Below are 115,343 nucleotides of genomic sequence, written 5' to 3' on the forward strand. Positions count from 1 at the left end.
GACCAATGCGATTGGGAAACCTGGATCCAAAGTTGTATTGCGTTCTTACAGAAACAAAACCCAAAATTATCCATGATCGATCCTTCCTTATCTTTGCGTCCCAACCTTGCCTTAGGCATGGCGGCTGGTATCGCCAAAAAAGGATATCATCCATTTGTACAGATTCAAGCAAAAGATGTTGGCCAATGTATTGATACCATTCAGGCTCATTTGGCCCATATGAACAGTCCAGTTATTGTCGGGGTGGACCAGGCGGGTATTGTCGATGGCAAAGGAGATGTCCAACAGGGAATCTATGATATTCAGCTTCTTTCTTCGATTCCTGATATTGTGATTTCGCAACCAAAAGATAGTCAAGAAGCATTGGATCTATTATATACGGCTTCACGAAGTCAAAAGCCTTTTTTCATTCGATATCCATTTGGAATCGTCAATAAACCAACCGAAAAAAATTGTCATGCATTATCCGTTGGTACATGGTCACAATTTCAAATTGGTCTGGATCCAAAATGTATCGTGATCACTTATGGTCCGGAGTTTGATCGTATTCTTTCCAAGGCAAAGGAAAATCAATGGGATATGATCGTGATCAATGCTCGATTTTTTAAACCGGTCGATGAAAAGATCCTCAAACAAATGTTTTTGATGCAGCTACCTATCTATATTTTTGAACCCGATGCCAAAGGATCTTTATCGACCGTCGTGATGCAAGTATACGCCAAAATAAGAAACCCAATACATATTCTCGGTATCGAAGATCACTTTATTCAGCAAGGTTCCATACGTTCGATTCGGATCCAGGAACACATTTCGGTCAATGCATTATTTAAGGAAATAGATCATGAGCAACATGCGGTTAGATAAGGTCTGTGCCATCGAGCTGGGTTCACGAACCAAAGCACAAGATCATATAAAAAAGGGCTTGGTCGAAGTCAATGGAAAAGTGATCCAAAAATCAAGTTATTTGGTTTCTGAACTGGATTCTGTCGTAATAAAGAATGATGGCCATGAATTTGTCTCACGAGCTGCTTATAAATTATTAGGTGCCATTGATACTTTTTCGATCGATCTTAATGATCAAGTCGTACTCGATATTGGCGCAAGCACCGGTGGTTTTACAGATGTTTGTTTACGTCATGATGCCAAAAAAGTATATGCCTTAGATGTGGGTCATTTACAACTGGATCCAACATTAGCGATGGATCCACGAGTCATCAAGATGGAAGGGAAGAATGCCCGTGAATTAAAAACAGATTGGTTTGATGAATCCATTGATTTTATTTGTATGGATGTGAGTTTTATTTCCTGTCAAACCATTTTGGAACATGTTTTTAAGGAAATGATCCCCAAACATCTGGTGGTGTTGGTCAAACCTCAATTTGAATGTGGTCCTCAGGCATTAAACAAACATGGGGTATTAAAAAATGAAAAACTAGCTTTGCAGATTGTAAATAAAAAACAAGCATTTTTGCAAATATATTATCAACAAGTACATGTCATGAAAAGTCCGATCCAGGGGCGTTCTGGCAATCAGGAATATGTCATTTATGCACAAGAAAGGAGATCCAGATGATTGAACAATTGATGGTGAAAAACTATATCTTATTCGATCATGCTTTGATTGATTTTTCGAAGGGCATGAGTGTGATTACTGGAGAAACCGGAGCAGGGAAAAGTTTATTGATCGATGCAATCGGGTATCTTTGTGGCAAGCGTTGTACATCCAATATTGTTCGTAAGGGAAAAGAAAAGGCCACCTTACAAATGGTATTATCGTGTTCCGATCCACAACTCCGATTCTATTTAGAAGAAAATGATTTTGAAGTGGAAGATGAATTGATCATTACTCGAACCATTTCGGCGAATCAAAAAAGTACCATTCGTATCAATCAACAAGTGACCACGTTGAGTTTTGTGCGTCATTTGATGGCTCAATTGATCGATATTCATTCCCAAATGGATACCTATCAATTAATAAAACCAGAAATGCAATTGGTCGTGTTGGATAGTTATGCGAAAACCGATGCCTTAAAAAAAGAAGTTTCGAAGGCATACGCTGTATATAAAGAGCAAAAAATAACGTATGAATCTTTGGTCAATGAAACCTTATCGGATGATGAATTGGATTTTGTGACGCATCAATACAATGCAATTTGTGAAGCCGATGTGCAACCGGATGAATTGGATCAATTATTGACTCAAATCAAACAAAAGGAAGATGCATTACGAAATCAAGAGATGTATGTAGAAAATTTACGTTCTTTGGAAGAAGAACAAGGCATTTTAGATTGCCTTTATTCTTTATTCAAATCTTTGCAGAAAAGTGATGCGTTCCAAAAACAAGCCGATCAAATCCGTGATATGTATTATCAGTTGGATGATATTAAAGAAGCTTTGCACCAACAGATCGAAAATTCAGATGATTCATTGTCTTTAGATGATATGCAAGCACGTGTCTATACGATTCGTGGTTTGTATCAACGCTATGGTGGTTCCTATGATTCATTGATGGCAAAGAAACTTGAATTGGAGCAGCAGATCGATCGAATCTTACATCGGGAAACGGTATTGGAACAAAGTAAAATGGATCTAGAAAAAGCCGAAAAAAAATATGTCGAGCTTGCCCAAAAGCTATCTCAAAAACGACAGGCTTGTTTTAAAGAATTGGAATCAAAAGTGATGTTACATTGTCAAGATTTGATGTTGGAGCATTGTCAATTTCAAATTCGCCAAAACCTGAAGTCCTATGCCGAAGATGGCATTGATGCGATTGCTTTTTATGTATCCATGAATCCAGGTCAGCCCTTTGTGCCTCTAAAAGAAAGTGCATCTGGAGGAGAGCTTAGTCGATTGATGTTGGCTTTAAAGGTTGTTTTCCAAACACAAAAAGGCATTGAAACCATTATTTTTGATGAAATTGATACGGGTGTCAGCGGGCGTGTAGCATATGCGATGGGTGAAAAAATGCATGCCATTTCCAAATCGTATCAGGTTTTGTGCATTACGCATTTGGCTAGTGTCGCGGCTTGGGCCGATACGCATTATTGTGTGCGAAAAAACAGTCAGCAAGATTCAACCTCGACTTCCATCGATGAATTAGATGACGAAGCAAGTTTGATCGAATTAGCGACCATGAGTGCAGGAAAACCAACGCCGGCAGCACTACAAGCGGCCAAAGAATTAAAGGAGCGTGTGACACATGGCTAGAGTCATCTTCCATATTGATATCAACGCTTTTTTTGCGTCTTGCGAAGAAAATCGTCATCCAGAATTAAAGGGTAAACCGGTAGCGATTGGTTCCTTATCACGACGTGGCGTCATTTCTACGGCGAATTATCAGGCAAGAGACTATGGTGTGCATAGTGCCATGCCCGTCTATGAAGCCTTACGAAAATGCCCGGATCTTGAATTGATCGAATCGGATTATTCTTATTATCGATCTTGTAGTCAAGCTTTTTTTCATTATTTATATACCTATACACGAGCCATTGAACCTGCCAGTATCGATGAATGTTTTATGGATGTGACAGACATCATCCGAAATTATCCGCGCCCTTTGGATCTTGCATTTCAAATTCAACAGGGTGTGTATGAAGAAACGGGTCTTCATGTCTCGATTGGGGTAGCACCAACTAAATTCCTGGCAAAAATGGCAAGTGATATGCGAAAACCACATGGTATCACGGTTTTACGAAAAGCGGAATTGGAACAAAAGCTTTGGCCTTTACCCATTGAATCCATGGTTGGCATTGGCAAGCGTTCGGTTCCAAAATTACAAGCTATCGGTATTCATACCATTGGTGATTTTGCCAATATCGATAATGAAAACAAGATCTTGCATTTATTGGGTCCAAGCAGTTATTCATTGATTCAAAAAGCTCGAGGAAAGAGCAGTGATCGTTTGTCCTATTCTACCACGCACAAAAGTATTTCAATTTCAGAAACTTTTGAAAATGATCTTTATACGATCGATGAGGTATTATCGCAAGCGCGACATTTAACATTTGCGTTGTCGCAAAAAATGACGAAAGAAAATTATATGGGTAAATTGATTTCCTTAACGATGCGAGATATTCATTTTCATAATATTGTTCGTTCTCAAACGTTTCGGGAATATACAAATCATGCCAATATCATGTTTGAAGCCATTCGTAATTTGATTGATCAAAATTTTGAAGAAGATCTTGGTTATCGTCATTTAGCGATTCATATGGGATCTTTAAAAGATGCCAAAGAGATCATTGTCCAGCCCACCATGTTTGAACAACCCAAAGAAACAACGGATATGATCTTATCCCAATTGAACCGACAAATACAGGGTATTCATTTGATCAAGGCGAGTGATTTATTAAAGGGGAAAAAAGATGCGTAAGGATTATTTTTTGACCAAAGACCTGGTTTTATATCAAGATCCAGATGGCTTTTGTTTCAATACCGATACTAAATTTTTGGCTCGCTTTATGGAACTGAGAAAAAATGAGGTTGTTTTAGATATTGGTACGAATAATGGGGTTTTATTATTGGCAGCGGATCAATATCCTATCCAGTCCATGATTGGTGTCGAAGTGTTAGAAGAAGCTGCGCAATTGGCTCAATGGAATGCCGATACTTTTTTTTCGCATCCCACCACGATCTTAAATCAACGCATACAAGATGTCCAATTGGATTCGGTAGATGTCATTCTATCCAATCCTCCTTATTTTCAGGATGAAGCGACCAATCCACAGGTAAAAATGAATCGTCGTCAAATGGGGCGTATTGAAAAAAATCTGACGCTGGCTGAATTGATAGAAAATGCGAATCGGCTCTTAAAGAGCAATGGGCGTTTTTATTTTGTGCATCGTTGCAACCGGTTCAATGAAATCGTGCAATGCTTGTTGGCCCATCATTTTTGTATCAAACATCTGCAAATTGCCTATACAAAAGACAAACACATAGCGAAGACCCTTTGTATTGAAGCCATCAAGGAGGGGCATTGTGATTGTGTGGTTTTGCCTCCTTATTTCATCTAGGTATATGATTGGTCATCATCTAAGAAGCGTGTTAAAATACAGTCATGAAGCTAAAAGAGGCAATCGATGATTACTTGATCAATGGTAGGGTCGTCGCTCAAAAAAGTGCAAAGACGATGGATGCGTATCAACATAACTTGTTGGTCTATGAAACATTTCTAGAAAACGAAGCGATTGTCAATGTTGAAGATATTACAATATGGCAGATTGATTCTTTTTTAAATCAGTATGCGGAAGATCATGTGGCAAGTAGTGTCAATCAAATGATTGCGACATTGCATTCCTTTCATAAATTTACTTGTTTGAATCATCCGGAATATAAAGATCCAACAACAAGTTTGCGTGGCATCAACAACAATCGACATTTACCGGTGTATTGTTCGATTGCTGATTTGAAAAAGTTATTTGCGTCTTTTGGTTCTTCCAATCAAGATATTTATCATAAGACCATTTTAGTGGTTTTGTACTCTTGTGGGCTTCGTGTGAGTGAATTATGTGATCTGCGATGCAATGATGTGCATCTGTGTCAACAAATCATCAAAGTCAAAGGGAAGGGTGAAAAAGAAAGAATGATCCCGATGGCTTTGGCTTGTTGTGAACAAATTGCAGAATATATGCGTTTGGTCCGATCCGATTGGGATAAAAAACATATCCCCCAATTGTTTGTGAATCGATTGGGTCATCCTTGTACACGTCAATATGTGCATCATTTAATCAAAGAAAAAGTCAATGCGTTGGATTTGGATCCACGGATCTCGGCCCATAGTTTTCGGCATAGTTTTGCGACCCATTTGTTGGATGGACATGCCGATCTTAGGATCGTACAAGAATTATTAGGTCATAGTGATATTCAAACAACGCAAATATATACACATATTCAATCGGATCGCTTAAAAAAAGCATATGATTCATATTTTTTATGGACGGATAAGAAAGAGGAGGAAAAATAGTATGTCTTGTGAAGGTTGTCCAAATGCAGGAAATTGCAGTAAGGATGCAAGTACTTGTGGCGTAGAAACGAATTCAAAAAATCATATCAAAGATGTCGTTGCCGTAATGAGTGGTAAGGGTGGTGTTGGTAAATCGACCATGACGGTCCTTTTAGCTAAATCATTGGCTGCTCAAGGAAAAAAAGTGGGTATCATGGATGCCGATATCACAGGGCCTAGCATTCCTCGTTTAATGGGGGTTGAAGATCAGCATGCATATGGCACCAAAGAGAATGAGATCTTACCGGTAGTTGTCGATGACATCAAATTAATGTCTTTAAATTTCATGGTAGAAAATGAAAGTGAACCCGTTATTTGGCGAGGTCCGATCGTGGGTAATGTTGTCAAACAATTTTATACCGATGTTCTATGGGAAGATCTGGATGTTTTATTGATCGATATGCCTCCAGGAACGGGAGATGTTGCCTTAACGATCATGCAATCTTTGCCTTTAAAAGGTGTTGTGATGGTATCTACACCACAACCAATGGTTTCCATGATCGTTGAAAAAGCTATCCATATGTGTGAAAAGATGGATATCCCTGTCTTGGGTCTCATTGAAAATATGGCGTATTTGGAATGTCCGAATTGCCATGAACACATTGATTTTTACAATAAAGAAGAATTGGATGCCTTCTTGAACAAGATCAAAGTACCTTGTTATGGTATGTTGCCACAAGTGGATCTATTACGTGATATCAATAGATATGATCAAAGTTATACTTTAGAGCAACAAGAAAAGACAATGGAATTGATGAAAGAAATTGCACAAAGAATGAGTGATGATCTGCAATAATGGAATATCAGTGGATCAAAAACAAACGGTATAAGAATGTTTCGATACGAATCAAAGAAGGACAGATCATTGTAACAAGTCCAACCCAAACGTCAAAGGATTTTGTGGATGCTTTTGTTCAAGATCATAGGCAATGGATCCAAAAACACTTGGTTGCATATGATGCTATACCTCGTATTCATCCAGGCATGACTTTATTTCTTTTAGAAAGACCCTACACTGTAATGGAAGGGAATGTTTGTGCTATCGATTCGGAAGAAGAAACCATTACGATTAATGGCAATGAAAAACATTGGCAAGCCTTATTAAAGGCGTTGGCACAAAAACAAATTACGCCTCGTTTTCGTCAGTGGGAACAAGCTATGGGGTATACAGGATTGACGGTTCGTTATGGATATTATGCATCGAAATGGGGCAGTTGTCGAAAAGATACAGGATCGATCGCAATCAATACAAAGTTACTATTTGTAGATTGGGAAGAAGTGGATTCGGTTTTGGTTCATGAATTATGCCATATGAAATATCCAAATCATTCACAGGCTTTTTATCAGGAAGTCCTAGAATGGATGCCAAATTATTGGAAAGTTCATAAACATTTGATTCATCGTTCCATCCCTATATTCGAACAAAAAGGATGACCATTTTTTTGGTCATCCACTTTTTTATACATTGATTTGTGCTTCAATACCTAATTCATCGCTATGTTTGTCTAAGATTGGATCAATATAATCAACAAAGAATTCTTCGGTTTGTTGAACCGAACGACCAACATAATGGATGGGTTCCATATGCGATTCGATTTGTTCTTTGGTCATGCCAAATTTTGGATCCTTCGCGATACGATCAATCAAATCGTTGGGTTTTCCTTCTTCTTTGACAACTTTTCCAGCCGCCATTGAATGTTCACGAATCAATTCATGTAATTCTTGACGATCTCCACCGGCTTTCACCGCATCCATCATGATATTTTCCGTTGCCATGAATGGCAATTCCTTTAAGAGGTCGGCTTCTACCACTTTTGGATACACAACCATACCATCGGTAATATTTAAATACAAATCTAAGATCCCATCGGTTGCGAGGAAGGCTTCAGCAATACTAATTCGTTTGTTGGCAGAATCATCAAGAGTTCTTTCAAACCATTGTTCACTGGCTGTCATGGCTGGATTCAACGAATCAGCAATCACATAACGAGCTAAAGAACCCATGCGTTCCGATCGCATTGGATTGCGCTTATAAGCCATGGCACTGGAACCAATCTGACCTTTTTCAAATGGTTCTTCTACTTCTTTCATATGTTGCAGTAAACGAATATCATTAGAAAATTTATGAGCACTTTGTGCAATACCCACCAATGCATTGATCACTTGGGTATCGTATTTTCGGGTATAGGTTTGTCCTGAAACTGGGAAATAGTTGTCATATCCTAATTTTTCACAGATTTTCTTATCCAATGCTTTGACCTTTTCCGTATCGTTATTGAATAATTCCATGAAACTGGCTTGTGTTCCAGTTGTTCCTTTGCAGCCTAATAACTTTTTATTTTCCAATAAATGTTCAATTTCGATATAGTCCATATAAAGATCTTGGGCCCATAGGGATGCTCGTTTGCCAATGGTCGTCGGTTGTGCGGGTTGAAAATGAGTAAAAGCTAGGCATGGCATATCTTTATATTCCAAAGCGAACTTTTTGAGTTGGGCCAATACATTAACAATCTTTTTTTGGACCAGTTCCAATGCTTCATGCATGATGATCAAATCGGTATTATCACCTACATAACAGCTAGTAGCACCTAAATGAATGATACCTTTGGCTTTTGGACATTGTACACCATAGGCATATACATGGCTCATCACATCATGACGAACAATTTTTTCACGGGCTTGAGCAACATCATAATTGATATCGTCTTTGTGTGCGATCAATTCATCAATTTGTTCATCCGTGATATCTAGACCTAATTCTTGTTCGGATTGTGCTAAAGCAATCCAAAGTCGTCTCCAGGTGCGAAATTTTTTATCATTTGAAAATAATGCTTGCATTTCTTTGGACGCATATCGTTGCGACAAAGGGGATTGATAATATGCAGTTTGTGCCATTTGTTTTCCTCCATTACAATACTTTTATTATACGTGAGTACAAATACCAATTCAATTTAATTTCGTGTATAATTAGGAACGGATAAAAGGAGAAGCCGTATGAAGCATCTTTCTATTTTAGCAACCAAAGTGAGTTCATCTTTATTGCATCTGATTGGCCATGGTGGTTCTATGCCTGGTGAAATCGGATTGAAATTTGATCAAAATATATTATCAAAACTGAAAATCAACGGTCCGGTCCTCTTAGTAACAGGTACGAATGGAAAAACAAGCACAGCCAACATGATCACCGATCTTCTGGTCGATGCAGGATATGATGTCATTTCCAATCGTAAAGGGGACAACCTGAAAGCAGGAATCACGACTACTTTATTAACGCATAGTTCTTTATCAGGAAACGTGAAGGCCAATGCCATTGTCTTGGAAGTGGATGAATTAAATATCCGTCATATTTTGCCCTATCTTCCTGTAACGGGTTTAGTGGTCACAAATTTTTTCCGGGATCAATTGGATCGAGCCAAAGAAATGGAGCAATTGATTCTTTCCATCGAAAAGGTATTACCGAATTACACAGGTGAATTGATCTTGAATGGCAATGATCCCAATGTCGTTCGTCTATCATATAAAGCTTCAAAAGCACATGCTACCTATTTTGGTATGGATAAAAATATCTATAGCGTCGATCATACCAATGAAGCAAGTGAAGGGAAGTTCTGTCCTCTTTGTGGCCAGAAATTAGACTATGAATATTATCAATATTCGCATATTGGTAAATTTCATTGTAGTTCATGTGATTTTCAAACACCTCCATTGGATATCAAACTGCAAGATATTGATTTAGAAAAAGAAACTTTTACTTGTGATGGAACGGCTTTTCATTCTCCTTATGAAGGTATGTATTCCATGTATAATTGTGCCGCTATCTTAGCCGTAGCTAAAGTTTGCGGTATTTCAGTGGATGTGGCCAAGCGTGTATTTGCTCATGCACCACAACCAAAGGGAAGAAATGAAAAATTTGAAAAAAATGGCCATCTTTGTATCTTGAATTTGGTAAAAAATCCAACGGGCGCCAATGAAGTCATGAAAGTCATTGAAAGAGATACGAAGCCTAAAAAAGTTTGCATCGTCTTAAACGATCGGGAACAAGATGGTACGGATGTTTCTTGGATCTATGATACTTTTTTTGAAAAGATCATAACGGATGAAACCAAAGAAATTGTATGTACCGGTTTACGTGCCAATGATATGGCTTTACGAATTTATTATGGAGGCTATCAAGGATCCATTCGAGTGATCACACAGCTCCAAGATGCGATTCATCAAGCTTTTATAGATATTGATCGCACTTATGTGGTCGCAACCTATACAGCTCTATTACCCGCTCGTGGAGCCATCGTAAAGGAGATGGAATAAGTCTATGGAACAAGTACTGAAAGTTTGTTGGATGTATCATGACATCATGGATCTCTATGGTGATAAAGGAAACATCATGACCTTAAAGAAGCGGTGCCTGGATCGTCATATTGGTTTTGATTTGCATACATGTGGCATTGGCCAAAAAGATGATCTTTCCAATTATGATTTGATTTTTTTGGGTGGCGGTGCCGACAAGGAACAAATTTCTTTGATTCCTGATTTGTTGCAACGAAAAGAAAACATCCAAAAAGCAATGGATGAACATACGTTTATTTTATTGATTTGTGGTGGCTATCAATTGTTTGGTCAATATTATATTGCAGCAGATGGTAAAAAAATTGCCGGTCTTGGTTTTTATCCTTATTATACGGATACGGGAAAAATGGGATCTCGTTGCATTGGCAATATCGTGATCGATGCACAATTGGATGAAATGCACACCAAGATCATTGGGTTTGAAAATCATGGTGGTCAGACTTTAGGTGTAACCAAACCTTTGGGCAAGGTCCTATCAGGTTGTGGGAATGCCTTTGATGCTGGCTTTGAGGGATTCTATGATGGTAAAGTTTTAGGTACCTATTTACATGGACCTTTGTTGCCAAAAAATCCGGATGTAGCTGATTTTGTGATCTATAAAGCATTGAAAAAAAGAAATCCGGATTTACAGTTGAAAGATCTTTCACCACTGACAAATCCATACGATCAAGCGGCTCGTGAGGTCTTGCTCACACGAATGCATATTGAAGATGATAACTAAAAAACGCAGGGCATTATTTTGCTTCTGCGTTTTCAAATGTCAAAATTTCCAGTTCACTAAACATCTTATAAACAACGGTTTTAATGACAGAAATCATGAGTTGGGTTTCGTCATTCATACGGGTGGGTTGAAATTCATTCTTGATCATGCCAAATTGGAGAACTTGATGTAGATAATGGTCAAAACAATCGCTAAAAGAATTATAGACAGTCGCAATACTATTTGTTGTATCATCCGGTTCTAGCCGTCGGACAATTTCAATCATGGTTTGAATTTCGGTCAATGAATAGCATTTTTTTAAAATGCAAACCGCAATTAAGTATGCCAAATGATATTGTTTATAGTGTTTCTTGATAGGCGGATGAACGATACTGTTTTTCACATAATTATTGACCATATTGGAAGTAATAACTTTATCGGGTTTATCTTCTAAAAAAAATAAAGGTGATAATCGATCGTTGATAAAGAAAATCACTTGATCCATATATACATCAAAATCGGGTAATTGCTCCCATTTTGGACATTGAAAAGTGTCGAGTTCTTTTTTAATTTGTGCTATTTCCATAGAGATAGTTTATCATAATATAAAAAACGTTACAATGTAGTTTTAAGAACTAGATTTATTGACTATATAAAACAGTTAGGCTACAATAGGATTACGAGGATAGTTTTATGATAAAAATTGTAACAGACAGTGCGTGTCAAATGTCACCAGCACAAGGAAAACAACATGGTATATATGTAGCTCCTTTGATGATCACAATCAATGGTCATAGTTATCGTGATTTTGAACAAATCACCGGCGTCCAACTGTTACGGATGATCAAAGATGGTGGTGTACCTTCCACTTCACAACCATCCATTGGCGAGAAAACGGATATATATGATCAAATCATTGCCGAAGGCGATGAGATCATTGATATCACGATGGCAGATGGTTTAAGCGGAACCTATTCATCCGCCTTAGTTGCCAAAGCGTCTTGTAAGGATCCAACCAAAGTGTCGGTCGTGAATGCACGTACTTTATGTGTGCCACAATATGTTTTAGTCAACCATGCACAACAAATGGCGGCTTCTGGTGCTAGTAAAGAACAAATCCTATCGATGTTAGAACAATCTATTCCTACTTCAGAAAACTTTATGATTCCTGTGGATTTTGATTTTTTAGTTCGTGGTGGACGTTTATCCAATGCCTCGGGCATATTAGGTGGATTATTGAAATTGATCCCGATCATTCGAGCCAATGATACATGTACAAAGTTAGAAAAATTCGGCATTGTTCGTACGTATACCAAAGCATTAAAAAATATGTTGGATACTTTTGAAAAAGATGGAGTAACCAATGAATATACGTTCTGTCTAGCACATGCACATAATGAAGAATGGGCCAATAAAGCAATGCAAATGATACAAAAACGTTTTGAACATGCAAAGGTTGTTATTTTGCCAATGAGTCCTGCCTATATTTGTCAAGGAGGTCCTGGTTGCATTGCCTTCCAAGCCATTCATATCATTAATGAATAGAGTTTCTTAGGAAGCTCTTTTTTTGAGCGTATGATTTGTTTATCTAACTTGTTTTCGATATATTGATTTCATCTTAATTCGATTGAGAGGTATTTATTATGTTACGTAAAGTAGAAAAACAAGTACAAGGATATCGCACACAAGATGGTGCTGGGGTACAGCTTGTCCGTGTATTAGGTAATGAAACGGTGGATGCGTACGATCCCTTCTTAATGTTGGATGCATTTGATTCCACTGATCCAAATGATTATATCAAAGGATTTCCCATGCATCCTCACCGTGGTATCGAAACTTTCACCTTTCTTTCAAAAGGATGTATCCTTCATGAAGATCATCTTGGTACAAAGGCTTCTATACATGATGGAGAAGCTCAATGGCTTACAGCTGGATCCGGTGCCTTTCATTCTGAAATGCCACAACCATCTGAACGTTTGTTAGGTTTGCAACTTTGGTTGAATCTTCCTGCAAAGGATAAATTAACAGCTAAGCCCTATTATCATGGCGTCATCCAACGCGAGATACAAGAATTTGATTTGGGATATGGAAAATTACGGTTACTTGCAGGAAAATATAAAGATCATAAAGGTATACAAGGAAGATATCTTCCTTTGGATTTCTATGATATTTTACTTGAACCGAATCAATCTTTTGCATTTGATGTGCCAGGCTCCAATAAATCAGCTATGGTTTTCACTTTAGAAGGCAATGCCATTGTTAGTGGAACACCCATTGCTGCCAAAACAGCTGCAAAACTGGGTGCAGGTGATACCGTTTCCATTCAATCTTACGAAGATCCTATTGAAATTATTTTCATGTGCTCTAATCGATTAAAAGAGCCTGTAGCTTGGTATGGCCCTATTGTAATGAATACACAACATGAGTTGTATGAAGCTTTCAATGAATTAAATACCGGCAATTTTATTAAAGAAGTTGCCACTTATGAAAATAAGTAATGAGCTAGAAGGAGAAAAAACAATGAATGCCATTTTTCAACGAACCAGTATTCGACAATTTCAAAATAAGCCAGTAGAAGAAGAAAAAATTGAAAAAATCTTACGAGCCGCCATGGCAGCTCCATCAGCTGGAAATCAACAACCATGGGAATTTTATGTGATTACCAATCCAAAAACGATTCAAGAAGTATCTCAATGTAGTGCCTATGCAGGATGTGCTGCACAAGCACCCGTTGTCCTTGTTCCATGTTTACGAACCAATGGATTGATATTCCCACAAATGGGTGAAATCGATATGGCAATTGCAACGGAAAACATCCTTTTAGAAATTACTGAATTAGGTCTTGGAGGTGTTTGGCTTGGCATTGCGCCATTGGCAGATCGAATCAAAAAGGTAGATTCGATCCTTGATTTAAAAGATAACTTGCATGCTTTTGCATTGATTCCAATTGGCTATCCAGCACAACAGCATCCGCAACAAGATCGTTTTGATATCGATCGAATCCATTTTATTCGATAAACTGAAATTTTTATTATTTTAATATATAATAAATCCTATGAAAAACAAAAAAAGAATATTGAAACGAATTTTTGTAGTGTGTATTGTATTTGTTATTCTTGAATCCATTTTTTACATCCAAGATGGATATTCGATGGATTCCACAGCAAAAAGTGCATTGCATTCAACAGCAGCTGTCATCGTAAAAGAAGAACGATCCGCGACTCTTTTTCAGCCAAATAAGAGAACGAATACTGGTCTTATTTTTTATCCAGGTGGCAAAGTAGAATACCAAGCATACGCACCATTGATGCAAGATTTTGCCAAAAAAGGCATTTATTGTGTATTGGTAAAGATGCCGTTGAATTTAGCTGTATTTGATGTCAATGCTGCCGATTCCTATATACAAACAACAAAAAATATCTCGAATTGGTATATTGGTGGACATTCTCTGGGTGGTGCCATGGCAGCTAAATATGCAGACCAACATCCAAAGAATCTGAAAGGGCTCTTGTTATTAGGTGCCTATAGTACCCAAGATTTGACGGATACAAATTTATCTTGTTTAGCAATTTATGGTAGCCATGATCATATCATGAATCATGGTCATTGGCACAAATATCGTCATGATCTTCCTGAAAATACTGTTGTAAAAATCATTAAAGGTGGAAATCACTCACAATTTGGATCCTATGGTTTACAAAATAAAGATGGTTTACAAAATAAAGACGGAAAAGCTACCATATCACCAGCAAAACAACAACACGAAACTGTCGAAGAAGCAATAAAACTCATGCATATCGCAAATTAAATGAAGAAGCATTGAATTGCTTCTTTTTTTCAATTTTTATAGAAATCTATTTTGTTACATAATATATATTATGCGAAGTATCAGGTTCAAAAATTGATCCTATTACTAAATGTTTGCAGGGCCTTTCTATTCCTTCTGAGAATTGACTGTGAAATCTATTTCTGCGAAAATAGAATAAGTATTTTTACTCTTGCAACTTTGGTTGCGATATCAGTGGATATAAAGGTGGATAAGAAGACATGAAAAAAGAAGAACAGTATTGTGCAGAATTAAACGGAAGATTGTTGAAAAGAGTAAGCGTAATCACTGGTGTTATGGCAGGAGCCATGGCAGATGGATATCTCCGCCTCGTAAGTGGCGATGAAGGTAATCTACTTGTGCATAGTGTATTGTTCCTGCTCGTTACGGTTGTAGTAGCTGGAACAATATATGGTATCGTAAGTTTGAATAGACGTTTATCTTGTAATTGAAACTGAATTCACTATTTTTTTATTATGCGATCTTATGATCCAATCCCCTTTTTTGTTTCCAAGCAACAAAGTGGTCAAGACTCTTTCATACAGGGACATTGGTCACTATTTCATTTGTTGATTTCTCAACTGATACTCTCAATTTAATTCACTAGATTTTTTCTTTTCGTGAAGAATACGGATGACCATAAGGACATTGGATACGGCCAATATGATAAATGCCATGAATGGATGAATCAAGATGGAAAGAAATGCCAACCCAAATCCACCAAAAAGAATCAAGCGAGCCATGGGGTGCATAACTTCATCTTTTTGAGCAGTAGGGTTATTCTTGACAATCGAGGCATCTAAAAATTGAAAACTAAATGTCCACAGAAAAACGATGCCAACATATAGAAATGCAGCTAAATTAGAATTTGGATATCGGCCAAAAACACCGGTTCCAAATGGCACTAAGGTAAGTAAAAACAGCCAAATGCCATTGATCAAATATGTATCGGTCGTTAGGACATCCGCTTTCTGAAAGGCATTATGATGGGATCTCCATGCAAAATAAATCAAAAACAAGCTCACTGTATAGGCGAAAAAAATCGGTACTAATTCAAGTAGATTTGTCATAGACAAACCAACATCTGGTACTTTCATTTCTAATACCATGATAGTTGCTGCAATCGCAATGATGGCATCGGTAAAAGCCATGACACGGTTCTTATCCATTGATCATTTCCTCCTTATCGACATTGTGTTCGTTACGATATTCCGTCACGCTCTTTCCAGTCCAGACCGTAAAGGCTCGTAGAAACGAATTGAGCTCTGCATAGCCTAATAAATAGGCCATGTCATTGGTTGTCATGTCGGTATTCGAAATGTAGTGAATGGCTAAAATCTCTCGAGTGTTGTTCAACTGTTTCCGGAAGGTTGTATTTTCTTCGGCCAGTTTGCGTTGTAATGAACGCTTCGATAAGCCAAGTTTTTCTGCTACATCCTCAATGGTCCCCTCTCCTCCTGGAAGTAATTCTGTCAGAGCACTTCGTACCCTTGCACTGATGGAATCATCCATATCCAGATCAGAAAGTCTCTTTGTCAGTTCTGGTTCAAAATAGCTCCACATCGCATCGTTGCATCGTTAAAAGAGATAAAAGGTTCTTGAAGATCTTTTATTGAAAATGTGATGGCATTCACTTTAGCTGCTTGTGGTTCTCTACCTGCAAAAGATGAAAATGCATGGTCATTTGGTAGAACACACATCTGGATCTGTATAGGATCAATATCTTCATGTGTTGCTTTTCGAATCATACCAATCAAGAAAGAAAATTCCGACTGTACAAGGAAACATGGTAATTCGAGAGATTCATCACCCGGAATAAATTGTACCGTTTCTTCGTCCTCATTCTTTATCACAAGAAAGCGCATAGGGCCAATCAATTTCTTATAGCGTTCCAATCGATTGATGCACATTTCCCTATTTTTACTGCACCAAGAAGCAAAAATCGGTGGTGAAAACGATTCAATCTGATTTGTCGTTGCCATTTTCACTGGCAACGCTGGATCATCAGACACTTGCGAAACAGCATTTAAAAATCGATAGTATTCTTCTTGCATGGTGACCGTTTTATGCTTGAAGATATCCTCTGGCAGTTGAACTTTTCGCAAAACAGCTCTTGGATCAAGACCAAAATATTTTAGAAGATCTTCATATCTCCCATCAATAATAAAATGATTCATATCATAATACCTCATTTTTCCTTATTATATATCGCAGAAAATACCCTTTTGAATATCATTACATGCCATATTCTATTTCATTTCTGGATGTACATAGCGAAACCGGTTTTCCGTTTTTCTACCATATTGGATAGCTTGCACATGACAACGATTGATACAACCAGAACATTTCGTACAATGCGATGCTCTCCATGTTGGTTTTCCATCCACAAGACGGATGATGCCATCAGGACAATTCCTTTCACATTTGCCACAATGAATGCATGCATCATTCACATGAAACGCTTTTGTTCCACGAATAGCATCATAATACACGGGCTGCATCATTTTTGAAGTGAAACCACTTCCTGGATCATTCTGTTTTTCCTGTTCGATCGTCTTTTTTAATACACTAAGTTTCTGTTCTGCTTTTCTTAACTTCTTTTGATTTTCTTCTGGTGATGCTAAATCATAATAAAATACCATATCATCTGGCATCGCAAGAGAAAACAAAGCATTGAGTTGAATATCACGTTTTGATAACTCCTCTTTTAGATAAGCACCCGCATGCCCAGTATTACCACCACAAACAATGACGGAAAAAACATATCCTTGTCCCGTTAACTTTAGATGTTGAACAAAGTGAAGTACCACATGACTTAACGTGAAACAATAAACAGGAAAAATAAATCCGACACGCTCTCCTTTTTCTAAATGATACAAATGGTCTCCTTTTGCCATATTGACAAGCTTTTCGCCAGGATGTAAAAGGGTCCTTGCGACATGTAATGAATTTCCTGTTCCCGAAAAAGAAAATAGCACGTTTCTATTCCTCCCATTAAAGAGCCGACCTTTTTTATATACTAGCGAATGTCTCAGCAATATTGTACCTTTTTGATTCCTCGTTTTCTTTTCTTATTATAGCTTTTTTATTTACTTGTTGGCACTGCCACGAAGCTGCATATCGTATACATTATTCATCAACATCTTCTTTGGCATCATTGGTGAAAGTGGCATGAAGATCTTTTGTGCACCAACTAGACTAGCAGTCACATTCAATTCGCCTTTTTCCATGCCTTCATAACCCGCTTTGGCTTTGGCGACTGGCATCGGACTTGTGGCTTTGGCAAATAAAGCTGTATCGCCTAAACCGCCCTCATTTGCAAATCCAGTTGACATTCAATGTTGTTACGGTGACACCCGTATCTTTCAATTCACGCCATAACGCATTGGAAAAGCTGGTCATGTAAGCTTTTGTCGCATAATAGACAGCCTGTAATGGTCCAGGCATCACGGCTGCGGTTGAGCTGACATTCAAAACCTTGCCACTCCCTCGTTGGATCATATCTTTAAGGAATAACTTCAAGATACGAGTTGGTGTTTAGACATTGACCGCGATCATGGACAGATCCTGATCCATGGTGCGTTCTCTAGCAAAATCACCCTGACCACCAAAACCCGCATTATTGATGATGACATCCGGAAGCCAATCCTTTTTCTGGCAGGTATCATAAATGATCTGTGCTGCTTCGGGTTTGGATAGATCTGTCGCAATCGTGTGGATCTCTACATGATATTTGGCTGCCGCTTCTTTGGCTTGTGCATCCAATTTGGCTTCGACCGACAAGGATCATGTCTCCCCCTTTTTGTCCGTGAATATTTACAAAGCAAGTTCCAAGTCCGCCATACGATCCGGTAATCAATGCTACATTTTTCATTTGTGTTCTGCTTTATGAGAGGAAAGAAATCATACATTTCTTTCCTGTCCTCTTTACAGGGATAAGAATACAAAAGAAAGGACCACAAATGAACATCATAAGATTCCATCTTTCCATCACTTTGTGCCATTCTATATGCAATACATTTGTCCTGCTAATCCACAAATGATTTATCTCTATCTTATTGTCCGTTTCCATTCTTTGCATTTTTTAAAAATATTTATTATTTTATAAGCATTTATTTATCTTCATTTTAAGTTTATCCGGTAACTTATGCATGAGGTGATGATGTGAATAACTGGTCTATTTTCAGTAAATATCGGAATCAGATCTTTGGATTGGCAAGTTTAAGTATTATCGTTTACCATTTGACCAAAGATATTGAAACATATCACATCCATGGAACATGGGCTACATTCAGTTCAGTCTATCAAACATGGATTGGTGCCTGCGGTGTAGATTGGTTTCTATTTTTATCCGGTATGGGTTTGTTTTTTTCATTACATAAAAATCCAAATATTATTTCTTTTTTCAAACGACGCATTCATCGTTTATTGATTCCTTATATTTTAATTGGAATCACATATTGGATACTTTATGACCTTGTTTTGAACCATAGTTCTTTATTGGCATTTATGAGTGATGTTTGTTTTGTGATCGTTGCTTATTGTATGTATCCACTCCTATTTTCTCTGTGCAATGGAAAACATGAATCTCGTAAACTATGGATTGGCTTCGGTTTGATATTGAGTAGTATCTACGTATTGTCTCAATATAACTACTACATGTATTATCATACACATGTTTTCTTTACCCGTTTTATGATTTTTTACATTGGTTGTATATGTGCTCATAAAATCTATCAAAAAGAATCCATTTGTACATTTGATTCATTATTGTTTACCCTGGGCATACCATTAAAGATCTTATATGAAACTTTGCCGTTAGTGTATTCCCCGATCCTTTATCGATTTGTTGAATGTTTCTGGGCACTATCATTATTATATTTGATCATTTATTTTATGGAACATTTAAAAACAAGTCAATTTTTTGAATTTTGTGGGAAATGGTCACTCGAAATCTATATGTTGCATATTTCGTATCGCTCGCTATTTAAGATATTGATTTATGATCAAACCCAAATTCCTTTTGTAGGAGTCTATGCTTTGGTCATCGCATGTACTTTTCTTTCTATTCCTATTTATAACGAGATACAAACGCAATTATTTCACATATATCGTAAAGGAAAAATGTATCTTTCCAACTATTTGCGATATATACAAAAACTCTTAAATCCAATTTCATACTAGGCTGTACACATTAAAATCGTATGTAATGAAAACATTCATCCGATATTCATTGTCTGGGTCTTTTCATAAACAGCAGGCACATAGACGATCGGACTTTTCTCATAGTTTTTGCCTTTAAAAGTGATTGGATAGGTAACCTTTCCCCAATGACCATTGCGGATGGAAGAGGCATTTTCTTGGATCGATCATTGCTTCTGTTTATTGGCTTCTACCAGATCGCACAATGAAACATTTTCATTGCGATATCGCGCCGTTGGATTCGGTTGTTCATATCCAAGAACAGGATTCATTTGGATGGCAAGTTTGGACACGCATGAATACAAGCTTGACAATTTTCTGGGGTACGCACGGCAGATGATTTTCAAGATGAATACAACCAACCGGACATAACGATGTACAAATACCACAACCAATACCATCCTCGGTAAAGCGAAGTCTGCTCAAATGGTTTCAGACTGATTTGCGACATTGTTCAAATAATTTTGATGTACCTGTCGATTGGAATCCGCCACAACTTCATGATCATTTCGCTTTGTTTGAATGTCTTTACGAATATTCTCAAATTGAACATCCACATGTTTATCCATGGATGTCTGTTGAACCCTTTCAAAAGCTGGTAAAAAATTATCCATTATCAAGATCGTATGAATATAGTTCACTTGTTTATGCACTTGTTCAAATCCTTTTGTGCCAATTCCACCGCATTGGAATGACGATTTCCATATGTTAAAACTCAATATATATCGTTTGCATCAAACGTTGCTCTCTGCATAATATCTTTGACCATTTTTGGCATTTCATGCCCATATATCGGACTCACTCCTCTTTAAAATAAAGATCTGAATGCATCATTTGTGGAATACTATACGAGTTTTTATCCAATTCTGTTGCTGAAAATTCATGATGACCTCCCACAATCATATGTATCCTACCGGTCCAATTCTTCTTTATACAATATTAGATCTGCATACGAGTATTCATTTTTTGTATTGCATAAAAAAAGCCGATATTACTCGACATTTGATCCTATTTTAATTTTTTGTCAAACGGTCATTCAACTTGCCAAACTTCTTGAGCGATTTCTTTGACTAATTTTAATTTTTCCCATTGTTGGTCTTCACTCAATTGATTTCCAATCTCACAAGACGCAAAACCACATTGTGGACTGAGATACAAACGATCCAAAGGAACATATTTGGCCGCTTCATGGATACGAGCAATGACTTCTTCTTTGTTTTCAAGTTTAGGTGATTTGGTCGTCACTAGACCCAATACCACTTTCTTATCATTGGTTACTTTGGCCAATGGCTCAAAGCCACCAGATCGTTCATCATCAAATTCTAAATAATAAGCATTCACATTTTCTTGGCCAAACAACACATCTGCTACGGGATCATAAGCACCACTATTGGCATATGTCGAATGAAAATTACCACGACATACATGTGTATTGATGATCATATCTTTTGGAGCATTCGCAATGACTTGATTATTGATATCTTTATATGTTTTTTGGATATCCAATACACCTTCTGGGCTCACGCCATAGGCTAAATGACCATTTCGATCGGCCATCATGCCCCATGTACAATCATCCAATTGCAAGTTACGACAGCCTGCATTGTAAAGATCTTGAATGAATTTTCCATATCCCGCAACAATATCGGCCACTAGATCTTCATCGGAATCATAATATTTTTCGGTAGCCAAACGGTTAAATGGCATTGTAAATTGAGCTAAAAATTGCGCTGGTGCCGGAATGGTTTGTTTCGCAATCGTTGTTTCATCTTCAAATTGTTTCACAAAGGAAAAATGATCCACAAACGGATGCTTTTTGGAAAGACCAACCTTTCCTGTAATATATGTATCATCAATCATGGCTGCTTCATCATGAAATGGAAGACCGGTCTTCGTTGGTGCGTGACCGATTCCATCAAATGCCCACATAAAGTCTAAATGCCAAGTTGCTCTACGAAATTCTCCATCTGTGATCACATGATAGCCTAGAGATTTGATCTTGGTGATCAATGCCGTGATAGCTTGGTCTTCCACTTCTTTTAATTGATCATAGCTCAACAAGCCTTGGTCAAATTGGGCTCTGGCTGCTTTTAATTTTTCAGGTCGTAGGAAACTTCCTACATAATCATATCGAAAAGGTGTTTGTAACTTACACATATCTTATTCCTCCTATCAATGAAACTATTATATTTTATATTATCTTTTTCGTATAATATGATTAAACTAGTATTTATATAGTTTCAATCTATAGGTCAATTTAAAACGCCTTTCCTTACGCTTTTTTATGGATTCAATTCCTGAAAAAACTCTATTTCTTCTCCAACCGGTCCAATACAAAAGGCCATTCGTAAAGAATAAGGTGGATTGCTTGGAAGATTCACATTATTTGGTCCTTTTGTGATGGGATATCCCGCTTTTCGAACGGCATCTACACATCCATCCACATCATTTGTAGCCAACGCAAAATGACGAATGGTTCCTTGTGGCAGATCATCAATATCTTCTGTAAACACTTCGATGCCACCATTTCCTGTATCAAACGTAGCACAAGGATGTTTGTCATCTCCCCAACTTCTTAAGATGTCTAGACCTAAGGTCGTCACATAAAATTCTTTTACTTTCGTAAATTCTTCTTTATTCTTGCATTTGATGCATACGTGCTCAATTCCTTGAATGAAATCTTTCATGATCCATTTCCTTTCTTTTTTTATCAATGGTACTACTTTTCTCAAAAATCATCTTCATTTGACTAAGAACCCCGTCCTATGAGGAATTTTCAATCATTTTTTTATTCAAAAGATATTGTACATGATGTGAGACAGGGGCAAATTGGTAAATTTAATATTGGCATTCACAGAAATAAGTCCTATCCGATATCATCGATCTTCTCGTCTGCGACGGAAGCTATGTCCTTTATCTTGATACATATTTAAATCGGCTTTCGTAAGCAGGGCATCAAAATCCGTTACTTTTCCACGAATGTATGCATAGCCGATGGCCATGCTGATGCCATTGATAGTTGCACTATCTCGCATATGCCGAATCAACAAAAGAATATCTCGTTGTTCAAGGTCCTCTGTCACAACAACAAACTCGTCTCCACCCGTTCGAAAAACGCAATCTTCGCCTGCACATTCCATGAGAATTCGCGCGGATTCACGGATCAGCATATCGCCAGCATGATGGCCCTTGGTATCATTTGTATTTTTTAATCCATTCAAATCGATGGAAATCACACCTAATATGCCATCTCCCTGCCATGTTCGGATCCTCTGCTCCAATGCTCGACGGTTTCCCGCACCGGTCAGTAAATCTATTGTACTTTGTCTTTCCAACTCACGTATACTGTTTCGGTTACGAACCATCACGGCAATGAAATCCGTCAATGTTGAATAGATCACGCTGCCTCTACGGAAACTTTCTTCGGATGGGTTGACAACCATCGTAAAGCCTTCTGTCTGATTTTGAAGTAAAAGTTGGCCAGATATAAAGCTTTGCAAGCCATGCATTCTTAGTTTAAAATCTGGATATTCCTTTTGAAAGGCCTTCATATCGTGAACCATGACCAGTCGCTCGGAAACAAATCTTGTATACAATGCACGTAGTTCTGTTCTTGGTATACTTTGCAGTTCTTCCTTCAATGGAATCACACCCGGTTTGGTCCATTCATAGGTAGCACTGACCGTATTGTCATCTCTTTCTTCAAAAATGAGGAACCGCTCTGGCTGCATGTATTCTGCAATACTTGACATTGTCATCTCAATGCCTTTTTCAGGATCTTCCTCTTCCATGCCACGGGATATTGCCTCATTGGCTCGCATCTCCTGATAAAACATCTCACGATCACCCGCTAACGTATCCAAGTACTCATTTATATTAAACGCAAAGGTAACCTTCAGTGTACGCTTTTCCCATATGGTCAAAAACGAACGGATAATCAGATTATCGCCTGTTTTGTGATTCATATGAGATAATGAGAGTGCACGATCCATTCGAAGCATCAAATTGGGACAATTCTTGCATGGCCCGTCATATCCTTCCAACGTCTGATAACAGAAACATCCTTTCAAACTGCATTCCCTGTCCAATCCAACATCATCTCGGGCAGCTTGATTCATATAGACAAGCTCAAACGTTTTGGGATCACTGATGATCACTCGTTCCGGTAAATCATCCAACAACTCCCGACGGACATAGATTCGATCCTCCGTATAAGTTCTTTCTCCATATGCTTCTTTTTCCGCACTATGCAGTCGACGAATCAGAAGTTGAAACATTTCATCAAGACTCATGACTTCAGAACCATAGACAATGGCATGCGTCATCAAAAGATTGATCTGAATACCAAGTTTTCGACACAATGATGGAAAGATTCCAGAAATTGTAGTCAGTTTTTCTTCGATTTGTTCTGCTTTTTCTCTTTGGCTGAAGCAAAGAAAACAACAAATTCCAATTCTTGCGATGGCCCAACCTGGTGTTAATTCTTCTCGAAGTGTTTCGGTAAGTTTTTCCAAAATGACTTTCGCATTCTCACTATTGTCACGCATCAGTTCAGCATACATAGGCACATCAATCAAAAGGCCCACATAATCAAGCTTTTCTATACGATATCGATCCGCATATAACAAGCCGGCTTCAATCGCTCCACGAAAGCTAAGAACGTCCGTTTCCTTATCAACCAATCCTAGATGCAATTCATCATTCTTTTTATCCGAACTTGTTTTATGAACCATACCCAATGTTCCTGCAAACTCCTTATCCAGATACCAGGGGATGCGTGAAATTTGAACTGGTTTGAATCGACCACCTGTCAACATCAACTCTTCCACTTGGGTTGTCGGATTTCCCAAATGAGGCTTCTTTTCTTTATCGGAATGCTTGTCAAGTAAAGGGAAACTGAAACCAATTTCTTCCTCGGATTTACCAATAAAATCGGATGTATCATGAAAATCTTCCATTGTCTGAAGACTTTTGCTGGCACCAAGAATGCGACCTTTCTGATCTTTCCAGTAAAATAAATATGGCGATGTTTCGCAAAGTACACGAAAAAGACTACTCTCTATCCTTGTTTCTAGTTGAATGGTGTCCGTTGTTGATATGCCAAAAGATTGGCAGAAGATGGGAAGTAGAGTGTTTCTATCTCTCTTGCACTCCCATATATCTTCGCGTTCACAAAGCAGAATATTCTTAGTCGCGCTCTTGTAGATCATCAATGTCTCGAACACTGTCCATCGAAAAGTGCCATCTGCTTTTCGGATGCGCAAAAGTTCGGTTTGGACAACACCTTCACTTTTTGTCTTTGTTTCTATATTTGCAGGATCAATAAATGCCGCAAAGCGTGCTCTATCATCTGGATAAACCAGCGTTTCAGAAAAATAAGCCAAAAAATCCTCAATCGATTGAACAGGTTCCGGATTCAATTCCGGATGGTTGGATCGCAGGATCTTAACTTCACCTTTTCCTCGTTCCATCACATAAAAGCCCTCATAGAATTGGAAGATATCACGCAGTGTATTGTCTAAGGTTTTCGCCTGTTGAATGGCTTCGTTGTTGCTGATATTGTAAATATGGGCTTCACCAATCCAGTGCTCTTCATCTCCAGCAATCCAACGAACACTAACCCTCATATATTGTCCATTATCGGCATAGGTCAGGGTTTCCTGGGATCTGGAATGCAACGCTTTTATCAAAAGTTGCTGAAACCTTCCTCGAAATGGATAGCTTGAATCCATAAGATACGCATTGGCTTCGTCCATCCCTTGCGTTCCCGTACTTCTCAATTCTCTTTTGTAGGCATCATTTTCAATAAGAAGTTCAATATTGGTTCCATCAAAACGGAAAAGTGCAGTGGGAGAATCCGAAATCACGTTAACACTTTCGGCAGCATCCATCAAATGAGCTTCCTCCGATTGCTCAAATTGGAGTCCCCTGCCATGATTAAAAGTAAATGTATCATCATATCTCATGGGCTTTCCATAGTAATAGCCCTGAATACGTCCACAACCAATTTTCTTTAAAAAAGAGACCTGCCCCTTTGTTTCGACGCCTTCTGCCAGTGTCTGTACACCCAGCATGCGCGCCATGGTGACCACCGAAGTGATGATTTGTCGACTTCGATCATCAAAATGACTGAAAAAACCCATATCGATTTTGATCACATCAAAATGATAATTGTGAAGCGTATTCAATGAAGAATATTCACTTCCAAAATCATCCATCCAAACTTGATAGCCAGCTTGCTGAAACTGAAAAACGACCTTGGACATGATCATTTTATTTTGGAACATCACTCGCTCCGTAATTTCAAAACAAAGCAATGTTCTTGGAATCTGATACCGCTTTACCATCTTCTCAATGGTATCCAGTGGATTGGCCACATCAAAGTCATATGCCGAAAGGTTCATGGAGACAGGAAGCAATGGTAGACCATTATCCATTCGATCTCGGATCACACGGCAAACTTGCTCCAAAACATACCGATCCAGTCGGTTGATCAACTGTGCATCTTCGAGAACCGGAATAAATACATCTGGAAAAATCATACCTTGTACCGGATCTTCCCAACGTGCTAAAGCTTCATAGCCACTTAATTTTCCCGTAAGGGTTCGAATCACAGGTTGAAAATACACCTTGATATAATGTTTTTCCAATGCCTCACCAAAATGACGTAAGATATATGTTTTTTTGGCAAGCATTTTTCCCAACGATGATCGATAAATGGCAATACTTCTGTTTCCGTCCGTCTTGATACTGTCACAAGCAATTTTCGCCAAATCGAAAGCATGTCTCAACGTTTCGATTGAATCTTTTTCCGTAGGCTTATAAATACCTACTTTCAACTGGATTCCATCGTCATTGATAAAGCTATTTATTTCGTTACAGACTTGTTCCAATTTTGTCTCTAGATCATCCGATGGCAACAATGCAACAAAATGATCCGCTGTCAGATGCCCAACCAAAGCATTAGGAAAACATCTCGTAATCGCATCTGCGATTTTTTTCAGGCACAAATCGCCTTGTTGCATGCCATATTGTCGATTGTATTCTTTAAAACTGGTCAAGTCGAAACTGACCGGACAAAAAGCGCGGACTTCCGGAAATGATTTTCGCTTTTCTGCCTGTTGGAGTGCCTCCTGGAAGAAATCATGCATCCCTAGAACCCCTGTTTTGTCTTTTGTCTGCAGATCATTTGTGATTTGTTCCGATGGAAACAGCAAGATCACAAACGTTTTTCCAAAAGAAGTTTCCTTGAGCGTGCCCACACCCACGGCTTTGCGAAAATGACCCTTTTGTGTCTGGTAGTGAAAAGAAAGCGTAAAATGAGCCGGATTTACACAAGCAATCTCTGATAGCGGCTTGTAATCCTTTTCTTCCATCAGATTCTGATATTTAGACGAGCAAAATTGTAAAAACGTATCCACATCTTCACATTCAAAAAGAGATGCAGCTTTCTCGTTTGCGAAAACGATCTCCTCCGTTTCATTCGCAAGGACAAAACAAACCGCTCCTTCAATTAAATCAAAATATTGTTCGTATTCTGTACGCAGTTGCTGCTGCTTAGGTACCATATTTTTTGTCTTATCCATGCCAATCACTCCTAGTTGGTCTATTTCTATTGATCAATGAAAACCATTTTCTACTAATATACCTTACACATATTAAAATTTCCATTTTTATTTTCCTTCGTTAAATCTTTAATTCAATCAATGGACAAACCAAAAATCATGGGCATTTTATTTGATTGTATGCTTATTTTTTTATAAATGGTTTTGTACCCAAAATATTTGTATCCTCACAGATAGCGACAATCTCGTACAAAAAATGCTGATGATTGCATCAACACGCTCCTTAGTGATCATAGACCATATGATCAAAACGTTTCATCGCAATGATGCCCATGCCTATGATCCATACAATAATACCAGTCAAGGTAAAAAACAATGGCAGACTCAACGTCTGTGGAGTCATGAGGGCACGAATGGCTTCATGGATCCAAGTCAACGGATCAATCAAGGTAATGATTTGCATGATCGGTAAGGTCGCCAATTGATTCCAAGTATAAAAGATACTTCCAAGAAATACCACGGGCATCAAGAAACCAGGAAACATAGACGCAATTTGACTGGATTAACGATGGTTCCAACAAGTAAACCACCGGCGTTTTGATGACTCTGATATCACGATGACCAAGATGGATAATCATATTTTCATAGAGATCATGAATCAATGGGCGTGTTGTGAAGGGAATGACTTGATCGGGTTCTACCTGGTAGAGATGATTGGCCATATCCATCATCACCTGCACATATTGTTTCCGATCCCTTTCGGTTACCGATAATGCCAATTCTTGATCATTGGGGTGCATCCATACTTCATGAAAAAAACCCATTCCTAACGCATGATCTAGATGACCATGACTCAATGGGCTTTTGGGTCAATGATGGACCAATGCCAGAAGATCAAACGTTCTCGTGCCTGTATCGATCAAAAGAGCCGATTCATCACCTTCTATATGATATGCGATTTCCGTTATAACTTCATTTTCCATTGTTAAAACTACCTCCTATCCAAACATGTTTTCTTATCACTACAGAGTCCGATTTTATCGTAATATACGTTTTCTGATTTTCCATGCTTTGCTTAAAAAAAAGACACATCGTGCCTTTCAATGTCCATGGGGAATCTGTTCCAAGGAATCCAAATTATGATCTTCTTTGATGAATTGACTCAATAAAATAGCTAAGGGAATCAAAGTGATCCAAATGGCTTTTCCAAGATATAAGTGACAGAAAACTGTACCAATCGTAGCTCCCGACAAGAAACAGACAAGCATACGGATATGTTTGAACAATTTCTCGCGATGACTTGTATCTTTTCCCTTGATCTCTTTCGCAAGGCCAATGCCAATCTGACGAATATGATTGGTCGCAAATGTTGTGGCCATGGGCGTTCCTTGTGCTTGTCGAAAGGTATTATATTGCATTGAAGCAATAAAATTAATGGCTACTTGTGAGATTTGTACAGGTGCACTCTCCGGAATGAATCCCAACCCCAAAACAACCAACATTTCGATGAACAACAATAAAGTATCCCAACGAATCGAAAGTGTATGTTTGATAGGATTTGGCAATAGTTCCGAAACCAAAGATCCCAACATATATGCACCAATCGGAATGACATAGTATAATCCATGACGGATATTCCCGGATCCCAATGCCATGCCCATCAAAACAACATTCCCTGTTTGTGCATTACAAAAAACATTACCTCGCAATACATACGTAAAGGCACCATAATATCCAGAAATGAGGATTAGCGTATAAAAAACCCAATTTTTTTCACACATCAAATACTCTTCTGATTTCATTGATTCTTTTCACCCCGCATGAAATATCCTATCATATTTTATTTTCTTTGCGTTTCTTTTTTTTAAAGATACATCCAAGGATCAAACCTATCAACATAGGGTAGAGCCAACCAAAACCAATTTGAAATAAAGGAATATGTGCATTCGCATAGGTGATCCATCCAAATGAAAAGGGTAAGGTCCGGATGCATTCAATCAAAGAACCAATCAAAGTTCCGCTCATGGTCCATCGTGCAACGATTTTCGATGTTCGAGTTAAAGAGAGCAACACCAACATAATGGCTAAAGGATATAACAACATTAAAATAGGGACCGAATATTGAATAATGGTGTCCAATCCCAAATTCGCAATCAACAACATACAACCGCTAAAGAAGAAAACCCATTGTTTGTAGGAAATGGATGGAAACATCTCATGAAAGGTCGTTGAAAAACTGGTTGCTAATCCAATATCTGTTTTCAGGCAAGCAAATAACACAATGGTTGCCAAAAGGATCATTCCTTGTTGAGAAAAAAAGTGAACCGCAATATGAGATAATACGATGCCTCCATTGCCGGCTAAAGTGGAATATCCTAGGCTATATGCGCCAACCACAGCCGTTAAGATGTAGATGATGGCCATCATCACCGAACACAAGATACCTGCTTTTAAGGTATTGTTCGCTATTGCTTTCGGATCGGTGATCCCATATTGTTGAATGACCTGAACTACAATAATACCGAATGCCAATCCAGCCAAAACGTCCATCGTATTATATCCGTTTAAGATGCCTTGCATCATCGGCGCCGTGGCATACAGTTTAGTGGAAGGATGTAATGGATAAGGATGCGATAAAGCCTGAATTAAAAGAATGGATAGGATGAACAAAAATAATGGATTTAATAATTTACCGATGCAATCCATAATTTTACCGGGACGAAGACTAAACCAAAGCATGACTCCGGTAAAGAGCAAAGAAAATAGAAACAGAGCCAATTGTGGTGATATCCGATAGGTAAATAAAGTATTGAATCCCATTTCAAACGGGACCGTTACACAGCGTGGTGCTGCAAAAAAAGGCCCAATCGTCAAATACAAAAGACAAGTAAACAAGAAGCCAAATCGAGGATGGATTCGTGAACTCAGATCCAATAGACCATGACTACCAGTGATTCCAAGTGAAGCAACCGCCAACAAGGGCATTCCAACGCCTGTGATTAAAAAACCAATTACAGCGGGTACGATATGCGTTCCCGATTGCTGGCCTAGATATGCAGGAAAGATCAAATTTCCTGCACCAAAAAACAATCCAAACAACATGCTGGATAATGTGATCATTTCTTTTTTTGTCAAATGTTTTTTCATTCCTGCCTCCATGAAAAAATGGACCAATTCTGATCCATTTTATTCTTCGATCATAGTACAGTTTGAATCCAAGTCAGATTGCCACTCATTTCATACTTGCCATCTTGTGCCGGGATAAAAACCGAATCTCCTTTTCGTAAAGGAAGGACTTGATCATCATAGGATAGGGCCCCTTGTCCATCCAATATGGTAAGACCTTGAAAACTCATTTTTGTGACGGTTTCCGTATAGGTTGTATCCACATGATATTTTGTACAAGTAAAATAATTATTTTTGGTTAAAACTTGTTCTGTATACCCATTCTTCTGGATCAAAGGTCCGTCTGCTTCTCCATTTTTACCAGATGGCGTTAAATTAGAAACATCGACAGCTTTATCAATATGCAATTGGCGTGGCTTGCCATCTTTACCAACCCGTCCAAAATCATAAACACGATAAGTTGAATTGGACGATTGTTGAATTTCAGCAATCATCAATCCGGCACCGATCGCATGGATCGTACCTGCTTGAATAAAGAAACAATCCCCTTTTTTGACATGTACTTTATTCAAATAATCACAAATCGTATCATCTTGAATATGCGCTCGATATTCTTCTTTTGTCATTGGTTCTTTTACACCATAATATAAGAAAGAATCTGGATCTGCTTCCATGACATACCAAAATTCATTTTTGCCAGGTTCATGTTCATGTTCCCATGCATACGTATCATCCGGATGCACTTGTATGCTCAATGGTTGTTTCGCATCAATAAATTTGATTAAGATAGGAAATGTTGCATCCTTGGCTGCTTTTGTGCCCCACAGATCTTTTGCATGTTGATCAATATAATCTTTAAACAACATACCATCGTAGGCACACCCAACAATGGTACTGCTCCCATCTTTATGAGCCGATAATTCCCACGATTCAGCCACCGGATCACAATCTGCTTTCTTATCATATTCATCAATTAAGCGACGACCACCCCAAAGATAATCTTTGAATGCGGGTCTTAATTGTATTACTTCCATAAAAGAATCCTCCTAAAACATTATAGAAATAAACATGCAGAAAAACAAGCAAATCCTGAATGCATGGCACCTTGTTTCCATATAGCCAATTCATGATAGGCTTTTTCGATTGCATGAGGCATCGTTTTGGCTTTTGACATGCATCCAGGCAAACCATCAAAATACACGATAAAACCACCGGTATAAGGATCTTCTTTGATGATCAAATTATATTCCATTCTTATCACCTCTACAGGTATCCTATCGTTTTATTTGACATTCTTACTGTCATAAAAAAAGAAGTAGCGAACTACTTCTCATTACATTTATTTTTTAAGGTTTGTGATGGACGAAATTTTGGTAATTTTGAAGAATGAATCATCATTTTTTCTTTCGTAATCGGATTGATTCCCATTCGTTCTTTACGATGAAAAATTTCAAACTTTCCAAAAGACGTAATATCCACATTGCCATCATCTTGTAATGCTTCACTCATTTCATCAAAAATGATATTTACCGCCTTCAATCCATCGGCTTTTGAAAGATTCAATTGCGTCGAAACACTCTGTGCAAGAGAATCCTTATTTACAAATTTACTCATCGAAACTCCTCTTTCAAATCGCGCAACATCAAACTATCTGCACACGTATCTGGTTTTTTATGATTATATAGAATTTGGTACACTTCCTCACAAATCGGCATAGAGATATGATTTTTTTCAGCCACACGATGTACGATCTTAGCGGTACGAACACCCTCTACCGTTTTGGTATTGTTGGCCCAAAAGTTCTCCACGGTATTTTCCTGACCAATTTGATATCCACACTCAAAATTTCGTGAATGCTTGCTAGTACAAGTTACGATCAAATCACCAATTCCGGTCAATCCCATAAACGTTCGTTCTTGTCCACCAAAGAAGGTACCATAACGAACCATTTCTTGAAGACCACGGGTAATCAAAGCAGCTCGCGTATTGTCTTGATAGCCAAGGCCCGATAAGATACCTGACGCAATGGCCATGACATTTTTTAATGCTGCACCCAGTTCACTACCAATTTCATCCGATCCTGTATAAATACGAAAATACCGATTCGAAAACAATGTTTGTACTTTTCGTGCATCTTCGATCTTTAAACTGATGGCATCAATGGTCGTCAACTGACGAATCACTACTTCTTCGGCATGGGAAGGTCCAATCAAAGAGACGACCGAACTCAATTTTTCCAAAGATATCGATCGACGAATGACATCGCTCATTCTCTCATTTGTTTCGGGATGAAAGCCTTTAGAAACATTGATCACGATCGTATTGGGTTTTAAATACTCGTTGATTTTCTTACACATATCCTCGATTGCAATGGTAGGGACAGCTAATAATACAAAATCCGCACCGGCTACGACCGACAAATCACGAGTTGCTGTCAATAATGGATTTAATTCTGTCTCTTTGAAATATTTCGTATTGTGATGATTTTCATTGATATCACTGACTTCCGCTTCATTACGGCCATATACGATCACATCTTGTTGATTATCTGCCAATACTTGTCCTAAGGCTGTTCCCCAACTACCACTACCTATAATAACTGTTCGCATATCTACCTCTTATGTTCTAGCACGTGCCAAAATCTTGATGGGCGTGCCTGTAAACAAAAATGCTTCCCGCAATTTGTTTTCAATATATCGTTGATAACTAAAGTGCAATAATTCTGGATCATTCACAAACAAAACAATGGTTGGTGGTTCGACTGCGACTTGTGAGGCATAATAAATCTTCAGCTGACGGCCATTATGCGGCTTAGGTGGATTTAACATCTGCGCATCTAAGATGACATCATTCAATACATTGGTAGGGATCCTTAAGCAGCAAGCATCATGCACTTCATTGATCAAAGGAAGTAATTGATTGACCTTGCTATGGGTCTTTGCTGAAACAAAGACAATGGGAGCATAATCCAAATACAAAAATTGATTGCGAATCTTCGTTTCAATTTCGTGCATGGTTTTCTCGTTTTTATCGACCGTATCCCATTTATTATAGACAATAATGACACCTTTTCCTGCATCATGAGCCAATCCAGCCACGTGTTTATCTTGTTCTCGAATGCCTTTTTCGCCATCAATCAAGAATAAAGCCACATCCGAACGATCGATGGCTTGTAAAGCACGTAATAAAGAATATTTTTCGATATTTTCATAAATCTTACCGCGCTTGCGAATACCCGCTGTATCAATGATGATATACTCTTGACCATCATATTTAAAAGGTGTATCGATGGCATCTCGCGTCGTTCCTTCGACATTGGATACAATGACACGTTGTTCTTGTAATATAGCATTGACCAAAGAACTCTTGCCAACATTGGGCTGACCAATAACACAAAAAGAAGTGATTCCATCATAGGAACGCATTTGCTTTTCGGGCAATAATTCCATAATTTTATCTAAGAGATCCCCAATCCCAATGCCATGGGCTCCCGATAAGACCATTGGATCACCCAGGCCCAATTGATAAAAATCATATTGCATCATCTGCAGGGTTTCATTATCCGATTTATTCACAGCTAAGATCACTGGTTTTTGGGCTTTTTGTAGCTTTCTTGCAATCAAAGCATCATCCGAGGTCACACCTTCTTTAGCGCTTGTTAAAAATACGATCACATCGGCTTCTTCAATCGCAATATCCACTTGCATATTGATTTCATCACCGAATGCCTGATTCTCTAATTGAATACCGCCGGTATCAATCAAACGAAATGATTGTGTCAACCATTCCACTTCACCATAGATACGATCACGAGTTACCCCCGGTGTATCATCGACAATGCTTTTTCGTTGACCAATCAAGCGATTAAAAACCGTTGATTTTCCCACATTGGGACGACCAACAATGGCGACTGTTCCACGTAACATAGCGAATCTCCTTTCTATTTATCGATTGGTATCAATTGTAAGATTGCTTCAACAACTTGTTGAATATTCATCTGTGAAGTATCAATTTCCGTTGCATCGTCTGCTTTTTTCAGTGGACCAATGGTTCGATGGCTATCTTGATAATCTCTTTGTTCAATATCATGTAAGATCTCATCATAATTGGCATCAATGCCTTGACTTCTATATTCTTTATATCGACGATCTGCACGAGCAGATGGACTGGCTGACATAAAAATTTTCACTTCGGCATCTGGTAATACCACGGTACAAATGTCACGACCATCCAAAATATATCCTTTTTCTTTGGCTATTTCTTGTTGTAAGGCAACCATTTTTTTACGAACGGGTTCTAAAGCAGCCACTTTCGAAGTTGCCATGGAAATTTCATTGGTACGAATCGCCTTCGAAACATCCATATCATTTAAATACACTTTTTTGTGATCAAAACGAATATGAATGTCAGCTAAAGCCTGATTGAGAGCATCTGGATCGTGGATATCCACTTGATGTGAAACCAAGTAATAAGCAACACAACGATACATAGCACCCGTATCCAAATGAATCATATGTAGTTTTTCAGCAACAATATCAGCAATTGTACTTTTTCCTACACCACTGGTTCCATCAATCGCAATATTTATTTTTTGATCCATGTTAAGCACCTAAATTTTTCATCATCATATAGGTTGCTCCAATGGCAATCGCCAACAAAATAACAAGAATAATCAATACTACATTCAAGATCGCACCGGTACGATTTTTCGCTTTTGGTTTTGGCTCCTTAACCGGCATTTGTTTCTTGGCCTTTTTCTTCTTTTTAGCTTTCTTTGGCTTTTGTTTTGGCTTTTCTATCGGTTTTTCCTCAACCGCAACAGAATCTGAAACTTCTTCTGGACGGGTAATGGTTTCTTCATCCTCTTCATAAGCATCTGAACTATCTAGATCGTCATCATCAAAATCAAAATCATCATGTGTCAATACGATCTTTTCTTTGGTTGTTTCTTTGACGGTTTCTGGTTTGGGTTCTTCGATTGGTGTATCTACCACAGGATGTACAGGCAATGGCTCATCACGCATAGGTAAAATATCGGTACCATCTTCATAGTCAACTGTATTTTGTTTTGGTTTTTCATCGACCTTTTCCTGAATCTTTGAAATAGGTAGTTCCATGGTCGATCCCAGCTCTTCTTCTTGTTGCTCCATGGGCATAAAATGTTCATTTCGATGCATGGCTTGCGTACCATCCAATTGTTTTAAGATATTGATTTGGGTATCATCCGATACCGTATTGCCATTTTCAATATTGTATTGTTTGACCTCATCAAACAAATGATCCATCACTGGACTGGTTGGTAATTCTTGTGTGACCGTATGCAAATTTTCTTCTCTTTTTCTTTGTGGTTGATCTGCATGCGATAAGGTTTGATTGGCCGAAGCAACACGACTCAATCGTTCTAAATTTTTATTTGTCGAAGGTTGTTGCGTTTGTGTCGTTTCACGATCTAACGATTCCCGCAATCCTTGATAACGTTTCATTCTTGAATATTTAGCCATAATGACCTCCCGATTTCATCCTATTAATTATACGAAAAAAATAACTATATATAAAGGAAAAAAGCCTTTTTTCAAGGCTTCTAGCGAACAGTCGTTCCTTCTACGATTGGTGCATATTGCATCGCAACCGATTTCATTCCCGCATGTGCATTGATGACTGGTGATAAAACATCTTCTTGCCAAACGGCCGTTGGAAAATACTTTTTCAACTCTTGTCGAGCCACTTCTTTTCCTTCAGGATTGCGTGAATCCATCAAAAAGAAAACATACTTATCCGGATCATCCACATCTTCGCAACAAAACTTAACAGCTGTCTTGACCGATTTTGTCATCGTTCGAACTTTCGCTCGCATTCCTACTTTTCCTTGGGTGCGATACGAAACTTCACAAATCGGTTTGATTTGCAGCATACCCGCAAATTTCGCTGCAAACGGTGTCAAACGACCACCCTTAGCTAAATGATTCAGATCATAGGGTTCTAAATATCCTTTGGATTTTTCGATGGAAACATTTAAACGACGCACGATCTCATCAGGATCTACCCCTTTTTCAACAAGCTCTCTGGCAGCTTTCGCCCAATATCCCTCAACCGCTAATGTTGTATAGGTATCCATCGTATGTACTTTTATACCATATTCACGTCCTGTGGATTCAACCAAAGCACGAGTCCCAGATAGTCCTGGTGACATATGAACAGCAACAACATCCGTGACACCATCTTTGACATATTGTTCAAATAAAGCGCGGGCACGAGCTGGTTTTGGCTGACTTGTCATCGCATACGCTCCCGTATCCATGATATCAAATAAGCCTTCTGTCGTGATATCGATACCATCATCATAGGTTTTGTCCCCTATGTATATTTGCATAGGCAAAATATCAATATCATATTGTTTTCCTTGTTCCTGTGTCAAACAGCCGCCACTTTCGGTTACAACGCGAACTTTCATACTTCTTCTTTCCCTTCTTTATTTTCATGATCACTTTTTTTATGTGCACATACATAAATAATTCCACCAACGAAACCACCTAAAGTGTTATAGAAGATATCAGATAACTGAAATGAGCCCAATTTCAATAATAGCTGTAAAAATTCAATACATATAGAAAACAAAAAAGAATATGTGATGGAATGAACTAAGATCCAACGAGCCTTATATTCTTTCATTTGGGAGATCATCCAAAAATATAAAATCGTAAATGGAATAAACAAAATAAAGTTTTCAATACCTTCTGTTTGGATATGACCTTCACTATCATACAAGCTCCAAATACCCAATACATTATTCAATGGATCGACCCATAATTGTCGACATAATAAGGTACGGAATAAGATCATAGCACAATAAAAAGCAAAATAGAAAACATACCGATAACTTTTATGTTTTTGAAAATTGGTTAAGAAAATCTTAATTGCTCGTTTGAATCCCCCGTTTTGTTGAGCAAACATATATAAAAACATAAATAAAAAAGCAAATACCAATGCACTGAAAAATTCTTGGTATAAACTTGCCAAAACATTGGTAAGAACATTACTAAAAATTTGCATTCTATATCCCCCGTGGTGCTATCTTATCATTATTTACATCAAAAAAAAAGAGGTCATGCATGACCTCAATTATTTTGCACGACCCGAATACTTACCATCTGATGTATTGATGACGATCATTTCATCTTGATTGATAAACAAAGGCACTTTTACTTGTAAGCCTGTTTCCAAAACCGCATTTTTCAATGCAGATGTAGCTGTATCACCTTTGACAGCAGGTTCAGCTTCCACAACTTGTAAGGTTACTTTATCTGGTAATTGAACCCCTAAGATCTCCCCTTCATAACTTGTGATATTGACGATATCTTCTGGTTTCATGAATTGACGCTCCCAAGTTAAACGATCCTTTGGAATTTCAATTTGATCATAGGTTTCATTGTCCATGAAGACCAAAGAATCTTCTGTATCATATAAATATTGCATCTCGCGCTTTTCGATTTCGGCTGGTTGTACCTTTTCGCCACCACCCCAAGATAATTCAACATTGCTGCCAGTACGTAAATTACGTACCTTTGCCTTAACGACCATTGCACTACGAGCTGTTTTGTTTTGAGATGTATCTAATACAACATAAATGTCATTATCTACCGCAATTGTTTGTCCGGGTTTCAAATCATTTGAACTAATCATATTCTTTTCTCCTTAACCTTTTCCATTGTATAAAATACGTTTTATTTGTCAACTCAAACCTTTCATGCAAAGTAAAAGACGTCCAAAGACGTCTTTTACAATACCGAAAGGAATCGATATGAATAAATATCCCACATACGTTAAGGAAGGATGCGTCGCATGTGAGCATTTGAGATTGAGCCTGATCTCAAACTTTATCCATTCACATAATACATTATTTTTTAAAAAATGTAAACACTTACACTAGAAATAAATAAAATATACTTAAAGAATCATAGGCGGAATGCTACAGCTGCCGCTTCTTCGGTTGCCTTGTTGGCTTGTCCAGCTTGTGAAGCATCACCAATCACATAAACTTCTGGACATAGATCTTTTATCTCGGCTTCCAGTGGATTATAGGATTTGGATCCCATCGCAATGATGATACTATCAAAGCCAGTCGCTTCTTTTTCTTTATGATCCTGTTCATAGACAAGGCCATCCTTTGTGAACTTTTTAATGGTAGCTCCTAAAATATAGGCGGTATCATTGGAATCAAGACGTGCTTTTAAGTGTGTGCCCACACCTAATACACCATAATTGATGGTAGGAATCTGATCGATGATGGTACTATGACGACCGGCCCGCTCTCTTAAGAAATCGGCACATTCCAATCCAACCAAACCACCACCGACGATCAATACATTGTGACCGACACGAACTTTACCCTCAATGACATCATTGGCCATAAAGACATGTTCACCATCAATGCCTTCAATTGGTGGTTTTGACTGTTTTGCACCTGTCGCTAACACAACCGCATCAGGATGTAAATCGGCAATCAATTCTTTTGTAGCTGTGGTATTGGTCATATATTCAACGCCTTGTTTCTTTCCTTCTTGGATCCAGAAACGCAATGGATTGGCCAATAAAGATTTAGCTGGTGGCAATGCGGCAATGCGGAATTGACCACCCAATTTTTCTTGTGCTTCAATGACCTTCACTTGATGTCCTTTTTTGCTGGCAACATAGGCTGTATACAAGCCAGCTGGACCAGAACCAACCACAACCACATTTTTCGGATGATCCACTGGATCAAATGTATATTCTGCTTCATGTCCTACACGTGGATTGACCAAACAACAAGCTTGTAAATGATTGGGATCCGTCATATATCCCATACAAGATTGTAAACAGTTGATACAAGGAGAAATTTCAGATATTCTTCCCTCCTTCGTTTTATTCGGAAATTCAGGGTCAGCTAAAGATTGTCTGGAGATGGATACAAAATCGGCTTTGCCTGTTTCCAAGATATCTTCGGCAATTTCTGGGGTATTGATACGATCAATCGCAATCACCGGAATATGTACACTTTCACGAATGGCTTTGGCATTGTTTGCATTAAATCCCATCGGTTCATCTTCTGGTGCGGACATCCAATCCAAAGATGCATAGGTACAAATTGTCACTTCGATGGCATCATATCCAGCTTCCTCGAAATATTTCGCAAAGATCTTGGTATCGGAAATCGTCATTCCTCCAGGTACTTTTTCTTCACCCGACAATTTTATGATGACAGGATAGTCGTCTCCACATTTGCGTTTGACATCCTTGCAGATTTCACACGCAAAACGAGCACGGTTTTCTAAACTACCACCAAATTCATCAAATCGTCGATTGGTAAATTGAGATAAAAATTGCTGGACTAAATAGCCATGGCCAGCATGAACTTCCACACCATCAAAGCCTGCTTTTTTTGCTCGCAAAGCAGCATCACCAAACATATGGATATTATCCCAAACTTCTTCTGTCGTGAGTTCATGGGGCACTTCATCAAAGATTGGACAAGCTAATGGAGAAGGGGCAGATACTTCATGTCCTAATATGGTTTTTGTATATTGTCTTCCTGGTTGATGCAATTGTGGAAATACACAAGCTCCCTGCTGATGGATCGCATCGGTGACTTCCTTCCAAGCTGCAATATGCTTATCATCACCTAACGAAGGCTCAAATGGTGTACAAAATTCACTATCTTGTACACGTGTGACCTCAGTGATGATCAAACCATATCCCCCTTTGGCACGTGCTTCATAATAGGCTTTTGTTCGTGCAGTCGGGGTACCACCCAATTCAGCAAAACCAACACCCATGGCTCCCATCACAAAACGGTTTTTCAACTGTAAAGAACCAATTTGACCGGGTTCAAATAATTTGTCAAAATTCATTTTTATACCTCCTGTTGATTGAACTATACCTATTTTAATATTCTTGTTATTTTTTTCACATGTTAAAACAAACGAATTGTTCTATAATATTTGTGCAATTTGCACAAACGAAAGGAATAAAATTCTATGCTCGAAAAAGAAAAGATTGCCTTATTTGATATGGTGACTGCCGATTTAAGTTTTTCTTCTTTGATTGAAAATATTCAAAAAAAGATATTTGATAATCCCATCATGATCACAAATACCTATTTTAAAGTGATTGCCATGAGCACCGATACCGATTTTAATGACGATGTCTGGAATTATGCGAAAAAGTATCATTGCTGTTCAAAAGAATCCATTCTTTCCTTTCGAGAAGATTCTGCATCCAAACGATTGTTTTCTCAAAACAAATCCTTTTTATATAAAACAAATCTAGGAAAGAACATTCCACGGATCTTAGGTCGGATAGCTAAAAATGATGTTGTATATGGCTATATTATTATTTTTGAGATCAATCATAAACTGGAAGACATCGATATACAAAAATCAAATTTGGTATGCAAGGTCTTGAGCCCTCTGCTTGCCAACAAAACAACGAACGATTCCATTTACAATTCACGTAGAGAATACTTTTATTTGAACTTATTGCATATCAACGAAAACAATAAATTAGAGATTGAAAATGAGATTCTTCAATTTCAATGGGATTTTAAAAGTTATTTTCAAGTGTTATCCATCATTTGTCCAACGGATAAAAGCCACTATATTTATTTAAGCAATGAAATCAATAAGATTGCACAAGATGTCACTTCTTTTATCTATGCAGATCAGATTTTGACCGTGCTTAATTTTAATGATGAAAATATAAAAAACACGTACATAAAACAAATTCAACAACTTCTGATCGACTTTCCAGTAAAAATCGGAATCAGTCGAACCTTTTATGATTTATCCGAGCTCAAAGTATATTTTCATCAAGCCCTACGTGCTCGAGAACTTGGTGTATTGATCCATAAAAATGAAATCCTGTATCCATTTTATCAATATGAATATTATGATATGATCGCACATTATCCATCAAAAGAATGGCCTTCTTTGATATGTAACGAATATCATTTATTAAAAACATATGATACGGTTAATCACACACAACTCCTACAAACTTGTATTACCTATTTTTTAACTGGATCCAAGGTATCAAAAGCCGCACAAGAATTGGGAATTCATAGAAATACTTTGTTATATCGTTTATCCACGATTGAAGAAATCATCCATAAAAACAGCAGTGATGTTAAAATATTGGATCTAATTTATCATTCCCGTTTGATCGATCAACTGATGCAAGTTCAGGATAGCAGCATCTATGACCCGGATTCTTAGAAAGTTTCAAAAAAAAAGAAGTAGAGGAAAAATTCCTCTACTCCGTTTCAATCAATCCATAATCGCCATCTTTACGTTTATAGACAACCGCTATCTTTTCTGTTTCATCATCGGTATAAATGAAGAAATCATGTCCTAACAATTCCATTTTCATGATGGCTTCATCCAAGCTCATTTCTTGCGGTTCAATGGATTTTGTTTTGACAACTTCATCAATATCATCTCCTGCAGATTCTTCTTCATCAAGGAATGCCTCTGCTAAAGATAATCGATTCTTTCTTTGCAGACGTGTTTTTTGACGACGAATCTGATCTTCTAGTTTGTCAATGGCTAAATCAATGGCAGCATACAAATCATCATCTACAACTTCAGCACGTAATATTGCATATTTTGTTGGAATCGTGACCTCGATTTTCTGGCCAACCGGATAGGTCCGAATCAACACTTTGGCAGTGACGTTATCGTCGATCAAGAAATACTTCGTCAAGTGATCCAGCTTTTTGTTGACCTTTTCGGCAATAGCCGGTGTAACCTTCACGTTTTTTCCCACAATATTAACTTTCATAATAACACCTCCCAAAGTTGTTATTGTTTCTATAAAAAGTATACCATATTTCATTGGGTATGACTACATTCTAGCTTCCCAAGCTTAATCCAACGTTAAACCCTTGCATCTTTCATCTTTTTATTTCGTACTAGATTCATTCCATCATAGTTGCTATAGTGGAATAGCTAAAAACTTATGGTCTTATCTGTTATTGGATCCAATCATCCATATAAAGAGCAATAAAAGGAGGACATCATGAACAATCCGTATCCCTATTCCGATGACAATAAGCGTTACCAAACGATGAATTATTACTTTAAACATGCCTATCGACATAAAGTAGCCAAAGTTCCCTTAAATGCAGGATTTACCTGTCCCAATCGAGATGGTACAAAAGGAATGGGTGGTTGTACGTTTTGTTCGGCTTTGGGTTCTGGAGACAGTATTCTTCATTTTCAAGATACTCTTTCGATTCAATACCAAACGGGTCTAGAGCGCATGCGACAAAAATGGCCCCATTGTTTAGGTTTTGCCTATTTCCAATCCTTTTCCAATACGTATGCACCATTGGATGTTTTACGATCCATCTATGATCCATTTTTTAATGATCCGACGGTGACAGGTGTAGCCGTCGCCACACGAGCCGACTGTTTGGAACCCGATGTACTGGATTATCTCGCTAAACAAGCTTCAAAAAAAGAAGTCTGGATCGAATTGGGCTTACAAACCATTCATGAAAAAACTATGAAACATCTCAATCGTTGTCATGGTACACAAATTGTCTGGGATCAACTAGCAAAGATTCGGCATACACCCATCAAAACATGTGTCCATTTAATGAATTCGTTACCTGGTGAATCCAAAGAAGATATGATTGACAGTGCCACAGCCGTTGCTGCTCATCATCCCGATGCGATCAAGATCCATATGTTACATCTATTAAAAGGAACCCAATTAGCCAAAGAATATGAAATCCATCCCTTTCCGATTCTTTCTTTAGAAGACTATGTAGATATTGTAGTATCGCAATTGGAAGTCTTACCACCCGATATGATCATTGAACGATTAACAGGTGATGGCTTAGCCGATGAATTGATCCTGCCCACTTGGACAATAAAAAAGACCATCGTTCTCAATGAAATTGATAAACGAATGGCCCGTTTGGATACTTATCAAGGTAAATATTATTGTAGTTCCAAGCAATAGTAACGTTTCTTTCCTCGGCGAATGATCACACAACCATCCACATAGGCATCTTTCGAAGAAATGATGGCATGCACATCTTGTACTTTGACACCATTGACACTGATGGAATTTCCTTTGATCCATTCACGTGCTTCTCGTTTGGAAGAAGCAATATGTGTATTGACCAAAACATCTTCTAAGATTTGGTTATCTGGACAAGATGTTTTTTCCATATTCTTGACTGCATCATGACGTTCGGATGTATCCAAATCCGCCAATTTTCCTCGGAATAAAGCATTGGTAATCTTTAATGCCGAATCCAAAGCTTCTTGACCATGCAGATCACGGACAACTTCACTGGCTAAGGCTTTTTGTGCTTCTCGTTTATGAGGTGCTTCTTTTAAGGATACTTCTAAGGCATCAATTTCTTCTTTGGTAAGGAAGGTCAATTTCTTTAAATATTCAATAACCTTGGCATCTTCCGTATTAAACAAGAATTGGTATAAATCATATGGACTGGTTTTTTCTGGATCCAACCAAACCGTTCCCGTTTCACTCTTACCAAACTTCGTTCCATCGGCTTTGGTGATCAAAGGCATTGTCAAACCATACGCTTTGGCATCGGCTCCGCATTTTTTACGAATCAATTCCAAACCGGATGTAATATTGCCCCATTGATCTTGTCCACCAATCTGTAAGGTACAATTCTTCGTTTTGTATAATGTATAGAAGTCTAATGACTGCAAGATCATATACGAGAATTCCGTATAAGAAATACCCGATTCCAAACGTTTTTTAACGGTTTCTTTATTCAACATATAGGTGATATTGAATAGTTTTCCATAATCACGTAAAAAATCAATGATTGTAACATCTTTGGTCCAATCCAAGTTATTGACCATCTCAAAACCAAACAATTTTTGAATCTGATCATGGAGGGCATCAAAGTTGTGCTTTAGAACTTCCGGGGTCAACATTTGTCGCTCGCCGGTTGCTTTTGGATCCCCAATAAAACCTGTCGCACCACCCACTAACATAATGGGATGATGGCCATGTTGCTGCAAACGTTTTGCCATTAATAAGCTTGAATAATGACCAATATGCAAACTATCGGCTGTTGGATCGGTACCAATATAGAATGTCACCTTTTCATTGTTGATGACATCTTTAACTTCAGGACTTGTGACATTATCAATCAAGCCACGCCATTCTAATTCTTCAAAAAGTTCCATGTCTGTCTCCTTCTCATAAAAAAAGAACATATCATCCAAGGGACGAAATGTTCGTGTTACCACCCTAATTTATCTAAAGATCACTCTTTAGACCTTCGTGACTGTTTCCAGTTCATCCTTTAATGCAGGATATACAAGCAGCTCCCAAGCTGTATTCCATAGCCGATAGACAGTTTTTCACCAACCAACTGTTCTCTAAACTATCCTTTCTATGCCTTGTCTTGTTCTTTGCCTTGGTTGCATCATAACATATTCATTCTCACAAACGCAAACACTTTTCTATTTCGGTATAGATTTTATATATGAAACATCTAAAAAAATTTAATATTCTTTTTAAACGTTATTTCATCGTATAATAGGAAAATAGAAAGAAGGAAATATATGTCGATCATTGATATTTTAAATAATAATAAAGTAACCATTTCTTTTGAGGTCTTCCCTCCCAAAAAAGAAACCAATTTTGATGAAGTAGAAAAAGCAGCCCGTCAAATTGCGGATTTGCATCCAAACTTCATGTCGGTAACCTATGGAGCTGGTGGCACCAATAATAAAAACACCGCCCACTTAGCGGCAGATATCCAAAATAAGACATCTACCCCTGTACTCGCTCACTTAACTTGTGTGTCTTCGACAAAAGAACAAGTGGCATCCGTCATCCATACCTATGAAGATTTAGGCATTGACAGTATCATGGCTTTACGTGGCGACCTACCAAAAGACGGTAAAGTGAGTTCCGATTATACCCATGCGATTGACTTGATTCGTGATATCAAAGCAATCAATCCCAACCTATGCATTGGCGGCGCTTGTTATCCAGAAGGTCATGTGGAATGTGAAAGACAATCCGAAGACATTCAACATTTAAAAGAAAAAGTGGATGCTGGTTTGGATTTTTTAACAACGCAAATGTTTTTTGATAATGATACTTTCTACAATTTTATGTTTAAGATTCGTGAAGCCGGTATTACCGTTCCCGTGTTAGCGGGTATCATGCCTATTACGAAAAAGCGCCAAGTTGCTCGCAGTGTGGCTTTGAGTGGTGCAACCATCCCACATAAATTCCGTCGTATGGTCGATCGTTTTGGCGATAGTGAAGAAACCATGAAACAAGCAGGTATCATTTATGCTTCCGAACAAATTATTGATTTGATTTCCAATGGAATCAATCATATCCATGTATATTCTATGAATCGTCCCGATATTGCTGCTGGTATCATTCAGAATTTGTCTTCTATTATTGATTATGATCGAATTAAAGAATAGTGAAATCCAACGATATCTTGGCTATCAAAAAATCCAACCCGATAAACAAATCAATACGTTGATCGAACGTTGCAAAAAAAACGTCATTCACCGTTCCACGCCAAGAAAAAGCGTCCGTGTCTTCCCGCTTATTTTTCAAGAAGACACATTAGTTATTGAAACCATGCATATCCAATCGAAAAGTTTGTATCGAAATTTAGCTGGATGTGACAAAGTGTGTCTAATGGGCGTGACCATTGGTCCTGCCATTGATCAATTGATTCGGCGAGCAGAAATTTCCCATATGGTAGAAGTTGCGATTTACCAAGCCATTGGAGCTGCCTATGCAGAAGCCTGGGCCGATACGGTCAATCAAGAAATCAAAGAAACCATGTTAGGTCAAGGCTATTATTGTCGCCCTCGATTTTCACCTGGATATGGCGATTTTGATTTAAGTTTTCAAACCCAATTCAGCCAATTATTAGATTTACCTCATACAACTGGTATAACGCTGACCGATACCTTATTGATGATGCCATCGAAATCTGTAACTGCATTGATTGGTTGTTCAACCAAAGAAGAACCTTGTATCTTGGCTGGCTGTGAAGTCTGTGAGAAAACCAATTGTTCGTTTAGGAGGAATACACAATGAAAACATTTTTGGATCGTTTAGGAAAAGAATGGCTCTTTTGTGATGGAGCGACGGGTACGATGCTGCAAGCTATGGGACTGGCAAGCGGCGAACTACCAGAAACATGGAATTTGACCCATCCCGATGAAGTCCAATCGTATATGGAAGCGTATTTAAAAGCCGGTTCAACCATCATCAACACAAACACATTTGGATTGAATCGAATCAAATTTGGAAAGGATACGCAAAGGATTGCCAAAAAAGCCGTAGAAATTGCGAAAGCAGCACGTGATGCAATCAATCCCGATGCCTTTGTTGCTTTAGATATTGGTCCTACGGGTAAATTATTAGCACCCATGGGTGATCTTGCGTTTGAAGAAGCTGTCTCTATTTTTGGTGAAGTCATTCAAGCCGGGGCACAAGCCGGAGCCGATTTGGTTTTGATTGAAACAATGAATGATAGCTATGAATCCAAAGCCGCTGTATTGGCAGCCAAAGAAAATTGTGATCTTCCTGTATGTATCACCAACACCTATGATGAAAGTGGAACGTTGATGACCGGTGCAACCGTTGAATCCATGGTTGCCATGTTAGAAGGTTTAGGCGTGGATGCCCTAGGCGTCAATTGCGGGGTAGGCCCTATTCAAATGAAAGGTGTCATTCAACGTTTAATTGATGCTTCTTCTTTACCTATCATTGTGAATCCCAATGCAGGCTTACCATCGCAGATTCATGGTCGTACCGTCTATGATCTAAAAGCGGAAATGTTTGCTTCAACGATGGCCGAAATTGCCGATATGGGTGTACAAGTTATGGGTGGTTGTTGTGGTACGACTCCAGAATATATTGAACGCATGATCCATATGGTCAAACAGAAACCATTCCAAACAAACACAAAGAAAAATCGCAGTGTGATTTCTTCGGGTTCGCAAGTCGTAGAAATTGGACCGAAACCAGTTATCATTGGTGAACGTATCAATCCAACCGGAAAGAAACGTTTTAAACAGGCTTTACGTGATCATGATATCAACTACATTTTAGGCGTTGGCTTAAAACAAGAAGAAGATGGCGCTATGGTCTTGGATGTCAATGTGGGTCTTCCCGATATTGATGAACCCAGAATGATGTGTGAAGTCATGACCAATCTTCAAAGCATTACTTCCCTTCCTCTACAAATTGATACGTCGGATCCGATTGCTTTAGAAAAGGCTTTACGTTTATATAATGGCAAGCCAATGATCAATTCTGTGAATGGAAAGCAAGAAAACATGGATGTAATTTTTCCTTTGGTGAAAAAATATGGCGGTGTAATCGTTGGTTTATGTTTGGATGAACAAGGCATTCCCGAAACAGCACAGGATCGATATGAAGTAGCACAAAAAATTGTAAATACAGCAGCTACTTATGGAATCGAAAAAAAGGATATCGTATTGGATGCGTTGGCTATGACCATTTCTTCCAATACGGCCAGTGCCAAAATTACCTTAGATACGATTCGTATGATCACGGAACAACTGCATTGTCATAGTATTTTAGGTGTTTCCAATATTTCATTTGGTTTACCACATCGCGAAATCATCAACTCGCATTTTTTGACCATGGCCATCAACAACGGTCTATCTTGTGCCATTATCAATCCGGGCAATGAAAGTATGATGCGTGCGTATCGTGCGAGTTGTGCCCTATCAAATATGGATCCACAATGTATGGATTATATTTCTACCTATGCAGATGTCCCGGATGAAAAGATAGAAACGATCCATTCGGCTAAAAAAACAAAACAGAATGTTGAAGAAACGTTATCCAGTGCGGTTCAACATGGTTTGGTTGAACAAGCCAAAATCTTATGTGAAAAAGAAATCCAAACTAAAAATGGATTGGATATCATTGATCAAGAATTGATTCCGGCCTTGGATATTGTGGGACAAGGATTTGAAAAGAAAACCATCTTTTTGCCACAGTTGTTGATGAGTGCGGATGCCGCAAAAGCCGCGTTTGAAGTCATCAAGCAATCGATGGTGGATACCCCGCAAAAAATTAAGGGACGAATTATTTTGGCAACGGTCAAAGGCGATATTCATGATATTGGCAAAAACATTGTGAAAGTCATGTTGGAAAATTATGGCTATCAAGTCATTGATCTTGGTAAAGATGTAGACCCGGAAGTCATTGTTGATACAGCGATTAAAGAAAACATTTCTTTGGTTGGTTTAAGTGCTTTAATGACAACAACGGTTGTCAGCATGGAACAAACCATCCAATTGCTTCATGAAAAGAAACCCGATACCAAAGTCATGGTGGGTGGTGCTGTCATGACCCAAGAATATGCGGATGCGATTGGTGCAGATTATTATGGTAAAGATGCCATGGAAAGTGTCCGTTATGCCAATTCTCTCTTTGGATAATAAAAGGCAGAAATGAGTTTTACGCTCGTTTCTGCTTTTTTAGGTGCTTTAAATTATAGCGAGGTATGATCCAAAATCATATTTAAACTTGGCGAGGTAATCAACCCCGTCAGGAATTTAAAGGTGGGGGGGGTCAACCCCGCTATTATTTAATATATCCTTTTTTATTGTTTGATTAAAAAATGATCCATGACTTTACAGACAGGCTTATACAATAAGAAGACCATCCAAAAATTGCTGATGCCATGAAGAATATCGAAAGGAATGCCGCTGATCCACCAAGAAATCATCATATTGAAACCACCAATAAAGAAATAGACAAGTGCACACATGGCGCCAAAGAACAGGCCAAAAGCGGCGGCAAGGATACTAAACGTAATGGTAGAATCCCAGCGTTTGAGTTTCATGACCAAAAAAACAAGAAAGGGCCAAATGTAGAGGTACATAAAGACCCATACATTAAAGCCCCAAATCATTGTTTCTAGAAGAATGTAGACCGCTACGATCAATAATGTCTTCCATCCAAAATAAAGCGTGTAAACAATCAACAACAAGGTTACAGGCTCTACATTCGGAATGGCTGCCATCGCCATCTTGGAAGTTTCTAAGATAGCGGTCAGCAATGCCATCAAAACCAATGTATGTGTATCCCAATTAGTTGCCTTTTTCATAAACAAGACGGAATTTATCGTTCTTCTTTACGGTTTGGGAATCCACACCATTTTGACCATATTTACCATTGACATAAATAGACCAATAAGCCTTATCTTTATTATAATCAGCTTTTAAGCCATTGACCGTGGTGATATACGTTCCGTATTCACTCTTGGTTCCTTTGATGGAGAATTCATCGGAATTTTTATCCAATTCCTTCAAGGCCGCTCCTAGATATTTCTTATCTGTAGATGCTTCATATGTCTTTTTGTTTCCTTTATCATCCACAACCGTTACCGTATATTCTTTGGAACCCACCATTGTGGTTGGTTGATTGGCTTTGTAGATACCAAAGAAGACAGCGGCGATAACGACTAACGCAATAATAAGACCAATTATTTTTTTACGTTTCATTCTATCGCCTACTTAGCAACAATGTTGACAACTTTACCTTTGACAACAATGATCTTCTTGATTTCTTTGCCTTCCAATTGTCGTTGTACATTCTGCAATGCCAAAGCTCCATCTTGTAACGATTGATCATCACTGCCTACTGGCATTTCAAATTTACCACGTACTTTACCATTGACTTGGGCAATAACAGTAACGGATTTTTCAACCAACTTCGATTCATCATAGGTTGGCCATGGTTCATACGCAATGGTATCTTTATGACCAAATACGGTTGCCCATAATTCTTCACCTAGATGTGGTGCAAAACAACTGAACATCTTCACAAAACCTTCGGCATATTCACGAGGAATGGATTTGGCTTTATAGGCATCATTGATGAAAACCATCATTTGTGAGATAGCGGTATTAAAACGCAATGCATCGATATCATGACTGACTTTCTTAACGGTTGCGTTGTAGCTCTTATCTAGAGCACCATCGTTTGTATCGGTGATATTGGCAACTTCCGTAAAGAAACGATTGACACGTTCCAACCATTTACGTGTACCATCTAGACCTGTTGTTGACCAAGGTAAAGCAGATTCCAAAGGTCCCATAAACATTTCATATACACGTAAGGCATCCGCACCATGAGATTTGACAATATCATCTGGATTAACGACATTGCCACGAGATTTACTCATCTTTTCACCATTGGATCCTAAAATCATACCTTGATGGAATAATTTTTGGAAAGGTTCTGGTGTAGGAACAACACCACAATCGTATAAAACTTTGTGCCAGAAACGAGAATACAATAAGTGCAATACAGCATGTTCAGCACCACCGACATATAAATCAACTGGTAACCAGTGTTTTAATAGTTTTGGATCTGCTAAAGCTTTATCATTATGTGGATCGATATAACGTAAATAATACCAGCAAGAACCAGCCCATTGTGGCATCGTATTGGTTTCACGTTTTCCTTTCACCCCATCGATTTCGACATTGACCCAATCGGTTAAATGTGCCAATGGACTTTCGCCATTATCGCTTGGTTGATAATTATTTGTAGCTGGTAATTCCAATGGCAATTCATCCAATTCAACAGCGCGTTGCGTACCATCTTCCATATTGATGATAGGAATTGGTTCTCCCCAATATCTTTGTCTAGAGAATAACCAATCACGAAGTTTATAGGTTGTTTTAGCTTCACCACAATGATGTTCTTCCAACCATGCCAACATCTTCTTAATGGCATCTTCTTTGTTCAAACCATCCAACCATTCGGAATTGATATGTACACCATCTTCGGTATAGGCTTCTTTAGAAATATCACCACCAGCCAATACTTGAATGATTGGTAAATCAAATTTTTTCGCAAATTCATAGTCACGTGTATCATGGGCAGGAACAGCCATGATAGCTCCGGTTCCATAGCTTGCCAATACATAATCCGAAATCCAGATTGGAATTTTCTTACCATTGACAGGATTGATGGCATAAGCCCCTGTAAATACACCCGTTTTGTCTTTATTTAAATCAGTACGTTCCAAATCGGATTTCGTTGCACAAATCTTTTTATAGGCATCAACGGCTTCTTTTTGTTCTGGTGTCGTGATTTCATCGACAAATGGATGTTCCGGAGACATAACACAATAGGTAGCTCCAAACAATGTATCACAACGAGTGGTGAAGACCGTAAATTCTTTGTCGTATCCATCAATTTTGAAAACGACATTAGCACCTTGTGATTTTCCAATCCAGTTCTTCTGCATTTCAATAGTTGATTGCGGCCAATCCAATAATTTCAAATCATCCAATAAACGTTCCGCATAGGCAGTGATTCTCAATACCCATTGACGCATTGGTTTACGAATGACTGGATATCCACCACGCTCACTTTTACCATCAATGACTTCTTCGTTCGCTAAGACGGCTTTTAATTCTGGACACCAGTTAACTGGAATTTCATCCACGTAGGCTAAACCTTTTTTATATAATTGCAAAAAGATCCATTGTGTCCATTTATAATAGGATGGATCGGACGTATTGACTTCACGATCCCAATCGTAACTAAATCCTAAGGATTGGATTTGGGTACGGAAATGATCGATATTTCGTTTCGTAAAGGTAGCCGGATGATGTCCTGTCTGGATGGCATATTGTTCAGCTGGCAAACCAAAGGCATCCCATCCCATTGGATGCAGAACATTATATCCTTCCATTCTTTTTTTACGAGCAATAATATCAGTTGCCGTATATCCTTCTGGATGACCTACATGTAAACCTTGGCCACTTGGATACGGAAACATATCCAATACATAATACTTTGGCTTAGAAAAATCAGATGTATCACATTTAAATGTTTTCTCATCTAACCATCTCTTTTGCCATTTTTTCTCAATTGTCTGATGATCGTACATTTTCTCCTCCTACAATAAAAAAACGCCCTTATCTAAGGACGTTTGAAACGCGGTACCACCTTAGTTATCAAATATAACATTTGATCACTCAACTCTTTTAACGCAAGAGAACGGATAACATTACTTATCAGCTCCTTAGCAAGTTCAAGGTCATTTCTTCCTGATTTTCACCAACCATCAAGTCTCTACAAACAAATGATACCTTTACTACTCTAATTCTTCGCCTATGCTTCGATTTTACCTTTTTTTTAAAACAGAGTCAATATCCATCGAAATGATTGCTTGATCATCATAATAAATCTTCATGGTCACGATACGATTGGCTTTGGCATAGGTACATTCCACATAGGTTTTATGATCGTGGAAGGAAACCGATATGCCATCAATAGACACATTCTTTTCATCCATTCGCGACGTTCCACAACGCAGAGCCATTTGGTTTTGACGTATCATGGCCTTAGCGTAAGATATACACGATAAATCAATCACATTTTGTTTTCCACATTGAACCAAAGCGACTTGCTGTAAAGTCTCTAAGGATAAAACACTCATTATTTGCATTAATAACACAAAACAAACCAATGCGATCCAGGTGCTATACCCATTCATAGATCTGATAGGTTTGTTTGTTTCCTTGCTGATCAATCGTAAGATAAATTCCCTTTTCTTGTTTCTGAAATGTTGCCCCATCAATATTCTCCATCCATATTTCATAGCCTGGTTGTTTGACCAAACGATGCTTATCATAACCGATTTGATAGGTTTCATGGTTCATATCAATAATCAATATACCTTCTTGTACATGGCAAGTGGCTAAAGCACAGCGTTGTCGTAACTGAAGGATAGCAACTTCTATCTGAATGGTTTGGCGAGATGTATACATATGATACACACTCAGAATCAAAACAAACGCCAACATACTTACTAATAGCGATACATACAAAGACAATAAAGCTTCAATCAGCGTAAAACCATTTCGTTTCGATTTCATCATCGATCCTGCTTTCTGCATTGGATTTGGCTAAACCCGCCATCATTACCACCAACAATACACAAATGGATACAATCAAAAAAGCCAAGAGAGCTTCGGCCAAAGTGAAACCATTTTTATTCAAGGCGACCACGTCCAGATCCCAATTGAAAAATCAAACGACTCGATGTTTTTCCTTGATAACAGGTAATGGTTAACGCATTCGAGATATTTCCTTTCGCATTGTAGTGATAGGTAGCCGACTCACAAGATACACTAGATGGATAACGAAGCGAATGTCCATCGAAAGAAACCGAATGATCCGACCAAATTACGGATACTTCCCGTTTTTCACGCATGGCTCTTTCTTGCATGAGGATGCTTTGATCCAACATTTGTTTCATAAACAAACGCAAACTCGGACGATAGGGTCTTACTTGTATGGCCAGGATACAAAAAATCATCAATACAAATAGAGTTTGGAGCATAGTAAATCCATTATTGGGCTTTCGCATCTCCATTCACGATCACCACCTGCTTGCCATTGGGACATGTATCTTGTCCTTTTTTGAGATAGCCACCCGAAATTAGATCCGATACAGAAGTCGGTGTTTTATCGTGATCAATTTCATACAATAGGATTTGCGAGTTCACAATATCCAATAAGGCATTACATCCTTTGGCACGAATAATTTTTTCTTTTTGCTGGATATTAGGTAAAGTAATCAATAAAAGAACCGCAACAATCAACATGACAATCATCATTTCTAATACCGTAAACGCATTTTTCTTTTTCATGCAACCTCCTAGAACGTCTGTAATAAATTTAACGGTAATAATAAAACTTGATAGAAAACCAATACCAAGATAGCCACACTGGTATAAGAAAACAATTGAACAAATAAAATATATTTTTTGATGTGTGCTTGTATGTCATATAATGTACGCGATTGATAGATGGGTAAAATATGTAGCAAATTGGAACTGTTCATTCCCAATTGAATACAACGCATAAATAATGGATCCTTTCCAAATTCGCTATTAAGTGCATCCAACAAGGATACCCCTTTTTCTAATTGCGATTGAATATGTATCGCATTGGTCTTGGTTGCTTTCATTTTGGTCATCGTTTGAATGCATACTTGAGTCGAACAACCATTTTCTAATAGAGCACACCATATTAAAGAAAACGAATAATAATCAATGGATCGAAACAAGGGCAATGTTTCGATTTTATTCTGTAGGAATGGAATCCAATGTCGACAAATAAAACCAAGAATCAATAAAAGTAACAGCACAAATAAAAAGGTATAGCCAATCTGAAGCGCACGGACCAATCCCATGGATGTAGAGGAGGAATCATAAGTCAACAAAGACGGTATGATCGTTTGTGAAAAGAAGAGAATGAGTCCATAGGAAAAAAGAAAGAGAAAGGTTGGGTAGGCCAGTGCGCGTAGAACTTTTGTCTTTAATTCAGATTGAACTGTATCTAAAGCATCCGTACAACGGATGGCTTTATCAAAAGGTAGTGATTGGCATAAAATATGTAAGGTTTGAAAATATGGTTCTTTGGTATTGACACACAACATGTCAACCAATGATTTTCCTTGAGCCAAACCAGCTAATATTTTTTTGTGTTCTTTAAAACTTAATTCAATCATGGTTACCGTATCCAAACCATGTTGATTCAATAACGCAAATTGTTTGATTTCATCCTTTGAGATCTTGTATGTCCAATTCGGCTTGTTTGTCAGTGATATCTCCTTGGATAAGAGCTTTGCGAATGGCTTGATCCAAAGTGATATGCGTCGGTGAATAGGCATCGTTTTCCAAGACATAGCGCAGTTCCTTTCCTGTCAGTAATTCATAAATACATTGTTTGGAAGAAGCAGAAGACATATATAATCGTTGGGCTAAGATGGCTGTTAGCGTTGTTTTTAACTCGTATTTGGCAATACCAAAATCCATCATACGTGAAATACTTTCTTTTCCATTTTTGGCATGTAACGTTGTAAAGACCATATGTCCCGTCAACGCCGCGCGTATGACCATCTTCGCTGTATAACTATTACGCGTTTCTCCAATCAAAATCACATCGGGATCGTGTCGTAATAATTCTTCGATTCCGCATTCATACGTAAATCCTTGAGATGGATTGATTTCCAATTGTAGATAGGATGGATCGTCAATTTCAATGGGATCTTCTAAGCTCACCACTTTATAACGTTTATTTAGAGCAATTTCATGTAGAATGGCATGCAAGGTAGTGGTCTTTCCTGAATTGGTGGGTCCTACACATAAAACCAAACCTTGACGAATGGTTGTTAATTGATGTAAGAACTGTCTTTGTGATACATCCAACGTTAAATCTTCAATTTTCAGATCCATTTGCGTATGAAGCAAGCGCAAAACACCTGTTTGGATATCGTGATTGTAGATGACACTGAATCGACAAAAAATATCATGATAGACAAATTGTCCACTTTGCGGTATCCATGGATTGGTTAAATCAAAACGAGCATGAAATTTCAAGAATTCAAAAAAAGCAGGTTTCCATACATTTTGATCAATATCTATTAATCCTTGCATCGTACGTAATTGAATATGTAACTGTCCATGACTACAAGTAAAATGAATATCACTGGCTCGTTTATCAAGGGCTAATTGAATCAATGCATCTAATAGTTCTTCCATGTACTCTAATACGGACAGAAAAAAAAGAAGTACAAAATATGTACTTCCATTATTCCATCATGGAATTCCATTGTTTTTCATGTTCCAGGGTCGATGCCGGTCCATGTCCAGGATATACGATATAGTTGATATAGAGTTTCTTTAGGGTATGAAGCGATTCATTCATTTGTGAATACGAACCAGTTGGCATGTCTACCCTTCCACAAGAACCCATAAATAGTGTATCTCCCGAAAACATATACTGATCAATCAAAAATACACAAGAACCTCGTGTATGTCCTGGTGTATGAAGAACTTCCAATTCAAAGGCACCAATTTTACATTTTGGCAGTGTTAGAGCCGTTGGTGAAACTTTGCATCGAAAAGGCATACCAAAGTAAGATGATACGTTCAATTTGTCATCATCAAAGAAATCAAATTCACTGGAATGCACATAAACAGGTACGGGATGTTTTTCTAAAATACTGGGAATTCCACCAATATGATCAAAATGTGCATGGGTCAATGCGATGGCATCCAATACGGCATTCTCAGATTTTAAAATGGCATCCAAATCATCAAATGGTCCACCCGGATCAATAACCAGTGCATGTCCTTCATTAATCAAAACATAGCAATTGGTATCGATGGGACCAAGCATACGTGTAATTACTTTCATAACGTTCACATATATAAAAAAGACCGAAAACGGTCTTTTTTATCTTTTCTCCTTATGTTCAGTCATTTTATTGCATTTTGGACAATATTTTTTGATTGTCATGCGATCAGGATGTTTCTTTTTATTACGAGTACCAATGTAGTTTTCTTCTCCACATACAGAACACTTAAAAGTAATACGATCTCTCATTCGTCTCACACCTTTCCACGTTAACGATAGAATTGTATCAAAATTGCTTTCATTGTGCAAGAACAATTCATCATACATTGAAAAAGTGGGTCGAACCCACTTTTTCATTCGAATCAAAACAATGATCATTCATCATCTTTTCTTCTTCGTTTTAGACTCAGCAATAATCCGGCAGCCGCTAACATCGCTGCAGCATACGTACCACCAAAGGACTCAACACCAGTATTTGTATTTTCCTTATTGACTTTTTTAGGTGTCAAGATCTTATCGGATGTATGTCCTGGAACGATGACTGGGTCATCGCCGGTCGATGTTTTTGCACTTGCGGTTACATCATTCACAACCGAACCTTTTACTTGATCCGCTTCTGTTACGATATAACTTGTTGTCCATGTCTTAGATTCACCTGGTTGTAAGGATTCAATCGACCAAGTATCCTTTGTGAGAGGATCTTCTACCTTAATATCACGCAACTCAACATTACCATCATTTTCGGCTTTAATACGGTATGTGATTGTTTCACCCTTCGTATAACCGTCTTTATTTTGTGGTGTGCTTGTTGTTGTTTTCGTTAAGGTCAGATGCGGCTGACTCTTTTCTGTTTCATTCGTTACTTCACCTGGAGTCACATCTGGTTTGTCGCCTGTTGAATCTTCGCCATCGGCCGTAGCCACATTGACAACTTCGCCTTTAGCTACATCTGCTTCTGTTACCTTGTATTGGGTATCGAACGACTGTGATTCACCTGGTTTTAATGTGCCAACATCCCAATGATCATCCGTTAATTCATCATCAACGGTTACATTCTTGATCGTTACATTACCCGTATTGGTTACTTTCACTGTGTAGTGAATCGTTTCACCTAGTTTTGCAGGGCTATCCTTATCGGAAGTCTTTTCAACCAATAAACTTGGGTTAGAAGTTTCTACTGGTGTATCCACTTTATCTTCCACTGGATCTAAATCGTCTGCTGAAACGGTCGCAACATTGCTTACTTTACCTGCTTTGGCATCCTGATCCGTAACCACATAGGTAGTATCAAAAGATTTTTCTTCACCAGCAGCCAGTTCATTCAATGTTTCCTTCAATCCAGTTAAGTCATCACGAACCTGAACATTCTTGGCAACAGTATTACCTGTATTCTTGACGGTGATTCGATACGAAATAGTTTCACCATTTTTATATAGATTACCCTCTTTCGGTGTACTCGTAACCGTCTTTGAAATCTCTAAGCGACCAAATTGATCTTCTTTATCTTGACCTTCATAGTCCTTACCATCTTCGAATTTTGCCGTTACGATATTGGTATATTCTTTGGCATTTACATCTTCATCACTCACAACGTGAGTCGCTGTTGTCGTAACGGTTTCACCTGGTGCTACATTGGTAAATACATTTTCACCCGTGATCTGAACATCATCTTGTTCAACGATCGTAATGGTTTGTGGCTTATCATAAATATTGGTTACTTCAATCGTAAAGTGGATCGTATCACCAGTTTGATAGGTCTTCGAATCATGTTTCTTTGTGACTACAAGATCCGTTGGAACATTTTCATCAGTAACTGTTAAAGTTCCTTCCTCTAAAGTGACAATATAGTTATCACCTTTAAAGTTCTTTCCTTTCTTGTAGCTAATTTCATTTTTCGATTCACCTACATACAACTGCGATCCATTAGCCTTTAATTCTGTCACTTCACCATCGACAAAGGTATCGCCAGAAACTGTAACTGCCGGACTCGTTAATGCTTTACCATCATACACTTTGCTTGCACTTGCCGATTGCAAGTTCACTTTCCGTTTGTTCACCGTTAAAGTTCCATCTACTTTATGAATATTCGCAAATTGATCGGTCACATCTTCATCACCTTTTAGAATTTTAACCGATGAAACTAGGTTCGATGCTTTGCCAGCATCCGTGATTTCACCCGTTGTCGTAGCTGTTGCACTAAAGCCCTCTGGCAATCCCGTAACAACATAACCATCTTCATTCAACGACGTACCATCATATGTCTTTTCTGCATCTTTGGCTTGCACATGAATCATCTTGGTATTTGGTGTAATGGTTAATTGACCTTCCGTATAGGTGATAGCATAGTTGCTTGCCTTAAATGTTTCTTTGTTTTCAGTGTAGGCAATGGTATTCTTCACTGTACCCACTTTTGTGATGGTTCCAGTTGCTTTCAGATCACTGATTTCACCATCGACAAAGCCATCACCACTCACACGAACACTTGGTGCTGTTAATGGAGTACCATCGTATTCTTTTGTTCCCGATGCAGATACTACATTCACCTTACGTTTGATGATCGTCAATGTACCTGGATTTTTCTGGATGGACTTGAATTGATCAGTTACATCGTCTTGATCTGCATCTTTAATCACTACAGATTCAACGATATTATCCACTGTGCCAACGTCGGTTATCGTGCCTTTTGTCTTGACTTCAGCTGTGTATCCCTTTGGCAATCCCAATACATCTGCATTGCTTTCGGTCAATGGAGTACCATCATATCGTTTCGTTACGCTTCGTGCATTGACTACGATTTCTAATTCACTTTGCGTAATGGTCAAAGTACCTTCATCTTTTGTAATCACATAATTTACTTCGTTAAAAGTCGCATTGGTTTTATAGGTAATCGCATTCTTGACAGAACCCACTTTCTTGATGAAACCGGTAGCTTCGATATCCGATACCTCACCTTCCACAAAGCCATCGCCTGTGATCGTGACTTTTGATGCAACTAATGGGGTTCCATCATAAATCTTATCTGCACTTTCCGAACGCAAATGAACAGTTCGAGGATTAATCGTTAATGTTCCATCAATCTGTACGATATTGGCAAACTGCGATGTTACATCCTCATTATCTTTCATGATCTTGACGGATGTGATCTTGTTTTCTTTCGTACCTACATTCTTGATACTGCCACTCGTTTGGACATCTGCACTAAATCCTTCTGGTAAACCGGATACATCTGCACCCACATCGCTCAATGTAGTGCCATCGTACATCTTCTCCATGCTCTTTGCTTTTACGGTAATAACATCCGTATTTGGAACAATTTCTAATGTACCTTCCGTCTTGTTAATTTCATAATTGGTTTCATTGAAACGAGTATTTGTATCATACGCAATCGTATTCTTTTCTGTACCGACTTTCGTGATCGTACCGGTTGCACGTACATTGGAAACTTCCGTATCTAGGAATCCATCACCTGTGATGGCAACAGTTGGTGCTGTTAAGGCTTGGCCATCATATTCTTTCGATGCACTCGAAGAACTTAAGTTGACAACACGTTTCGTAACGGTTAATTTACCATTCACTTTTTTGATTTGTGCAAACTGATTTGTGACATCTTCATCGCCTTTCTTGATAACGACATCACCCACTACATTATCCGTACTACCAACATTCGTTTGTTGACCACTCACACTCGTTTCGATAGTGAAACCTTCTGGCAATCCCGTCACGGAATACCTGTCATAGACTAAGGCAACACCATTGTATTCGCGTGTCGCATTTCCTGCTTTTACCGTGATCGACTGCGTATTCGGTGTGATCTTTAATGTACCTTCGTTTTTAACGATTTCGTAATTACCTGCATTAAATCCAGCATGGGCCGTATACTCAATCGCATTTGGGGTACTGCCAACTTTTGTGATAGATCCAATCGCTTCTAGATTGCTTACTTCACCATCGACAAAGCCATCACCAGATACGGTAACCGTACTTGCGGTTAATGGCGTACCATCATATTCTTTCGATGCACTCGAAGAGCTTAGGTTCACGCTTCGTTTTGTCACGGTCAACGTACCCGACACTTTCGTAATATGAGCAAATTGATTCGTCACATCTTTACCATCACTATTTCGAATGACCACTTTCGCAATGACATTTTCGGCTGTTCCCACATTTGTGATACTGCCACTTGTCGTTACTTCCATGGTAAAGCCAGTTGGTAATCCAACATAATCATAACCACTCTGTGTTAAAGGTGTGCCATCGTATACCTTTGTTGCATTGTGTGCAGCAATAACGATTTCATCTTCATTACTTGTGATTGCTAACGTACCTTCGTCCAAGTTGATTTCATAATTGTCTTGCTTGAATCCAGAACCTGGCGTATAGGTCAGTTTGATCGTATTGATCGTACTACCAACATCCGTAATTGTACCGGTTGCTTCAACCGTTGGTGCTTCTGCACTCACAAAACCATCACCACTTACAGTTACGGTTGGTGCTGTTAATGGCATGCCATCATATTTTTTGGCTTTACTGTCCGATTTCAAATTCACAACACGTTTATTGACAGTCAAAGTTCCATCTTCAGTGATGATATTGACAAATTGATTGGTGACATCATTTCCATCTTTCAAGATTTTGACCGATGTTACATCATTATTTGCCACGCCTGCATCAGTAATGCTACCACTTGTTGTAACTTCCGCTGTAAAGCCGGCTGGTAAACCAGTGACTGTCGCATTCTTCTCTTCTAAAGCCGTGCCATCATAGGTCTTCTGCGCATCATTGGCTTTGACATAAATAGCCTTCGTACTTGACGTGATCGTCAATGTACCATCATATTCAGTGATATCATAATTGTCTGCCTTAAAGGAAGAATTCTTTGTATACGTAATATCATTTTTAACCGAACCTACGTTTGTAATCGTACCGACTGCTTGAATGTCTGATACTTCACCAATCACAAAGCCATCGCCTTTCACCGCAACATTTGGTGCCGTCAATGGCGTACCATCATATTCTTTGGATGCCGATTCTGACATCAAATTCACAGTACGTTTATTCACTTTCAATACACCGTTGATCCGTTGGATATGTTCAAATTGATCGGTCACATCATTACCGGCAATATCGCGAATAATAACCGATTCAACCACATTTGCCACTTCGCCAACATCGGTGATGCTACCTGTGATCTTTACTTCCGCCGTGTAATTGCTTCCCAATCCAGTAATGTCATAATCGCTTTGGGTCAATGGAATACCATCATACAACTTGGTTCCATTATGTGCCGCAACAACGATTTCATCACTATTCCGCGTGATCGTTAATGTACCTTCATTTTTGAAAATATCATAGTTATCCGCTTTAAATTTTGGCTGCGTTGTATAACTGATCGTATTGGTTACACTTCCTACTTTGGTAATCGTTCCAATCGCTTTGATGTCACTGACTTCACCATCCACAAAACCATCGCCACTAATGGTTACTTCAGCATCCGTGAGTGCTTTGCCATCATAGGCCTTGCTAGCACTGTTAGAGGCCAAGTTCACATACCGCTTGTTAACTGTTAATGTACCATTGACTTTGACGATATTCGCAAATTGATCCGTCACATCTTTATCACCATACTTGATTACGACAGATTTTACAGTATTGTCCGTTGTTCCCGCATTGGTAATGCTACCTTCGGTTGTTACTTCGGCACTAAAGCCATCGAGCAGACCTGTTACTTCCGCATTCTTTTCAGTTAGTGCTCGACCATCGTAGGTCTTTGTTGCATCATTGGCCTTGACTAAGATCGCATCGGTATTTTGCGTGATGACCAATTCTCCTTCATTCTTGATGATTTCATAGTTCGATTCTTTAAAACCACTATGCGTCGTATATTCAATTGGATTCGGAACACTACCTACTTCAGTGATCTTTCCGGTTGCATGAATATTGCTTACTTGTCCATCCACAAAGCCATCGCCAGTCACTGTAACATCCGGTGCTCGCAACGACTTGCCGTTGTATGGCTTCGTTGCACTTTCCGAACTTAGGATCACCGTACGTTTGTAGACAGTCAACGTTCCATTGATCTTGATGATATTCGCAAATTGATTGGTGACATCGTTGCCATCCGCATTGCGAAGGATCACATTCGTGACTACGTTATTGGTATTGCCTACATCAGTAATGCTGCCACTAGTAACTACTTCAGCGGTATAGCCATCTGGCAAACCGAATACATCAGCATTGTTTTCGGTAAGTGCAGATCCATCATACTTCTTAGAAGCATTTCGCGCACGAACCGTAATGACATCTTGATTTTGCGTAACGGTCAAAATACCTTCGCTCTTGATGATTTCATAGTTACCAGATTGGAATGAATCCATTTCAGTATATGTGATGAAATTGGTCACACCACCAACATTCGTGATCGAACCAGTTGCATGAATGTTACTTACTTCACCATCCACAAAACCATCACCACTTACGGTAACATTTGGTTTAGTCAATGCCTTACCATCATATACTTTGCTTGCACTTTCTGAAGTTAACGTCACTGTGCGCTTCGATACCGTTAATAGACCGGCTACCTGAATAATGTTACTAAATTGATTGGTAACATCTTTGTTGTCTTTTTTGATCACTACCGAGGCTACAAGATTGTCGGTTGCACCCGCATTGGTAATGCTACCTTCCGTTGTCACTTCAGCTACAAAACCATCTGGCAAACCAGTAACCGTTGCACTGCTTTCCTTCAAAGCTGTACCATCATATTTCTTTTTGGCATCATTGGCTTTCACTAAGATCCTTGTAGAATTTTGCGTAATCGATAACGTACCTTCGGTTTTGGTGATTTCATAGTTATTGGCATTAAATGCCGCATTTTCCGTATAAGAAATGGTATTTGGTACACCACCAACTTCGGTAATCGTTCCAATTGCTTTGATATCGGATACTTCACCATCCACAAAGCCATCACCACTCACACTGACTGTTGGTGCAGATAGCGGTGTGCCATCATATTCTTTAGAAAGACTTTGTGAAGTTAAATGGACAGTGCGTTTAGTGACCGTTAAGGTACCATTGATTCGAGTAATATTTTCGAATTGATCTGTTACATCTTCGTCACCTTTTTTGATGACAACGCTTTGAATCACATTATCGGCTTTTCCTACATCTGTAACGCTGCCTTGGACATGAACCTCAGCGGTATACCCATCTGGTAAACCAACGATGTCATACGTATTGTTCGTTAAAGCAGATCCATCATAGGTCTTGGACGCATTATGTGCCGTAACCACGATTTCATCTTTATTATGTATAATTGTTAATGTACCTTCGTTTTTAACGATGTCGTAGTTGTCTTCGTCAAATTTTGAACTTGTATCATAAGCAATGGTATTCGGTGTAGAACCTACTTTTGTGATAGATCCTGTTGCACGAATATTGGAAACTTCACCATCGACAAAACCATCACCAGAAATCGTAACAGTTGGCGATGTTAGTGCCGTACCATCATAAGTCTTTGTAGCACTGCGCGACGATAAAACGACACTTCGTTTATTGACCGTCAAAGTACCATTGACACGAACGATATTTGAGAATTGATTCGTCACATCTTTTCCATCAGCATTTTTGATGCTTACCGAAGTTACTCGATTGACCGTGACGCCGACATCCGTGATACTTCCACTTGTTTCTACATCAGCTGTATACCCATCTGGTAAACCTAATACTTCGGCATCGGCACGTAATGCTTTGCCATCGTAAAGCTTTGTTGCATCTTTGGCACGCACAATAATTTCATTCGCATTATGCGTAATGACCAACGTTCCTTCGGTTTTTGTAATGTCGTAGTTGGTCTCCTTGAATCCACCTTGCGTCGTATACGTGATCGTATTGGTCACACCACCAACCTCAGTGATCGATCCGGTCGCTTTGATATCTGTCACTTCACCATCGACAAAACCATCGCCGCCTACGGTAACATCTGGTTTGGTCAATGCTTTGCCATCATAGACCTTGCTAGCACTTTCGGAAGTTAAGGTAACCTGACGTTTGGTCACGCTCAAGACACCATTTTTTCGAATGATGTTGCTAAATTGATCGGTTACATCTTTGCCATCGCTATCTTTGATCACAACTGTTTGGATCACATTATTGGTTTGTCCCACATCGGTAATGCTACCGCTTGTAGTTACTTCTGCCGTATAGCCGTCTGGTAAGCCAGTAACACTAAATCCTTTATCATTCAAAGGTGTACCATCATACACTTTGCTCGCATGATTGGCACGAATATTGATCTCGTCTTCATTCGTTATGATAGTCAATGTACCTTCTTTGATTTGGATAGTATAGTTCTCTTTATCAAAACCACTATTTTCTGTATACGTGATAGTATTCTTTGTAGAACCTACTTTGGTGATCGAACCCGTCGCTTTGATATTTGAAACTTCGCCATCAACAAATCCAGCACCACTTAACGTCACATTTGGTTTCGTGAGTGCCTTACCGTCATATTTCTTTGTTGCGCTTTCGGAAGTTAAAGTCACCTGACGTTTTGTCACCAACAAATGACCATCACTGACTTGGATCGAAATCGAATACTGATTCAAATCATTGCCAGTTACTTCAAAATCACCAGCCGTTAAACCAATCGCATACGTACCGGCTTTTTTACCAGTAGCTGCTTTTGCTTGGGCAGCCGATTCATCCAATGTCAATCCGGAAGGCAGATTCGAAGCCGTTTTGCCATCTACCGTGTAAGATAATGTATAACCACTTGCAGAATGGCTCTTTCCATCATAAACATGAGATGTCTCATTTCCTGTGACTTGGATCACGAGTGATTTTTTCTTTTTCCATTGCGCATACAAGTCGTTATCGCTTGTATTGTCGACCAAAATAGTTTCACCGGCTTGGATCGATTTTCCACTACTATCTTTCCAGCCATCAAAATAATATCCATTTGGAACTGCAAATCCAGCTTCTGTATGGGTATAGGCCTTGAAAGATACGTTGTTTTCTAATTCATCCGAATTATTGATCGTTTGTTTTTTCGTCAGCTCAACACCATCTGGATAATTCGAATGATACGTCAAACTTGTTGTCTTCGCTGGATCACCATAGATCGCATACAACGTCATATTACCAGTCACTTCTATTTTATCTCCCGGATAATAAGAAGTGTCCGTTCCGTCTTTGTCGGTTGACCAATATAAGAATGATTTCTTATTTGGTGCCCTCAGCCCTTTAGCCGATTGAATGTCTGCATACGTTCCATTTACATACTGCTTTGGATCGGTAACGCTTCCGCCACCACCATTCGCATCATAGGTGATCGTGTACTTTTGCGTACTTAGATAATGTGGATACAACACAATATCATTATAGAGTTGGGTATCCAAATTAAAGGTCGTGTAGTTGTTGCCATCTTTGGTTGCCCAACCAATCCATTCCGTATTTTCTGGAATCGTGATAATGGTGCCAGATCCTTCCGATAAAATATTACCATATGCATCTTTTACAGTTGGTAAAAGCGAAGGATTGATTTTTTCGCCATACTGTACATCGATTGGAATTGTCATTCCATCACCGCTTATTGTCGTATGAATGGTTGCCGTATAGGTTGGGGCTGCCCATTTCGCATACAAAGTCAATCCTGCAGCTGGCATAACCGTATTGAAATCAAATTTCTGTGTCGTTTCTGGATCTTTATACCATCCCTGGAAAGTAAAACTATCTGGGATTCCCGAAGGACGAGCCGGTGTATAGTTCGCAAACGAATTTAATGATTGTTCATACAAAACCGATTCTTCTCTCGATACACCATTATAGTTATAGAATGCCAATTCATAACTATTTCTTGTATACCGCACATAAAGATCTTCTCTGCTTCCAGATACCGATTGACCTGCACTGGTATTTGTCCATGAACCACTACTTCCTAAACGATATTGGGAAACCGTGAATCCGGTATACTTATTCGTAAAGTTGAAAGTACCATTGCCTGCCTGCGTAGAATTGGTCGGTGTTGTACTGTACGAACCATCGAGGTTTTGCTTGTAATGGCGAATGGTACGTACTGCAGAATAATTATTTTTTGTTAGAGTTAATGTTTGATTTCCATTTCCATCCGTTGAATATTCATTATTATCAAAAATAAACGCGTCTAAGAAAGTTAGTATCGTATTATCACTCTCTTGCCAACATTTTCCATTACCTGGTGATGGCCAGCTATATCCATTCTGTTTCAATGTCTGACCATATAAACCAGTATAGGTATAAAGCGTAGTACCACGAGACCATTCTTGGAAATGGATGGTCATCGAAACGCGATCGTAATAAACATTTAATACGGTTGTTCCATCACCATTGATACTAACGGACGTGGATTTCGATGCATTGTAACGGAATCCCGTATAGTTCTTATTTCGATCCGAATTAGATGGAGAAACCACATCTCCGGTTTGGCCTGTACGTATTTCGGAATCTTCGTAATCATAGGTCTTCGTGCTATCGGTTGCATCCTTACTATCATTGATCGATTGTTTCCAATAGATGACTGTATAAGATGTATCCGTATTGGCAGACCATACAGCATAGATTGTTTGATTATCACTCAACGTTTGGCCAAAATGATAGTTGACGGATCCACCTTCAGTAGTCGACCATCCTTTAAACATATAACCTGGACGTGTCGGATTGTTTGGCTTTTGGGTTTGTTTCCCAGCGGCTACAAATTCCGGTTCGATATACGAAGCATTATCTCCGGTTGAAAAATATAAATAATGACCTTTTTCAATTTTCGGATATAATGTCACATTGTGATCCGATAATGTTACCTCGTTAACTGCGTTGGTCAGCTCTTTATCAGTATACCAACCAGTAACGGATTCTTCCGATCCCAATGGTACCGAAACATCTGAAGTCGTAATGACCTCGCCAGGTGCTCCCTCTTTGGTATTGAAAACACGACCTGTCTTATCTGTAAAGAATACATATAGCTTTTGTGAAAAGACAGGATATAAGTCAACCGTCGAAGTCTTTTCAACCGTTATCGCTTTCGTAATATCAAAGTTGGCTTCACTCGAACCTTGGCTGGTCGCCCATCCTTTAAAAATATTACCTTCTTTTTCTGGTGATTCTGGTGCTGTTAATGTTTCACCATTTTTCACCTTTTGTGTAGCATATACATCACCATTGGCATCATGGAATTGATACGTCGCCACAGCGGGATCTTCATCTTCCGTTCCAATACCCGTAATAACATAGATAGAAAAGGCATTGGCATTGAATGTTGCACCTTGTGCGGAAGCATTTTGAGAAACGGTTTGAACGGTACCATTGTCTTCTTGATGGACAACGGTGAAATCTTTACCTTTCAAGCTCTCGTTTAATTGCATTTGTACTTGTACACCCTGTCCATCTTTTGGCTCGATTTCTTTGCCTGATGAATCATAGAATGTAATGTCTACACCAATCGCATCTTCTACTTTTTCATTTCCTGTAATCGTTTGTTTCGCAATTTGTGTTGCCGTTTTACTCGATACAGGCGTGATTGTCATTGTCGTGCCTTCTGGGAATATTCCTTCCACCGCACTGACATGAACCGTTACCTTCCCTGCACTCTTCGAAAAATTTTGTGCGGGATAGGATACTTTTTCTTCTTCATTGCTTGTTGTGTTTGTATCCTCTTCATTAGATGCTGTTTGGGTTGTTGGTTCTTCCTGTGGGGTTGTCTCAACTTCCGTTGTTGCCTGTGATTCTGTTGTCGATTGTTCAGACGGAGATGTTTCTGTCTTTTGTGGAACATTCGATTCAGTTGTTTGATTCGCCTCCTCGGTCGTTGGCGTTTCTGCCGTTGTTTCCGTTGTTGGTTGTTCTATAATGTCTTCTCCATACGTTGGTGTAACGGAAGAAGTGAACGTTGAAACGACCATACCGAAAACGATCAAAACACTGAGCAGTTTTTTTATACCTTTCTGCATCAGTAGTCCTCCCTCTTAAAATTTTTTGCTCAAAAAATAATACAAAAATACGATCTTTTATTGAATGATTGTTCTGTTCTTTTTGTGGAATCTAAAATAGGATACACTTCGAATTGTTGGTTTTCTTTCGATATCTTTCTATTGTGTATGTTATATACACCAAATGGGGTTGATTCTATTATTTTTTACTATTCATTAATTGAAGGTAATTTAATCTTTATTTCTATCTGTTTTTTGCCTTTGTGATCAACCAATTCTTTTCACTTCATTGTGATCTTATCTTATATGTGTGTTTTACATAACGATATCTTCTCAATTCATCTTGTGTTGCATTCCATTGGATGCTCTATATCTGCATTCGAAATCGTAACCTGCCGTTCCTTTTTCATCGCTCCTTTCTCTCTTTCATATATATATATATATATATATAATTGCGGTAGGAATTTGTGCATTTCTAAAATATGTTGATACTGTATCTAAACTTATTCTAGCATATGCTTAACCTTTAATGAAGTATTTTTTGTGCATATCTTTCTTTGTGTCTATCTTTCGGCCAACAAAAAAGCACAGCTTCACGTTGTGCTTTTCTTGTTATGATGCTGGATACAATTCAAAATACTTTTTTAATACATCCGGTACGACATCATAGGTACATATATTTTCCGATACACTTTTTGAGTTGACTGATGACGTTGGTGCTACACACGCAAACGAAACAGTTGGATTTTCGTAAGGAGCATAACCTACAAAGACAGCGGTTGTCCATTCATTGACCTCGGCTGTACCGGTCTTACCAGCAACTGCAACATCCATATTTTGGAGATCATCACTCGCATTGCCCTCGGAAACCACGGCGCGGAATCCTTGTTGGACACGATTTAGATACGTTTTGTTCTTTTCTGGTAAGGTACTCTTTAAGATGCCACCACCAGTCTGGATCACTTGATCACTATTGACTTCTTTGATGTATTTCATCAAACTTGGCTGGTACATCTTACCACCTGTCGCAATGGTCGATACATATTCCATCAATTGTACGGGTGTATACATATCCATCTGTCCAATCGCATAGTTTAGAAGCATACCTGGCTCAAAACCAACACCCATATACCCACTGACTTCATCTGGTACATCCAAGCCAGTTTTATTACCTAGACCAAACATCGAATAATACGATCGCATCTTATTCAAGGTACCGGTGACATCATTGATATGGAGCGATTCACCTTCTTTATAGGTATCACCACCCAAACGAATCGCGATATTAAACATATAAACGTTACTCGATACGGCCAGTGCTTGGATATCATCGACCGGTCCATGATCTTCATAACTACTGAATTCTTGACCCCCAATATTCATTGTCTGGTCCACAATGATCTCGCCAGGTTTGACAGCGCCTTCACTCAGTCCCATGTAAACCGTCGCGCCTTTTACACTTGAACCTGGATTGGCTAAGGATGCATAACAACCCGATGCAAAATAGGTCATCTTACCGGAATCCAGATCTTTTTGATACCCCGACATAGCCAACACAGAACCAGAATTTGGATCCATCATACACATGAACAACGTCGAGAAATTTTCACGATTGGTTGAGCCACCTTTTTCTTGTAGAACCGATTTGACGGTTTCATCTAATTTTTGTTGCAGATCGATATCGATGGATAAATATACATCGTCGCCTTTGACGGCCGATTGTACAACGGTCTTCTTCGCCAAACCATTGGAATCATATGTGATCTTAGAAACTTGTGCCTGCCCCGATAAAACATCATTATATTCATATTCCAAACCAGATTTTCCAACGGTCGCATTATATTGGAAACCACGTTGCAAATAATAATTCGCATTTTCGGATGGCAATCCTTGGGTACTTGTAGAAACGGTTCCCAATACATCCGAAAGCGTTTCGCCATATGGATATTCGCGTTTCCAGCCACCAAAATCGACATCAAAACCAGGAAAATCACTCTTATGTTCCACTAAGTAAGCGACATCATCATCGCTCACATCTTCCAAAATCACATTTTCTTGTCCGGTAGAAGCATTTTCGGTCATCCGTTGATAGATTACTGCAATTTTTAATTGCTTATCCGACATTTCTTTGAGTTGTTTTTTACCAATTCGCTTCATCAATATTTGATGACGTCGCGTTTCGGCATTCGTTCCCCACAATCCGGATTTATATGCATTCCGCTCTGATTTTGTCAATAAATGATTCGCAGCATATTCGGAATTGGATGGAGATAAAAACGATTTCCACGTAATATAGGCTTCTTTTTTATCCGTTTCCGAAAAATCATCGGTATCAATATTAAATACTTCGACCAAACGTTTCGCATATAATTTATAATCTTCACTCGACATATTATTGGGTGATGTATATACAATATTATGACTGACCACGGTTTTGGCTAACACCCGTCCTTTACAATCGTAGATCTGACCACGTGGTGCATTCACATATTGACGAATCGATGTATAATCATCTTTTTTCTGTACATAATCATTGTATGAAAACACTTGAATATAGATCAAGCGAATAAAAATCACCAAAAACAAGACAACAATAAAAGAAGATAATAAGAGAATACGGTGGGATATTTCATCATCCATGCCACGTATCTTATGTAAATGGCTAGGTTTTCGCAAATGCGGCATACCACTACCTCCTCTACTTTGTCTATTATACACGAATTCTTTTTCATTTAAAAAAAACGTTCAAAAGCATCAAAAGGGTATAAGAAGGCAGTTTTCTATACTCCATTTTCCAACTGTGACCAAAAAAAAGCCCTTATTGCATGTAAGGACTACTTATAAGATGCCATTTCTGTGAAAGATCTATACACAAAATCGATTATTTTGATAAATACGCAAAAGCCGGTTGATACTTGGTGAGGATCCGTGCTTGAATTGTTTCTTTTTCTTGATTCGTTAACGGAACATCACAAAATCGATGGACATCCATATTATGTTTTAGATCAGCCAATTTTACTTTTCGCGCAATGGGATCCACTTTTATTTTTTTGACATACTCCATATAAGGAACGTGCTTATCGTGTGTCAATCGTGCAATCGCATCGGCCACTTCTTTTGGAAACAGGTCCCGGATGTCTTCGATCGTTACATCCGTATCTTCGACTGTATCATGCAGAAGAGCCACACAACATGTATATTCATCATCCATTTGTTCAGCTACGTGCAAAGGATGAAAAATATAGGGCTTTCCTGCTTTATCCACTTGATCCTTGTGTGCTTGATAAGCAATCATCAATGCTTTTCTAATCAACTGCGTATAAATCATTGTCTACCTCCTAGATCTTTATTATACGCTTCTTTTTGGGCAAGGAAGCCTACAATTTTTGCTACGACATCTTCTACTTGATCCTTTTCTTCGATGTGAATAGAAAGGATGCGATCACCAAAGGCATCGAGTTGAGCAAAGGCTTTTTCATCCATGGACAATCGCTTTTCCATGTTTTTTGGTTGTTCCTTTCGTTGGGCTAAACGTTTGCGTGCCAATTCTTTTGAAAGGCATAATTGAAAGACCAAAGAATCAGGAAAAATAGATAAGATCTTTTTGACTCCTGCAGGATCTAATATAACGACACTTTTGGGTCGTTCATAATCTTTTTTTATGGATCCATAGTAAGCATCATTAAAATAGGTCCATTCAAAAAACGCTTTCTGATCGATCATTTTCTGAAAAGCATCTCGAGAAATAAAATGATATTCTTGACCATTTTTTTCCTGTTCTCTTTTCGAGCGGGTCGTATATGTAATGATTCGATGATACCCATATTGTTTTTGGAGAATATTCGCTATGGTTGTCTTCCCACTGCCAGACCAACCACAGATGACGATAAGTGACATAAACTCACCTTCCCTTAACTTTCATTAAAAAACTATGTATACTAAGAAACGAAATGAGGTAAAGTATGAAACGAACAAAAACTTTTCAAGTTCATGTAAAAGATCTAGCCATCGGTGGAAATAATCATGTCGTGATCCAATCGATGTGCAATATCAAAACGGAAAAAACCGATGATGTCATTACCCAAATTCGCCAGCTCGAATCTTTAGGATGCGAACTGATTCGAGTGAGTTGTATGGACATGAATGATGCCCAAGCCATTCAAACGATTGTTCAAAATATTCATATTCCATTAGTAGCTGATATTCACTTTGATTATAAACTGGCCTTGGCATGTATAGAAGCAGGTGCCAATAAAATTCGATTAAATCCGGGAAATATTGGCAAAAAAGAAAATGTCGAAAAAGTTGTGGAAGCATGTAAACAATATCATGTTCCCATTCGTATTGGGATCAATGGCGGTTCTTTAGAAAGAGATATCCATGAAAAATATGGAAAACCAACGGCCCAAGGAATGATTGAAAGTGCCATGCGCCATGTCAAGATCTTAGAAGAACATGATTTTTATAATACGGTCCTTTCCTTTAAATCCAGTGACCCCCTCCTTTGTATCGAAGCCTATCGCCTGGCTAGCGAAACCTTTCCGTACCCGTTGCATCTAGGCGTTACCGAAGCGGGTACTGCTTTGACCAGTGCTATAAAATCTTCTTTAGCATTGGGCAATTTATTGTTGGATGGAATTGGCAATACCATCCGTATTTCCGTCAATGGCGATCCCAGCCAAGAAATCATCATGGCCAAAGAGCTTTTAAAAGATTGTCATTTGATCAATCACGTTCCCAATTTGATTGCTTGTCCAACCTGTGGACGCACGCAATGGGACATGGAACCGGTTGTCAATGAAATGGAAGACTATTTAAAAACCGTCCACAAAAACATCACCGTTGCGATCATGGGTTGTGCGGTCAACGGTCCTGGTGAAGCAAAACATGCCGATATTGCGATTGCTGGTGGTAAAAACGAGGGCTTATTGATCAAAAAAGGACAAATCATTGAAAAGATTCCGCAGGATCAAATGGTTTTGCGTTTAAAACAAGAAATTGATGCTTATAAAGAAGAGGACTAGGCTCGCACTGGCCTAGTCCTCTTTTTTTTGAGCATTTTGCACCATGAAATACGAATGATACCCAATACAAGCAATATAGGCGACACTCAATAAGATCAATAACACAAAATGAGTCGATGTGGCACTTTGTACATAGGTATATCCTGCATAAGCCAATCCCAAAGCCACCACGATCATTAAGGCAATATCGGTCTTGACATTTTTTTGTCCTTCACTGGTTAATTGAATAGCTTTTAGGCTCATGGCATAAACCACGATCGCCAAAGCATATAAAATCGCAATAAAAATATAAATTCGCATATTCTCCTCCTACTGCAAACAATCAGCCAATGAATCATCTTCAATAAAGGTGTTCACATTATAGACATACATCATCGAATCAATTTGATCTTGTTTGATCAATTGATGCAGATCTCCGTAATAATAACGTGGATCCACAACTGTGATGGATTTATAATATGGAATCAAAAAAGGAATCAATGCATTGGCATAACTATCTTTGATCAACAAAAGATGTCCTGTGGCATTGGTATCCATTTCCATTCGAACCAAGGCATGATTACCATTGCCAAATACGGCATATTGGTCATTGGATGCGATGGCTTTGGAATGATACCACGTCCGAGATCGCGTTCCATCATCTTCATTAGTCACTAAATAATCTGGTTGATCTTTAGGTACAAAAATATGAATGGAATCCTTGATCCCGACACTTCCTGTTGTATGAGACAGTGTACCATGAAATGAATCAGAAACAAGCATTTGTTTATAATCCGATTTCTTACTTTCGGGATATAAAGCTTGAAAAGCATAAAAAGCACCTAAACTTGTCCAATGATGATCCGTTTTATAATAGATATATTCTTGGTCATGTTTTTTCAGTGACTGACGTAGATCTACGATTTGAATGGATCCATCAATTTTTTTATCGATCGTGTGGATGATTGCATTTTGATCATAGGCTATCGCATCTTTATCGACGTGATCCTTTTGCATAGATAAAGCCGTTGGTGCAAGAAGAAACGAAGTCGGAATACCCGTACTCTTTGATAATATATTGATGGCTTTGATATTTCGATGGATTTGTGCCCATTGTGGCTTTGCGCTATCTTGGATCAATTGATCTTTGGCAAGAAAAACATCGTTGATCTTTTGATTTTGTGTCGCTTTCAAAAACAAATATCGACCATGGATCCAGATATTTCGACCAACAAATTGATCCGAAAACCATGTAGTGATGGCCGATTGATACCTTCCATCCCATACATTTTGCCAAGACCAAGTAGGAAATTGCTGCAACGACCGGTTTTCAATCGTTGATTGATCGGCATCTGGCCACAAAAGATTGATAATAAACGTCAAACAGAGGATCGGCACAAAACATCTTCCCAATCGTTTGGCAAATTGTTTTTGTTTCATTTCTCTCTCCTAAAAAGCGGCATATAAAAAAGTCTGATAGGTGCTGCCAACCATCATACAAATACACAACAAAAAACTAAGGCCATACAAACCTACCATCCACCATGTATTGTATCGATGAATACATACATGTTCGACATGATCCCAAAAAGGGAGCATAAAGAAAATACTAGCAACATATACGACCCAATGAGAATGGAAAATGAAGGCATCCATACCTGTGATCCATGGTACGTGTCCGAATGGAATCATCAAAGTCAATATATGAAATGCTTGAGAAAGATCCGTACTAAAGAAAAAGACCCAGCCAATCATGACCAAAACAAAGGTATAGATATGACTACCTAATGGATGATTTTTTAATACGGGTTTCAAATAATAATGCTCCAATAAAAGTAGAGAACCATAGTACAAGCCCCATACAATAAAGGTCCAATTGGCTCCATGCCAGAGTCCGGTACAAAACCAGACGATTCCTATGTTTCGTATATAATGGCTTCGATTTCCTCCCAATGGAATATATAAATAATCACGAAACCACGTTGATAGCGAAATATGCCAACGACGCCAAAAGTCCTGAATGCTTGAAGCCATATAGGGGTGGCGAAAATTGGGTTCGAAATGAAATCCCAACATTTCACTGAGGCCAATGGCCATATCGCTATAGCCACTAAAATCAAAATAAATTTGAAGAGTATAGGTAAAAGTCAATAACCAGGCTCCAAAAAAAGAAGATGTAGTTTGCAGACTGTGAAAAGCCAATGCCAAAGAATCAGCCAATACGACTTTTTTGACCAGTCCTTTTAAAAATAGAATGCTTCCTTTTCCTATATTTGACCACTGGATCGAGCGATCCTTACATGCATCGACCATCTGGTGATAGTCAACGATCGGTCCCATACTGATCTTACCAAAATAACTAACATAGAGTGTATAGTTCAATAGATCATGACTGGCAGGGCATCGTTTTGCATATACATCCATCAAATAGGATATTTCACTAAATGTAAAAAAGGATAAGCCAATTGGAATGCTCGTTGGTTGGATGCCAAAGAAAAAATGCGAATATTTAAATGCCATCAACACCAAAAGATCCACAACGATCCCACTTGTTACGATTGTTTTTTTCTTTTCAGACCGCTCCATGACTAGACCGGTCAAATAATTCCAAGCAATGGATAAAAGCAAGACACCAATATGCGAAAGATTGGCCCAACCATAAAAGATCAAACTAAAGATAACGAGTCCGATATTTCGTTTTTTTATGTCTTTGAAAAAATATTGACTGATAAAAACCAAAGGAAAAAAGCCAAATATGAAGAATAATGTTTGAAAGCCCATCAGTATGCCCTTCTTAATGCAGCTATTTCTTCTTTATAAGGTGGCTTACCATCCTTATAAGGAGTTTCTAAGATCTTGGTAACATCTTGTAGTTTGGGATGATGGGCAATTGCGTATAAACAATCAAAGCCTATATATCCTTCACCAATATTGGCATGGCGATCTTTGTGGGTACCTCTTTCATTTTTGGAATCATTCAGATGGATACAAGCCAATTGATCCAATCCCAAAACGGCATCAAAGTGTGCCAATACTGTATCAAAAGCATGAAGGTCATAGCCCGCATCATGGATGTGACAAGTATCCAGACAAATTTTGATGCGTTCTTGTTTATGAATGCCCGATCGAATGTGGGCCAATTGCTCAAATGTAGATCCCAATTCCGAGCCTTTTCCAGCCATGGTCTCTAAAGCGATACAAATTGATGAATCATCCGCATCCAATACCGCATTTAACCGATCAATGATCGATTGTATGGCCACGTTTACATCCGCTTTTAGGCTAGCGCCTGGATGTAAGACCAAAGTAGTCGCACCAAATGCTTGGACACGTTTTAATTCACTGGCTAGGAATTCTTGTCCAAACTGTGCGACTTCTGGTTTTATGGTATTGGCTAAATTGATCAAATACGGGGCATGAACGATCACACGGTAACGATCCCAGCTTTGTTCTTTCATCAAAGCATGCGCTTGATCGATCTTCAACCTTTCAACAGGTTTGCGCTTGGTGTTGCTGGGAGCACCCGTATAGATCATACAAGCATTGGCACCATACGATATGGATTCTAAAATGGATCCATAAAAGTAATTAGGCGCCTTCATGCCTACATGAGAGCCCAAATAGATCATGACGCTTTCGCCTTCTCTCGTTGTTTCTGTTTCGCCCGTTCTTTTTTCTGTCTTTGAATATCTTTCTGGATCATTTGACGCTTTCGCTTTCGCTTCAAACGTTCAATTTCTTGTTTCTGTTTTTTCTTGTATCCAGGTTTAACTTTTCTATTTTTTCGACGGACAATGCGTTCAATTTCCTGATCGAATTCATCTTTTTGATGTGGTTTCTTTGTTGGAAAATAAGGTTTTAATGAGATCCATTGTCCTTTCTTTACATCTTCATGATGAAATTTCACTTCTTTCGATAGGGTTTGAATGGCTTTCGCATCCTTGTCTTGATACAAAGCAATACAAATGCCATCGCGATTGGCACGACCCGTACGACCAGCCCGGTGGATGTAATATTTCAAGTCTTTTGGGAAACCACAGGAAATGACATGGGTCACTCCATCCAGATCGATCCCACGAGCCGCAATATCTGTGGCAACGATGTATGTTTTTTTCTGGGCATTGATCAAACGAATGGATTTCAAACGTTCACGAGATTCCATCGAACCATGAATTTCAACAAGATCATAATCATGCGCTCGTAATGTTTTGGCAAGTTCTTCAGCTTCTTCATTCGTATTCGCAAAGATCAAACAAACATAGGGTTGTATCGTTGGGAGGATATCTAAAAGTTTCCCACTGTATGTTTTATGTTTACAAGGTACTAGGATATGTTTTACATTGGCTTGAAAATTCGCTTTTTCATCGATCTGGATCATATATGGATCGTGAAGATATTTCTTTAAGAATGGCTTCAAAGCTTCTGGTATGGTTGCAGAAAAAACCATCAATTGGATCTTTTTATCCATATGCGAAAGAATCGTGTCAATATCTTCTAAAAAGCCAAATTCCAAGGTCATATCGGCTTCGTCAATAACCATGACTTTGGCCGTATCGAGTCGTAGGATCTTATCTTGTAAAAACACATCTTTCATGCGTCCGGGTGTACCAATGACAATATGTGGCAAAAGGGTACTACTTTTCTTTTCGCTGCCACCGGTCACTAGTTTTACACGCATGCCCAATGCATCCGTCAATTTCTTACATCTTTCATAGAGTTGATAGGCTAATTCACGAGTGGGTGTAGAAATGACGGCCTGCACCTCATTTTTATCGGGGTCGATTTGTTCCATGATTGGCATGAAAAAGGCATGGGTCTTGCCGGAACCGGTCGATGATATACCAATCACATCACGTGATTTATTGGATATGTGTAAAATTTCACTTTGAATGGGGGTCAATTCTTTAAAATGTTCGATTTCCATGATACGTTGTACAATTGTGCTGTATTCCATGTTGAACCTCCTTTAAAACGTGTCTATCGTAACACACAAAAACTTTGAAAACAAATCACGAGTTCGTATAATAAGGGTATGCAAATCATCAAAGTAAGACCACAAGGATATTGTGGTGGTGTATTAAAAGCGATTGATATGGCAAAACAAGCACGCCAGCAATATCCAGACGAAAAAATCACGATTTTAGGAAATCTCGTGCACAATGCCTATGTGAAAAAAGCCTTGGCCAAAGAAAACATTCAGACTCTTGAAGACCCCTCAAAGACACGCCTTGAATTATTAGAGGAAATTGATGATGGAATCGTCATATTTACGGCGCATGGAATTCATCCACAAGTCAAAGAGAAAGCGTTGCACAAGGGACTGCATGTGATCGATGCAAGTTGTCCTTTTGTTTTACAGACACAAAAAATTGTCCAACAAAAACTACTTGAAGGGTATGATGTTTTTTATGTTGGCAAATATCAACATCCCGAAGCGGAATCCATTTATACGTTGAGTCCATCTGTGCATTTGATCCAGGATACCCATATTCCTGACATTACCAATCCACATATTTTTGTGACCAATCAAACAACCATGTCGATCGAAGATATCGATCATATTTTTCAGGCCATCAAAGACAAATATCCAGCGGCTGTATTCCATGATGAAATCTGTAATGCGACTCGGATTCGTCAACAAGCCATTCTGGATCTAAAAGACCAAAATATAGATATATTGATTGTCGTGGGGGATCCTTCCAGCAACAATACACAAAAATTATTGGAAATTGGCAAAAGTGCAAATATTCCCTTACGGCTAAAGGTGCAAACGTTTCAAGACATTGATCGACAAGCTTTGGATCCAAATGCCAAGATTGCGATTACTTCTGGAGCGAGTACCCCGCCTTATTTGACCAATCAAGTGATTGCTTATCTACAAGGAAAGATCACAAAAAAAGAAGAGATACAAATAGGAAAGATCCTATAATGTATCTCTTTTTTGTAGAATTTCGAGTTCTTTTTCAAACGCTTTTCGTTTGGTAGGGACTTGTTGGACAAGTTGTTTTAATTTTTTTTCTTGATCCTGTAGATAGCATTCATAATCGGATGACGTTTCTACATGATATCCATAACGCAAGGCAAAGGGCGATAGATCTTGTTTGTATTGAAGATATCGACAATCAAGGATTGGATAATAATGTTTATCCAAAACCATTTGTTCTCTTTCAATCACCAACCCATGACTCGAAACATATTCTCTTACGAGTTCTGCTTGAGAGTGTGGTGAGATCAAGAAACGCATAGAAGGATACAATGTTGCTTTTTCTAAGATATCGATGATCGTATGCCCTCCCATTCCGGCAATCACAACGATATCCACATCATTGGGTAGCCCAATCATTCCATTTATAAGCAAACATTGGATCGTATCTTCCAGATGGGCTTGGCGAACTTCGTTTTGGGCTCTGGCCAAAGGTTTTTGTGCAATATCACAGGCATAAGCTTTTTTCACCTTGTGTTGTTTAATGGATTCAATGCATACATAACCATGATCACACCCAATATCCGCTAAAACATCGCCTTCTACCCAATCGATCACATGGGCCAAACGTTTTGAGATCATGATTTCATAAAATCTTTCAAACGTTTTGCTCGATTTGGTTTTTTCAATTTGCGAATGGCTTTGGCTTCAATTTGACGGATACGTTCACGGGTTACATTGAATTCTTTGCCTACTTCTTCCAAGGTACGGGTGCGACCGTCTTCCAAACCAAACCGCAATCGCAATACTTTTTCTTCTCGTTCGGTCAAACCTTGTAAGATATTATCGATTTCATCTTTTAATAATTGATTGTTGGTATAATCATCCGGTGATAAAGTTTCTTTATCTTCAATAAAATCACCCAAATGCGAATCGTCTTCTTCACCAATTGGTGTCTCTAACGATACGGGATCCAAAGCAATTTTTTGAATTTCACGAACTTTATCGGCCGTAATATTCTCCATCTTTTCCGCAATTTCTTCTGGTAATGGATCACGACCTAGATCTTGTACCAATTGACGTTGGATACGCGTCAACTTATTGATGGTCTCGACCATATGTACCGGAATACGAATGGTACGGGCTTGATCAGCAATGGCACGGGTTATGCTTTGACGGATCCACCATGTTGCATAGGTAGAAAATTTAAAACCTTTTTTATAATCAAACTTGTCAACGGCTTTGATCAAGCCACAATTTCCTTCTTGGATCAGATCCAAGAACAACATGCCACGGCCTACATATTTTTTGGCAATGGATACAACCAAACGTAAGTTGGAAGAAATCAAAATTTGTTTGGCTTCTTCATCGCCTTCCTGGATTCGTTTGGCAATGATGGGTTCTTCTTTGGGATCCAAAAGCGGAATCTGACCAATTTCCTTCAAATACATTTTCACAGGATCATTGATTTTGGAATGGGATGAGTTCGCAAAGGTCTTCTCCAATTGAGAAATATCTTCACTGACAGAATCTTCACTTTCATCTTCTACAGGTTCTAATTCATCTTGGGAATCATCAATGAACTGAATATCATTGGTGTCACACCAATCGAAAAGATCATCCATCTCTTCATCGGATAATTTCAAATCATTGATCGCATCCATGAACTCATTTTGCGAAATGTCTTCATTGTTTTCATTGGCCTTCAATAAATACGCTTTACTTTCGTCAACGGATTTAAATGCTTTCATTTTGCTTTTCGTTGCCATAACTTATCCTCCCTTGTTCATGTAACAATCGTTGTTTATCAACCGACAGCTTTGCTTTTTCAAGTGGATCTGCCACCGTTTTGATTTTCGCATTGATCGCATCGATCTGTTCTTGCAGAGTACATATTTTGATCTTCTTCATACTATCGTTAAAATATGATTCATCAAAATCGGTTTTGCGATAGGGATCATTCCATATCTGCATTAAAAACGAGCGAATGTCTTCATCGGTGATCTGAGCCATTAATTGATCCCGGTCCAATCGATCATATGTACGATAGAGATCGTAGATATATAATGATAATTTCTGACATCTTGGATCTTTAAAAAAGCCAATTTCATCACGAAATCGCTGACATGCTGATTTGCTCAATAATATACAATTTAATATCGCCCGCTCCGCTATATCACGTCCTGGCATCGGTTGAGATATATGTATAGGTACGGAACGTTGTTTTCTTATTTTTGGCTGCACTGGTTGCTGGATCATCGTATGGAAATCAAATCCAGTTTTTTGTTTTAATTGTGCCAAATACGTTTCTTTTTCAAAAGAATTGGCCATTTTTTCAATGGCTTCAAAAATTTCTTGGGCATAAGCTTTTCGATCTTCATAGTTGTCCAAATTATATTTGGTCAATAAATGATCGAAGAGAAATTCCACAAAAGAAATGGTACGAGATACAAAAGCCGATAGTTCTGCTTGTCCTCCTTGATCAAAGATCTCATCGGGATCTTTATTGGTATGATTCTGCACTACAACGATATCCATATTTTGTGCAAGTGCCATCTTGCCAAACTTATACGTTGCATTTTGCCCCGCTGTATCGCCATCGTAACAAATGGTCACAGGCACTCGCAAACGTCGAATCAGTTCCAATTGTTCGGTTGTACAAGCCGTGCCTAAACAAGCAATGCTCTCATGGATGTCTGCTTTCTCAAAAGCTAATACATCCATTGCCCCTTCTACTAAAATGACGCGATGGGCCTTATGGGCAAAAGCTTTCACACGATGATAATTAAAGATGACATGGCCTTTTTCATAGATCTTTGTTTGTGGACTATTGATATATTTAGGTTCATCTCCTGTATTGGTCAGTTTACGAGCGGTAAAGCCAATTGGATGTCCATTCGCATCATGAATGGGAATCACAAAGCGATCATGAAACAAGATATGTCCATTTTGAGTCAATCCCAACTCTTTTAATGTATCAGCATCGTATTGTTTGGCCTCAAAATATTTTTGTGAAGCCATTGCAGAGGGTGCATAACCAATTTCGAAACGATATAAAATATCTTCATTGATCTTACGCCGATGTAAATAGTCCAAAGCCAATGTTCCTGCTTCACTTTTTAACTCATACTGCATATAGGAAATATAGGCCTGCAAGATATCATGATACGTTTGATTGGGATCAACTTTTGGTTGATAAGCCTCCTTGGGCAGAGCCAATGGATAACCAATCATATCGGCTACTTTCGCTACTGCTTCCGGAAAGGAAATATTTTCCATTTTCTGTACAAAGCCAAATACATCGCCACCAGCGCCACATACAAAACATTTATAGATTTGCTTGTCCGTAGAAATCGAAAGACTTGGATCATGATCATCATGAAACGGACAGAGCGCCTCATAGTTTTTTCCTTTTTTTGATAACGACAAATACCGTGACATGATATCGACAATATCGGCTTGTGCACGGATTGCCTTTAGATCTTGTTCATTGATCCAACTCAATCTCATCACCTACTAAAACTGAATGCGTTTTGTGATATATGCTTCCAATTCATCCAATGGAACGCGAACTTGTTCCATCGTATCTCGATCACGAACGGTTACACAATGATCTTCTTGTGTATCAAAATCAACAGTTATGCAGTATGGCGTACCAATCGCATCTTGACGGCGATAACGTTTTCCGATACTTCCTGTTTCATCATAGGTACAACTACATACATCACATAATTGTTTAAAGACATCCATAGCTGGTTCTTTTAATTTCTTTGATAATGGTAAAATAGCGACTTTATATGGTGCTAAGAATGGATGTAACTTCAATACGGTACGATCTTCTTTTTCTAAATGTTCGATTTCATAAGCTTCAGACATAACGGCCAAAATCAATCGTTCGACACCGACACTTGGCTCAATGACATAAGGAATATATTTTTCATTGGTTTGTGGATCAAAATATTCCAGGGATTGTTTACTATGTTCTTGATGTGCTTTTAAATCAAAATCCGTACGATCGGCAATACCCCACAATTCGCCCCAACCAATTGGATCTTGGAAATTGTATTCAATATCACTTGTACCATTGGAATAATGAGCCAATTCTTCCGGATCGTGTGCACGCAAACGAATATTTTTTTCATCCAAGCCCAGATCCTTTAAAAATTGTACGCAAGCTTTACAATAGTATTCAAACCATTCTTTATCCGTGCCTGGTTTACAGAAAAACTCTAATTCCATTTGTTCAAATTCACGCGTACGGAAAATAAAGTTTCCGGGAGTGATCTCGTTACGGAAAGACTTACCAATTTGACCAATGCCAAATGGAATCTTTTTCCGCATCGAACGTTGCACATTCTTAAAGTTTACGAAAATACCTTGAGCTGTTTCTGGACGCAAATAAATCGCATTTTTGGCATCTTCCAAAACACCTTGATAGGTTTTGAACATCAAATTAAATTGACGAATGCCTGTAAAATTTTTAGCTCCACATTTTGGACAAGCAATCTCATGATCTTTGATGAATTGTTCCATCTCTTCGTTTGACATTCCAGCAGCACTGACTTCATTATGTGTTGCTTCTTCGATCAATTGATCGGCACGAAAACGGGATTTACATTCTTTACAATCCATCAAAGGATCACTAAAACCACCAACATGGCCACTGGCAACCCATACTTCTGGATTCATCAATATGGCTGATTGAATCCCGACATTATTTGGATCTTCATGGATAAACCGCTTCCACCATGCTTTTTTTATATTATCTTTGAGCTCGATTCCTAATGGACCGAAATCCCATGTATTGGACAAGCCACCATAGATCTCTGATCCTTGGTAAACGAATCCGGCATTTTTCATGTGTGCTACCACATCGTTAAATGACAATCCACTCATTATTGTTCTCCATTTCTATTTGTACCATGACAAAAAAAGGCACAAAGATGTACCTTAATATTATATATCAATTTTGCTCGAAATTGAAGTTAAAAATCGTAAGCTCGATAGGTTTAAGTTTAGATAATACGCAATCCAACTTGCCCATTGTATAAAATCGGATTGATCCATCGTATAGTGCTGACAAAACGATTCGTAGGCAACGGGCTGTACATGAAATAAAGAATGAATTTGGATCAATTCGGCTTTCTTTTTTTTACCAATATGCGATGGATTGCAATAAGAACATAGAAAACCACCTTGTTTGATGGATAAGGCCTCAATAGAATGTGTCCGACCGCATTGAACACAATGATCCACACAAGGATCGATTCCTTGATGATGAATGATTTCTTTTAAACAAAGACAGGCATACGTATATCCATTTGTATGGGTATGAAACGCTTGCCAACAAGTCGTCATAAGATGCATAAATGCTACATTGATGGGTCCTAAATGAACCAGATCATTGAGAACTTGACATGCGGTCTGTATTTCCAGATCTTCTAAAATATGATAAAAATACTGTTTGTTTGCTCCATATAACAACAAGGGAAATCGATTGGGCCTTTCATCAATGGTAAGATGCACCAAACTAAATGGTTGGCATAGTATGCGATTTTTTGATTGCATCGATTGTACACCGCGTGCTCGTACTCGCAAAATTTCATGGGATGTCAACAAAGTGATAATGGCATCTTTTTCACGATATTCTTCATTTTTTAAGATCAAAGCATCGATGTCTCTAGTCGTCATCAAATTCATCCAATCCAAACGCCTTGATCTTGTCTTCGTGATTTCGCCAATTGGGTTCAACACGAACATACAATTCCAATTCGACGCGTTGTCCAAGCAAGTCACTTAGCTCTTTTTGTGCCGCTAAGCGAATGGAACGAATCATTCTTCCTTGTTTACCAATCAAAATGCCTTTCTGACTCTTCTTATCCACGACCACCATCATTTGAAGATGATACCCATTTGTCCTATGCTCGCTTTTTTCCAGTAAGACAGCTACACTATGCGGAATTTCTTCATGGGTACGCAATAAGATCTTTTCCCGTACGATCTCACACATACGAAAATTAAGATCATGATCACTTTTCATTTCTTCTGGAAATAAAGCAGGACCTTCTTTTAAATACGACTTCATCACTTTTAAAATTTCCGCTAAATTATCGGCTTTTTTGGCACTAATGGGAATGATTTCATCAAAATCATAAACTTTAGACCAATTCAAACAAACATTCATCAGTTTTTCTTTGCTCATTTGATCAATTTTATTGATCAATAAGATGACTGGTTTATGAAGGGATTGAATGCGTTCAAGAATAAATGTATCCCCTGCTCCATAGGTTTCCATTCCATCCACGATCCATGCCAAAACATCACAATCTTCCATCGCCGAATAGGCATTCTTATTTAGAACACGACCCAATTGTTGCTGCGGTTTATGAATACCCGGGGTATCCACAAATACATATTGAGCATCCGGTTTTGTCAGGATGCCAGCAATGTTGTTCCGTGTAGTATTGGGCTTATCCGACATGATGGCAATTTTTTCTTTGAGCAATTGATTCATCAATGTACTCTTGCCCGCATTGGGACGCCCAATAATCGCAATGAATCCTGATTTATACATACTCTGTTTCCTCCTAGATCACTTTTGGGATAAAAATCATAAGTCCGGTAATGGCTGCACAAAGACAAATGATCAATACCCCAAAAGCAGCCATATCTTTGATTCGTTTTGCGCGTGGATCCCGTTTTAAACTGATATAATCCACACATCGTTCAATACAAGAATTGACGACTTCTGCCGCAATGACAAGGCCAATGCACCAAATGATCTTGAGCCATTCATCCCCATTTAACCGAAAGAGAAAGCCACATACGATCACAACAAGGCCAAACCCCATTTGATAGCGAATACTGCGATCTTTCAAACAAGTCAAAAAGCCACAATAGGCATAATAAAATCTACCGAGAAACCATTTCATCCAATATCACATCCTGTAATCCGAACATTTCTTTTTCATCTTCGGGGCTCATATGATCATATCCCATCAAGTGCAAAAGGCCATGGCAAAATAAGAAACAAGCCTCACGACGAATCGAGTGCCCATACTCTTTTGCCTGCAAACGAATTGCATCAACATTGATGAAAATATCACCTAGTTCATACTGATCTTCTTGTGTATATGCATCGTCTAGATCATCTTGCAGCGCAAAACTAATGACATCCGTAGCTCGATCGATATTTCGATACATCCGATTGATTTCATGAATTCGTTCTGGTGTGACATAAATCACAGATAAGGACCAATTTCCTGGTCGATCCAATATTTCACATGTTTTTTCTAAGATAGCTTGATAGTCTTTTTTGAACCGATACATCATCGGATCTTTTGCTTCATTGATAAAAATAATTTCCATACTGAGAGTATATCATAAAAAGGGGCATTCTCCTGTCCCTTAGCTATTATTTTTTAGTACCGTATCCATCGTTATTTTATGGATGCGTTGGATATCCAGCATCATCACGAACAGATAGCCAACAAAAACTAAAAGTATCATGCGAAGCTTGCCGTTCGCACTTAAGAAGAAAGCAAACCAACCATCCATGGTTTGCATCATCTTCCAGATATATGCCATGAGCCATTCACTCACAAAGGACATTACGATGCAAACAATCAATACGACAATGATAGTTGGTCCGATGATGATTTTCGAAATTTCTTTTGTGGAATATCCTAAAATCTTGGTCATCGAAATGACATTTTCATTGCGTTCAATGATCAATTTGGTTAATAAGTACAACAGGATCACGGCACATACAACACAAAGATATTGAAAATACGACATATAAGCTCCCATGGAATGATCAAGTTGTTTGGCCATTTTCAAAATGTCTTTTTACTGATGGTCGTCACAATAGAATGACTATCGATATCATTGATCTTTTCATTAGAAAACCATCCATTGGTATAGTCATCAAAAAGCGATGTAAATTGCGTATTGGTTGTAAAGACAGCAAGAGAACCTGAATAATCATAGATTCCTGCCACTTTTAATTCGTAGGTGGAAATCATATTGAGCATGCAAAACAATCGTATCACCAACTTGGATATCGTATTTATCATGCATGCTTTGACTAATCAATATTTGATTTCCTTTCAAATGACGCAGTTGTTTGGATCGAGTAAATTGACTACTTGGTTTTACACCAAAAATGGACACCTCTTCTTGGAAAGAATTGGTTTTATAATTGAGTGTTTCCATCAAAAAAGATTCTGCTGATGAAACCGATGTTGTTACATCATCATCGGTTACGATTGTTTCATATTTGGCTAACATCAAACTCGATACATCGTTTTGATAATGTTTTAACGTATCGGGTAGGCCAATAGCCATAGAAAGCAAGATCATCACAAAGAAGATACCAACACATACAGTTGCATAAGTCGGTATATTCTGCAAAGTCATACGCCATTGGATTCGATGCAAAAATGATCCATGTCGTAAAGAAATCGCATGACGTTGTTTGGCTTTGTGTAGATCATGTCGTAAGAAGGCCAATGGTGAAAATTTAAGTTTGCGATAAATCACCCATCCATCTATCACAAATATCAAACATAAAGGAATGATGGTCGTTTGAATAAAGGCATCAGCTGAAAACAAGGTGTGATACGTAGGTAAACTGTAACTATTATAATACATATTGACAACCACATTTTTTAATACCGTATAGCCTAGGAGATTGCCTATACAACATGAAACCAAAGTAATCAACATGGGCATGAGCATGTACTGTTTCCATAAGACTTTCCTGTCTTATCCAAGTGCTCGTAATGTTCCAATGACCGAGGCTTCTTTGGTGATAGTATTGCTGATAGTGATAGAAAAGATAAAAGCCATCACCATGATCAATACATAAAGGATAACACCACTCATAGCTCGATCGGAACCCATATCATCGATTGTAAATTGAATCGTCTGATTCCTATAAACGGGTAAAAAATCTTCTATTTTATTCCCATTTGTGGTAATTTGTGTGATCAGTGCCTGTAAAAAATCATCCGATGCTTCTTTATCGGATCCTTTTTGATTCGTAAATGTATATGCATAATTATAATGGGTAGAAGTATCGATGGATGCAAAAGCAGCATCGGTAACTAGACCCACATCAAAGGTCAATGCATCGTACATGACATCACTGTTATTTTGAAACAGTGCCGAATAATCAACATTGGCCACAAAACCACTGACTGTAAAAGATTGGTTACCAATATGCAACGTATCGCCAACTTTAATATTGGCGTTATCGGCATGCATTCGATCAATGGCAATTTCATCATTTTTGGTTGGAAGCGATCCTTCCATCACACAAGCTGTATCGACTTTTTTGCGAATAGAGTAAATACGGATGACACTTGATCGATCATCCACTTTTTCGGTGGATTCTTTAAAAATTTGCATACACATTGACTGGTTGTGCAGTAAATGAAGTATCTTTTAAATTATATGTATCGATGGCTTTTTGATAAGCAGCATCTATTTCTTGATTGGCTTGTTCGTAGGCTTCTTGTCGATAGGCTTCGGGAACAGTTTGATCGATTTTTTCATAAGCTTTCTGCTGATAATATGCTTTGATATTGGCTTTTTTGCCACTGGCAATATTTTTCAATGATTCATTGCTGGCTTGTTCTGTAATTCAAAATGACCGTCCTCTAAATGATAGGTCGATTGACTGGTTTTGACGCTAACTAACATACTGCCATTGGTCACATATATAGCCGAGACAAAACCAATGGTCAAGATCATAAATACACTCACCACCAGATATTTTATCCATTCAGCTCGTAATTCGCGTAAAATTCGTTTTCGTAGTGGATTCCTCATAATGGCTACCATTTCAATGTCACTGCGGATACTTTTTCATGATTGAACGTATCATTTCGTACCGTTCCATCGTGTAAATGAATAATGTGATCAGCCATATGACAAATGGCTTCATTATGAGTAACCATCAATATGGTGTTCCCATATCGTGCATTGATGGTTTCAATCAAAGTAAGAATTTCTTTTGAGGTATGATAATCCAAGGCACCAGTGGGTTCATCACATAATAACAAACTGGTATTTTTAACGATGGCTCGACCAATAGATACACGCTGTTGTTGACCACCAGAAAGCTGATTAGGAAACTTATCGCGATGATCCCACAATCCCAAAATTTTGATCAATTCATTCACATCCAATGGATCATCGGCAATGTAAGCACCCGTTTCAATATTTTCCGTAACAGTTAGATTGGGAATCAAATGATACATTTGAAAGACATAACCAACATGTTTCCTCCGATATTGGGTCAAATGCTTGTCATCCATCGTTTCTAATACAGTATCGCCAATTTGGATGGTTCCACAATCAACAGTATCAATTCCACCAATGATATTAAGAAGGGTCGATTTACCGGAACCGGAAGGGCCTAGTAATACACAAAATTCGCCTTGTCTTAACGAAAAACTCACATCTTTTAATACATTTTGTACAGAATCACCATATTCATATTACACAGATCATTAACTTTTAAAAAAATGTTCATTGGCTTCTCCTTCTTGTTTTTTGCTCCAATGTAAAATATGACGCTTAATAAAAAATAAAATATGAACAAGGAACAAAACGATACATAGACTCAATAATCCCATCCAAAAAGAGTTCGTAGCCATCAATAATCGATTCATCTTTAACACCTCTTTTCATCCGTCACAATAGCTGCACACATCGCAATCCCCTCTTGTACCATCGTTCGATAGGATGTCGTACATTGATGAATCTGATCAAATCGTTGTTTTGCCTTTTCTACATCGCCATATACTTTCCAACAACCAATCCATTTACATTCCCTTTGTTCAATGAAACCGATGACATCTTCAATTGAATAGCCTAAAAAGATACCTACTTCATGAGGAAATATATCGCCTTGTTGAAGACGGTGAATCAAATGGGCAACACAACAAACGGGATGCGTATTGGTATAGCCATAGGGTTCCAGTAAACATTGCACTTTTTGATCCGTTAAGATCTTTTCAATATCTTTTGAACGATAGATATAAACAAGTACGCGATCATTCATGATCCGGATGGGAATTAGACGAATTCCTTTTGGTACTAAGATCCGATTGATTCGCACACATTCTTCTACCAACGATTGATGGTCATGATAAGGACAATTAAACAAACTTCCTGCTTTGATTCCTGCAAGTGTAGGTGCTGCTTGATGCATGATATCCATTTCCGACATGTTTTTCTCCTGTTAGCTTTATCTAACTATTTATATGTTAGCATAGACTAACTTTAGAGTCAAAACCGGAATGTTCATTTTCCTCCTACATAAAAAAGCCGAATCGCTGTTAGATTCGACTATTTTACTGATGCTCGTTTTAAGAAGCTATAGGTCATTTCGATTTGTTTATTTAATGGTTGTCGCTTATCTTTATCCTCTACCAACATCTTCGTCAACAATCGCATAGCAACCGCTCCCATATCGTATTCAGGAATGTTGTAAGATGAAATATGTGGACGAACCATATTCAGATATTTATTGTTGAGAATACAAATCAATTCATAGTCATCCGGTACTTTATAGCCGGCTTCTATGGATGCATTTAATACAGCAATCGCCTGCGAATCACGCAATGTGATGACCATTTGACTTGGTTTCATCTTTTTAAAATGTTCCGTTAAGAAAACATAAGAAGATTTATAAGAATCATCATAAGAAATATATTTTTCAAATTTCTTCCCTTTTTCTTCAAAGGCTTTATCAATACCATTCTTCAATTGCTCCATCATGGAAAGATTCAATTTGTCTTCCACCAAAGCAATATCTTCAACGCCTTTATCGAAACAAGCATTAACTAGATCATAGGCCATTTGCTCAAAATCTAAATATACATTTCCCACATTGGCAATATTGGTTTCTGGAATCTTACTACCAACAATGACCATTGGAATTTGATATTCATTTAAAACTTCTAATTCATCTTCAGAAAAATTATCATTAAATAAGATGACACCATCCACTCTGGACTTAATGATGGATTCGATGACATCTTGCATCCTGGAAATTCCCTTGGATGTTGTATGAAACATAATATTGTAATTATAGATCTTTGCCACATCCATCAACCCATTTAGGATCTTTGCATGATATGGAAACATTTTTTCGCCCATAACGATGGATACGGTCGTTGTTTTGGATAAAGCCAGTCCTTGTGCAATCGCATTGGGTTTATAGCCTAATTTCTCAATGGCTTTTTGTACTCGGATCCGTGTATCTTCACGAACGACATTGCTGTCGTTGATCACACGTGAAACCGTAGCCAAAGATACATCCGCCTCTTTTGCGACATCGTATATCGTTATTCTTTTCATTCGCTACCTTCGTCTTTCTTATCAAAAAATTTCTGAATGCCACCAAAAACGGCTTTGTTGAACTTATCCGTTAATTCTTCGGCAGCATCTACACCTTTCTTCAATCCTTCACTTTCTCGAACAATATCCAATCGTTTATCTGCCTTATCGACCAAATCAGCAATTTTATCATTGGACATGAGAATTTCTGTCGTTGATTTAAAACCATCGACGATCAATCCGGTTGCCCCTTCGATTAAATCTTTGCTGGCATCAATGGTTTGTTTAAAATTATCGCTATTCGATACATCCACAGCTTTCTGGCGTGTCGTATCAATGATATTTAATACGTTATCTTTCGCATTCGTAAGATTTTCTTTGATCTTCTCTGGATCGGAATTTTCTTTTAAAACTTGTCGCAAATCATCAAAAACATCTTTGATTTGTTTCTTTCCTTCATCAACGACCTGTTCATTTTCTTTATTATCTTCTTCACGAAAAGAATCCAATTCTTCCAATGATTTTTCTTCAAGCTCATCGACTACATTTTTCTTTTCTTCAGCCATCATTCTTCCTCCTGACTATGATTTACCGGAAATTCTCGGTGCTCTTCTCTTTTTTCGTTGACCTTATCAACAACTGTATCCTTTACATCATTGGCAACCGATTTTACTTTGTCTACATTTTCTTTGATGCTACCATCGGCTTTTTTATCAGCCAACCATTCCTTCACTTGTTTTGATCCTTTATCCAATGATCTGGCTGTCTCGACGACGACTTCACGTGCTTTTGTATTGACATCATCCACACTCTTTGACACATTCTCAATGGTTTCCAGTGGCGTATCTAATTTACGCACCTGCTCATTGACGATAGCCAATGTTTTATCAAATTCTTTAAGCGTTTCAATGATCTTTTTAAATAAAAAGGCTAAATACACTAGAGCAACAACGCCAGCAACGGGTAAAAGATATCGAAATAATTGAGCAATTGCTCCTAATAATTGATCCATTGTCACATCATCACCTCGAGTGCATTATAACACTTTATTTTAGCTCTATCCACCGTAAATGAAAATTTTTTCATGATTTTGAAAGCTCTTACGAACCTAAAAAAAAGAGGAACTAGTCCTCTTCTAACCGCTTCTTTAACATATCTTTTAATAAATAGATATCTTTACTTGACATAAATAGGTAAACAGCAGGCCCCATGGTTTCTAATATTGCCGCCGATGGTTCATCGACATCCAACAACCGTCCCTTAGGACACAATGCCAATAGATCTTGAATCGTTACTGTAATATCCGGCGTTTCACGAACGGCATTTTTGGGAAAATCACACAATACAACTTCATCCGCCATATTTAGACTATCCGCAAATCCTTGTAGAAAATATTGTAGACGACTATAACGATCCGGTTTGTACAAAGCGATGACCTTCTTACCGGGATACTTTTTACGAGCAGCATCGATCATATAACGAATCGCCGTCGGATGATGTGCATAATCATCAACCAAGACAGAATCCTTAACTTCTTCGACTACACTTCTTCGAGCAATGCCTTTAAACGTCTCCAAACCATCAACGATATCTTCCACTTTCATGCCTAAACTATGGGCCAGCGCAAAACATCCCAAAGCATCTTGCAAGAACGTAGATGAAGTCTCGTGCAAAGAAATATGTGCGATTTCTTTTCCTTCGTGTTTTACATCAAAATGCATACCAAATGGTCCTTGTTCAATATGAATAGCTTGATAATCATTGCCATCCTTGAGACCATAAGTAACCGTAGGCACATGATATTTTAATGTAGGTAGCCAGGGATCATCTCCAAAATAAACGATCTTCTTCTGGACTTGATCGGCAAATTGTTGAAAGGCGGATACATAATCATCCATATCTTTATAGTAATCGATATGATCCAATTCCACATTGGTAATCAATGCATAATCGGGATGATAGCACAAAAAATGTCGTTTAAATTCACAAGATTCAAACACAAAATATTCGCTGCCCTTAGGCATATGGCCATGTCCATCCCCAATCAAGTAACCTGTTTTCGCATAACGAGGAAGGATCCATCCTAAAAGTCCTGTCGTTGTGCTTTTTCCATGAGTTCCTGCTACGCTAATGGATTCATAATTTTTCGCAAATTCACCAAGAAAATCAAAGTACCAATAAGCTTGTACATTTGGGTTTTCTTGTGCTGCCTTAATTTCTGGATTGCTTTCATCAAATGCACCACCCATGATGACGATATCCCCATCATGAATGTTCTTGGCATCGAAGGAGCCAAACGGAATGTTTCGTTCTGTTAATCCATCTTGCGTAAAAATATATTTGTCGATATCGGAACCAGTCACTGGATAGCCTTCGTCATGTAAAATACAGGCCAAAGCGGCCATTCCTGTTCCTTTGATTCCTACAAAATGATATGCCATAGTTTCACCCCTTAGTTTTTAGAAGCAAATAACTTCTCTTGTTTTGGCTTTTCTTCTTCGTTCTTTTCTAAGATGTCATCTAACGCAATGGCTTCGGTTTCATCTTTTGCTTTTTGACCCACCGTATCTGGGTCCTTACGAGGAATTTCGTTTTCTTTTCGATAGCTTGGAATGTCTTGACCAAACATTGGTGAAATAACTTGTTCAAAAGAAGAAGAGACAACAGGTTTTTCTAATTCCACTGCATTATGGATCTTATCATACTCTTTTTTATCATCCGCCGTATTCCCAAAGATGGGACTCATGATACTTTGATAATTATATTCTTGTTGTTTTTTACGTACAGGTTTGGCATCTTGATTTAATTTACTACGATCAAAATGATACGGTTTCTTATAAGTCGGACTCGTGTCTTTTTTTTGCACTTTTTGAATATCTAAAGCGCCAAACTGCGTAGCTTTCTTTTCTGGTACAGGATCTAAAACAACATCGGCTAACGAAACAGGATCCGGTTGTTGTACAGGTTGTGGTTTTTCGGGTTCCACCACGGTTGGTTGTGGACTAGGTTCCGCTGCTTTTTTTGGTTCTTCCTTTACTTCTTCTTCGATTTCTTCTTGTTCGTCATCGATATCTTCATCAAAAATAGATTTCATTAAATTCTTAAATTTTGGCATTTCCATACTCCTTTTCCACCGTCATCGCTACATAATCCATCACTTCTTGTTCGGTTTTTCGAAAGGGTGTCACAAACCGACTGATTTCATGACCATCTCGATAGGCAATAAAGCTTGGTACGCTTTGTATTCCAAGGTCTTTACAAAGATCCAACAATTCATCTCGTTGTACTTGATAAAAGGATACATCGGTAAATTTGGGTTGGATATGTTCGATGACCCTGTCCATTCCCACACAATCCGAACATCCCATGCCTGTGAACAAAAAAACCGAAATCGAATCTTGCAGCATGGTTTTCACATAAGCTTCATTTGTATGTATCGGCTTCATTATATCACCGTTTCCAAACACAACGATAAATTGGTTGCCCTTTTGCGACAAATTTTTCTTCGTATTCCGTTTCGACATCTTCTGGATGTGGTTCTTTTCGATAATCCACATTCACTTCGAACATCTGAAATCCCGCGTTTTGAAATTCAATCAAAGAATATTCAAACAATTTCGCATTATCCGTTTTCATTTGGATTTGTCCATCCTTTGCCAATACTTCTTTGTATTGTTCTAAAAAACGCGTATTTGATAATCGCCGTTTCGCATAGCGTTTCTTTGGCCATGGATCCGAAAAATTCAAATGAATGACATCGATTTCCTGCTTTCCGAACCATTCATTCAATGTTTGTGCATCTCCACGAATCAAACACAACTTGCCTTTTTCGGTATCTGTATCATATTTTTTGGCTGCAACACCGGCTGCACTATCATTTTTTTCAATAGCTACAAAACCTTCTCGCGGATAGAGCTTTGACATACCTAATGAATAATTGCCTTTACCACAACCAATTTCCACATGAAGAACTTCCGTATCTAAGAATTGCTTCCATTTCCCCATGTATTGTTCCGGTTCTTTGATACGGCATTTCGCCTGCTCTAAATATTCAACGGCCCATGGGATCTTTCGCATTCGCATGATGAGTTCCTCCTTATACACGACGCTTATTTTACCATAACTAACTTGGAAAACAAACTGAATCACTTCACAAAAAAAGACTTGTATCTTTCAACAAGTCTTATGCTTCTTCTTTCTTTGGTTGATCTTCCGTTTTAGGTTTTGGCAATAATGCCTTTGCACTTACATTGATTCGACCTTTGCGATCAATTTCGGTAACTTTGACATCAATGGTATCCCCAATCTTCAATACATCTTCTACCTTATCAATATGATGATGGCTGATCTTGGAAATATGAAGAAGTCCATCTGTATTGCCAAATAAATTGACAAAGGCACCAAATTTTTCAATACGAACAACCTTAGCCGTATAGACATCGCCAACTTTCGCAACACGTACAATGTTATTGATCAATTCTTTGGCTTTATCGATAGCGGCTTGATCCATATGATAAATCACCACATGACCATCATCATCGATATCGATCTTGACATTGTCGCATTTTTCAATGATTTCATTGATCATCTTTCCGCCTGGACCAATCACATCTTTGATCTTTTCTGGATCAATCTTCATTGTGCCCATTTTTGGTGCATACGGACTTAATTCCTTGCGAGGCTCTGGAATAGCTGCCAACATGTTATCGAGAATTTCTAAACGCGCTTTATGAGCCTGTGCTAATGCTTCCTCAAAAATATCTCGAGTGATTCCTGTTGTTTTAATATCCATTTGTAAAGCTGTAATGCCATTTTTGGTTCCAGCAACTTTAAAGTCCATATCACCAAAATGATCTTCCATTCCTTGGATATCTGTCAATACCGTGTATTTTCCGGTTTCATCATTCATGATCAATCCCATCGCAATCCCAGCAACAGGGGCTTTGATTGGAACACCAGCTGCCATCAATGACATCGTGCCCGCACAAATACTTGCTTGTGAGGAAGATCCATTACTCTCCATGACATCAGCAACTGTACGAATGGTATATGGGAATTCTTCTTCCGATGGTAATACTTGTTTTAAAGCACGTTCACCCAAAGCACCGTGTCCAATTTCACGTCGTCCTGGACTGCCCATACGACCAGTCTCACCTACACAATAAGGAGGGAAATTATATTGATGCATGAATCGTTTGGATTCATTGGTCGTTAGGTCATCAATGATCTGATTTTCATTCAATGCACCCAATGTTGTAGTGGATAACACTTGTGTCTCACCACGTGTAAACAATGCCGAACCATGGACACGAGGCAACAAATCCACTTGTGAATTCAATGGACGAATTTCATCAATTTTACGTCCATCGGGACGAACTTTGTCTTCAATGATCAAACGACGGACTTCATCGGCTTCAATACCATGACAAATTTCACGTGCTTGTTTGATCGCATTGGCTTGTTCTTTTTCTGAAGCATATTCTTTCGCTTCGATCATCGCTGCTGCCTCATCGGTCAATTCATCAATTTTATTGTAACGATCCAATTTTTCTTTAATGGATACAGCTTCACGAATCTTGGCTTCATAGCCTTCGCGTACGGCTGCATCGACTTCTGGATCGACAGTGTACAAATCAATTTCCCGTTTTGGTTTGCCACAAGCTTGAATGATTTCTTCTTCAAAAGCGCATAATTTCTTTACTTGTTCATGTCCAAACATCAAGGCTGCCAACATATCTTCTTCACTGACTTCTTTGGCACCAGCTTCTACCATGTTTAAGGCCTTGGCCGTACCAGCAACCGTTAGATCAATATCACTTTGTTCTTGTTGAGCTACCGTTGGATTGGCAATAAACTCGCCATCGACACGACCGACGTGCACACCGGCAATAGGACCATTAAATGGAATATCCGAAATACACAAAGCCAAACTAGCACCAAACATTGCTGCCATTTCACTTGGATAATCGGGATCGACGCTCAATACTGTATTGACAACTTGCACTTCATTACGGAAACCTTCTGCAAATAAAGGACGAATCGGACGGTCGATCATACGTGCTGTTAAAGTGGCATGTTCACTTGGACGTCCTTCTCTTCGTAAAAATCCGCCTGGAATTCTTCCAACCGAATACAATTTTTCTTCAAAACTTACTGTAAGCGGGAAAAAATCAATACCTTCTTTGGCTTGATGACTCGCACAAGCGGTTGACAATGTGACTGTATCTCCATAACGAACGATGACTGCTCCATCGGCTTGTTTTGCGATTTCCCCTGTTTCTACTGTGATCCCCCGACCACAGAATTCAAAATGAAACTCTTGTTTCGCCATATTTTTATTTTCACCTCATTTAACCTTATGAATCGTAACATAGAAATCTAAAAAAAGATAGAAAAAAAGTAATCGACAAGCGATTACTTTCTCAATCCTAATTCAGCAATAAGTTTTTTATAACGATCTAAGTCCTTACGTTGTAAGTAAGCTAACAAATTCTTACGACGTCCAACCTTTTTCATCAAACCACGTTGTGAATGATAATCATGTTTGTGTTCTTTGAAATGTTCTGTTAAACGGTTGATTTCAGCGGTCAAGATGGCCACTTGAACTTCTGGAGAACCTGTATCTCCTTCATGAATCGCATACTTTTTGATAATTGCATCTTTTTCAGATTTCAGTAACATAATATCCTCCTCTTACTGTCCTTTTCTACCAAGCAAAGGGTTGGATGTTCCCTGTTCCTAGTACAAAAGCGAAAATATGGTATCATGAATCTTCCAAAAAATCAACTAAGATCGTATTTAAGATTTCTAGACCCGCAGGCGTACAAACACATCGACCATTCTGAATCTTCAAATCATTTGCATATTTCTTCAATACTGGTTGATATTCTTTTTCAAAATCCCGATGATATTTTTGATTCCAAGCTTGCACATTCAAGCCAAAAGATGTCCGTAAACTCATCATGATGGCTTCAAAAGGAGGGTCGGACTCTACATATTCGCGAATCGATCCATGTTGGATATAGTCCTGCAATGACGAATTGTGATCGTATCGTTTCCCGTGGATCCTTCCAGAAGCGCCACATCCGATGCCCACAAAATCCGAATCGTCCCAGTAACATAAGTTATGTCGCGAATACATCCCATTTTTACAATAGGAACTAATTTCATATTGCTCATATCCTGCATTTGTTAATTCTTGTCGAATTTTTTCATACATGTCGGCTTCCAAATCCGGATCACAAGGGGCAATGCCTTGTTTGCCAAAGATGGAATGGGGTTCGATCTGTAAAGAATAGATGGATAAATGAGGAAGATCCAATCTTAAAAAAGTATCCAGATCTTTTTGAAGATCGGCCATTGTTTGTTTCGGCAAGCCATACATTAAATCAATGGAAATATTTTGAATTCCATGATCTCGACAATATTGGATGCACTGAAAAATATCTTCCGGTGTGTGCTTTCTTCCTAATGTATCAAGTATCGATGGTTGAAAAGATTGGACACCTAAACTAATGCGATTGATTCCCCATTGGGCATACATCTGAATTTTTTGTTGCGTTAATGTTTCTGGATTGCATTCAATGGTCCATTCATAGTTTTGGGCAAGATATGGCTGAAAACGTTTCACAATGGGTTCTAACATCGAATTCGATAAACTGCTTGGTGTTCCACCACCGAAATATAATGTTTCAATAGAAGAAAACGAAAGTGAGTCGATTTCTTCTAACAGTCGATTCAGCCATTTTTTTTGCATCGATGTGTTGGTTTTATAACGAAAAAAATCACAATAGGCACAAATGGAATCACAAAACGGTATATGCACATACACATGCATCAGTCATCATCCATCGAAAGAACAGCCATGAAAGCTTCTTGAGGAATTTCGACAGAACCCACCATTTTCATTCGTTTCTTTCCTTCCTTTTGTTTTTCTAAAAGCTTTTTCTTTCGTGAAATGTCACCACCATAACATTTTGCCAAGACATTTTTACGTAAAGCTTTGATATTGGTACGGGCAATCACTTTGCCACCAATGGCTGCTTGTACAGGAATTTCAAATTGTTGACGAGGAATGAGTTCTTTCAATTTTATCGCCATCGCATTGCCGCGATTAAACGCAAAATCTTTATAGACGATGGTCGATAAGGCATCGACAACTTGTCCATTTAATAAGATGTCCATCTTTACCAACTGGGATGGTCGATAGCCAATTAATTCATAATCCAAAGAGGCATATCCTTTGGTTGCACTTTTCATCTTGTCAAAAAAATCAAAAATGATTTCGCTCAATGGTAATTCATAAACCAACTGCATGCGAATGTCATCTAACACTTGTAAATCGACATATTCACCGCGTTTTTTCTGACACAATTCCATCATGGGTCCTACATATTCATTTGGAACCAAGATTTCTGCTTTGACATAGGGTTCTTCAATGCGATTGATCTTTTGCATCGGTGGTAACGCACTGGGATTATCAATAGCCTCCATCGTACCATCGGTTTTATAAACATGATAAATAACTGAAGGACTGGTCGCAATCAATTGCAGATTGTATTCGCGTTCTAATCGTTCTTCGACCACATCCATATGCAGCAAGCCTAAAAAACCGCAGCGAAAGCCAAATCCTAAAGCTTGTGATGTTTCTGGTTCAAAATGGAGCGAGGCATCATTTAGTTTTAATTTTTCTAATGCTTCTTTTAGATCATCATATCGTGCATTATCTACTGGATAGAGCCCACAATATACCATAGGATTCATTTCACGATATCCTTGCAGTGGCTGATTAGCTGGATGCAAAGCATTGGTGATCGTATCTCCAACACGCACATCTTCGATATTTTTTATAGCAGCCGAGATCCATCCTACATCCCCTGTATTTAACTGAGACTCGGTAACTTCTTTTGGGGTATGGACACCAACTTCTAAAACTTCATATTCTGCTCCTGTAGCCATAAAACGAATCTTGTCATGGGGCTTGATCGTACCATTTTTTATGGAAACAAACGCAATGACACCGCGATAGGAATCATACAATGAATCAAAGACCAAGGCTTGTAACGGGGCTTGCGGATCACCACTAGGAGCCGGTAGATCATGGACGATTGCCTCTAAGACTTGATCTACATTTTTTCCCGTTTTCGCTGATATTTCTACGGCATGCGAGCAATCCAAACCAATCAGATCTTCAATTTCCTTTTTAACAACTTCAGGTTGTGCACTAGGAAGATCGATCTTATTGATGACAGGAATGATTTCCAGATCATTTTCTAAGGCTAGATAGACATTGGCTAAAGTTTGTGCTTGAACGCCTTGTGCCGCATCCACAACCAAAATGGCTCCGTCACAAGCTGCCAATGAGCGAGAAACCTCATAGGAAAAATCGACATGACCGGGTGTGTCAATCAAATGGAAAAGATAGTCTTCGCCATTTTTGGCATGATAACGAAGCTGAACCGCATTGAGCTTAATGGTGATACCACGTTCTCGTTCCAGATCCATAGAATCCAAGATCTGATCCTTCATTTCTCGTTTTTCTACCGTTTGTGTCAATTCCAAGATACGATCAGCCAAAGTGGATTTTCCATGATCGATATGGGCAATAATTGAAAAATTTCGTATATGTTTTTGGTCCATGTCTACTCTCCTATTCCACTATTTTGCCAACGAAATTACGTCCTTGACCATTATAAAAGTCTTTGGCCTTCATGAGTGGTTTCCCTTCCATTTGGCAAGCACCACATAACAAGATTCCTTCATGTAAAGCAATCGCATATTGGTCTTCTTGCAAACCAAGAATCGTTCCCAAAGGTTGGGTATGACCCACTTGATACGATGGTTGAAATACCTTTAGCTTTTTCTTACCTATATATATGTAGGCTCCGGGATGATCCGACAATGCCCGAATTTGATTGATGATTCGTTGATCTTCTTGATTGAGATCAATATGTTCTTCGGCTTTAGAAATGACAGGTGCATAACTGACCAAGCTTTCATCTTGATCGATATATTTTGCCTGATCCGAACAAATGAGATCAAAGTCTTTGATCAATAACTGACCGGCTGCTTTTCCCATTTTTTCAAAAACGGTAGTCGATGTATCCATCGGTGAAATTTTCACGATTTGAGTATCTAAGACGGGACCAGCATCTAAACCAGAAACCATTTTCATCAATGACATGCCACTCATTGTTTGTCCATCCCAAATGGCTCTTTGAATAGGTGCACCACCACGATATTTTGGCAATAATGAACCATGTAGATTGACGCATCCATACGTAGGTGCCATCAACACTTCATTCGGTACGATCTGTCCATACGCACATGTAACGATCAGATCGGGTCGTTGATCTAAAATAGGTTGATAGTCTTCTTTTATTTTATAGGGTTGAAAACAAGGAATCTGATATTTTAAAGCGAATTCCTTTACAGGAGAATATTGGAGTACGTGTTTCCGTCCTACACGTTTATCGGGCTGGGTAATGACCATGGATACTTTGATATTCGCATCGAACATAGCTTGTAGAACATCGGCAGCAATTTGCGGTGTACCCATAAATAATACTTGATTTTCTGACATCGAGCATGCTCCTTTCAACTTGCCTATTATACCTTATTTTTGCACTCTTGTGTTGCAAAGAAGAAGAGAATTTGCTATAATCCTTTTGCGATTTATGTCAGGAGGTGCAGTCCATGCCACAGATTCAATCAAAGAAAAAACGTGTAAAAACCAACAACAAAGCGCATAAGTTGATGGTAACCAGAAAATCAGCATTGAAAACAAGCATCAAAAAAGTATTAACTGCTGTTGATGCTCAAGATAAAGAAGCTGCGATTGCTGCTTATAGCGAATGCTGCTCAAAATTAGATAGTGCTGTAGCCAAAGGGGTACATCACAAAAACTATGCTTCACGTCAAAAATCACGTTTGGCTAAAGCAATCAATTCGATTCAATAGTTTTTAAAAAGCACCACACGGGTGCTTTTTTTATGCATCTAACATTTTTAATACAAATTGTTCAAAGCCTTCATCTTTATCAATTTGTCCCCTTTTCATTTCTTGATCAAATGTAGCCAATGAAACCAATTGATCCAACAATTCTTGCGATGTGAAATTTTGTGCCCGCTGTGCATTGATCTTTACTCGATATGGATGGGCATGTAAGATCTTGGCGATTTCGGCCTGCGACATACCTTGTTCTACATATACATGCACTTGAAATAAGAAACGTATCTGACTTGCGAGCAAAGCCACGATCGCCACAGGCTCCATGTTCTGTTGACGAAAATTACGATAATAAGATAGAAGCAATAGCGCATTTCGAGAAAATAATGCATCCACCATTTTAAAAACATTATCCGTTGGTTCTGGTGTGATCAATTGTTGACAATCAGCAATGGTTGGCTTTTGCGAATACAGACTTAACTTTTCCATTTCATTTTCAATATGCAACGAATCATAACCAATTCGTGAACAGATCCAATCGATGGTTTGCCGATCTATCTGCATTCCTTTCTCTTTTGCTTTTTCCATCACAAAAGATCGTCGTGATTGATCATCCAATGGCATGCATGCATACACGGTTGACATACTAGCTAATTGTTTGACCGTTTTGCGTCGTTCATACAACTTTTCACAATCTGCACAAAAAATCATGATCAATTGATCCGATGGATCGGTTCTTTTTATAAAGGCTTCCAAATCATATTTTGTGCTATCTTTCATTGCCAAAAAAGTACAATGATGCAATATGATCATCTTTTTGTCATCAAAAATCGACAAGCTATCCATTTCCTGAAGAATCGTTGTTTGTTCGGTTTGCAGACAATCAAAATCAATAGTTTGTTGAATATCGTGTTTGTGTTTGATTGCTTCGATCCGTTGTTCCATCCGACTCCTATCGGTTCCATGTAAAATATAGTTCATGGCTTCATTATACTTGTCTTGACGATGCCAATCAAATGCGATGCGGTTTCAATACATAATATCCCTTTAAAACTGAAAAGATGGATCATTCCTTCTTTCCGGGTTTCAAAAAGGTGAATACCCAACGTATGACAATTCGCGATGACTGTGCTGGATGGATGACCATAATTGTTCTTTTTCCCTACCGAAACCAGACCCACTTTGGGTCGAGTTTGATCTAAAAAAGCCATACTACTTGATGTACTGGACCCGTGATGTCCTAGTTTTAAGATATCGACAGACAATTTATATTGTTGGATCAATTCTTGTTCCACCTGTACACTGGCATCTCCCATCCATAAATAATGAAAATCATCATACGAAAAATAAGAAACAATACTTTCATCATTGGTATCTGACGTTTCTCTTTTTGGCAGCAGAGAGAAAAAAGGATATTTCACCTTTGGCTTTTCATATCGCGAACGAATCACTTGTTGGATAGGAATCATTTTTTCAAGTTCTGTCACGCCGCCATCATGATCAAAATCCGAATGGGTCACAATTAAAGCATCTAAGCGTTTAACTTGCAAATCCTTTAGAACGGGTACAATAATATCTTTCACATTATCTCGATAAAAGCTTTGTCCACAATCGATCATAATGGCACTTTGATGAAAGGGTTCCAAGATCAAAGTACAATCTCCTTGACCAATATCGATCATATATACATGAAAAAAAGGATCCATATAGGGTTGCAGCCATGGCAATATACATAAACCAATACATGCTATTTTGCGTTTTTCCGGGTACAGCACAAAACCAATCACAAGAAGATAAAAAAGAAGGCCTGGAACATAATGAAAATGCGATAACGGAAATTTTTGGATCCAATCGTACCATACATTCGTAAGTGATTGTCCCAATGGAAGCAAAGAACATAATACGATATAGCTGTGAATGGTACGTATCCAGGAAAAACAAAGAAGCAATGGAATATTGAGCTCATGAAAATAAATCAATTGACTGATTGCCAGAAGGAAAGCACGATATTGTTTTCGTTTGTTTGTATATGGAATCAATCGATAAAGAATGGGAAACACGAAAACAAAATCGGTAGCATGTTTTGGAAAAAAACATAAAAAGGTAATGATTGAAGCTGATAGTGCAATATCCCGCTTTTTCAAGAAGCTTGTGTAAAAGGACAAGAGGAAGAATCGAACAAAAGAGATGGTAAATACAAAGAGATAACCATACCCAATCATGAGAATCAGCAAAATAATTTGTACTTTTTCTTTGGAAATATATCGTTGTAGTCTTCGCTGAAAGATATAGAATATACCAATGATTGGCAATCCGAGTCTTGTTAAGATGGAAGGTGTTTCTTCTTGATAAATTCCATAGAAATTGGCTTGAATGACCTTATTTTCTTTCCAACGACTGTATAGCTGACTTTTAAGAGAGTGAGAACTCGATATGAATTGTTTCGCATGGGAACGACCACAATAATAGATATTTTGTTTGGCCATGTAATCCGAGAAAGAAAACTGATGGATGTTTTTTAAATGATCAATGGGTTCAATTTGTGAAACATAGTAACAATCATAGAAATTTGGATCTTTGATGCCATATACGATGATTGCCGTATCTTTATTTTTTGCCAACACATAATTTTGTTTGATTTGATAAATACGATAAATACCCGGATGTACTTCTTGGGTACGAGGATAACATAAGAACATGGATAGGACGATCAGACCCATCCAAAGACAAAGCAGACCTGGCTTATGAAAACGAATCCATAGAAAAAACATGTAAAACATGCCTAATGTTACAATGCAAAAAAGATCATGCGTGATCATCAATGCCCAAAAGCCAATGGCTAGAAAGTAAGACGCCATTGTCATAGACAAATTCGATCCTTGATCTTTTCATACATCTTTTCGCCAATTCCTTTTACTTCTTTCATTTCTTCTAACGATGTAAAAGATTTGGTCTTTCGATAGGCGATAATGCGTCCGGCCAATGCTGGGCCTATGCCTGGTAAAGTTTGTAGTTCTTGTTCAGTGGCCGAATTAATGGATACTTTTTTGAGCGTCGTTGATGATTTTTTGGGAATGACGATAACTTCTTTCGGATTCATTTCTTTTAACATCGCAAGCGATGAAGTATCGGCTTGTTGGGTCAATCCACCGGCTGCTTCAATCAGATCTTTGATGGTACCATCCCATTTTATGGTATACACACCTGGTGTCTTGACTTCTCCTTTGATTTCTACGGTTTTGGTAGATGGAGAAACCAAATCTAAGGAAATCGGTTGGTAACGGCCTACATACGCAAATACAAAAAATGCAAAGATACAAAAAAAGAGAAGCGTTCTTTTCATATAAATCACCCTCCTCTATTACGTTTTGCATTGGCAACATAGCCAAATTTATTTGATTTCTAAGATCTTTACATCATAGGGTTCTTCCACATGATGAACGGTTACGGTTTGACCAACTTTGGAACCAATTAACGTTTCACCAAGCGGTGTTGCATTCGAAAGTTTGCCTTTTAGCGGATCGGCTTCTTGACTACCAACAATTTGGAATTCCATTTCCGTATTATCCGATAAATCTAAGATCTTAACAGTGGATCCAAATTTTACTTTTTTCTCCCCAGATTCTTTTTCTACATCATTGACAATGACCGCATTTTTGATCATTGCTTCTAATTCTTGAATTCGTGCTTCGACACGAGCTTGATGATCACGAGCTGCATCATAATCCGCATTTTCGGACAAGTCACCTTGAGCACGAGCTTCTTGTAACTCGACAATGACTTCATTTCGTACATTATGAATTAAATTATTTTGTTCTGCAACTAAAGCATTATAACCTTCTTGCGTTACATAATTTTTTTCTTCTGCCATGTTTCCACTCCTTATTTTTTTGCACAGTGATTATATCACATATCTATTGGTTGTCCAAATTCAGGTCCAATTCTTCGACCTTTTTTTCATGCTCTTCTAATGTCTTGGAATAATAGACTTTTCCATCGCCATGGATATCGGCTACAAAATATAGATAATCGGATTTAGTCGGATGTAAGACAGCATCGATGGCATTTTCTCCTGGATTTAAGATCGGACCAATTGGTAATCCATCGTGTTCATACGTATTGTATGGTGAATCAACATCCGTATTGACTTCACAATCTTGTGCATCTTTATAATCATCGTACAATGCGTAACAAACCGTTACGCTGGATTGTAGTTTCATTTTATCATTCAATCGATTATAGAATACCCCTGCAATTTTTTTCATATCGCTTTTCGTGGCAGATTCAAATTGAACAATACTTGCTAGAGTCAAAATTTGTTGTAAAGAATAGCCACTCTTATCAATATCGGATTTGTATGTGTCATATATATCTTGAAAACGATCGAGAAATACTCGTGTAATTTCATCAATTGTCATATTTTTCGTCAACAAATACGTGTCTGGGAATAAATATCCTTCTAATTTGACTTTATAGTTGGAATTATTGAGAGTATCTACATCTAAAAATGTATACTCTTTGGCCAATTTCTTAATATAATTGATATCGTTCCATTTTTTTAATATTTCTTTGGACGTATATTTTGGATACTTTTCTGCAATCATAGCAGCAATTTCTTTGGCCCATTTTCCTTCGGGTACTGTAATTTTGATTTGTTCCTTTGTCGCATTATTGACATTGGAAATATATTTTAGAACCCCCTCTGTGCTTAGACCATTGCTAATTTCATAATCGCCCGCATAATAAGATTCTTGTGTATGTATCTTCGAATACAAATCGGCCATTCGAGCTGAGCGGATCAGCCCTTTCTTTTCAAGATTGTTTAATACATTATCATAGGATTCGCCTTCTTGGATCACAAAATCAACTTTTTTAGATCCATTACCAACGGGTGTCAATGCATAGAAGTAATAGCCGCCACATGCTACAACCATAATCAAAAGTATCAAAACAACGATGATCAGTGGTCGATGTTCATGTTTGGCTTTATGCATTCTCTTCATCCTCCACAAAGGTGTTGATGACTTCTTCTACCATATCCCATTCTTCGTCACTTTCAATGGGGAATAAATTTCCTTGGGCATCATAGCGGGATGCATAAACTTGGCCATCTTCTAGATCTGGGTCTTGAAAAACCACATATTGTTGTCCATAATCGGGCGAATCAAAAGTAAACAAGATGATCATCTTTTTTTCTTGTCCATTTTCGTCTGTCACATATAAGCAATTTGAATCTAACATGATAGGGTCCTCCTTTTAAAAAAAATACGGGGATCTAAACTAACCCCCGTTACGTTGTCGATCTAAGTAACTCTGTAAAATTTCTACAGCGGCCATTTGATCAATGATTTGCTTGCGTTTTTTTCGCGAAACATCCCCTGAAATCAATAATCGCTCAGCACTCACCGTTGTCAATCGCTCATCCCACAGATGACAAGTAATGCCTTCTTTTTCCAATTCATTCGCAAAATCAATCGAAAGCTGTCCGCGCTCGCCAATATCACCATTCATATGTTTAGGCAATCCCAACACAACTTCTTTGATCTTCTCTTGATCTAATAGCTCTAAAATTTGATCAAAACAATCATCATAATCATCAGATTCAAAGCGAATGGTCTTTAGAGCTCTCGCAATAAAACGTGAAGAATCACTGACTGACACGCCACATGTTTTACTTCCTAAATCCAATCCGATAATGCGTTCCATTACTTCTCCAGATAGGCGCGCACCAATTCTTCAATGATTTCATATCGTTCAATACGTTGAATCAAGTTACGTGCATTCTTATGTGAAGAAATATAAGCAGGATCATTACTGATCAAATAACCTGCAATTTGGTTAACAGAACTATATCCACGTTCTTCCAGCGCATCGCTGACTTCACGCAAAATGGTCTTGATGTTTTCACGACGAATTTCTTCAGTAGTGAAAGTCATTGTTTCTGTAACGTCTTTCATCATCATCACACTCCCTTAATAGATATATATAATTATACACAATATTTTTCGATAAATAAACCGGTTTACGCAATTGTCTGTAAGGTTGCTTTTACGTTTTCTAATGCCTCGGCCACTTTGCTAGCATCTTTACCTCCAGCTTGCGCCATATCAGGTTTTCCACCACCATTTCCTTGGCAGATTTGTGCAGCAGCTTTCACCAATTTTCCAGCATGTACGCCATGAGCTACGGCTTCTTTACCAGCACCGGCTACAAAGACCAATTTTCCATGATTTTCATTCACAAAGAAACATACCACTTTTTCATCTTGTGCCTTGGTATTGGATACAATATCTTTTAATGCTTTGGCATCCATATTTTCTACTTGTTTGATCAAAACATGGATCGATCCCCAATCTTCAATGTCATTGGCCCAATCTTTGGCTTTTAAAGCAAACATTTGATTCTGCAAATTCGCAATTTCTTTTTGGAGTTCTTTCATTTGCTCATAGCTCTGTGCCACTTTATGATCGATATTCTTAATGGTCTTTTGTTTGGCACTGGATGCAATATGTTCCAACATGCGATGTTCTTGGGCAAATTCATTGTATGCAGCCAATTTGGTCTTAGCCGTGATCCGTCGAACATCCGATCCAATGGATTCTTCACTCACAATCTTGCATACACCAATTTCGGATGTATTGTGAACATGACAACCCGCACAGAATTCTTTGGATACATCTCCCATCGTTACAACGCGTACACGATCACCATATTTTTCGTTGAACAAAGCCATTGCACCGGATTTTTTGGCTTCGTCAATATCCATGATTTCTTTGGTTACTGGATATCCAGCCGCGATATATTCATTCACAAGATCTTCAACTTTAGCCAATTGTTCGTCACTTACTTTTTCATAGTGATTAAAATCAAAACGTAAATAATCGGCACAATTGTAGGATCCAGCCTGATGAATATGTGAACCAACCACTTTTTGTAAAGCAGCCTGCAATAAATGGGTTGCCGAATGATTGGCCGTTGTATTTAACCGTTGTTCCTCATTGATTTGACAAGTCACCGTATCGCCGATGGTCAATTGGCCCGCATTGATCTTAACTGTATGCAACGGTTGTTTATTTGGCGCTTTTTGTACATCGGTTACATCCAATTCTACACCATCACCTGTCATCGTACCGGTATCTGCTGCTTGTCCTCCGCTTTCGGCATAGAAAACCGTCTGATCCAAGATGACTTGTCCATCATCACTCAGTGTATCCACTGCTTCACCATCTTTAAATAAACCAATCACTTTAGCTTCGCAAGTATATTGATCATAACCAATAAATGTACTTGGTTGGGTGAAAGCCATCAAAGCTTCGTGTTGTTCCCCAAAGGATTCCTTTGTATTTCGTGCATTTCGAGCACGTTCTTTTTGTTTGTTCATTTCAATATCAAACTCTTCACGATCCACCGATACATTGGATTCTTGGGCAATTTCTTGCGTTAATTCAAATGGGAATCCATAGGTATCGTAGAGTTTGAATACGATCTTTCCTGGTAAATGACCATCGCATTTTTGAATTTCAGCATCCAATAATGCTTGTCCGTTTTTCAACGTTTTCTTAAATGTCTTTTCTTCGACTTCAATCAATTTTTGATTGTAAGCAACATGTTCTTGCAAATATGGATAGAAATCTTGCATGGTATCGGCCACCACAGGCACTAATTTATATAAGAATGGTTCGTCCAGTCCTAATTTCAAACCATAACGAACGGCTCTCCGTAATACACGACGCAATACATAGCCACGACCAGAATTGGAGAAGTTAGCCCCATCGCTCATCGCAAAAGTAATGGTCCGAATGTGATCGGCAATGACTCGATAAGCCATTTTATATTCACCTTCATATGGATATTTCGCTAATTTTTCAGTAGCATGAATGATAGGTAAGAATAAATCGGTATCAAAATTGGTTTCTCCATCTTGGATCAGTGCAACCAATCGTTCCAGTCCCATTCCGGTATCAATGTTCTTTTGAGGTAATTCTTTATAGTCTTTTCGATCAATGGATGGATCACAATCGTATTGAGAAAATACAATATTCCATACTTCTACATATCGATCATTTTCCATTTCATCGAAAAATAATTTTTCACCTAATCCTTCTGGATCATATTTTTCACCACGGTCAAAGAAGATTTCACTATCTGGCCCTCCAGGCCCTTTACCAATTTCCCAGAAATTGTCCATGGTCCGTAACATGTGGCTTGGATCAACGCCACATTCTTTGGTCCAAACATTATAGGCATCATCATCATATGTATATACTGTGATATATAAACGATCGGTGTCAATGCCCATCCATTCTTCACTGGTTAAAAATTCCCATGCAAAGTGAATGGCTTCTGTTTTAAAGTAGTCACCAATGGAAAAGTTTCCCAACATTTCAAAAAATGTATGATGGCGAGCTGTTTTCCCTACATTTTCAATATCATTGGTACGAATGCTTTTTTGTGCATTCGCAATTCGATTGGAAGCTGGTTTTTCACTTCCATCAAAATATTTCTTTAAAGCGGCGACCCCAGCATTGATCCATAATAAAGTTGGATCATTCACGGGAATTAGACTTGCGCCGGGTTCGATCATATGACCCTGTTGTTCAAAATAATCCAAAAACATTTGTCTGACTTGGTTGCCTGTTAATTGTTTCATCTTTTCCTCCATTAAAAAACGTTCCTATTTCTAGGAACGTAAATTACGCGGTACCATCCTAGTTCATCCATGTTTGATAGATGCCCTTGATTATTCGTTAACGCCGAAATACGTTTATCTCCAAAATAGCTTCAGACCAAATTCTTTGTAAGGTTTACACCAACCACCTTATCTCTGATTTCCTAAACAAGATCCTACTTATTTTTATCATCGATAAATCAAATGAATAATATCACGAACAAAGTAAAAATTCAATAGACTATTGGATTGGATCCAATGTCAAGATTCGTGTCAGCCATTCCGCAACTTTTTCAATATTTTTACGTGCAAATTGCTCATTAAAGTCTTTTTCTGCCCATTCTATGGTAAATCCAATCAAGGTATCTGTTAGCGTTGTTAAGAAGAAGATCCGATCGTCTTCGGGTACATTCATTTCATTAAAAATTGGTGTGAAATAGTTTTCAAAGGACACCCAATAGATTTGATGCATATAGCGAAATAAATCATGTGTACTCAATGAATTAAAGATATGACGTCCAGCTAATTTCCATCTTGCCACTTTTCTTAAGATATCTTCAAGCATTTCTCGCCAATTATTCAAATTAATGTTTTGTAAATTGGTTTGATCGATCAGATATTGAAAAGTTTGTCCCAAGAGATCATAAATATCTTCAAAATGGTAATAGAAAGTATTGCGATTTATGCCACATCGAGTCACGATATCTTTTACAGTAATTTTTGTGAACTCTTTTTCCTCTAATAATTCAATTAATGAATGCATGATCGCAATTTTTGTGAAATCTGACATACGCTATCCCTCTGTCCATTATTTTAAATGATTCATTTTTAATATTCAAATGTTTACTTTTCCTGAATGTATAAGTCAATATCAACAGATCCAGAAATTCCATCAACGGATCCTTTCTGTGTATACTGCCACATCGTAAACGCTTTCTTATATGTTAGGGTATCGCTATAGGAAGCTAACCATATATCTGAATCGATCTTGTTCACCTGAATATCATTGGATAGCCAAGATGCATTCCCATACACCAATGTTTTATAACCTTTCTTTTTCAAACGAGATACAAAGGCATTGGCAATCTTTGTTTTCTCCTGTTTGGTCAAATCATCGATCCGACTGGTTTGGCCTTCTAATCGTTCCATATCAAAAGCAATCGGCAGATCTAAATCATAAGCAGAAACCAAGGATAGAACATAATCGGCTTCTTCTTTCGCTTCCGCTACCGTAATGGCACTGGAAAACCAATAAACACCTACTTTTAAACCGGCTGCTTGCGCTGCTTTGATATTGGTGGCAAATGCACGATCTTCATACAAAGCCCCTTCACTAGCACCTCGATATCCACATCGAATCATCGCAAAAGTAATATCGCTTTTCTTTACGGCATCCCAATCAATAGATCCTTGATGACTGGAAACATCGATTCCTGTTTGCGTAGAATAATGATCATCACTAAATGTCATCAATCCATTTTTATATCCAAAAGCATTTAGATCATAATAAGAGCCACTTTTTTTCTTTTGTGTAGAAGAAGACATGGAAAGAATCGATAGGATCAAGCCAACTACACAAACCAGGATCATCCATAAGATCATGAGTCGTTTTCGCTGTTTTTGTTGTCTCATGCATCTATTCTAACATGTTTTAGTCGATTGGTTCTATGGAATGAATAAACATACATCGCATCGCATTCAAAACCGCAAGGATCATCACACCGACATCGGCAAAGATTGCAACCCACATATTGGTCAAACCAAATGCGCTTAGGACCAAGCATAGAACTTTGATACCAATCGCAAACCAAATATTTTCTTTTACGATTCGTAAACATTTTCGTGAAATATGAATAGCCGTCGCTAATTTTAATGGATCGTCGTCCATTAATACGACATCTGCTGCTTCAATGGCTGCATCACTTCCCATGGCTCCCATGGCTACCCCAATATCGGCTCGTGATAATACCGGTGCATCGTTGATGCCATCGCCCACAAAAGCTAAACGATCCGTTTCTTTGGCTTTATTTTGAAGTAGATCTTCCACTTTTTTTACTTTATCTTGAGGCAATAATTCACTATAGACATTTTGGATACCTACATCTTGAGCGACTCGTTGCGCGACCGATCGAGAATCTCCGGTCAACATCACAATATTGGATACACCATTTTTCCGTAATTCAGAAATCGCTTGTTTCGTATGTGGTTTCACAACATCGGAAATATGAATATGGCCGGCATATACGCCATCGATTGCAATGTGGACAATGGTTCCAGCATCCAAGCAATTTTGCCAGGAAATGCCCATTGCATCCATCATCTTGGCATTGCCAACACAAACAAGTTTCCCATTGACTATTGCTTGCATGCCTTGTCCTGCTATTTCTTTGGCATCCGAAATCGAACAAGCATCGGCTTCATTGGGATATGCCTTCTTTAGCGAATTCGCAATCGGATGGGTCGAATAACGTTCCACATGGGCAGCCATATGAAGCAATTCGTCTGCCGAAATTTTTTCTGGATGAATATTGGTCACTTCAAAAACGCCTTTGGTCAATGTACCGGTTTTATCAAATACCACTGTTTTGATTTCCGATAACAATTCTAGATAATTAGAGCCTTTGACCAGGACCCCTTCATGACTGGCCGATCCAATTCCGGCAAAGAAACTCAATGGAATACTGATAACCAATGCACAAGGACAACTAACAACTAAAAAAATCAATGCGCGATATAAGTATGTTCCCCATTGTGGTTGCGTATGCATCATACATTGAATCAGGGGTGGAATAAATGCGAGCGCAATGGCTGAATATACAACAATCGGTGTATAGATTCGAGCAAACTTCGTAATGAAATTTTCGGAATGCGATTTATGCGAACTCGCATCTTCAACCAATTCCAACACTTTGGCAACGGTCGAATCCTCAAAAGCTTTGGTCGTGCGAATTCTTAATACGCCATCGGTATTGATACAACCACTAATGACTTCATCCCCTTTATGCACAGAACGAGGTATGGATTCACCGGTTAATGCAGTTGTATCCAAAGATGCATCACCATCCAAAACTACACCATCAATTGGGATTTTTTCTCCCGTTTTCACAACCAGGATCGATCCAATTTCTATTTCATCCGGATCTACTTGTTCAAGATGACCATCTCGTTCTAAGTTGGCATATTCTGGTGCAATGTCCATGAGATCCGTAATATTTTTTCGACTTTTACCAACGGCATAGGATTGAAACCATTCACCCACTTGATAAAACAACATGACTGCAATCGCTTCTGTATAGTCACCATTTTCACGAATCGCTAAAGCAATCGCACCGACTGTCGCAATGGCCATCAGAAGACATTCATCAAAAGGTTGGCGATGAATGATTCCTTTGATGGCTTTCCATAAAATGTCATATCCAATGATCAAATATGGAATCATATATAGAAGAAAACGCATCCAACCCGAAACGGGAATAAAATACAAAACAATCAGTAATCCTGTAG

At 38.4% G+C, this 115,343-nt stretch carries 116 protein-coding genes and 3 other annotated features (2 of these 119 cut by a window edge); of the genes, 24 read left to right on the forward strand and 92 right to left on the reverse strand.

Annotated features, from left to right (window positions below; translation table 11 throughout):
* The 8 genes in view from MOZ64_RS02515 to MOZ64_RS02550 are tightly spaced (at most 44 nt apart) and all read left to right on the forward strand, a layout consistent with a single transcriptional unit that may run on beyond the window.
* Nucleotides 1-864 carry the final stretch of a 1-deoxy-D-xylulose-5-phosphate synthase N-terminal domain-containing protein gene (locus MOZ64_RS02515; protein ID WP_320325048.1) on the forward strand. It extends 930 nt beyond the left edge of the window, so 864 of the gene's 1,794 nt are visible here — the last part of the coding sequence; its start codon lies beyond the left edge, outside the window; its stop codon occupies nt 862-864.
* Entirely contained in the window at nt 842-1,573 is a 732-nt protein-coding gene (locus tag MOZ64_RS02520) for a TlyA family RNA methyltransferase (protein WP_320325049.1), read from the forward strand. Before MOZ64_RS02515 ends, MOZ64_RS02520 begins: the two co-directional genes overlap by 23 nt.
* Complete coding sequence (locus MOZ64_RS02525) at nt 1,570-3,207, forward strand: DNA repair protein RecN (protein ID WP_320325050.1); 1,638 nt, start codon at nt 1,570-1,572, stop codon at nt 3,205-3,207. The genes MOZ64_RS02520 and MOZ64_RS02525 overlap by 4 nt, the downstream gene beginning before the upstream one ends.
* A complete protein-coding gene (gene dinB / locus MOZ64_RS02530; RefSeq protein ID WP_320325051.1) occupies nt 3,200-4,372 on the forward strand; it encodes a DNA polymerase IV in 1,173 nt (390 codons plus the stop codon). The genes MOZ64_RS02525 and dinB overlap by 8 nt, the downstream gene beginning before the upstream one ends.
* Complete coding sequence (locus tag MOZ64_RS02535; protein ID WP_320325052.1) at nt 4,365-5,012, forward strand: tRNA1(Val) (adenine(37)-N6)-methyltransferase; 648 nt, start codon at nt 4,365-4,367, stop codon at nt 5,010-5,012. The genes dinB and MOZ64_RS02535 overlap by 8 nt, the downstream gene beginning before the upstream one ends.
* Before the next feature lie 44 nt (nt 5,013-5,056).
* Nucleotides 5,057-5,962 (forward strand): tyrosine-type recombinase/integrase, encoded by a 906-nt coding sequence (locus tag MOZ64_RS02540; RefSeq protein ID WP_320325053.1) that lies wholly within the window; start codon nt 5,057-5,059, stop codon nt 5,960-5,962.
* 1 nt (nt 5,963) lies between these two features.
* Nucleotides 5,964-6,797: an Mrp/NBP35 family ATP-binding protein gene (locus MOZ64_RS02545; RefSeq protein WP_320325054.1), complete on the forward strand. Its 834-nt coding sequence runs from the start codon at nt 5,964-5,966 to the stop codon at nt 6,795-6,797.
* Nucleotides 6,797-7,435 carry a M48 family metallopeptidase gene (locus MOZ64_RS02550; RefSeq protein ID WP_320325055.1) on the forward strand — a complete coding sequence of 213 codons (639 nt, stop codon included), beginning with the start codon at nt 6,797-6,799 and terminating at the stop codon, nt 7,433-7,435. Before MOZ64_RS02545 ends, MOZ64_RS02550 begins: the two co-directional genes overlap by 1 nt.
* A 24-nt stretch (nt 7,436-7,459) precedes the next feature.
* Here MOZ64_RS02550 and purB read toward each other — a convergent pair whose 3' ends face one another.
* Nucleotides 7,460-8,896 (reverse strand): adenylosuccinate lyase, encoded by a 1,437-nt coding sequence (gene purB / locus MOZ64_RS02555; protein WP_320325056.1) that lies wholly within the window; start codon nt 8,894-8,896, stop codon nt 7,460-7,462.
* Nucleotides 8,897-8,995: 99 nt separating this feature from the next.
* Between purB and MOZ64_RS02560 the strand changes: the two genes are divergently transcribed.
* Entirely contained in the window at nt 8,996-10,309 is a 1,314-nt protein-coding gene (locus tag MOZ64_RS02560) for a Mur ligase family protein (RefSeq protein WP_320325057.1), read from the forward strand.
* A gap of 4 nt (nt 10,310-10,313) precedes the next feature.
* Nucleotides 10,314-11,069, forward strand: coding sequence for a type 1 glutamine amidotransferase (locus tag MOZ64_RS02565; protein WP_320325058.1), 756 nt, complete (start codon nt 10,314-10,316; stop codon nt 11,067-11,069).
* A 13-nt stretch (nt 11,070-11,082) separates the two neighbouring features.
* On the opposite strand, the gene MOZ64_RS02570 is transcribed toward MOZ64_RS02565, so the two are convergent.
* A complete protein-coding gene (locus MOZ64_RS02570; RefSeq protein ID WP_320325059.1) occupies nt 11,083-11,634 on the reverse strand; it encodes a DUF1836 domain-containing protein in 552 nt (183 codons plus the stop codon).
* Between the two features lie 107 nt (nt 11,635-11,741).
* On the opposite strand from MOZ64_RS02570, the gene MOZ64_RS02575 reads away from it, so the two are divergent.
* From MOZ64_RS02575 to MOZ64_RS02595, 5 genes are all read left to right on the forward strand, one after another.
* A complete protein-coding gene (locus MOZ64_RS02575; protein ID WP_320325060.1) occupies nt 11,742-12,593 on the forward strand; it encodes a DegV family protein in 852 nt (283 codons plus the stop codon).
* 98 nt (nt 12,594-12,691) lie between these two features.
* Entirely contained in the window at nt 12,692-13,546 is an 855-nt protein-coding gene (locus MOZ64_RS02580; RefSeq protein WP_320325061.1) for a pirin family protein, read from the forward strand.
* A gap of 22 nt (nt 13,547-13,568) precedes the next feature.
* Entirely contained in the window at nt 13,569-14,066 is a 498-nt protein-coding gene (locus MOZ64_RS02585; RefSeq protein ID WP_320325062.1) for a nitroreductase family protein, read from the forward strand.
* A 133-nt stretch (nt 14,067-14,199) separates the two neighbouring features.
* Nucleotides 14,200-14,856, forward strand: coding sequence for an alpha/beta fold hydrolase (locus MOZ64_RS02590; protein WP_320325063.1), 657 nt, complete (start codon nt 14,200-14,202; stop codon nt 14,854-14,856).
* Nucleotides 14,857-15,095: 239 nt separating this feature from the next.
* Complete coding sequence (locus MOZ64_RS02595; protein ID WP_320325064.1) at nt 15,096-15,326, forward strand: hypothetical protein; 231 nt, start codon at nt 15,096-15,098, stop codon at nt 15,324-15,326.
* 138 nt (nt 15,327-15,464) lie between these two features.
* On the opposite strand, the gene MOZ64_RS02600 is transcribed toward MOZ64_RS02595, so the two are convergent.
* From MOZ64_RS02600 to MOZ64_RS11600, 7 genes are all read right to left on the reverse strand, one after another.
* A complete protein-coding gene (locus tag MOZ64_RS02600; protein ID WP_320325065.1) occupies nt 15,465-16,043 on the reverse strand; it encodes a TMEM175 family protein in 579 nt (192 codons plus the stop codon).
* The gene (locus MOZ64_RS02605) at nt 16,036-16,437 is read right to left on the reverse strand and encodes a helix-turn-helix domain-containing protein (RefSeq protein WP_320325066.1); all 402 of its coding nucleotides are present in this window, start codon (nt 16,435-16,437) and stop codon (nt 16,036-16,038) included. The genes MOZ64_RS02600 and MOZ64_RS02605 overlap by 8 nt, the downstream gene beginning before the upstream one ends.
* Nucleotides 16,410-17,051: an AraC family transcriptional regulator ligand-binding domain-containing protein gene (locus tag MOZ64_RS02610; RefSeq protein WP_320325067.1), complete on the reverse strand. Its 642-nt coding sequence runs from the start codon at nt 17,049-17,051 to the stop codon at nt 16,410-16,412. The genes MOZ64_RS02605 and MOZ64_RS02610 overlap by 28 nt, the downstream gene beginning before the upstream one ends.
* A 72-nt stretch (nt 17,052-17,123) precedes the next feature.
* Nucleotides 17,124-17,852 carry an EFR1 family ferrodoxin gene (locus tag MOZ64_RS02615; RefSeq protein WP_320325068.1) on the reverse strand — a complete coding sequence of 243 codons (729 nt, stop codon included), beginning with the start codon at nt 17,850-17,852 and terminating at the stop codon, nt 17,124-17,126.
* Between the two features lie 111 nt (nt 17,853-17,963).
* Nucleotides 17,964-18,209 carry a hypothetical protein gene (locus MOZ64_RS02620; RefSeq protein ID WP_320325069.1) on the reverse strand — a complete coding sequence of 82 codons (246 nt, stop codon included), beginning with the start codon at nt 18,207-18,209 and terminating at the stop codon, nt 17,964-17,966.
* Entirely contained in the window at nt 18,187-18,348 is a 162-nt protein-coding gene (locus tag MOZ64_RS11595) for an SDR family NAD(P)-dependent oxidoreductase (protein ID WP_370659447.1), read from the reverse strand. Before MOZ64_RS11595 ends, MOZ64_RS02620 begins: the two co-directional genes overlap by 23 nt.
* 63 nt (nt 18,349-18,411) lie before the next feature.
* A complete protein-coding gene (locus tag MOZ64_RS11600) occupies nt 18,412-18,657 on the reverse strand; it encodes an SDR family oxidoreductase (protein WP_370659448.1) in 246 nt (81 codons plus the stop codon).
* Between the two features lie 381 nt (nt 18,658-19,038).
* Between MOZ64_RS11600 and MOZ64_RS02630 the strand changes: the two genes are divergently transcribed.
* Nucleotides 19,039-20,058 (forward strand): acyltransferase family protein, encoded by a 1,020-nt coding sequence (locus MOZ64_RS02630; RefSeq protein WP_320325070.1) that lies wholly within the window; start codon nt 19,039-19,041, stop codon nt 20,056-20,058.
* A gap of 185 nt (nt 20,059-20,243) precedes the next feature.
* Here MOZ64_RS02630 and MOZ64_RS02635 read toward each other — a convergent pair whose 3' ends face one another.
* The 20 genes from MOZ64_RS02635 to MOZ64_RS02730 form a co-directional block, all read right to left on the reverse strand.
* Nucleotides 20,244-20,465: a hypothetical protein gene (locus MOZ64_RS02635; protein WP_320325071.1), complete on the reverse strand. Its 222-nt coding sequence runs from the start codon at nt 20,463-20,465 to the stop codon at nt 20,244-20,246.
* A 33-nt stretch (nt 20,466-20,498) separates the two neighbouring features.
* Nucleotides 20,499-20,729 (reverse strand): hypothetical protein, encoded by a 231-nt coding sequence (locus MOZ64_RS02640; protein WP_320325072.1) that lies wholly within the window; start codon nt 20,727-20,729, stop codon nt 20,499-20,501.
* Nucleotides 20,730-21,108: 379 nt separating this feature from the next.
* Nucleotides 21,109-22,233, reverse strand: coding sequence for a 5-methyltetrahydropteroyltriglutamate--homocysteine S-methyltransferase (locus MOZ64_RS02645; protein ID WP_320325073.1), 1,125 nt, complete (start codon nt 22,231-22,233; stop codon nt 21,109-21,111).
* Nucleotides 22,234-22,358: 125 nt separating this feature from the next.
* Nucleotides 22,359-22,763 carry a VOC family protein gene (locus MOZ64_RS02650; RefSeq protein ID WP_320325074.1) on the reverse strand — a complete coding sequence of 135 codons (405 nt, stop codon included), beginning with the start codon at nt 22,761-22,763 and terminating at the stop codon, nt 22,359-22,361.
* A 189-nt stretch (nt 22,764-22,952) separates the two neighbouring features.
* A complete protein-coding gene (locus tag MOZ64_RS02655; protein WP_320325075.1) occupies nt 22,953-27,662 on the reverse strand; it encodes a sensor domain-containing diguanylate cyclase in 4,710 nt (1,569 codons plus the stop codon).
* A 262-nt stretch (nt 27,663-27,924) separates the two neighbouring features.
* Nucleotides 27,925-28,104 carry a hypothetical protein gene (locus MOZ64_RS02660; RefSeq protein ID WP_320325076.1) on the reverse strand — a complete coding sequence of 60 codons (180 nt, stop codon included), beginning with the start codon at nt 28,102-28,104 and terminating at the stop codon, nt 27,925-27,927.
* Entirely contained in the window at nt 28,082-28,465 is a 384-nt protein-coding gene (locus MOZ64_RS02665) for a hypothetical protein (protein ID WP_320325077.1), read from the reverse strand. Before MOZ64_RS02665 ends, MOZ64_RS02660 begins: the two co-directional genes overlap by 23 nt.
* Nucleotides 28,466-28,741: 276 nt before the next feature.
* The gene (locus tag MOZ64_RS02670) at nt 28,742-29,443 is read right to left on the reverse strand and encodes a YoaK family protein (RefSeq protein WP_320325078.1); all 702 of its coding nucleotides are present in this window, start codon (nt 29,441-29,443) and stop codon (nt 28,742-28,744) included.
* 31 nt (nt 29,444-29,474) lie between these two features.
* Nucleotides 29,475-30,788 (reverse strand): branched-chain amino acid transport system II carrier protein, encoded by a 1,314-nt coding sequence (brnQ, locus tag MOZ64_RS02675; protein ID WP_320325079.1) that lies wholly within the window; start codon nt 30,786-30,788, stop codon nt 29,475-29,477.
* Nucleotides 30,789-30,838: 50 nt separating this feature from the next.
* On the reverse strand, nt 30,839-31,801 hold the full coding sequence (locus MOZ64_RS02680; RefSeq protein ID WP_320325080.1) for a type I phosphomannose isomerase catalytic subunit: 963 nt from the start codon (nt 31,799-31,801) through the stop codon (nt 30,839-30,841).
* Nucleotides 31,802-31,821: 20 nt separating this feature from the next.
* Entirely contained in the window at nt 31,822-32,019 is a 198-nt protein-coding gene (locus MOZ64_RS02685; protein WP_320325081.1) for a type II toxin-antitoxin system HicB family antitoxin, read from the reverse strand.
* Nucleotides 32,020-32,090: 71 nt separating this feature from the next.
* On the reverse strand, nt 32,091-32,381 hold the full coding sequence (locus MOZ64_RS02690; protein ID WP_320325082.1) for an HU family DNA-binding protein: 291 nt from the start codon (nt 32,379-32,381) through the stop codon (nt 32,091-32,093).
* Nucleotides 32,378-33,376 (reverse strand): NAD(P)H-dependent glycerol-3-phosphate dehydrogenase, encoded by a 999-nt coding sequence (locus tag MOZ64_RS02695; protein WP_320325083.1) that lies wholly within the window; start codon nt 33,374-33,376, stop codon nt 32,378-32,380. Before MOZ64_RS02695 ends, MOZ64_RS02690 begins: the two co-directional genes overlap by 4 nt.
* A 9-nt stretch (nt 33,377-33,385) precedes the next feature.
* Complete coding sequence (gene der, locus MOZ64_RS02700) at nt 33,386-34,693, reverse strand: ribosome biogenesis GTPase Der (protein ID WP_320325084.1); 1,308 nt, start codon at nt 34,691-34,693, stop codon at nt 33,386-33,388.
* A 14-nt stretch (nt 34,694-34,707) separates the two neighbouring features.
* On the reverse strand, nt 34,708-35,367 hold the full coding sequence (gene cmk / locus MOZ64_RS02705; protein ID WP_320325085.1) for a (d)CMP kinase: 660 nt from the start codon (nt 35,365-35,367) through the stop codon (nt 34,708-34,710).
* Between the two features lies 1 nt (nt 35,368).
* Complete coding sequence (locus MOZ64_RS02710; protein WP_320325086.1) at nt 35,369-36,268, reverse strand: hypothetical protein; 900 nt, start codon at nt 36,266-36,268, stop codon at nt 35,369-35,371.
* Between the two features lie 80 nt (nt 36,269-36,348).
* Nucleotides 36,349-37,218 carry a DegV family protein gene (locus tag MOZ64_RS02715; RefSeq protein WP_320325087.1) on the reverse strand — a complete coding sequence of 290 codons (870 nt, stop codon included), beginning with the start codon at nt 37,216-37,218 and terminating at the stop codon, nt 36,349-36,351.
* Nucleotides 37,215-37,817 (reverse strand): VanZ family protein, encoded by a 603-nt coding sequence (locus tag MOZ64_RS02720; protein ID WP_320325088.1) that lies wholly within the window; start codon nt 37,815-37,817, stop codon nt 37,215-37,217. The genes MOZ64_RS02715 and MOZ64_RS02720 overlap by 4 nt, the downstream gene beginning before the upstream one ends.
* 69 nt (nt 37,818-37,886) lie before the next feature.
* The gene (gene efp / locus MOZ64_RS02725; RefSeq protein WP_320325089.1) at nt 37,887-38,447 is read right to left on the reverse strand and encodes an elongation factor P; all 561 of its coding nucleotides are present in this window, start codon (nt 38,445-38,447) and stop codon (nt 37,887-37,889) included.
* A gap of 272 nt (nt 38,448-38,719) precedes the next feature.
* On the reverse strand, nt 38,720-40,651 hold the full coding sequence (locus MOZ64_RS02730; protein WP_320325090.1) for an oxidoreductase: 1,932 nt from the start codon (nt 40,649-40,651) through the stop codon (nt 38,720-38,722).
* A 126-nt stretch (nt 40,652-40,777) separates the two neighbouring features.
* Here MOZ64_RS02730 and MOZ64_RS02735 point away from each other — a divergent pair, with 126 nt between their 5' ends.
* Nucleotides 40,778-42,013: a PucR family transcriptional regulator gene (locus MOZ64_RS02735; RefSeq protein ID WP_320325091.1), complete on the forward strand. Its 1,236-nt coding sequence runs from the start codon at nt 40,778-40,780 to the stop codon at nt 42,011-42,013.
* 37 nt (nt 42,014-42,050) lie between these two features.
* Here MOZ64_RS02735 and hpf read toward each other — a convergent pair whose 3' ends face one another.
* Nucleotides 42,051-42,578 (reverse strand): ribosome hibernation-promoting factor, HPF/YfiA family, encoded by a 528-nt coding sequence (gene hpf, locus MOZ64_RS02740; RefSeq protein ID WP_128519865.1) that lies wholly within the window; start codon nt 42,576-42,578, stop codon nt 42,051-42,053.
* Between the two features lie 237 nt (nt 42,579-42,815).
* Between hpf and mnmL the strand changes: the two genes are divergently transcribed.
* A complete protein-coding gene (mnmL, locus tag MOZ64_RS02745; RefSeq protein ID WP_320325092.1) occupies nt 42,816-43,766 on the forward strand; it encodes a tRNA modification radical SAM protein MnmL/YtqA in 951 nt (316 codons plus the stop codon).
* Here mnmL and tyrS read toward each other — a convergent pair.
* Complete coding sequence (gene tyrS, locus MOZ64_RS02750; protein ID WP_128519868.1) at nt 43,745-44,977, reverse strand: tyrosine--tRNA ligase; 1,233 nt, start codon at nt 44,975-44,977, stop codon at nt 43,745-43,747. The two genes, mnmL and tyrS, sit on opposite strands and share 22 nt — an antisense overlap.
* 35 nt (nt 44,978-45,012) lie before the next feature.
* Nucleotides 45,013-45,215, reverse strand: a binding site (T-box leader).
* A 143-nt stretch (nt 45,216-45,358) separates the two neighbouring features.
* Between tyrS and metF the strand changes: the two genes are divergently transcribed.
* From metF to MOZ64_RS02765, 3 genes are read left to right on the forward strand one after another with little or no spacing between them, the layout of a single operon-like run.
* Complete coding sequence (gene metF / locus MOZ64_RS02755; protein ID WP_320325093.1) at nt 45,359-46,240, forward strand: methylenetetrahydrofolate reductase [NAD(P)H]; 882 nt, start codon at nt 45,359-45,361, stop codon at nt 46,238-46,240.
* Nucleotides 46,221-46,871, forward strand: a complete 651-nt coding sequence (locus MOZ64_RS02760; protein ID WP_320325094.1) for a vitamin B12 dependent-methionine synthase activation domain-containing protein — start codon at nt 46,221-46,223, stop codon at nt 46,869-46,871. The genes metF and MOZ64_RS02760 overlap by 20 nt, the downstream gene beginning before the upstream one ends.
* The gene (locus tag MOZ64_RS02765) at nt 46,868-49,255 is read left to right on the forward strand and encodes a homocysteine S-methyltransferase family protein (RefSeq protein WP_320325095.1); all 2,388 of its coding nucleotides are present in this window, start codon (nt 46,868-46,870) and stop codon (nt 49,253-49,255) included. Before MOZ64_RS02760 ends, MOZ64_RS02765 begins: the two co-directional genes overlap by 4 nt.
* Nucleotides 49,256-49,419: 164 nt before the next feature.
* Here the strand turns inward: MOZ64_RS02765 and MOZ64_RS02770 are convergent, their stop codons facing one another.
* The 15 genes from MOZ64_RS02770 to MOZ64_RS02840 all read right to left on the reverse strand — a co-directional run bounded on the left by MOZ64_RS02770 (nt 49,420) and on the right by MOZ64_RS02840 (nt 72,844).
* A complete protein-coding gene (locus MOZ64_RS02770; RefSeq protein WP_128519872.1) occupies nt 49,420-49,926 on the reverse strand; it encodes a hypothetical protein in 507 nt (168 codons plus the stop codon).
* Nucleotides 49,910-50,323 (reverse strand): DUF4430 domain-containing protein, encoded by a 414-nt coding sequence (locus MOZ64_RS02775; RefSeq protein WP_128519873.1) that lies wholly within the window; start codon nt 50,321-50,323, stop codon nt 49,910-49,912. The genes MOZ64_RS02770 and MOZ64_RS02775 overlap by 17 nt, the downstream gene beginning before the upstream one ends.
* 8 nt (nt 50,324-50,331) lie before the next feature.
* The gene (gene leuS / locus MOZ64_RS02780) at nt 50,332-52,728 is read right to left on the reverse strand and encodes a leucine--tRNA ligase (RefSeq protein WP_173446020.1); all 2,397 of its coding nucleotides are present in this window, start codon (nt 52,726-52,728) and stop codon (nt 50,332-50,334) included.
* 31 nt (nt 52,729-52,759) lie between these two features.
* Nucleotides 52,760-52,958 (reverse strand) — a binding site (T-box leader).
* 7 nt (nt 52,959-52,965) lie between these two features.
* A complete protein-coding gene (locus tag MOZ64_RS02785; protein ID WP_148039799.1) occupies nt 52,966-53,280 on the reverse strand; it encodes a hypothetical protein in 315 nt (104 codons plus the stop codon).
* 43 nt (nt 53,281-53,323) lie between these two features.
* A complete protein-coding gene (locus MOZ64_RS02790; protein ID WP_320325096.1) occupies nt 53,324-53,722 on the reverse strand; it encodes a competence type IV pilus minor pilin ComGF in 399 nt (132 codons plus the stop codon).
* A complete protein-coding gene (locus MOZ64_RS02795; protein WP_320325097.1) occupies nt 53,685-53,843 on the reverse strand; it encodes a prepilin-type N-terminal cleavage/methylation domain-containing protein in 159 nt (52 codons plus the stop codon). Before MOZ64_RS02795 ends, MOZ64_RS02790 begins: the two co-directional genes overlap by 38 nt.
* Nucleotides 53,836-54,219 (reverse strand): type II secretion system protein, encoded by a 384-nt coding sequence (locus tag MOZ64_RS02800; protein WP_128519877.1) that lies wholly within the window; start codon nt 54,217-54,219, stop codon nt 53,836-53,838. Before MOZ64_RS02800 ends, MOZ64_RS02795 begins: the two co-directional genes overlap by 8 nt.
* Nucleotides 54,197-54,496 carry a competence type IV pilus major pilin ComGC gene (gene comGC, locus MOZ64_RS02805; RefSeq protein ID WP_128519878.1) on the reverse strand — a complete coding sequence of 100 codons (300 nt, stop codon included), beginning with the start codon at nt 54,494-54,496 and terminating at the stop codon, nt 54,197-54,199. The genes MOZ64_RS02800 and comGC overlap by 23 nt, the downstream gene beginning before the upstream one ends.
* A gap of 912 nt (nt 54,497-55,408) precedes the next feature.
* Nucleotides 55,409-56,392, reverse strand: a complete 984-nt coding sequence (locus MOZ64_RS02810; protein ID WP_173446023.1) for an ATPase, T2SS/T4P/T4SS family — start codon at nt 56,390-56,392, stop codon at nt 55,409-55,411.
* A gap of 49 nt (nt 56,393-56,441) precedes the next feature.
* The gene (locus tag MOZ64_RS02815) at nt 56,442-57,050 is read right to left on the reverse strand and encodes an MBL fold metallo-hydrolase (protein WP_277633812.1); all 609 of its coding nucleotides are present in this window, start codon (nt 57,048-57,050) and stop codon (nt 56,442-56,444) included.
* Between the two features lie 39 nt (nt 57,051-57,089).
* Nucleotides 57,090-57,239 (reverse strand): 50S ribosomal protein L33, encoded by a 150-nt coding sequence (rpmG, locus tag MOZ64_RS02820; protein ID WP_128519882.1) that lies wholly within the window; start codon nt 57,237-57,239, stop codon nt 57,090-57,092.
* 125 nt (nt 57,240-57,364) lie between these two features.
* The gene (locus tag MOZ64_RS02825) at nt 57,365-68,968 is read right to left on the reverse strand and encodes a CLIPPER-2 domain-containing protein (RefSeq protein ID WP_320325098.1); all 11,604 of its coding nucleotides are present in this window, start codon (nt 68,966-68,968) and stop codon (nt 57,365-57,367) included.
* Between the two features lie 591 nt (nt 68,969-69,559).
* Nucleotides 69,560-71,632, reverse strand: coding sequence for a peptidoglycan D,D-transpeptidase FtsI family protein (locus MOZ64_RS02830; protein WP_320325099.1), 2,073 nt, complete (start codon nt 71,630-71,632; stop codon nt 69,560-69,562).
* A gap of 196 nt (nt 71,633-71,828) precedes the next feature.
* Nucleotides 71,829-72,275, reverse strand: coding sequence for an HD domain-containing protein (locus tag MOZ64_RS02835; RefSeq protein WP_320325100.1), 447 nt, complete (start codon nt 72,273-72,275; stop codon nt 71,829-71,831).
* A complete protein-coding gene (locus MOZ64_RS02840; RefSeq protein WP_320325101.1) occupies nt 72,272-72,844 on the reverse strand; it encodes a guanylate kinase in 573 nt (190 codons plus the stop codon). The genes MOZ64_RS02835 and MOZ64_RS02840 overlap by 4 nt, the downstream gene beginning before the upstream one ends.
* Nucleotides 72,845-72,909: 65 nt before the next feature.
* Between MOZ64_RS02840 and ispG the strand changes: the two genes are divergently transcribed.
* Nucleotides 72,910-73,971, forward strand: a complete 1,062-nt coding sequence (ispG, locus tag MOZ64_RS02845) for a flavodoxin-dependent (E)-4-hydroxy-3-methylbut-2-enyl-diphosphate synthase (protein ID WP_320325102.1) — start codon at nt 72,910-72,912, stop codon at nt 73,969-73,971.
* Nucleotides 73,972-73,983: 12 nt separating this feature from the next.
* Here ispG and MOZ64_RS02850 read toward each other — a convergent pair whose 3' ends face one another.
* The 5 genes from MOZ64_RS02850 to MOZ64_RS02870 are packed head-to-tail and all read right to left on the reverse strand — an operon-like array spanning nt 73,984 to nt 78,904.
* On the reverse strand, nt 73,984-74,271 hold the full coding sequence (locus tag MOZ64_RS02850) for a hypothetical protein (protein ID WP_320325103.1): 288 nt from the start codon (nt 74,269-74,271) through the stop codon (nt 73,984-73,986).
* A gap of 9 nt (nt 74,272-74,280) precedes the next feature.
* Entirely contained in the window at nt 74,281-75,390 is a 1,110-nt protein-coding gene (locus MOZ64_RS02855) for a DHHW family protein (RefSeq protein WP_320325104.1), read from the reverse strand.
* Nucleotides 75,391-75,399: 9 nt separating this feature from the next.
* Nucleotides 75,400-76,731: an MBOAT family O-acyltransferase gene (locus MOZ64_RS02860; RefSeq protein WP_320325105.1), complete on the reverse strand. Its 1,332-nt coding sequence runs from the start codon at nt 76,729-76,731 to the stop codon at nt 75,400-75,402.
* A complete protein-coding gene (locus MOZ64_RS02865; RefSeq protein WP_320325106.1) occupies nt 76,731-77,579 on the reverse strand; it encodes a deoxyribonuclease IV in 849 nt (282 codons plus the stop codon). Before MOZ64_RS02865 ends, MOZ64_RS02860 begins: the two co-directional genes overlap by 1 nt.
* Entirely contained in the window at nt 77,576-78,904 is a 1,329-nt protein-coding gene (locus MOZ64_RS02870; RefSeq protein WP_320325107.1) for a DEAD/DEAH box helicase, read from the reverse strand. The genes MOZ64_RS02865 and MOZ64_RS02870 overlap by 4 nt, the downstream gene beginning before the upstream one ends.
* Nucleotides 78,905-78,982: 78 nt before the next feature.
* Here MOZ64_RS02870 and ispH point away from each other — a divergent pair, with 78 nt between their 5' ends.
* A complete protein-coding gene (gene ispH, locus MOZ64_RS02875) occupies nt 78,983-79,879 on the forward strand; it encodes a 4-hydroxy-3-methylbut-2-enyl diphosphate reductase (RefSeq protein WP_320325108.1) in 897 nt (298 codons plus the stop codon).
* Here ispH and MOZ64_RS02880 read toward each other — a convergent pair.
* The 29 genes from MOZ64_RS02880 to fmt all read right to left on the reverse strand — a co-directional run bounded on the left by MOZ64_RS02880 (nt 79,874) and on the right by fmt (nt 102,806).
* Nucleotides 79,874-80,515: a class I SAM-dependent methyltransferase gene (locus tag MOZ64_RS02880; RefSeq protein WP_320325109.1), complete on the reverse strand. Its 642-nt coding sequence runs from the start codon at nt 80,513-80,515 to the stop codon at nt 79,874-79,876. The genes ispH and MOZ64_RS02880 overlap by 6 nt on opposite strands.
* Nucleotides 80,512-81,642 (reverse strand): RNA polymerase sigma factor RpoD, encoded by a 1,131-nt coding sequence (gene rpoD / locus MOZ64_RS02885; protein ID WP_320325110.1) that lies wholly within the window; start codon nt 81,640-81,642, stop codon nt 80,512-80,514. Before rpoD ends, MOZ64_RS02880 begins: the two co-directional genes overlap by 4 nt.
* Entirely contained in the window at nt 81,611-83,383 is a 1,773-nt protein-coding gene (gene dnaG / locus MOZ64_RS02890; protein WP_320325111.1) for a DNA primase, read from the reverse strand. Before dnaG ends, rpoD begins: the two co-directional genes overlap by 32 nt.
* Before the next feature lie 6 nt (nt 83,384-83,389).
* Nucleotides 83,390-84,769 carry a glycine--tRNA ligase gene (locus tag MOZ64_RS02895; RefSeq protein WP_320325112.1) on the reverse strand — a complete coding sequence of 460 codons (1,380 nt, stop codon included), beginning with the start codon at nt 84,767-84,769 and terminating at the stop codon, nt 83,390-83,392.
* 60 nt (nt 84,770-84,829) lie between these two features.
* The gene (gene recO, locus MOZ64_RS02900; RefSeq protein WP_320325113.1) at nt 84,830-85,564 is read right to left on the reverse strand and encodes a DNA repair protein RecO; all 735 of its coding nucleotides are present in this window, start codon (nt 85,562-85,564) and stop codon (nt 84,830-84,832) included.
* Nucleotides 85,554-86,447 (reverse strand): GTPase Era, encoded by an 894-nt coding sequence (era, locus tag MOZ64_RS02905; protein ID WP_320325114.1) that lies wholly within the window; start codon nt 86,445-86,447, stop codon nt 85,554-85,556. The genes recO and era overlap by 11 nt, the downstream gene beginning before the upstream one ends.
* Before the next feature lie 13 nt (nt 86,448-86,460).
* Complete coding sequence (locus MOZ64_RS02910; RefSeq protein ID WP_320325115.1) at nt 86,461-86,805, reverse strand: diacylglycerol kinase family protein; 345 nt, start codon at nt 86,803-86,805, stop codon at nt 86,461-86,463.
* Nucleotides 86,786-87,241 carry an rRNA maturation RNase YbeY gene (gene ybeY, locus MOZ64_RS02915; protein ID WP_320325116.1) on the reverse strand — a complete coding sequence of 152 codons (456 nt, stop codon included), beginning with the start codon at nt 87,239-87,241 and terminating at the stop codon, nt 86,786-86,788. The genes MOZ64_RS02910 and ybeY overlap by 20 nt, the downstream gene beginning before the upstream one ends.
* Before the next feature lie 39 nt (nt 87,242-87,280).
* Nucleotides 87,281-87,706 (reverse strand): FtsX-like permease family protein, encoded by a 426-nt coding sequence (locus MOZ64_RS02920; protein ID WP_320325117.1) that lies wholly within the window; start codon nt 87,704-87,706, stop codon nt 87,281-87,283.
* A gap of 2 nt (nt 87,707-87,708) precedes the next feature.
* Nucleotides 87,709-87,897, reverse strand: a complete 189-nt coding sequence (locus tag MOZ64_RS02925; protein ID WP_320325118.1) for a hypothetical protein — start codon at nt 87,895-87,897, stop codon at nt 87,709-87,711.
* Nucleotides 87,857-88,525 carry a hypothetical protein gene (locus MOZ64_RS02930; RefSeq protein ID WP_320325119.1) on the reverse strand — a complete coding sequence of 223 codons (669 nt, stop codon included), beginning with the start codon at nt 88,523-88,525 and terminating at the stop codon, nt 87,857-87,859. Before MOZ64_RS02930 ends, MOZ64_RS02925 begins: the two co-directional genes overlap by 41 nt.
* A 114-nt stretch (nt 88,526-88,639) precedes the next feature.
* Nucleotides 88,640-89,284, reverse strand: coding sequence for an ABC transporter permease family protein (locus tag MOZ64_RS02935; RefSeq protein WP_320325120.1), 645 nt, complete (start codon nt 89,282-89,284; stop codon nt 88,640-88,642).
* On the reverse strand, nt 89,271-89,492 hold the full coding sequence (locus MOZ64_RS02940) for a hypothetical protein (RefSeq protein WP_320325121.1): 222 nt from the start codon (nt 89,490-89,492) through the stop codon (nt 89,271-89,273). Before MOZ64_RS02940 ends, MOZ64_RS02935 begins: the two co-directional genes overlap by 14 nt.
* Entirely contained in the window at nt 89,489-89,707 is a 219-nt protein-coding gene (locus MOZ64_RS02945) for a hypothetical protein (RefSeq protein WP_320325122.1), read from the reverse strand. Before MOZ64_RS02945 ends, MOZ64_RS02940 begins: the two co-directional genes overlap by 4 nt.
* A gap of 5 nt (nt 89,708-89,712) precedes the next feature.
* Nucleotides 89,713-90,339, reverse strand: coding sequence for an ABC transporter ATP-binding protein (locus MOZ64_RS02950; RefSeq protein ID WP_320325123.1), 627 nt, complete (start codon nt 90,337-90,339; stop codon nt 89,713-89,715).
* A gap of 51 nt (nt 90,340-90,390) precedes the next feature.
* Complete coding sequence (locus MOZ64_RS02955; RefSeq protein WP_320325124.1) at nt 90,391-90,552, reverse strand: hypothetical protein; 162 nt, start codon at nt 90,550-90,552, stop codon at nt 90,391-90,393.
* A 2-nt stretch (nt 90,553-90,554) separates the two neighbouring features.
* A complete protein-coding gene (locus MOZ64_RS02960) occupies nt 90,555-91,112 on the reverse strand; it encodes a DUF3793 family protein (RefSeq protein ID WP_320325125.1) in 558 nt (185 codons plus the stop codon).
* Between the two features lie 119 nt (nt 91,113-91,231).
* On the reverse strand, nt 91,232-92,245 hold the full coding sequence (locus MOZ64_RS02965) for a LacI family DNA-binding transcriptional regulator (RefSeq protein WP_320325126.1): 1,014 nt from the start codon (nt 92,243-92,245) through the stop codon (nt 91,232-91,234).
* Nucleotides 92,242-92,793: a hypothetical protein gene (locus tag MOZ64_RS02970; RefSeq protein ID WP_320325127.1), complete on the reverse strand. Its 552-nt coding sequence runs from the start codon at nt 92,791-92,793 to the stop codon at nt 92,242-92,244. The genes MOZ64_RS02965 and MOZ64_RS02970 overlap by 4 nt, the downstream gene beginning before the upstream one ends.
* Nucleotides 92,790-93,236 carry a DUF948 domain-containing protein gene (locus MOZ64_RS02975; protein WP_320325128.1) on the reverse strand — a complete coding sequence of 149 codons (447 nt, stop codon included), beginning with the start codon at nt 93,234-93,236 and terminating at the stop codon, nt 92,790-92,792. The genes MOZ64_RS02970 and MOZ64_RS02975 overlap by 4 nt, the downstream gene beginning before the upstream one ends.
* Before the next feature lie 112 nt (nt 93,237-93,348).
* The gene (locus MOZ64_RS02980) at nt 93,349-94,665 is read right to left on the reverse strand and encodes a UDP-N-acetylmuramate--L-alanine ligase (protein ID WP_320325129.1); all 1,317 of its coding nucleotides are present in this window, start codon (nt 94,663-94,665) and stop codon (nt 93,349-93,351) included.
* 11 nt (nt 94,666-94,676) lie between these two features.
* Nucleotides 94,677-95,339, reverse strand: a complete 663-nt coding sequence (locus tag MOZ64_RS02985; RefSeq protein WP_320325130.1) for a hypothetical protein — start codon at nt 95,337-95,339, stop codon at nt 94,677-94,679.
* Nucleotides 95,326-95,670, reverse strand: coding sequence for a thioredoxin family protein (locus MOZ64_RS02990; RefSeq protein WP_320325131.1), 345 nt, complete (start codon nt 95,668-95,670; stop codon nt 95,326-95,328). Before MOZ64_RS02990 ends, MOZ64_RS02985 begins: the two co-directional genes overlap by 14 nt.
* A gap of 4 nt (nt 95,671-95,674) precedes the next feature.
* Complete coding sequence (gene trmB / locus MOZ64_RS02995; protein WP_320325132.1) at nt 95,675-96,307, reverse strand: tRNA (guanosine(46)-N7)-methyltransferase TrmB; 633 nt, start codon at nt 96,305-96,307, stop codon at nt 95,675-95,677.
* A 100-nt stretch (nt 96,308-96,407) separates the two neighbouring features.
* A complete protein-coding gene (gene pnp / locus MOZ64_RS03000; RefSeq protein ID WP_320325133.1) occupies nt 96,408-98,555 on the reverse strand; it encodes a polyribonucleotide nucleotidyltransferase in 2,148 nt (715 codons plus the stop codon).
* 83 nt (nt 98,556-98,638) lie between these two features.
* Nucleotides 98,639-98,905 (reverse strand): 30S ribosomal protein S15, encoded by a 267-nt coding sequence (gene rpsO, locus MOZ64_RS03005; protein ID WP_128519916.1) that lies wholly within the window; start codon nt 98,903-98,905, stop codon nt 98,639-98,641.
* An 82-nt stretch (nt 98,906-98,987) separates the two neighbouring features.
* Entirely contained in the window at nt 98,988-100,061 is a 1,074-nt protein-coding gene (hemW, locus tag MOZ64_RS03010) for a radical SAM family heme chaperone HemW (protein ID WP_320325134.1), read from the reverse strand.
* A complete protein-coding gene (gene lepA / locus MOZ64_RS03015; RefSeq protein WP_320325135.1) occupies nt 100,061-101,863 on the reverse strand; it encodes a translation elongation factor 4 in 1,803 nt (600 codons plus the stop codon). Before lepA ends, hemW begins: the two co-directional genes overlap by 1 nt.
* A gap of 10 nt (nt 101,864-101,873) precedes the next feature.
* Entirely contained in the window at nt 101,874-102,806 is a 933-nt protein-coding gene (gene fmt, locus MOZ64_RS03020) for a methionyl-tRNA formyltransferase (protein WP_320325136.1), read from the reverse strand.
* Nucleotides 102,807-102,919: 113 nt separating this feature from the next.
* Here fmt and rpsT point away from each other — a divergent pair, with 113 nt between their 5' ends.
* A complete protein-coding gene (gene rpsT / locus MOZ64_RS03025; protein ID WP_320325137.1) occupies nt 102,920-103,183 on the forward strand; it encodes a 30S ribosomal protein S20 in 264 nt (87 codons plus the stop codon).
* A 30-nt stretch (nt 103,184-103,213) separates the two neighbouring features.
* Here the strand turns inward: rpsT and holA are convergent, their stop codons facing one another.
* From holA to MOZ64_RS03085, 12 genes are all read right to left on the reverse strand, one after another.
* Nucleotides 103,214-104,152, reverse strand: a complete 939-nt coding sequence (holA, locus tag MOZ64_RS03030; protein ID WP_320325138.1) for a DNA polymerase III subunit delta — start codon at nt 104,150-104,152, stop codon at nt 103,214-103,216.
* Complete coding sequence (locus MOZ64_RS03035) at nt 104,149-106,035, reverse strand: ComEC/Rec2 family competence protein (RefSeq protein WP_320325139.1); 1,887 nt, start codon at nt 106,033-106,035, stop codon at nt 104,149-104,151. The genes holA and MOZ64_RS03035 overlap by 4 nt, the downstream gene beginning before the upstream one ends.
* Complete coding sequence (locus MOZ64_RS03040) at nt 106,032-106,514, reverse strand: ComEA family DNA-binding protein (protein WP_320325140.1); 483 nt, start codon at nt 106,512-106,514, stop codon at nt 106,032-106,034. Before MOZ64_RS03040 ends, MOZ64_RS03035 begins: the two co-directional genes overlap by 4 nt.
* 48 nt (nt 106,515-106,562) lie before the next feature.
* A complete protein-coding gene (gene greA, locus MOZ64_RS03045; RefSeq protein ID WP_320325141.1) occupies nt 106,563-107,042 on the reverse strand; it encodes a transcription elongation factor GreA in 480 nt (159 codons plus the stop codon).
* A gap of 43 nt (nt 107,043-107,085) precedes the next feature.
* Nucleotides 107,086-108,165 carry an endolytic transglycosylase MltG gene (mltG, locus tag MOZ64_RS03050; protein ID WP_320325142.1) on the reverse strand — a complete coding sequence of 360 codons (1,080 nt, stop codon included), beginning with the start codon at nt 108,163-108,165 and terminating at the stop codon, nt 107,086-107,088.
* On the reverse strand, nt 108,158-108,412 hold the full coding sequence (locus MOZ64_RS03055) for a DUF1292 domain-containing protein (RefSeq protein WP_320325143.1): 255 nt from the start codon (nt 108,410-108,412) through the stop codon (nt 108,158-108,160). Before MOZ64_RS03055 ends, mltG begins: the two co-directional genes overlap by 8 nt.
* 39 nt (nt 108,413-108,451) lie before the next feature.
* Nucleotides 108,452-108,877, reverse strand: a complete 426-nt coding sequence (gene ruvX, locus MOZ64_RS03060; RefSeq protein WP_320325144.1) for a Holliday junction resolvase RuvX — start codon at nt 108,875-108,877, stop codon at nt 108,452-108,454.
* Nucleotides 108,877-109,128, reverse strand: coding sequence for an IreB family regulatory phosphoprotein (locus MOZ64_RS03065; RefSeq protein WP_128519928.1), 252 nt, complete (start codon nt 109,126-109,128; stop codon nt 108,877-108,879). The genes ruvX and MOZ64_RS03065 overlap by 1 nt, the downstream gene beginning before the upstream one ends.
* Before the next feature lie 65 nt (nt 109,129-109,193).
* Nucleotides 109,194-111,821: an alanine--tRNA ligase gene (gene alaS / locus MOZ64_RS03070; protein WP_320325145.1), complete on the reverse strand. Its 2,628-nt coding sequence runs from the start codon at nt 111,819-111,821 to the stop codon at nt 109,194-109,196.
* Between the two features lie 29 nt (nt 111,822-111,850).
* Nucleotides 111,851-112,041, reverse strand: a binding site (T-box leader).
* Nucleotides 112,042-112,080: 39 nt separating this feature from the next.
* On the reverse strand, nt 112,081-112,629 hold the full coding sequence (locus tag MOZ64_RS03075) for a TetR/AcrR family transcriptional regulator (RefSeq protein WP_320325146.1): 549 nt from the start codon (nt 112,627-112,629) through the stop codon (nt 112,081-112,083).
* A gap of 53 nt (nt 112,630-112,682) precedes the next feature.
* Complete coding sequence (locus tag MOZ64_RS03080; RefSeq protein WP_320325147.1) at nt 112,683-113,471, reverse strand: glycoside hydrolase family 25 protein; 789 nt, start codon at nt 113,469-113,471, stop codon at nt 112,683-112,685.
* A gap of 19 nt (nt 113,472-113,490) precedes the next feature.
* On the reverse strand, nt 113,491-115,343 hold the 3' portion of the coding sequence (locus MOZ64_RS03085) for a heavy metal translocating P-type ATPase (protein WP_320325148.1). The gene runs 43 nt beyond the window's last position; only the last 1,853 of its 1,896 coding nucleotides appear in the window; its start codon lies beyond the right edge, outside the window — the gene reads right to left on this strand; it ends in the stop codon at nt 113,491-113,493.

Origin of the sequence: Absicoccus intestinalis (genome assembly GCF_033971885.1) — a bacterium.
Lineage (GTDB): Bacteria > Bacillota_I > Bacilli_A > Erysipelotrichales > Erysipelotrichaceae > Absicoccus > Absicoccus intestinalis.

Bases quoted from the DNA above. Each gene is read 5' to 3' on its own strand.
- MOZ64_RS02520 (WP_320325049.1), top strand. From the start codon at position 842: ATGAGCAACATGCGGTTAGATAAGGTCTGTGCCATCGAGCTGGGTTCA.
- MOZ64_RS02525 (WP_320325050.1), top strand. From the start codon at position 1,570: ATGATTGAACAATTGATGGTGAAAAACTATATCTTATTCGATCATGCT.
- dinB (WP_320325051.1), top strand. From the start codon at position 3,200: ATGGCTAGAGTCATCTTCCATATTGATATCAACGCTTTTTTTGCGTCT.
- MOZ64_RS02535 (WP_320325052.1), top strand. From the start codon at position 4,365: ATGCGTAAGGATTATTTTTTGACCAAAGACCTGGTTTTATATCAAGAT.
- MOZ64_RS02540 (WP_320325053.1), top strand. From the start codon at position 5,057: ATGAAGCTAAAAGAGGCAATCGATGATTACTTGATCAATGGTAGGGTC.
- MOZ64_RS02545 (WP_320325054.1), top strand. From the start codon at position 5,964: ATGTCTTGTGAAGGTTGTCCAAATGCAGGAAATTGCAGTAAGGATGCA.
- MOZ64_RS02550 (WP_320325055.1), top strand. From the start codon at position 6,797: ATGGAATATCAGTGGATCAAAAACAAACGGTATAAGAATGTTTCGATA.
- purB (WP_320325056.1), bottom strand. From the start codon at position 8,896: ATGGCACAAACTGCATATTATCAATCCCCTTTGTCGCAACGATATGCG.
- MOZ64_RS02560 (WP_320325057.1), top strand. From the start codon at position 8,996: ATGAAGCATCTTTCTATTTTAGCAACCAAAGTGAGTTCATCTTTATTG.
- MOZ64_RS02565 (WP_320325058.1), top strand. From the start codon at position 10,314: ATGGAACAAGTACTGAAAGTTTGTTGGATGTATCATGACATCATGGAT.
- MOZ64_RS02570 (WP_320325059.1), bottom strand. From the start codon at position 11,634: ATGGAAATAGCACAAATTAAAAAAGAACTCGACACTTTTCAATGTCCA.
- MOZ64_RS02575 (WP_320325060.1), top strand. From the start codon at position 11,742: ATGATAAAAATTGTAACAGACAGTGCGTGTCAAATGTCACCAGCACAA.
- MOZ64_RS02580 (WP_320325061.1), top strand. From the start codon at position 12,692: ATGTTACGTAAAGTAGAAAAACAAGTACAAGGATATCGCACACAAGAT.
- MOZ64_RS02585 (WP_320325062.1), top strand. From the start codon at position 13,569: ATGAATGCCATTTTTCAACGAACCAGTATTCGACAATTTCAAAATAAG.
- MOZ64_RS02590 (WP_320325063.1), top strand. From the start codon at position 14,200: ATGGATTCCACAGCAAAAAGTGCATTGCATTCAACAGCAGCTGTCATC.
- MOZ64_RS02595 (WP_320325064.1), top strand. From the start codon at position 15,096: ATGAAAAAAGAAGAACAGTATTGTGCAGAATTAAACGGAAGATTGTTG.
- MOZ64_RS02600 (WP_320325065.1), bottom strand. From the start codon at position 16,043: ATGGATAAGAACCGTGTCATGGCTTTTACCGATGCCATCATTGCGATT.
- MOZ64_RS02605 (WP_320325066.1), bottom strand. From the start codon at position 16,437: ATGTGGAGCTATTTTGAACCAGAACTGACAAAGAGACTTTCTGATCTG.
- MOZ64_RS02610 (WP_320325067.1), bottom strand. From the start codon at position 17,051: ATGAATCATTTTATTATTGATGGGAGATATGAAGATCTTCTAAAATAT.
- MOZ64_RS02620 (WP_320325069.1), bottom strand. From the start codon at position 18,209: ATGTCAACTGGATTTGCAAATGAGGGCGGTTTAGGCGATACAGCTTTA.
- MOZ64_RS02645 (WP_320325073.1), bottom strand. From the start codon at position 22,233: ATGTGTAAGTTACAAACACCTTTTCGATATGATTATGTAGGAAGTTTC.
- MOZ64_RS02650 (WP_320325074.1), bottom strand. From the start codon at position 22,763: ATGAAAGATTTCATTCAAGGAATTGAGCACGTATGCATCAAATGCAAG.
- MOZ64_RS02655 (WP_320325075.1), bottom strand. From the start codon at position 27,662: ATGGATAAGACAAAAAATATGGTACCTAAGCAGCAGCAACTGCGTACA.
- MOZ64_RS02660 (WP_320325076.1), bottom strand. From the start codon at position 28,104: ATGCAAATCATTACCTTGATTGATCCGTTGACTTGGATCCATGAAGCC.
- MOZ64_RS02665 (WP_320325077.1), bottom strand. From the start codon at position 28,465: ATGGGTTTTTTTCATGAAGTATGGATGCACCCCAATGATCAAGAATTG.
- MOZ64_RS02670 (WP_320325078.1), bottom strand. From the start codon at position 29,443: ATGAAATCAGAAGAGTATTTGATGTGTGAAAAAAATTGGGTTTTTTAT.
- brnQ (WP_320325079.1), bottom strand. From the start codon at position 30,788: ATGAAAAAACATTTGACAAAAAAAGAAATGATCACATTATCCAGCATG.
- MOZ64_RS02680 (WP_320325080.1), bottom strand. From the start codon at position 31,801: ATGGAAGTAATACAATTAAGACCCGCATTCAAAGATTATCTTTGGGGT.
- MOZ64_RS02685 (WP_320325081.1), bottom strand. From the start codon at position 32,019: ATGGAATATAATTTGATCATCAAAGAAGATCCTTATACCGGTGGTTTT.
- MOZ64_RS02690 (WP_320325082.1), bottom strand. From the start codon at position 32,381: ATGAGTAAATTTGTAAATAAGGATTCTCTTGCACAGAGTGTTTCGACG.
- MOZ64_RS02695 (WP_320325083.1), bottom strand. From the start codon at position 33,376: ATGCGAACAGTTATTATAGGTAGTGGTAGTTGGGGAACAGCCTTAGGA.
- der (WP_320325084.1), bottom strand. From the start codon at position 34,693: ATGTTACGTGGAACAGTCGCCATTGTTGGTCGTCCCAATGTGGGAAAA.
- cmk (WP_320325085.1), bottom strand. From the start codon at position 35,367: ATGGATCAAAAAATAAATATTGCGATTGATGGAACCAGTGGTGTAGGA.
- MOZ64_RS02710 (WP_320325086.1), bottom strand. From the start codon at position 36,268: ATGGCTAAATATTCAAGAATGAAACGTTATCAAGGATTGCGGGAATCG.
- MOZ64_RS02715 (WP_320325087.1), bottom strand. From the start codon at position 37,218: ATGAAAGTTCGCGTTGTAACCGAAAGTGGCGGCTGTTTGACACAGGAA.
- MOZ64_RS02720 (WP_320325088.1), bottom strand. From the start codon at position 37,817: ATGCAAATTTTTAGTAATGTTCTTACCAATGTTTTGGCAAGTTTATAC.
- efp (WP_320325089.1), bottom strand. From the start codon at position 38,447: ATGATTAGTTCAAATGATTTGAAACCCGGACAAACAATTGCGGTAGAT.
- MOZ64_RS02730 (WP_320325090.1), bottom strand. From the start codon at position 40,651: ATGAATTTTGACAAATTATTTGAACCCGGTCAAATTGGTTCTTTACAG.
- MOZ64_RS02735 (WP_320325091.1), top strand. From the start codon at position 40,778: ATGCTCGAAAAAGAAAAGATTGCCTTATTTGATATGGTGACTGCCGAT.
- hpf (WP_128519865.1), bottom strand. From the start codon at position 42,578: ATGAAAGTTAATATTGTGGGAAAAAACGTGAAGGTTACACCGGCTATT.
- mnmL (WP_320325092.1), top strand. From the start codon at position 42,816: ATGAACAATCCGTATCCCTATTCCGATGACAATAAGCGTTACCAAACG.
- tyrS (WP_128519868.1), bottom strand. From the start codon at position 44,977: ATGGAACTTTTTGAAGAATTAGAATGGCGTGGCTTGATTGATAATGTC.
- metF (WP_320325093.1), top strand. From the start codon at position 45,359: ATGTCGATCATTGATATTTTAAATAATAATAAAGTAACCATTTCTTTT.
- MOZ64_RS02760 (WP_320325094.1), top strand. From the start codon at position 46,221: ATGATCGAATTAAAGAATAGTGAAATCCAACGATATCTTGGCTATCAA.
- MOZ64_RS02765 (WP_320325095.1), top strand. From the start codon at position 46,868: ATGAAAACATTTTTGGATCGTTTAGGAAAAGAATGGCTCTTTTGTGAT.
- MOZ64_RS02770 (WP_128519872.1), bottom strand. From the start codon at position 49,926: ATGAAAAAGGCAACTAATTGGGATACACATACATTGGTTTTGATGGCA.
- MOZ64_RS02775 (WP_128519873.1), bottom strand. From the start codon at position 50,323: ATGAAACGTAAAAAAATAATTGGTCTTATTATTGCGTTAGTCGTTATC.
- leuS (WP_173446020.1), bottom strand. From the start codon at position 52,728: ATGTACGATCATCAGACAATTGAGAAAAAATGGCAAAAGAGATGGTTA.
- MOZ64_RS02785 (WP_148039799.1), bottom strand. From the start codon at position 53,280: ATGAGTGTTTTATCCTTAGAGACTTTACAGCAAGTCGCTTTGGTTCAA.
- MOZ64_RS02790 (WP_320325096.1), bottom strand. From the start codon at position 53,722: ATGATGAAATCGAAACGAAATGGTTTTACGCTGATTGAAGCTTTATTG.
- MOZ64_RS02800 (WP_128519877.1), bottom strand. From the start codon at position 54,219: ATGGAGATGCGAAAGCCCAATAATGGATTTACTATGCTCCAAACTCTA.
- comGC (WP_128519878.1), bottom strand. From the start codon at position 54,496: ATGAAAAAGAAAAATGCGTTTACGGTATTAGAAATGATGATTGTCATG.
- MOZ64_RS02810 (WP_173446023.1), bottom strand. From the start codon at position 56,392: ATGGAAGAACTATTAGATGCATTGATTCAATTAGCCCTTGATAAACGA.
- MOZ64_RS02815 (WP_277633812.1), bottom strand. From the start codon at position 57,050: ATGAAAGTAATTACACGTATGCTTGGTCCCATCGATACCAATTGCTAT.
- rpmG (WP_128519882.1), bottom strand. From the start codon at position 57,239: ATGAGAGATCGTATTACTTTTAAGTGTTCTGTATGTGGAGAAGAAAAC.
- MOZ64_RS02825 (WP_320325098.1), bottom strand. From the start codon at position 68,968: ATGCAGAAAGGTATAAAAAAACTGCTCAGTGTTTTGATCGTTTTCGGT.
- MOZ64_RS02830 (WP_320325099.1), bottom strand. From the start codon at position 71,632: ATGCCGCATTTGCGAAAACCTAGCCATTTACATAAGATACGTGGCATG.
- MOZ64_RS02835 (WP_320325100.1), bottom strand. From the start codon at position 72,275: ATGATTTATACGCAGTTGATTAGAAAAGCATTGATGATTGCTTATCAA.
- MOZ64_RS02840 (WP_320325101.1), bottom strand. From the start codon at position 72,844: ATGTCACTTATCGTCATCTGTGGTTGGTCTGGCAGTGGGAAGACAACC.
- ispG (WP_320325102.1), top strand. From the start codon at position 72,910: ATGAAACGAACAAAAACTTTTCAAGTTCATGTAAAAGATCTAGCCATC.
- MOZ64_RS02850 (WP_320325103.1), bottom strand. From the start codon at position 74,271: ATGCGAATTTATATTTTTATTGCGATTTTATATGCTTTGGCGATCGTG.
- MOZ64_RS02855 (WP_320325104.1), bottom strand. From the start codon at position 75,390: ATGAAACAAAAACAATTTGCCAAACGATTGGGAAGATGTTTTGTGCCG.
- MOZ64_RS02860 (WP_320325105.1), bottom strand. From the start codon at position 76,731: ATGGGCTTTCAAACATTATTCTTCATATTTGGCTTTTTTCCTTTGGTT.
- MOZ64_RS02865 (WP_320325106.1), bottom strand. From the start codon at position 77,579: ATGATCTATTTGGGCTCTCATGTAGGCATGAAGGCGCCTAATTACTTT.
- MOZ64_RS02870 (WP_320325107.1), bottom strand. From the start codon at position 78,904: ATGGAATACAGCACAATTGTACAACGTATCATGGAAATCGAACATTTT.
- ispH (WP_320325108.1), top strand. From the start codon at position 78,983: ATGCAAATCATCAAAGTAAGACCACAAGGATATTGTGGTGGTGTATTA.
- MOZ64_RS02880 (WP_320325109.1), bottom strand. From the start codon at position 80,515: ATGATCTCAAAACGTTTGGCCCATGTGATCGATTGGGTAGAAGGCGAT.
- rpoD (WP_320325110.1), bottom strand. From the start codon at position 81,642: ATGGCAACGAAAAGCAAAATGAAAGCATTTAAATCCGTTGACGAAAGT.
- dnaG (WP_320325111.1), bottom strand. From the start codon at position 83,383: ATGAGATTGAGTTGGATCAATGAACAAGATCTAAAGGCAATCCGTGCA.
- MOZ64_RS02895 (WP_320325112.1), bottom strand. From the start codon at position 84,769: ATGAGTGGATTGTCATTTAACGATGTGGTAGCACACATGAAAAATGCC.
- recO (WP_320325113.1), bottom strand. From the start codon at position 85,564: ATGACGACTAGAGACATCGATGCTTTGATCTTAAAAAATGAAGAATAT.
- era (WP_320325114.1), bottom strand. From the start codon at position 86,447: ATGTATAAATCAGGATTCATTGCGATTATTGGGCGTCCCAATGCGGGC.
- MOZ64_RS02910 (WP_320325115.1), bottom strand. From the start codon at position 86,805: ATGAAATGGTTTCTCGGTAGATTTTATTATGCCTATTGTGGCTTTTTG.
- ybeY (WP_320325116.1), bottom strand. From the start codon at position 87,241: ATGGAAATTATTTTTATCAATGAAGCAAAAGATCCGATGATGTATCGG.
- MOZ64_RS02920 (WP_320325117.1), bottom strand. From the start codon at position 87,706: ATGGCCAAACAACTTGATCATTCCATGGGAGCTTATATGTCGTATTTT.
- MOZ64_RS02925 (WP_320325118.1), bottom strand. From the start codon at position 87,897: ATGATTTCCACCTACGAATTAAAAGTGGCAGGAATCTATGATTATTCA.
- MOZ64_RS02930 (WP_320325119.1), bottom strand. From the start codon at position 88,525: ATGTATTATAATAGTTACAGTTTACCTACGTATCACACCTTGTTTTCA.
- MOZ64_RS02935 (WP_320325120.1), bottom strand. From the start codon at position 89,284: ATGCAAATTTTTAAAGAATCCACCGAAAAAGTGGATGATCGATCAAGT.
- MOZ64_RS02945 (WP_320325122.1), bottom strand. From the start codon at position 89,707: ATGAGGAATCCACTACGAAAACGAATTTTACGCGAATTACGAGCTGAA.
- MOZ64_RS02955 (WP_320325124.1), bottom strand. From the start codon at position 90,552: ATGAATCGATTATTGATGGCTACGAACTCTTTTTGGATGGGATTATTG.
- MOZ64_RS02960 (WP_320325125.1), bottom strand. From the start codon at position 91,112: ATGTCGGAAATGGATATCATGCATCAAGCAGCACCTACACTTGCAGGA.
- MOZ64_RS02965 (WP_320325126.1), bottom strand. From the start codon at position 92,245: ATGAAAAGAATAACGATATACGATGTCGCAAAAGAGGCGGATGTATCT.
- MOZ64_RS02970 (WP_320325127.1), bottom strand. From the start codon at position 92,793: ATGATGGCTGAAGAAAAGAAAAATGTAGTCGATGAGCTTGAAGAAAAA.
- MOZ64_RS02975 (WP_320325128.1), bottom strand. From the start codon at position 93,236: ATGGATCAATTATTAGGAGCAATTGCTCAATTATTTCGATATCTTTTA.
- MOZ64_RS02980 (WP_320325129.1), bottom strand. From the start codon at position 94,665: ATGGCATATCATTTTGTAGGAATCAAAGGAACAGGAATGGCCGCTTTG.
- MOZ64_RS02985 (WP_320325130.1), bottom strand. From the start codon at position 95,339: ATGCCAAAATTTAAGAATTTAATGAAATCTATTTTTGATGAAGATATC.
- MOZ64_RS02990 (WP_320325131.1), bottom strand. From the start codon at position 95,670: ATGAAGCCGATACATACAAATGAAGCTTATGTGAAAACCATGCTGCAA.
- trmB (WP_320325132.1), bottom strand. From the start codon at position 96,307: ATGCGAATGCGAAAGATCCCATGGGCCGTTGAATATTTAGAGCAGGCG.
- pnp (WP_320325133.1), bottom strand. From the start codon at position 98,555: ATGGCGAAACAAGAGTTTCATTTTGAATTCTGTGGTCGGGGGATCACA.
- rpsO (WP_128519916.1), bottom strand. From the start codon at position 98,905: ATGTTACTGAAATCTGAAAAAGATGCAATTATCAAAAAGTATGCGATT.
- hemW (WP_320325134.1), bottom strand. From the start codon at position 100,061: ATGCATGTGTATGTGCATATACCGTTTTGTGATTCCATTTGTGCCTAT.
- lepA (WP_320325135.1), bottom strand. From the start codon at position 101,863: ATGGACCAAAAACATATACGAAATTTTTCAATTATTGCCCATATCGAT.
- fmt (WP_320325136.1), bottom strand. From the start codon at position 102,806: ATGTCAGAAAATCAAGTATTATTTATGGGTACACCGCAAATTGCTGCC.
- rpsT (WP_320325137.1), top strand. From the start codon at position 102,920: ATGCCACAGATTCAATCAAAGAAAAAACGTGTAAAAACCAACAACAAA.
- holA (WP_320325138.1), bottom strand. From the start codon at position 104,152: ATGAACTATATTTTACATGGAACCGATAGGAGTCGGATGGAACAACGG.
- MOZ64_RS03035 (WP_320325139.1), bottom strand. From the start codon at position 106,035: ATGACAATGGCGTCTTACTTTCTAGCCATTGGCTTTTGGGCATTGATG.
- MOZ64_RS03040 (WP_320325140.1), bottom strand. From the start codon at position 106,514: ATGAAAAGAACGCTTCTCTTTTTTTGTATCTTTGCATTTTTTGTATTT.
- greA (WP_320325141.1), bottom strand. From the start codon at position 107,042: ATGGCAGAAGAAAAAAATTATGTAACGCAAGAAGGTTATAATGCTTTA.
- mltG (WP_320325142.1), bottom strand. From the start codon at position 108,165: ATGCATAAAGCCAAACATGAACATCGACCACTGATCATCGTTGTTTTG.
- MOZ64_RS03055 (WP_320325143.1), bottom strand. From the start codon at position 108,412: ATGTTAGATTCAAATTGCTTATATGTGACAGACGAAAATGGACAAGAA.
- ruvX (WP_320325144.1), bottom strand. From the start codon at position 108,877: ATGGAACGCATTATCGGATTGGATTTAGGAAGTAAAACATGTGGCGTG.
- MOZ64_RS03065 (WP_128519928.1), bottom strand. From the start codon at position 109,128: ATGAAAGACGTTACAGAAACAATGACTTTCACTACTGAAGAAATTCGT.
- alaS (WP_320325145.1), bottom strand. From the start codon at position 111,821: ATGAAACAATTAACAGGCAACCAAGTCAGACAAATGTTTTTGGATTAT.
- MOZ64_RS03075 (WP_320325146.1), bottom strand. From the start codon at position 112,629: ATGTCAGATTTCACAAAAATTGCGATCATGCATTCATTAATTGAATTA.
- MOZ64_RS03080 (WP_320325147.1), bottom strand. From the start codon at position 113,471: ATGAGACAACAAAAACAGCGAAAACGACTCATGATCTTATGGATGATC.